The following is a 113,183-nucleotide window of genomic DNA, read 5'->3' on the forward strand; positions in this document are numbered from 1 at the left end:
TATCGGTCGGCCATCGCGTCGAAATAGCCACCGGCCTTGGTGCTCATATGTCTCCGACGGGCAACCGCGCCGTCCAGCGCGTCGAAGGTAAACGCCAACGCGAGGCAAAGGCCAAAGGCAAGGGTTGACTGGTGGTACACATAGGCGGCGCACGACAAGGCGACGAGCACCAGCCCGCCTGATGTAACCTGGTTCGGGGTCATGCCGATCCCGATCAGCGGGGAAGCGGCGTGCTCCCATAGCGGGTCGATGCGACGTTTCATGAGACCGGCGATCATGATGACTTGGCTCCTCTGATGATGTCGTTCCGCGAAGCTTAACCGGCAAATTGTGGGTTCGTTCCAGCCCGTCGGCGCCGATCGAGGTGGTCAGCGCGGTCGAAACCGGATCAGGCTCTTCCCCGGCTCAAGTCTTTGGCGAATGCGCCCATGGATTAAGGCAGTCAGAGAACTGTCAAGCCGACGGCGAAAGCTCCGGTCGCTGCGATAACCTCCGATGTTGTTTCGAAGTTTCTGCAATGCCCCTTGTGTCCGCCGTCGCAAATCGACCGGCGGTCTAGCGGCAGTAACCCGAAAGATGTGATTATAATGCCTATTTACAATTCACGGGGAAGCGCCCGAAACTGGATGCGTAAATTTCTGCCTAAGTTCGCTTACCTGCTTGCGACCTCGGCCGGCGCAGGATTATCTCCGTTATGGCCGGGCACGGGCGGCGCGGCAGTTGGAGTGGTTCTTGCCGCGGTGCTAATACCTGCATCGCCTTGGCTGGTCGTGGTTGCCTACATGGCCGTATTCGCCGTGGGAGTATGGGCGTCGTCGCATGTCGTCTCCCATACCGGAACGGAGGATCCGCAGATCGTCGTCATTGACGAGACCTTCGGTACCGCCGCAACACTTTCCATGCTGCCGCTCGACCCGGTCTGGTGGGCAGCAGGTTTCCTTGCTTTCCGGTTTTTCGATGTCGTCAAACCCTGGCCCATCCGCGTCATGCATGACAAGGTAAGGGGTGGTCTCGGCATCATGCTGGACGACGCGGCTGCGGCTGTGTTCGCCGGGGCGTCGCTGCTCTTGCTGAACGATTTGATTCAACGTTTGTCATAAGGGCGACATTTCAGTCTTCACCTGCCACAGTCGAGCTCAAGGCGGCGAATGGGATAAAGCGAGACGATCGGCAGGCGATCCCTCAGCCCTCGCACAGCCGCCGCCAGTCCGCTGCCCACGCGGCTCAGGCATCTCTCCGCTAAAAATCTGCCAAAGCCGTGCTAGACCGCAGCATCGCGCGGCCGCGCCAGATCGTTCGTTCCCTCCGGATCCGGCGCTTGGCCATAGCTCATCTTCTTCATCTGCTCGATCACCCGCGCCATCTCCTCGTCGGAAAGGACAGGCGGCTCGCCAAGGGTAAGCGCCTGGACATACATGCGCGACAGGGTTTCGACCTCGTTCGCCAGCCACAACGCGGCTTCCATGGTCTTGCCGAGCGAAATCTGACCGTGCTGGCCGAGCAGGCAAGCGAGGCGATCCTTGAGAGCAACCAAGGCATTGTCGGACAAGGCCTGCGTGCCAAAGGTTGCGTAGCCCGCGCAGCGGATGGTCGTACCGCCCGCCACTCCTGTCATATAGTGGAAGCTCGGGATCGTCTTATGATGGCAGGCCAGCGTCGTGGCATAGAGCGAGTGGCAATGCAGCACGACGTTGATCTCCTGCCGCTCCCTCAAGATGTCACGGTGGAAGCGCCACTCCGAGGAGGGTCGTCGGCCGACATAGGTGCCGTCAAAGCCCATCTCGACGATGTCTTCGGGCGTCATCGTTTCGTAGGGTAGCGATGAGGGCGTGATCAGGAAACCGTCGCTGGAGCGCACCGACAGGTTGCCGGCATTGCCCTGGTTGATACCGCTGGAGTTCATCCGGCGGCAAACATCCACCATCTCGCGGCGCAGAGCGCTGTCATCAGTCATCGGTCAGTCCTTCTGTCTTGTCTCGGAAGAATGTGTCTGTTTGCCAGTTCGCGCCACCGCTGCGCATAGGCCGCGAGCGCCGCACGATCGCCGGCAAAGGCGGCCGGCAGGCTGAGCGCGATCGGAGCCGGCGTGTCACGGGCTTCATGTTCGCCAAGTAATGCCGCACCCGAAGCGGTGCCGTAGGAGTCAAGATTGTAAACCGTTTCGGCGTTTGGCCGCAGCGCGGCAACTAGCGTGGCGTAGAGCGGGTCCCGCAGGAAGGTGCCATCCAATGCAACCAACCCGTTTTCCTTCAGCGCATCGATACATTCCGCTGTCAGCAGCGCGGCATAGAGCACCGCGAGCGCCTTGCGCTCCTCAGGGGTTTCTGCAGGCGGCCCTTCAAACCGGCCGCGCCCAGCGCTGCCGGGAAACAGTCCGTCATCGTCGCCGAACGACGGCAATGCGAAGGTGCCTCGCCCAATCAACGAACTGACCAGCGCGGCGTCGGCCGCATTTCCTTCTTGCCCCTGCCCTGCCACATGACTGAACTCTCGTCCGCCCATGGTCAAAACACCGCCAACCGGGCGTCCTGTCACGTCGCTGTTCAGCACCATTCCGCGATTTTCATCGAGTTGGTCGAGAGGTGTCGCGGCGCACATTCCGACAATCCAGGTTCCGGTAGAGATCACGCAGGCGTCGCGCATGCCTGCCGCCTGATAGCGGTAGAGGTTCAGGCTGCTGTCGTGGCCGCCGGTCAGAACAGACAGCTTTTCCGATATGCCGTGCCGGCGCACTAGATCCTGCCGGATTGGCCCCAACGTCTCCCAGGCCGGATGGAATGGTGGCATGAGGCGCTTCCAGCCCTGCCCCGCCACAATGGGCGACCACTCCTTGCGCACGTTGTTCCATAGATGTGATTGCGCCGAAAGAACCGTCGTTTCGGCCGATGGCACGCCTGACAGCCGCCAGGCCCAATATTGGGGCAAGCCCAAGTACCAACGAGCTTGAGCGACGCGCTCCGGATCAACCTGCTGCATCCAGTACAGCTGGCGCGCCTGGTGGGCGGCCTTCAGCATGATCGAGCTGCTGCGATCGAAGAAATCGCCCGAAAGGGGCGCGTAGCCATCGCGAATTGCAGGCGGCAGGTCCTGCTCGTAGTCAATCATCGGCAGGGCGGAAGTGTCGTCGGGATCTGCGTTCACCAGAACCCCCGCGGAGCCATGTCCGGTGCCGACCATTTTTTCCAACGGATGACGACGGCACAAAGTGGCGAGCGAGCCGAACAGCCAGTCGCTAATGCCATTGAGATCGTGGTGCCGCCAAGGTGGACCGGGCCGCACTTCGTTGCGGACGCAGAGGCTCTCCGCGAGCATGCCGTCGAACGTCATCGCGGAGAGCTTTATATTGGTCTTGCCGACATCGAGGACGGCGATCCTTGCGCCGTCCACCTTCTGCCTGTCACCCATCGTTTCAGATCAGACCGTATTGGCGAGCCTTGTTGCGCAGGAACGGCAAGCCATTGCCCATCACTTCGGCCTCGTCCTTCGCGACTGGCCGCCAGACTGAGAGACCGTAGGAGACTTCCGGCGGCATGTTGATGAAGCTTTCCATGGCAAGTCCGCCCTTGAAGCCGATCGCCGCCAGCGTCGCGTAGATCTCGTCCCAGGAGCAGTTGCCGGTACCTGGTGTGCCGCGATCGCTCTCAGACAAGTGGATGTACTTCAGATAGTCGCGTGCGGCCAGAATGCCATTGGCGGCCCCCTTCTCCTCGATGTTCATGTGGTAGGTGTCGAGATGAACAAAGATGTTGTCGGCCCCGACCTTCTCTACCATCCAGACGGCCTGCGCGCCGGTGTTGATCAAATGGTTCTCATAGCGGTTCACCGCCTCGATTCCGAGCTCTATGCCGCGCTTTTTGGCGTGCTTGGCGGCGACGGTCAGCACATGCGCAATATTGTCGTATTCCTTCTCGGTCGGTGGCAGGCCGGTGCGTTCGCCGATACCGCCGAAAATCACGCCGGAAAGCGCCAGCGCGCCCATCTCGGCGGTCTTGTCGATCGCCACTTCGAGATGTTCGATGGCAGCATCTGGCCGCACCGAGGCCCAGGCGTGCTCCGGCAGGCCAAGCGAGCAAACGGCAGGAAGATTGTGCTGTTCGAGCAAGGCGCGCGTATGCGCGGCATCGACCGCCGGCGCGTTCAGAAGCGCGATCTCGATAAAGTCCATCCCGTATTTGACGGAAGCCGCGATCGCCTTCTCCGCGCCGGCCCGGTCCCAGTTCATCGTCCACATCGAGGTGTGGACCCCAAAACCATGCATCTAACTCACCCTCTGTTTGTGTTTAGGAATTTGAGACGCCCGGCAAGCCAGCGCAGGATCATAACCGTGATCATCAAAATGCCCCAGACCGCCGTCGCAAGATGCTGGTTTGCGCCCATCAGATTGAGCCCTGAGGACAGAAGCTGGAGCACGACCAGCGCAACGAAGACCGGGATCACCCGACCGAAGCCGCCGAACGGATTGACCCCGCCAAGAAAGCAGGCAAGCACGGTGATCAGCAAGTAAGACTCGCCGTGGCCGACACGCACCGAATTGAAGCGCGCCAGCATGATGATACCGGCGACCGCGCACATCGCGCCGGACAGTGTGTAGACGAGAACCTGTACCTTGCGCGTATTGATACCGGAATAGCGCGTGGCTTCGATGTTGGAGCCGATCATGTAGGTGTTGAAGCCTAGCTTCATGCGTGTCAGCAGGATGTGCCAGATCAGCACGCTAGCGATGAAGATGAGCAACGGCACCGGAATGCTAAAAATCGAACTATAGCCGATCCGCGCCAGGAACCCGGGAATGCCGGACACGTCGCCGCCCCGCGTCAGGAATTCGCCGAGACCGCGCAGGAAGATCATCATCGACAGCGAGACCAGGATCGGGTGAGCCTTGGTGTAGGCGATGACGAGCCCCATGATCAGCCCACTCAGTGCTCCGACCGCGACGGCAAGGACCGAGCCAAGGACAAAGGCGCCGATGCCCGCGTCGACGCCTCCCTGGCTTTGCAGTACCCAAGCCAGCGTCAGGCCGGCCATGTTGGCCGTGAAGGTGATGGCCAGGTTCAGGCCGCCGGTCAGGATCGGCAGCAGCATAGCGAGTGTGAGGAGGCCGAGCTCCGGCAGCTGGAAGGCGACGGATCCAAAGGTGGCGCGGGAAAGGAAGTTCGGCGCGGCAATGCCGAACACGACCATGACCACCGCGAACGCGGCAAGCGGACCTGCCAGTTCGGGGCCAAGCGCATTGCGGGCGCGGTCAATCAAAACCGTCATGAAGGCACCCGTCGGCTTTTCAGGAACGGCAGCAGGCGTTCGATGCTGGTGTTCGACAGGGTGATGGCGGCAAGAATGATGGCGCCGACGATCATCTTGAACGCGAAAGGCGACACACCCATCAAATTGAGTCCGTTCTGGGTGATCGAGACCAACAGAACGCCCAGAATGCAGCCAAGCACGCTGCCTTTGCCGCCGCCGAGCCGCGCACCGCCAAGGACTGCCGCTGCCAGGACGTCGAGTTCGCGCCCATAAAGGGCGTTCGGCACGACTTCCTGCGCGTAATGCGCTTGGACGAGACCGGCGATGCCCGCCATCATGCCAAGCCAGCCGAAGGCGATAAATTGCATGGCACCGATATTGATGCCGAAGCGGCGCGCGCCCTCCGGATTGTCGCCAAATGCGTAGAGCTGGCGACCAGTGGTGGTGCGCGTGATCAACGCCCAGGTAGCGAACACGCATATGGCCATAATGAGCACAGGTAGGGTGATCTCCGCCCAGGTCCCGTCAGCCATCTCTCGCTCGAACAGCACGACGCGGGTGGTGAGCCAGTCCGGCAGATTGTAGATCGACACGCCACCTGTGAAGAACATCAGCAAGCCGAAGAAAATGTTGAAGGTCGAAATCGTGGCGACGATCGAGATGATCCTGAACCCGTGGATCAAGAAGGCATTGATGCAGCCCAACGCGACGCCCAAAGCGCCAGCGATGATGAGGCCGACAATCCAATTCCCGCCGCCGACCCAACCGAGGACAGTCGCCGTCAGATATTGCACAACGGAGGCAGCAACCGCGAAGGAGATGTCAATGCCGCCGGCAATCAGCACAACGAGCAGGCCGACAGCGAAGATGATGTTAACCGAGCTGGTGTTGAGAAGGTCAAACGCGTTGCCGAGGGTGAAGAACCGGTCTGTCGCAAACGAGAGGAAGACGCAGATGACTGCGATCACGGCGAGCAGAGCCAGTTCCGTTGCGTGGGAGCGGACAAACCTACGCATAGACCGCCTCCTCGATCGCCTGGAGGGTCGTAGCGCACGGTGCATATTCGCCGACAATGCGCCCCTGAGCCATGTGCAGCACACGGTCCGCGTTGAAATAGACTTCAGGGACCTCATCCGAGATCAGGATAATAGCCAGGCCGCTGTCCGCCAGCTTGGAAACGATGTCGAAAATGCCGGCGCGCGCGCCGACATCGACGCCGACTGTCGGTGCGTCGAGGATAAGCAGTTTCGGATCGGTCGCCAGCCATTTTGCGATGGCGACACGTTGCTGATTTCCCCCAGACAGGGTCGAGATCGCGTCGTCCTGCTTTCCGATCTTGACGCCGAGATCCCTTATCCAGCGATTGACCAGAGATCGCTTGCGATCGCTCGAAATGAAACCGCGCGAAAGGATCTTGTCTAGCGACGCGACCACCATGTTATCGGCGATTGCCTGGGGCTGAATGAGACCGAGCGACAGCCGGTCTTCCGAAAGATAGGCGACGCCGGCGGCGATCGCGTCACGGTTGGAACCGAAGCGAACGGGGTTGCCATCCAGGACGACAGAGCCCGACTTCGGCTTGCGCATGCCAAACAACGTCAGCGCGAGCTCGGTGCGCCCTGCCCCGAGAAGCCCGGTGATGCCGAGCGTCTCGCCGCGCCGGACCGTCAAGGACACATCCTGGAATTCGCCGGGCCGCGACAGCCCCTTGACCTCAAGCATGACCGGGCTCGTGCCTAAATCCCGGTGCAGGACGGAATAACCGAAGGTCTTGCCCGTCATCAGTTCGGTGATGCGCGATTGGGTCAGGCCTTTGGTTGGATAGACGCCAACGAGCGCGCCGTCGCGCAGCACGGTCACGCGGCTGGAGATTTCAAGAACCTCCGCCAGGCGATGGCTGACGAACACAACGGCGACGCCCGACGCCGACAGATTGCGCACGATATCGAGCAGATAGTCGGTTTCGGATTGAGTGAGCGACGCCGTCGGCTCGTCCATGAAGACGAGCTTCGCCTGGCCGACGAGGGCGCGCGCGATTGCTACGATCTGCCGCTGTGCGATGGGAAAATGGTGTAGTGCGAGATCGACATCGAGGTAAACACCAAGACGTTGCAAGGCGTTGGTCGCGACACGGCGCATTTCGGCATAGTTCACCAGCCGCGGCCAACGGCCGATGACAGTCTGGAACGCGATATTCTCGGCGACAGTCATCTCGGGAAACAGGGCGAGGTCCTGCCAGATGACCTGAATCCCGCCGGCTTGCGCGGTTACCGGCGACATATGGGAGTAGCTCTGGCCGTCATAGTCGATCACGGCGCCCGCCTCGGGCTTGTACACGCCTGTGATGACCTTGATCAGCGTGCTCTTGCCGGAGCCGTTCTCGCCGGCGAGGCAATGCACCTCGCCCGGCAGCACCTCAAAGCTGACATTCTTCAGCGCCTTCACGCCGCCGAACGTCATGTTGACGTTGCGGAGCGACAGCAACGGCCGTGATGCGGCGCCATCGAGTGCCTGATCAGCCATCGAGTTGAACCCTGGATCCAATCGGTTGCAATCCTGCAGCCGGGCGGCTCGAGGCCAGCCCGGCTGCCATAGCCTTGGGAGGCTTTACAGGCCCATCGCCGCGAGATCGTCGACAGTATCCTTGTTGATTGGGACCAGCTGATCGACGATGATGTTACGGTTTTCGAAGTCGGGCTTAACTGTCCCTAGTCCTTCGATCGTATCACCATCCTTGATCTCGTTGCCCTTCATGAGATGGTCGGCCAGCGTGACGAAAACCTCGCCCGCCTGCTTCGGATTCCACATGAAACCGCCGGAGATCGCGTCGTTTTTGATGAGCTTCTGGCCCTGGCCTGGCGAGAATGGCCCGAGCACGAAAATTTCGCCCACCTTCCGGCGCTCTTCGATTGCGCGGCCAGCGCCGATTGGCCCTTGGCTGCCGAAGGCGAGAAAGCCCTTCAAGCCGGGATTGGCGGAGATCAAGTCAAGTGCAGTGCTGCGGCTCTTGTCCACATCCTCGGCGACGCCATAACGTTCGCCGACAAGTTTCATGTCGGGATTGTTCTTCTTCAGATACTCGATTGCCGCATCGGCCCAGGCATTGTGTAGCGGCACCGTCAGCGAGCCGACGAACACTGCATACTCACCCTTGCCGCCCATCTTCTCCGCCAGGAGCTTGGCATGAGCTTCGCCGAAGCCGGTGGCGGACGCGAGTTCGAAGTCCCAGTCGGCGCCCTTCTGGCCAGGCGATTCATGCGTGATGACGATGATGCCGGCGTCCTTCGCCTTCTGCAGCACTGGTTCGAGCACTTTTGCATCATTCGGCACGACACCGATGACTTTGACGCCCTGAGCGATCAGATCCTCGATTGCGCGAACTTGCAGTGCCGGATCAGCGCTGGTCGGGCCGACCATGAATGCGTCGATCCCGAGCTTCTGGCCGCGCTCCTTGATTCCCGCCTCCATAGCGTTGAACCACGGAATGCCGCCGATCTTGACGACGACGCCGACCTTGCCGGCCTGCTGTGCCATCGCAGCGAATGAACCGCCAAGCATAAGGGTCGCGGCAAGCGCCGCGATCATGAGCTTTTTCATCTGTACTCCTCCCATAACGTTCCTAGTGGAAACACACTCGAGCCGTCGAACGACGGCGGCCGTTAGAAACCTCCCCGAAAAGACGGGACATTCCCCCATCGATCATGCAGCGGTTTTCGCTTGCACAATCGATGGTGCAGAAACTATTGTGCATCGAGAAGCTCTCGTCAAGCGGGATGTTGCTCTAAAAAGACGCGCCGGAGGCGCCAGATGGATCAGCGGGTCAAGAAGAAGGCGACGATCTATGATCTGTCCGTGCTATCGGGTAGTTCGCCGTCGACCGTGAGTGCCGTGCTGAACGGCACTTGGCGCAAGCGCCGTATCAAGGAAAGTACGGCGGAAACAATTCTCGGCCTCGCCGAACGCCACCAGTACACCACCAATCTGCAGGCGCGGGGTTTGCGACGCTCGCGATCGGGCCTGGTCGGCCTTATGCTGCCCGTCCACGACAATCGCTACTTCTCCTCCATGGCGCAGACGTTTGAGGGGCATGTGCGTAGCCGCGGTCAATGCCCGGTGGTGGTCAGCGCCAGTCGCGACCCGGAAGAGGAACGGCGGACCGCGGAGACGCTGATCTCTTATTCAATCGACCAACTCTTCATCGTCGGCGCCACCGATCCGGACGGCGTGCATGAGGTCTGCGAACCGGCGGGGCTGAAGCATATCAACATCGACCTGCCGGGAGCGAAGGCGCACTCGGTGATCAGCGACAATTATGAGGGCGCGCGGATGCTGACGGAAGCAATCATCCGCCACTTCGGCAATGACGATCCCCTACGGCCGGACGAGCTGTTTCTGTTTGGCGGCCGCAACGACCACGCCAGCCGCGAACGCATCGCCGCATTCCATGCGACCAAGAAGGCACTGCTGGGCGCCGACCCTGACGACGGTGTGCAGTCCTCCGGGTATTCGCCCGATATAACTTTGCGTGCCTTCGAGGCGTTTTACCAACGCCATGGCAAGCTGCCGCGCGCGCTGTTCGTCAATTCGTCGATCAACATGGAAGGTCTGCTGCGTTTCATGGCAGGCCGTCCGGCGGAGATGTTTAGCGAGCTTGTTGTCGGTTGCTACGACTATGATCCGTTCGGCTCATTCCTGCCCTTCCCGGTAATCATGGTGCGGCAGAATGTTGAGGCGATGATTACGAAGGCGTTCGAGCTTATCGATGAACCAACGACGCCGCCGCAGACATTCCTGATTACGCCAGAGTTGATCCAGCCCAGGTCTGCGCTGAAAGGGCCGCTGGACACGCTCAAGGATATGGCCTGAGTGTGAACGGCGCTACAGGGTGACCCCGCCCGCCCTGAAATTATCGTGCCGGTCGGCATTGAGATCCCTTGCCCAACCACATCTTGCCGCAGAAGACGCAGAATCTGTTCTCCGGAAGTGCCATCGCCCCTTTCTCCTGGCGGCTTCGGCCCACAATGATCCTACATTGGAGCCACGCTCGCCATCTACCGTGCAAAGCGTTCACGAGAGTGTCGCCGTTCCCAATACGGGAGCACGCGGGCGCCTGAAAAAGGTCTACAGCACCGGGCGCTAGAAGCGATAACGGATTCCAAGAGTGTTCGCATTAGAACCCTCTTTCATATTTCCAAATGTACCGTCGGCGCCGGATCTATGGTGGAGTTGGTAGACGAGTTCGACATTGGGTGCTTGCCTAGCTCTGAAAGAAAGCTCCGCACCAACGAAGCCGAGGAATGATGCATCGCCATCGTCGCGGATTTCGCGATTGCGCTCGATCTCGGTGGGGCCCGTAACGGCACTAAATCCAGCCGTCACTGCGGGCGCGATCGCCAGATCACCAATGACAAGGCCCTGATGGCGAAGTCGCGCTCCGGCCCAAAGTTCGCCAGACGTATCATCGTCCTCGCCAAATCTTATGGCCGCGCCGGTGACGCCACCAAGAACAAAACCAGCGCCTATATCGACGAGATCGCGACCATATGCGGCCCCGATTATGTAGTTGTCTGTGTAGTTGGCATCAAAAAGGTCGATCGTATCCCCGAAGGACCCGCGAGCAAAGACGCCACCGAAGACATAAACATCGTTCTTCGTCGGCAGACCGTCTGTGAAAGGATCCTGGGTCGCTAAATAGATAAAGGGAGAGCTGTCATCGGCGCGTCCAGAACTGACTGAAGTGCTCAAGATCACCGCAGCCAGGGCCGCTTGCAGTCCGCGCATAGACAAGCTCCGAATCGATCCCTCAGTCGACCATCCATCCTTCGTGAATTTCACGAGGAAGAACAAGGTGCGAATTGGTTTATCGCCAGAATGCTGAATGCGGGTACGTTCTGGTAGCTCGAACCCTTTGCCAGCCGGCGCGCAACGACAATGGCCGCAGTCAGACGGCCGGTCCGGCGAAACGGGCTTTCTTGAGAAGGGCGGAGCGAACTCGAAACGCCGCCCATCTTCTGTTCTTATTGCGACGGCCAAGGAACCCGCCGCCGACCAGTTCGTTTCGCGATATCTGACGCAGACTAACCGGAGGCAAACATGCTCGACATGCCGCATGCTCGCAATCGCAGCGTCGACGCGCATATAACCCGGCGGGACTTCGCTCGGGCCGGAACATGCCAAGACCGGAGCACCCGTACTTATCCGTTAGAGCTTTAGATCGCGGCTATGCTGCGCGACGTTGACTATGTCTTGCGAAAGCTCGACTGGATGCGCGCCGAAGGCATCTGGCCCAACGGTCTGCGCTACCTTTGGACCGATGCTTTCGGGGTCGTACTCTATGTCTCGCTTTACAAGGAGCTCGGCGAGGAACGTTGGCTGGGTGAGGCCGAGCGACTGGTGGCGGAGGTCAAGCGTGTGCTCGGTCGTCTGCGCGGAGTGAGGATCGGCGAAGCGGCAGATCGCGACGGACAGTATTTCCATTACCTGGCGATGTGGCTGTTTGCCTTGGCGCGTCTCGGTGATCTGAAGCCGCGATACCGCACGCGCGGCATTGCGCTGGCGCGGGACATTCATCCGGCCTTCGTGATCCCCGGGCGCGGCGTGATCTGGAAGATGCAGGAGGATTTGAGCAGCCCCTATCCCGGTTACGGACTTGGCAGCATGGACGCCTATGATGGCTACGTCTCCTACCGGATCCTCGACGAAGACGCACTTGCGCCCGAGATCGCACAGATGCGTGACCTGGTGGAGCGCGACTGGCGCACCCTCGACATCGAACAGGACCTGGGCCTCGGCATGATGCTGTGGCTCGCGCACTTCTTTCCTACCGAGCCATGGGCTGAGGCGCAGACGAAACGTTCGCTGGCAACGTTGGAAACGATGTGGGTCGACCCGCCGGGTTGTTTCAGCCGCGCGCCGTGGCTGCGCGATACGAAGTTCGCCTTCACCAATTACGGCGTGTCGCTGGGCCTTCAAGCCGCCGGCGTCTGGCCGGAGCGTGTCGAGAGGCTGAACGCTTTCTTCGAGAACTGGCGCTCCGGCGACGAATACGATCGCGAGGCGATCACCTGGGTGATGGCTTGCACCTCGCATCTTCCCGGTGCGTTTGTAGCTTCCGGACGGCCAAGGACCGATTGAAGACGGTAAATCCCGGGAACGTTCTCGCGCCGGCGCGGGTTGTCGATGACAAGTGCATCGAAAACGCAAAGGATGCAGGTGAAATGGCCATTCTTTCGGGAAAACCGGGAAGCTGTTGGGTGGCTGCCGCCACCGCTACAAACTATCCCCCGCTCGATGGCTCGATCCATGCGGAGGTGGTTATCGTGGGCGCTGGGATTGTCGGGCTGACGACGGCGCTTCGCCTTTGCGAGGCCGGTCGGTCGGTAATCGTCGTCGAAGGCTTGCGGACAGGCGGCCAGGTGACCGGCCGCTCGACGGCCAAGATCACGACGCAGCACGCGCTGATCTATCGCCATCTCATCGACACATTCGGCCGGGACATGGCGCAAGCCTATGCCGATGCGAATTCCGCCGGCGCCGTCCAGATCCGGGAATGGGGTCGCAACTATGCCATCGCCTGCGATCTCGAGACCAAGGACGCCTATACCTACACCTGCGACACAAGCCGGGGCGCGGAGATCGCAGCCGAGGCAGAGGCCGCGCGCCAGGTTGGGCTGGACGCCGATGTTCTCGAGCGCGCGCCGCTGCCTTTCGAAACGGCCGCCGCTTTGCGTTTTTCCGACCAGGCGCAGTTCAATCCGGCGGCGTATCTGGTTGGCCTGGCTCAGGCGGTGACGGCCCGTGGCGGACGGATTTTCGAAAACAGCCGCGCGATCTCGATTGGCGAGGCAAGCCGCTGGCGCGTCGTCACCGACGGCGGCACCGTTCACGCCGAATATGTGGTCGTCGCCACCAACATGACAGTGAAGAGCCCCATCGGCATGGCGAACCGGACCCAGCCGCGCTGCCACACTGCCATGGCGTTTCGGGTCGATGACCCTCTTGCTGTCGACGGCATGTTCATCGGCATCGACGATCCGACGCACTCCATCCGCACGGGCCGCGATGCCGAAGGCCCGCTGCTGGTCACGCTCGGCCCCAAGTTCGATACAGGCCAGGACGGCGACGTCGCGAAACGGTTTGTCGAGCTGGAGCAATGGGCAAGAATTAGTCTTCCAGTTGGAGACATTGCGTGGCGCTGGTGCAACGAGGACTATGACACGGCCGACAGAGTTCCGTATGCCGGCGAGCCCGATCCGGACAAAGCCTCCGGTTTTCATATCGCCACGGGATTCAACGCCTGGGGCATCACCAACGGAACGGCCGCAGGCACGATGATTGCGGATTTGATCTGCGCTCGGCCGAGCCCATGGCAAAAACTCTACGATCCGGCGCGGTCTTATCCTGAGGACTTTCACAAGAATGGCCGCAGCCAATCCATTGTCTCAAGCGTCGACGACATAGCGCCGGGCATGGGCGGTGTGATCGTCAGGAGTGACGAAAAGATCGCGGCGTGGAGAGACGCTGAAGGGGTGCTCCATCCCGTTTCCGCGGCATGCACCCACAAGGGCTGCACCGTGACCTGGAACAACGCTGACAACACCTGGGACTGTCCTTGCCATGGCTCGATCTTCGCTGCCGACGGTTCGGTCATCCACGGCCCGGCTCGAAAATCGCTATCCCCGGCCGCGCTGTGGAAAGGCGACGACTGACACGGCCCGGCGTCACGGCCGGGATCGTCGAGATTCCCGAGTCATCTCACGCCGCTTGCTGCGCTTCCGCGACGCGCCTGATTTCTGCTGGCAAGGATTCCCAAACCTTGATCATCTGCCCCTCTCCCACGTGGTGAGCGAGAACCTTGGATACGACCTTGAATGCATCCTTGGAATCGACCGGTCGGGTGAACTCCAGCTCCGCCTTGATTTTGGCTAGAAACTCATCGAGCGATCGCAACTTCTCGGGCGTCTTGGAGGGCTGATATTGGTCATAATATGCACCGCGCACGAGGATCGGCAGCTGCGAACCGAGATGGGCAGCAAGATCCGGCTGCATGCGATCCCGCAGGGCGTGGAGCACCGCCCCAAGAACGTGCCATGCGATCTGCCGATCCGGTCCGATCTCGGCCATGATCTCGTCAAGCCAGATGTTTGTGGTCTGCAGCGTCTTGTCGAATACGTCGAGTCCGGTGGCGCTCATCGAAGCCTCCTTTTTCTGCCAACTGTTCGAACAACTCATTGGACGAAACGACCTTGGTCGGCTGTTGTTCCCCTTGCCAAGCGTAAAGACCCTCGCCCGCAAAAGCGTGTGATCAGTCCGGCCAAGCTTACGCTCCATGCGTTCCTATCAAGATTTGGCCGTCAAGATTTGGCCATAGCCACGGCAACGAAAAGCGTTTGCCCTTGCCTGTTGATGCGGAACAAGATGGGCTTGTTCTGTTGACGGGATTTCGTCCACTCCGCTTCGATGTCGGACGGCTGGCTTACGTTCTGATTGTTGGCCGAAACGATCACGTCGCCCGCGCGGAGGCCGCTTTGGTCGGCGAGGCTGTTCGGCGCCACTTCTTGCACGAATAGCCCGGTGGTGCCCGGCGGGAGTCCGAGTTGCTGGCGCGCCTCATCGGGGATGGGACTGAGCGACAGCCCGAGACGTTGGTCCGCCGCTTCCGGTCCGGGAATGGCGCCGGTCTGTTGCTCTTCATCGTCACGCTGACCGATGGTCAGAGCTATTTCCTGCTGGCTGCCCCCGCGGTTTCTTGTGAGCGTCGTCCTTGTCCCCGGCTTTTGGCTCGCAGCCGCGAGCGTCAGGTCGTGAACGCTCTGGATGTCCTTGCCGTTAAAGCGCGTTATCACGTCTCCCGCCTGTATGCCTGCCTTCTCCGCCGGACTGCCGGGCTCGACCGAGGCGACGAGCGCTCCCTTGCTGCCCGGTATTCCAAGCGCCTCGGCAATCGAGGGCGTGATCTCCTGGAGACGCAACCGATGAAACCGCGCTCGATCCGACCAGTGCGGATCAACTGGTCGACGATCCTCTGCGCGGTCCGGGATGGCACGGCGAAACCAATGCCTATGCTACCGCCCGAAGGCGAGACGATGGCTGTATTGACTCCGATCACTTCGCCGCGTGCGTTGAACAGGGGACCGCCGGAATTGCCCTGATTGACGGAGGCATCCGTCTGGAGAAAGTCGTCATAGGGTCCAGCCTGAATGTCGCGCGAACGGGCTGAAAGCACGCCGACGGTAACGGTCCCACCAGGCCCGAACGGACTGCCGATCGCGATCGTCCAGGCGCCGGGCTGTACTGCATCGGAGTCACCCCAGGCGGTCGTTGTCATATTGGGCCGCGGATCGACCTTCAGCACCGCGATGTCGGTCGCCGGATCCCGGCCGACGAGCCGCGCAGGCGAAATCTGCTTGTCGGAGAATACGACATGGATTTCGTTTGCATCGGCAACGACATGGTTGTTCGTGACGATGTACCCCTCAGGACTGATCACAAAGCCGGAACCAAGGGCCTCTCGCACCTGTGGTTGCGCCGGCTCGAGGCCGGGACTACGGAAAGGACTAAAAAAATCGTCCAGCGTCGTCTGGCCCTGGATAATCTGTTTGGTCGTTATGGCGACCACGGCCGGAATTTTCTCGCCGTGAAGTCGTTCGGGATTTCCTGAGCTGCGAGCGGAGCAAGGCCGCCGGCCGGGAATATCAGAATTGCGGCAATCAGGCCGGCGCAGAGTCTTTTGTTCAACACCGGAAACATGGTCTGCGACTCCTTCAGCGTTCAGTGATCAAGCATATGGCCGCTCCAGCAGGCGCAAGCCGCTCACCAGCGGATTACGACGACCTTGTCGTTCCCATTGGTGAGTTCGACAGCTTCGGTGCCGTCCGGCTTGCGGCTTTCGATCCGGGCGCTTTCTACTGTTTCTATGCCAGCAATGTTGGCCGCAAAGGCCTCGTCAATCTCGGCAGTACAGACCAGGGTATCCGGTGGCAGATCCTTCACTTGGTCCATCAATTCGCGAAGCTTCATGGCGAATCTCCTTGGCACAGGCCCGGATTCTTTCGGCCGCACATTCCAACCATGTCCCTCCAGAAAAGTTCCAAGACGAGATTGCGGCGATGTTGCAGGATGATCTCCGCGCAAGCTCTCTCGTAGAACTCGAGAGAACGGTCTTTGAATGCCACGACCGACCTCGGAACTTCATTGGAACTTCCAGCCCGCAATCCGGTTAGGTGGGCAAGGATTTGAAGCGGATTGAGTGGAAGGTGATGTCCTCAGTGATTGGTGAAAATCCGCGCTCGACTGCCGGGATCGCAGGTTTCCCATTCACCCAATGCTCGTACTGTTTCCGGACCTGCGCTGGGCCCCGAAACGAGGAGGAAACCCATGGCGACCATGAAAGCAGTTCGTATTCATACTTTTGGCGGGCCAGAGGTCCTTTCGCTGGACGAGGTTCCCTTGCCTCAGCCCCGTGACGACGAGGTCACGCTCAAGGTCTGCGCAGCAAGCGTCAATCCTGTTGACTACAAGACCCGAGAAGGATCGGCGGGCGGGGATCTGCCCGTTACGCTCGGCCGCGACGTGTCCGGCGTGGTGGAGCTGTGCGGCACGCGGGCTCATACGTTGAAGAAGGGCGATCCGATGTTTGCCATGCTTGGCCCCAACCGCGGCGGGAATGCCGAATACGTCGTCGTCAAGGCGACGGAGGCGGCAGCAAAACCGGAACGGTTAAGCCACGTGAAAGCCGCCGCCGTGCCGCTTGCCGGCATTACAGCGTGGCAGGGCCTTTTCGACCATGGCGACCTCAAATCCGGGCAGCGGGTTCTCATCCATGGCGGCGCCGGCGGTGTCGGCCATTTGGCGATCCAGTTTGCCAAGGCTGCGGGCGCGTTTGTCGCGACGACCGTTGCTGCCGAGGATTTCGATTTCGTCCGCAAGCTTGGCGCCGACCAGGCCGTCGACTACAAGAACCAGCGCTTCGAGGACGAGGTCGAGGACATCGATATGGTTTTCGATCTGGTCGCGGGCGACACACAGGATCGCTCCTGGAACGTGCTGAAGCCCGGTGGGATACTTGTTTCCACCGTTTCTGAGCCCTCGGCCGAACAGGCACGCCTGCATCAGGCGCGTGGCGTTTCCTATCTGGCTGAGCCAAACGCGGCGCAGCTTGCGAGGATCAGCCGCCTCATCGACGCCGGCAAGGTAACTCCGTTCGTGCAGGCAACTTATCCTTTGGAGGAGATCGCCAAGGCCGAGGAACGGCTGGAGAGGGAACATACGCGCGGCAAGATCGTGGTTGAGGTGGCCGCCTGAGCCCGGAATGCTCAAGTTCAAAGTGAACCAGTTCTGCTGGCAAGCCATTCGGGAGGTGATCGGTGCGTGGCCGACAGGCAGCCCGCCTGCAGGACTTGGCGCTGATTCATCCGTAAGTGCCGATTAATTCCGCCTCACCCAGCATGTTTTCACGGGCAGCCTGCCACACGACCAGGGCATCGGGTTCCGGGCCGATGGGAAGGTTGGCAATGCCAAGGGCGGCGAGCCTGAAGCGGTAGGTGTGTGGTTTATCACCCGGATGCAGGTCGGGTCCATCATAGTGAAGATTGCCGAAATCATTGAAGCCATGAGGCAGGTCCTCGGTTCGCGCTTTGGAACTGCGCCCTTCGGCCAAATGACGCCGGTCGCCGCCGATGTCGTAGACGACCCAATGCCGGGACGCCTGTGACGGTGCATCCGTATCTTCCATGACGAGCACGTAGCTCCGAGTGCCCGGCGGCGGATCGCTCCATTCCAGAAACGGGGAGAGATTGTCGCCGCGCCGGGCGTGACGATCTGGAATAGGCTGGCCGTTCTGAAAGGCGGGACTGGTCAAAGTGAACGCCATCATTCTCCTCCTTGCTCGGCTAAACTCGTCGAAATAGACGCTTCGGGCGCGCCCGTCGCGGCCTTCTCTCCATCAGACGACCCCAACAACCACAACCGGCTATGGATCGTATCGGCGCGGGCCGTGCTCACTTGAAATTGGCGCCCCGATTGCTCCTCAATGTGCTCGCCGAAAAAAGAACCGCGCCCGGGCGAGCATGAGGTCTTCACCCGGCTGCTTTGAAGCAGTGCGTTGGCTCCACCATCCATGGCGTTGCCGGCGATGCCGCCGGCAGTTGGCGGCCAATCGCTAACGAGAACGAGCAAGACTTTTCGTCACCGTCCTGCGCGGGCCTCAATGCACAAACTTCGCCCTCAGCCAAGCCAGAAGTCTGTTCCCGACAATTGTCCGGCGGACTCTGGCGGCAGCCCATCGCGCTTGCATCGTAGCACCAACGTGGCAGTGACAGACGATGTTGTGCAACTGCCAGTCACTTAGCTCGAAGAAGCGCTTTGCCTCACCGTAGGTGTCATCTTTCAGACCCATGGCGCGCAGCACCGGATCCTCATAGGCAACGGTGATCGGCGATCCCGCGCCACGCGCTACAGCACGGGCTTCAGGACTGAGATATTCGGTGCCTGAAAGCGCTCCGAGGCAGCGCCGTGGATTTTGTTCGAGAAGATCTGCCCAACGCTCGATCCGCTGCGTCCGAGTCATGACAGGGTATGTCGCCGAGGGCTCAACTTTTGCAATTGTCTGCAGTTGGTCGAGTGTTTGGTGTCTCATGGTCGGCTCCTTTTGATAGGTGCACCCACGCCCTAACAAAAAATTATTGCGCTGCGACGCGCCGACAAGGCCGGGAAGTGGCAATGTGAGAAGTTCACCCCTCGCACGGCTCGTATCAGGAACCTTCTCGGGGGCCTGCTTGTTTTGGCTAGTGAAAGGAGACCGCCATGAGCACAAAACCACCACCTGTTCCGGCAGAGAACCAGAGCCCTAAGGGTCCGGGCGATAAGAAGTCGGTTCCTGTCGACCAAACGCAGCACAGCCATTCCGCCCCAAATCCCGACAAACAGGGCCAGCAGGGCAACACGAGGGTCAATACGACCCACCAAGGCTACCAGCAGGACCGTTAAGGTGATTTTCATGTCCACGTCGAAGAAGACCCGCGCCAGCATCCGCCACGGCGGTCCTGGCGCATCGCACGAAAATGCCAAGGAGCCGCTGGTGATAGAAAAGCCGCCAGCCGATTCCGATCTGCGCAGTCGCAGCAAGATCTCAGGCGGCGGAGGTGAACGCGACAGCCACCATACTCATGACCCCGAAAAGAAGGGCGGCAGCACCCGACCGGCACGAGAAGGAAGGTGAATGGTCGCTGAAGCCTGGGGCGTAGCGCCTCGCATTCTTTGCTGAAAATGCGGGGCGCGAACAGACCGTCTGATTGTGAGCACCGCCTGACGGCGCTGTGGTCTAGGCAGCACTTTGGTCCGGGGGGACGATCCGTTCTTCGGCCAAGCGCCACATGGTGCGCAGCTTTTCCGGTAAAGTGGCTTGGACCTTGGCGACCTGACCACGCGAGACATGCCGCGATAACGTGGCAAAGACAGAACGCACCGCATCGTTGGCATCCATGAGCCGTGCATCGGACACGCGATCCGTGACTTCGATGACGAACTCGTCCCAGTCACAATCGCTCGGCTGCCTTGCCGGCTCGAACTGATCGTAGTAGGCGCCACGCACCAAAACTGGCAGTTCTGCGCCGAGATGCGCCGCTAGCCCCAAAGGCAGCCGGTCACGCAGCATCTGCAGGACTGTCGACAACACCTTCCAGCAGAGCTGCCTGTCTGGGCCGAGCTCTTCCATCAAGTCATTGAGCCAGACGTTGGTTGTCTGAAGCGTCTTGTCGAACACGTCGAGGCCTGTCGCGCTCACTATACCGTCCTCCCGGTCACGTCCGCCGCGCACAGTTATTCGTGAACGGATTACGTCCATATGAGTTCCCTCAGGTCTTCAGATTCCAGATGCGGGACATATCACCGGCTCGGCAATGGCTGTGGGCTTTTTTGGCTTACCGTCGCAACTTCAACCTACGTCATGCATTCTTGCTTTAGATCGCCCGTCCCTCCAGGCGGTCCAAGGCTGAAAAAGCCTGTTGCCCGCTGGCTCCCGGCCGGCGGGCTTTCTCGTGGGCCCACCGGCTTTTCCCGCTAGACGAGCCACAACGATGCTACTTCCGGTGGAACAGGAAGCCCCCTCTGGGAGTTCATACCGTCATCAACAGGCGCATGGACGTGCCCTTGTATGGCGCGGCAGCGCAAGAATGGGAGAACCACCATGAGCCTCGGAACCATACTCATCATCATTTTAATCCTTGTCTTGCTTGGCGGGTTCAGCGGTCTGGGTGGCGGGCCGTTCTATGGCACCGGCTATTACGGCGGTGGCGGCCTCGGTCTCGTGCTGTTGATCGTGATTATCCTGGTCCTTCTCGGGCGCATTTAGGGCCCGCACGATTTAGCCGATAACTTCACCGGTGATCCTGTGTCGGCCTGGTACCTCGTCCAGGAATGTCGCCGCAGCCGGCGGGGCAAAGGGGGGATTGTCCCGACGGGGAACCGAAATTGCTCAAGCGCATTATAGCCGCTGCAGAAATCCACTGGAATGGCGCAATACGTGAACTTCGTGGAACAAGCCGATATCGGCCTCGGAGTTCCGGGCCTTCCCTCTGCCGACCTGCTGCAGGCACTGCCCGTCGCCGTCTACACCACCGACGAACAGGGACGCATCACCTTCTTCAACGAAGCCGCAGCTGAGCTCTGGGGCCATCGTCCGGTTATCGGTCGGGACCTATGGTGCGGCTCGTGGAAGCTTCGTCATCTAGACGGTCGGAATATGGCGCATGGCGAGTGTCCGATGGCCGTGGCGCTGCGCGAAGGGCGGGACGTCTCATGGGACCAGGCGATTGCGGAGCGGCCGGATGGTGAACTCGTCCCGTTCAGGGCTCACCCACGGCTGCTTCGCGACGAAGCGGGCAACATTGTTGGTGCCATAAACACGCTGCTCGACCTGCGCACGCAGGCGCTGGGCGATGAAGCCCGCATGCGTCTTGCCGCCATTGTCGAGTCGTCGATGGACGCCATCGTCTCGAAGGACATCAACGGCATCATCACCAGTTGGAACGATGCGGCAGAACGCTTGTTCGGCTACACGCCTGCCGAGGCGATTGGCCGGCCGGTGACGATCCTCATTCCGCCTGATCGTCTGGACGAGGAAGTCTCGATCATCAGCCGCATCCGCGCCGGCGAACGCGTCCCCTCCTATGAGACGATGCGCCTGCGCAAAGACGGCACGCACGTCTCGGTCTCGCTCACCGTCTCGCCGATCCGCGATGCCATCGGGCGGGTCGTCGGCGCCTCCAAGATCGCGCGCGACATCAGCTCCCACAAGGAGAACGAACGGCGCATCCGACTGCTCATGCGCGAGGTCAACCATCGGGTGAAGAACCAGTATTCGGTGATCATTTCGATGATCCGCGAGACCAGCAAACTGACAAGCACACCCGAGGCTTTCCTCGGGCAGGTTCGGGAGCGTATCGCGGCGCTTTCGGAATCCCATGATCTCCTGGTCAATGCCGAGTGGCGCGGCGCGACGGTCGGCGAGCTCATCCAGGCACAGCTCAAGGCCTTCGCAGCGCAGTCCCGCGTGTCGATGGCCGGGCCAATGGTTATACTGCAGCCGAACGCAGTGCAGTATCTCGGCATAGCCTTTCACGAACTCGCTACCAATTCGGCAAAACATGGAGCGCTGTCCTGCAGCGGTGGACGCGTCGAAATCGATTGGAATGTGATCTCTGCCGGCGACGGCGCGGGAACCTTTCGACTGGTCTGGCGTGAATTGGGCGGGCCGATCCTGGACGCCGTCAGGGGGCGCGGTTTCGGAACGGTCGTCCTGGAGCGAGTGGCGCCGCAGGCTTTCAGCGGCAGCGGCCGGCTGGACTTCCATGAGCAAGGCGTCACCTGGACGCTCGAGGCACCACTGCACTTCGTCCAGGCGTCAGTGGCGGACAACACGGCGGTTTGAAAGCGCCTGTGAAGATGAACCCTTCCCCTCCGACCGACTGTGCTGACGGCTCGGCCGGACCTATTGCGTTCGGTCCGGCTGGCGATGATAGAGCGAAACAGTCCTGCCCTCCAGAACATCGAAGCCGCCGCTGCCAGGCAGAGCATCACAATTCACTGAGTGCCGAGGGACGTCATGTGATTCAAGAACTGTGAGGCTGTCGAATTCCATGGCCGCCCCGCAGAACTGGGCCGCTTGCAGCACAAGGCGTTCAATGTCTTCAAGCGCAACGTTTTCTGCGAGGTTTCGCAGCCGCACGGCCTCGGCCACCGTAGTGACATTGACTATTCCCTTATACCGGGCGGCTGCCCGAACTTGCAGGTTAACGTCTTGACACAAATGAGCCGAATAACTGTATCTCATGGAAAACCCTCTTTTTCAGGAGCGGTTTGTCCCTCGTGGTAAGCATGTGCCATATCGATCCGAATGGCAAGGGAAATCAATAAAATTATACCGCAAAATCAATAAGTTAGCCTATTACACAGACTGCGCGGGCGACGCCTCACAGTAACTGTCAGCCTTTCACGCCGAGGGCCTATTAACCGATCTTGACGTTCTGCGAGGCTTTTCCTAATTCTTAGGTAAATACTAACTTTGAGCGGCTGGAGGCGAAAATGGCCGACCTGGAAAGACCCGAACGACTGCAGATCATGCTAACTGCCGACGAATTGGCTGCATTGGAAAATTGGCGCTTTGAAAGGCGCATGCCAAGCCGGTCGGCGGCCGTGAGAGAGTTGCTGCGGCGCGGTCTCCATGCAGACGGGTTTTTGACGGCAGCACAGGGTGCCAAGTCACAGGATTTTGGAATTCTGCCCAGTTCCGGGATTGTCGATGGGCCGTCCGACGGCGGCTAGCCGCCTCACACCGCGCATCTGGCCTGTCGCTCAAGGCTAGCAACCTATCCCGGTGTTCCCAAAGATCGGCGACGGCACGCTATACGGCAGGTTCGGTGACGCGAAGCTGGAGACCCTTCGGCAACATTCGGCAACAGTGTGTCGGAGCCCTGCCTGCGCTCTGGAACCTCAGGCAATCGTCGCGCGTTCGCTGACACGGGCTACGGTGCCACACGCTTTTTTTGAGGCACGTTCGCGCATCGGAGCAAGGCCGGTTGCATCACCACACACAGGCCACAAGGATCGAAGCAATGAGCGTGCTTTACCGCGCGGCAAAAATCGCCGAACAGGCTCATGCCGGGCAGACAGACAAGACCGGACGGCCATACATCGAGCATTGCCGCCGGGTCGTTGACGCCGTCGAAACGCTCGACCAGAAGGCCGTTGCCTATCTTCACGACGTTCTAGAGAAAAGCGACGATTGGGATCGCGATCGGCTCGAGGCGGCTGGTTTCGGAACCTCCATCGTGTCGGCAGTCGATGCCATGACACGCAGGCCGGACGAGGACGACCCCGCTTTCGTGCGCAGAGCAGCAGCCAACCCATTGGCGCTGCCGGTGAAGCGCGCAGATCTCGCCGACAATCTGTGGCAGGCACGGCAGATTGGCGCGTCGACATCGAAATATGAAGACGGACTGCGGATCCTCGACGAAGAATTCGCCGACTGACGGAAAGATCGCCGCCTGCGGCGCGAACCGGCCGATGTGGAAATTCAAGCGCCGCTCTACTCGGGGATGTGAGGCGTATGTCGCTTATCCTCGGCAGGATCGGCATCGATCCGCGCCTTGTCGGGATCGAAGCCGCCATGGCGGGCGATGGCCAATGCCGGGGTGTCGGGCGTTTCATAGGCCCACATGAAGTCATCAGCCGATCCGCCGACCGCGTGAACCCGCCAGTAACTCGCCGTGCCCTTCAACGGGCTGCTCGTTGTGGTGTTCGTCTTCTCCAGAAGGTCGAAATAGATATCGTCGAAAGGGATATAGAAGACAGGATCGTGTCCTTCTTCGTAAAGCACCTTTGCCCGCTCGGTCGATGCAATGATCGCATCGGAGAACCTGACCGTCACGGTTCCATCGAACGGGCTAATCGTAAGCGCGCCGGGATGGCGGGCGGAATTTGCGGCTAAGGGCTGCATTCGACTTCTCCGTTGGCTGCGCTGTCTCTCTGGAACGCCGTATCGCCCACCAGGGTTCCAGTTGGGCCAGTCATTGGCATTTGTCGCCGCCGCGGCAGGGCTTTCCCAGCCCTTCCGGCTGCAGGTGAAAGGCTGTTGCGGGCCATTCAGATTCAAGGGAACGTTACCGCCGAACAGTTCGTTTCCTAGATCAACACCAAAGCCGGCGGCGGAGCTTCGCAAATAGAAGGGAGATTGCCATGAAAATCGGCAACTGCATGACGAGGAATGTCCAGGTCGCGAACCCCGAACAGTCCATTCGCGAGGTAGCGCAGATTATGGAAAGGCTCGACGCTGGAGTGATGCCCGTGGGCGACCACGACCGGCTGGTCGGGATGATCACCGATCGTGATATCGCGATCCGAGGCGTAGCATTGGGTAAGGGACCTGACGCCAAGGTGCGTGATGTCATGAGCCCGGAGGTCAAATATTGCTTCGACGACGAAGACGTCGAGCATGTGCTTGAGAACATGGGCGACCTGCAGGTGCGTCGGCTTCCGGTTCTGAACCGCGACAAGAGGCTCGTCGGGATCATCTCTCTTGGCGATCTCGCGACGAATGGCGAAGCGGCAGAAGCGGGAGAGGCTTTAAGCGGCATCTCGAAGCCGGGCGGCGAGCACTCGCAAACCACTCACTGACTGACGCCGCGACACGTCGGTGCCGGCGCCCGATTTCTCGAACGATTGCAAGCGCCCTGCCAAAGCCTATGGTGAAGGCGGGGCCTCTCGGAGTGGATAGATTTGGGTTGGTCGCTGAACCTCGGGACGATCGCAGGCACCACCGTGCGCGTTCACTTTACCTTCCTGCTTCTGCTCGTCTGGATTTGGCTGACGCACTATCGGATCGGCGGGACGCCAGCGGCCTGGGAAGGCGTTGCCTTCATCATTGCCGTCTTTGCCTGCGTGGTCCTGCATGAGTTCGGCCACATCGCCGCCGCACGGTATTTCGGCATCAGCACGCCGGACATCACGCTTTTTCCGATCGGCGGCGTGGCCAGGCTGGAACGCATGCCCGAAGAGCCGAGGCAGGAGTTCGTGATCGCGGTGGCGGGGCCGCTGGTCAATGTCGCGATCGCCGCGCTGATCTTCGCCTTGCTCGGCGGGTCGGCAGGTGTCGAACAGATGGCGGGGATCGAGGATCCGCGTACGAATTTTCTCGCCAGGCTTGCAGGGGTCAATGTCTTCCTGGTCCTTTTCAACATGATTCCAGCCTTCCCGATGGATGGCGGCCGTATCCTGCGCGCTGCCCTCGCCGCCCGCCTTTCCTGGTCGCGCGCGACCCAGATCGCCGCCACGATCGGGCAAGGATTGGCCTTCGTCTTCGGTTTCCTTGGGCTGTTCTACAACCCGTTGCTGATTTTCATCGGCATCTTCGTCTATCTCGCCGCGGCTGCGGAAGCCCAGAACGCACAGATCCGGGAGGTCGCCACAAGCGTCCTTGTCGGGGACGTGATGATCACCGAGTTCGCCCGGCTGGACCGGTCGGCGACGCTCGACGAGGCAATCGAGATGCTGCTCGCGACCACGCAGCATGAATTCCCGGTCATCGATTCCGCTGGCCATCTTGAAGGATTGGTGACACGCAACGACATGATCCGGACATTGAAGGAAAAGGGCCCCGCTGAACCGGTCGCGAGCGCAATGCGCAACGATATCCCGAAAATACATTACCGCAAAAGTCTCGAGGAAAGCCTGCGCCTCATGCAGCAGGCAGATGTGCCTGCCGTTGCCGTCGTGGACAATTCCGACCGACTGGTCGGGCTCATGACACACGAAACCATAGGCGAGATGCTTATGGTCCGCTCAGCCGTTTCAGATGCCTTCCGATTTGGTCGTTTGCGTGGGGGCAAGCCGCGACTTACGCAAATCTGAGCACGAGGGAATTCTTTCTACCGCCGGATCGAGCAAATGCGCCCCAAATCGGCCGGAACAACGTTGTTCCGGCCGGTTCACTTTTTGCGTCTTAAGAGTCCGCGACGTGAGGCAGAAGCTCGAGCGTACCGCGGTAGATCATGTCGCCAGCTACGTAGAGGATGACTACAAGGCCGACATAGGCAATCCAGCGATGCTTCTGAAGCAGATTGGCAATGAAATTTGCTGCAATGCCCATCAGCGCGACGGAGAGGACAAGGCCGAAGATCAGTACGTTCGGATGTTCGCGCGCAGCACCCGCTACCGCCAGAACATTGTCGAGCGACATAGAGACGTCGGCAATGATGATCTGCCAGGTTGCCTGCGCCAGGGTCTTGCGAGAAGCTTTGCCAGCTACGATGCCGTCGTAGTCGACATCACTTTCCGAAAGCGCTTCGATCGCCTGTGTTTCCTGCGCATGGTTTTGCCGGAGTTCGCGCCACATCTTCCAGCAGACCCACAACAGCAATATCCCGCCGGCCAACAGTAAGCCGACGATCTGCAGGAGCTGGGTTGTGGCGGCCGCAAACCCGATGCGCAGAACGGCCGCTGCCACTATACCGATGACGATCGCGTTTCTGCGCTGCTCTTTGGGTAGCCCGGCCGCGGCAAGGCCGATAACGATGGCATTGTCGCCGGCCAGCACCAGGTCGATCATGATGACCTGCAAGAGAGCGGTCATTGCTTCAGGACTGAAAAATTCTGTCATACGGCACCCTTGCGTTCAGCTAGGGGTGACGAGGCTTGCGAGCATAACCGTAGAGCAACGCGGACACCGCGTATGATGAGAGAAATGCCGCTACAGCTGAAGAAACTCAAAGCCAGGCCACCCGGATTGGAATTCCAGTCCGACATCACAGTCCTGATGGACTGCCAGAGGGGCCCGGCCTGGTAGCACCTAGCTATTGCCGGAAGCGTGAAAACTCAAGGCTTAATTGTGATCCGGCCTATGCGGCATCGAGCTCGGCCAATTTCGTTACGCCAAGTCGGTCGTGCACGCGGCCATTGAACGGGCCGGCAGCCGCAAGTAGACTGACACCATGGGCTTCGGTCAGTCTCTGTAATACCCAGTCTGCGACCGTCGATGCGATGAAGGAAATCCGTCTTGGCTGTTCATCGACGACCGATCGGCCAATATCTGTTCCCAATCGGCTCCTTGGGCCTGGCCGCATTAATTCATTTCGGCGGCGCGTCGATCGAGCATTCGCTGCTTTCGATCAAGATCCTGGCGTTGATCGTGGTCGCTATCTTCATCTTCGCGACCGTGTTTGTGGTTTTGCATCATGCCGAAGCCGTCGCACGGCGGCTCGGTGAACCTTACGGCACGCTGCTGTTGACGTTTTCGGTCACTGCCATCGAAGCATCGGTCATCGTTTCGATGATGCTGCACGGCGCGAACAATCCGACGCTGGCACGCGAGTCCGTGTTTTCGACGGTCATGATCGTGTGCACTGGTGTGGTCGGGGTCTGCCTCACCCTGGGTGGGCTGAAGCATCGATATCAGGACATCAAACGACAGGGCACCAACGCTTCCCTTGCCGTTATTATGGCGCTGACGGTTCTTACACTGATCCTTCCAAACTACACTCTTGCAACAGTCCCCGGTGCGTTCTCCGCATCGCAACTCGCATTCGTGAGCGTCCTTTCAGTTCTCCTCTATGGTGCGTTCGTCTTTGCACAGATGGTGCGCCAACGGGGCGATTTTATCGAGGATCTGACGTCCAGAGCCGAACATGAGGAGCATGTATCTGAGGGTGGGAAAGTGACTACCAACGTGCTCCTTTTATTTGTCGGGCTGGCAGGGATCGTTCTTCTGACCGAGCAGGTGGCCGGCAGCATCGAGGATGGGCTCGCATTTCTTCAAATTACCCAGGCGGACGCAATCGTGGGCTTCTTCGTCGCTGCGCTTGTGCTTATGCCGGAAGCGGTATCGGCCGTTCGGGCAGCGCTTAATAACGAACTTCAGCGAGGACTGAATGTCGCCCTCGGCTCCGCTTGCGCGACGATCGGCCTGACAATCCCGGCAATCGGGGTGGCGAGCCTGCTCACAGGACGAAGCCTGATGCTTGGTCTGGGTCCGGGGGATACTGTGCTTCTCCTCCTCGCGCTTGCCATTAGCATCGTGAGCTTTGGGACGGGCCGAACAACGATGCTGACGGGGCTCGTTCATCTCGTCGTGTTTGTCGCCTATCTGTTCCTTATCTTCGTGCCCTAGGATGCGGAACCGTGTCGTGTCGATTTTGCACGCACACGGCCGCAGCTACTGGATCTTCGAGCGCAAGCGATCCGTCGCGAACTCCATCAACACCACGACGACGAAGATCACGAGAATGATGGTCGAGGCGTTCTTGTATTGGAGAAGATCGAGCGGTCTTTCCCGCTCATCTCTTTCCCGACTTCGAGCAGAGATACGATGTGTGTCAGTCGGTGACTGATGTTTTCCGCACGTATGGCGCTACCGGCAACCGGCTAGTGTACGGGACCGGTTCGCTAGATAAAGGTTTCTGGAATGGGGCTCCAGCCGTCCTTGCCTAATGCGAATTGCGGGATATGCGCAAGGCTGTGGATCAGTGCCTGGTCCGGCCCAAGCGTTTCTTGCCAATCCCGCGCCTCGGTGAGGATCACACCGATGCCGACCACTTCCGCGCCCGCGCTGCGCGCCAACTCGACCGAGCCCTTTAGGCTTGAGCCGGACGCCACGACATCGTCAACCACCACGACGCGTTTGCCTGCTAGGAACGGTATCGCGCGGCGGTCGAGAAGCAGGCGCTGCTCGCCCTTCGAGGTGATGGAGGAGATGTGCTGGACGAGCGCGTCGCCCAGATGGATCTTTGGCGATTTCTGCAAGATCACGTAGTTATCGAGGCTCAAGGCGCGGCTCACTTCGATGGCGACGGGAATGCCAAGCGTGGCCGCGCCCACGATCACGTCGGGTTTGAGCGGTCGCAGTTTCTCGGCCAACTTGCGGCCGACATGCTCGCCGAACCTTACTCCGAGATCGATGACCATCATCAGCGAGATGGCGAAATCCGGCCTGATCGCGACGATCGGCAAGTCGACCTGCAAGCCGGCGACGTCGACCGGCCAGTTTTGCCCGGTTATCGGCGAAAAGGCGGTTTCCTGGGTCATTTTGTTTGTCCTTGATGAGCGAGTCGGGGTTCGATCAGCAGGCCCACATTGCGCCACGTTGTGCGCTTTCGGTTCATGTCGAACCCGTAGATGGAAAGCGAAAGCGAGATGGCGTGCGCCAAGCGGATGGCCTGCACTAGAAGCGGCACACCGCGTGCGAGCGCAAAGCGCAATCGAGTGGGTAGCGAGACGTCGTCGATCTCCATGCCGCGTGCGCGCTGCGCGTCGGCGATGCGCTCGAAATCCTCGCGCAGCATCGGGATGATGCCGAAGGTGAGCGACAGGATCAGAGTGACAATGGGCGGGAGACGAGCTGCACTGGCCGCTGCCAGAATAGAGCCTGGAGTGCTTGTCTCCATGACGAAATAGAATGCCGCGGTCGTCGTGATGAGGCGTGCAGCCATCCCGGCGGCGATCGGCATGGCATCGGCAGGCGAAAGCCCCTGCAGCAGGAGATTGCCGATCCAACTCGCCATGACCAGAAGCACGAGAAGCGCCGCACCCTTGAGATAGCCGCGCAAGCCGGGCACCTGCATCACGCTCAGGAAAACGGGAGAAAGCAGGGCCAGGGGCACGCCAAAGCGCCAGTCCGGCGCAAGCCAAGCCACCAGCATGATCGTGAATGCACCCGTCAATTTCACGAAAAAGTTGAGCTCATAGATCCGTTTCATGCCGCTGCTCCCGTCGATAGAACCGTCGGTGCAGGCCAACCGAGCTGGGAGAACGCACGCGACGCCCAGGCTTCCTGCGGCGCGCCGTCGAAGACGATCTGCCCTTCGTCCAGTATCAGCGTGCGCGAGGCGACATCTTGGACGAGGTCGAGATCATGCGAGATGAGCATGATCGCGCGCCCCGATGACTGCATGGACCCGATGAACAGGTCCAGCATGCGTCTGCCGTGCAGGTCGCGCGCAAGCAGCGGCTCGTCCAGGATCGCCACCGAGGCCTGTGCCGCATCGGCGCAGGCAAGCCCAAGCAGTGCCTGCTGCCTCGTCGAAAGCGCGAAGGGATTGGCTTCGGCCAACCCTTTAATTCCGTATTTCTCCAGCGCCGCATGCGCCTCCCTCCTTACTGAATCGCCGGCTGCCGCGCCTGCGGTCATGGAGAAGACGACTTCCTCGAGCACAGTCATGTTGAACAGGATGCGGCGCATGTTCTGCGGAAGATACGCGATCGCGCGGGCGCGGCGGGCAACGGTCCAGCCGTCGGCCGGTTCGCCGCCAATACGGACCGATCCTGCGGCGAGCTTCGCCAAGCCGAGGATCGACTGGAACAGCGTCGTCTTGCCTGCGCCGTTGCGCCCTATCAGCGCCACGTGCTCCCCGGCGCGAATCTGGAGCGAGACATCACGCAATACCGGGACGCCGTCGGGGCGCGCAAGCCGGGTACGGATGCCGGAAACCGAAAGCAGCACGTCGCCGACAGGGAAGGACGTAGTGCAGGTCGCCCGATGATTGGGCGGCAGGATGCCCGCCTCCAGCCATGGCTCTTGCTGTGTCGTTATCGTGCGCGCGGCGACGGCCTCCGAAAGCCTGCCCGACACGAGCAGGCGCACATTTTCAGCGACAGATTTGAATGCACCCGGATCCTGCTCGGCGACAAGCAACGAGGGCACCTCGTCGGCAAGCTTCGCGAGAATTCGAACCAGCCGCGCACGGGCAGTTGGATCGAGCCCTGTCGTGGGCTCATCGAGTACAAGCAGCACAGGCGCAGCCGCTAGGGCAGCTGCGATTGCCACCATCCGCCGTTCGCCGCCGGAGAGAGTAAGTACTCGCCTCCCCCGCAGCGGATTGATCTCAAGCTCATCGAGCAGAATCTGCAGCCTGCGGCGGATCAGTTTCTTTTCCACGCCCCGGTTTTCCAGCGGGAACGCGATCAGGTCCTCGACACCGAGGTCCCAAAGCTGGTCCTCGACATTCTGGGTGACGATGCCGATCTTGGTAAAAAGGGCATCCTTCGACAAGGTCGACAGCGGCTGGCCATCGAATGAAACCGAGCCAGAGAAGTGGCGAGGCGCAACGAGGCGGGGGATGATCCCTCCCGCCACGTTGAGCAACGTGGTCTTGGCCCCGCCTGCCGCCCCGCACACGAGCAGGCGCTCGCCACGTGCAACGGTCATCGTGGCTTCGGTGACTGCCATCGGCGCATCGCCGAAGCCCACCGTCACATCGTTCAGTTCAAGCACTTTTCAAATCTTACCTGCGCTCAAAAGCGCGTGAAACCGGCCGGATGCGCGCTCTTGAGGATCTTCAGCGCTGGGACAACAAGAAGCGGCGTGCCTATGATCATCGGCACGATGTCCGATAGGCCCAGATACATCACCGCCCACCAGAAGGGGAAAATGCCGAGATAAGCGAGACTGGCCGAGACCGCGACGACCATCACAAGGCCAACGATGAGGCACACTGCCGCAATTTTGGTCAGCGTGTTGCGATCGAATTTCGTCCCCGCTGGGTCGAATATCAGCCCGGGCAAGAGGCCAGTGAGGCCTACCATGATGCCGTCGACGATGAGCGAATGGGCGGGGATGAAGGTACCGGCCAGCAGCGACCAGACTATGGTGCCGAGATAGCCGCAGATGAAACCGCTTTTCCAGCCGAGCAGGATGCCCACCAGCGGGGGCAGAAAGGCGAAGATGCGCCACTGGATGACGCCGGGAACGAGTTGGATCGGGTTCGCATAGGCCCAGAGCACTCCGGTCGCCGCTGCAGCGACGATCGAAAGCACGATCGGGAAGAGGGTATTGCCCTCAGGATGAGTTGCAGTTGCTTCTTGCATGACGAAATTCCCCTGATGTGTCTCCCGTAACTGATAAGCAAGTTATATGCCGACCTTGGCGGGCACATCGGACTGGGCCGCGGTTGCCGCTTCTCACGGACTGCACACCAACTCCGCCAAACGTTGCCTTTGCCTCGCGTAAATGCCCGGGAACAAATTCGGTCCCTGAATGTTCGGCTTTCCGCGGACCGGCGGCTTATCCGTTCCGCACTTAAAACCAGAGAGACAGGAAATTCTTCGACGTATACGGTCTTTCTCACTGCAAGTTGAAGCCGTTGCTGAGGGAGCTGATTTCGCGTCGATGCGCATAGTTTCGGCCCGTGGCCGGTGGCCACGAACGAACCGGAGCCGGGTGACTATGTGATCACCTACCATAGGGACGAACATGAAGCGGGCTGGCTCGTCAGGCCTTACCATTCTCTTGCTGGGCACGGCCGAGCTCGCCGGCTGCGCAGGCGGCGTGCTCGACCCACAAGGGCCGGTCGGCGCCGGCAATCGGACAATCCTGCTCAACTCGCTGGCCGTCATGTTGGTGATCGTCGTCCCGACCATCGTCGCCGCGCTATGGTTTGCATGGTGGTTTCGCGCTTCCAACATCCGCGCCAAATACGATCCAGGATTCACCTATTCAGGCCGGATAGAGCTCATCGTCTGGTCAATTCCGACGCTGACGATCCTTTTTCTTGGGGGTCTGATTTATTACGGATCCCATCAGCTCGACCCTCGCAAGCCTCTATCGTCGACCAATTCGCCGCTTGAGGTGCAAGTCGTCGCGCTCGACTGGAAATGGCTGTTCATCTACCCCGACCAGCAAATCGCGAGCGTCAACGAACTTGTCATGCCTGCTGGCACGCCGGTGCGGTTCCGCCTGACCTCGGCGAGCGTAATGAACACATTTTTCGTACCGCAGCTCGGGAGCATGATTTACGCGATGAACGGCATGGAAAGCGAGCTCAACCTCCTGGCCGACAAGCCTGGCGTCCTGTATGGCCAGTCGGCCCACTACAGCGGCGATGGTTTCTCGGACATGAATTTTCGGGTGCGGATCGTGCCGCCCGAAGCGTTCGCCCAGTGGACGGCGGGCCTCCGCGGCGGCGGCCAGACCCTGATGCCGGGGCGTACCGCGAACTCGCCCGACAAAGCCAGGACGTGGCGCCGTTTGCGTTCTCGCATGTTCAGCCAGGGCTGTTTGATGCCGTGGTGCGTCAATACCTGCCGCCAGCACCCGGGCCAAGCGAAGGCCGCGGCGGCAATCCACGGGTCCACCCCGATCCTTTGGGTCCGGCCACGCCGGCGGACCCGAATGCCAGACATGAACGACACGGAGGCGGTTGAACCATGCTGGGAAAGCTCGACTGGTCCGCGATTCCCTTCGATGAGCCGATCCCCCTCATCGCCGCTCTTGTCGTCTTCCTTGCGGCTATCGGCGTGTTGGCCTGGATCACCGTCAAAGGCTTCTGGCCCTACCTGTGGCGCGAGTGGATCACCTCGGTGGACCACAAGCGGATCGGCGTCATGTACGTACTTTTGGCGGTGCTTATGCTGCTGCGCGGTTTCATCGACGCGATCATGATGCGCACCCAGCAGATCGCCGCCATACATGGGCCAGGCTATCTGCCGCCCGACCACTATGACCAGATATTTTCCGCGCACGGCACCATCATGATCTTCTTCGGCGCAATGCCGTTCATGATCGGCCTCATGAATCTCGTGGTGCCGCTGCAACTCGGCGTGCGCGATGTGGCCTTTCCGACGCTCAATTCCGTCAGCTTCTGGCTGACTGCGTCGGGTGCACTGCTTGTCAACATTTCACTGGTGATTGGCGAATTCGCCCGCACCGGGTGGCTCCCCTACGCGCCGCTATCGGAGCTCGACTACTCCCCGGGCGTCGGGGTCGATTACTATCTCTGGGCGATCCAGATCTCGGGCGTCGGCACGCTGATGACCGGCGTCAATCTGGTTACCACGATTCTGAAGATGCGCGCTCCCGGTATGGGCTACCTGCGCATGCCCATGTTCTGCTGGACCTCGCTCGCCGCCAACCTCCTCATAGTCGCGGCGTTCCCCATCCTGACGGCAACTTTGGCGATGCTCACGCTCGATCGTTATCTAGGGTTCCACTTCTTCACGAACGAGGCTGGCGGCAACCCTATGATGTTCGTGAACCTCATCTGGGCCTGGGGCCATCCGGAGGTCTATATCCTCGTGCTGCCCGCCTTCGGCATCTTTTCGGAAGTGTTCTCCACCTTCTCGTCAAAGCCGCTATTCGGTTATCGTTCGATGGTGGCCGCTACGCTCTTCATCTGTATCGTCTCGTTCATGGTGTGGCTGCATCACTTCTTCACCATGGGCGCCGGCGCAGATGTGAATGCCGCCTTCGGCATCGCCACCTCGATCATTGCAGTCGGCACGGGCGTGAAGATCTACAACTGGCTCTTCACCATGTATGGCGGACGCATTCGCTTCGACACGCCGATGCTGTGGGCCATCGGCTTCATCACCACCTTCACCGTCGGCGGCATGACCGGCGTGCTGCTGGCCGTTCCGCCTGCCGATTTCATGCTGCACAACTCGATGTTCCTGGTCGCGCATTTCCACAATGTCATCATCGCAGGCGTGCTGTTTGGGGCTTTCGCAGGCTTCACCTATTGGTTCCCGAAGGCGTTCGGCTTCCGGCTGCATGAGGGCTGGGGCAAGGCAGCGTTCTGGTTCACGCTGCTGGGGTTCATTCTCGTCTTCCTGCCACTGTATATCGTCGGCCTGCAGGGGATGACGCGCCGCCTTCAGCACATCGAAATCGACCCTTGGGTGCCTTGGTTGATCGTTGCGGCCTGCGGTATTCTTGTGATGATCGTTGGTGCGGCCTGTCAGATCACGCAGCTTGTCGTATCGATCAGGCACCGTGATGAGTTGCGCGACGAAACCGGCGATCCATGGGACGGCCGCTCGCTGGAATGGTCTACATCGTCTCCGCCGCCAAGCTTCAATTTTGCCAGACTTCCGCATGTGGGAGGCGAGGAAGCCTACTGGACCATGAAGCAGCGCAGGATCGAAATGCAGGATTCGGGCGAGGAGCCGGCCTATGAACCGATCGAGATGCCGAAGAACAGTCCTACCGGATTCGTCGCCGCCTTCTTCGCGACCCTCGTTGGATTCGCGCTCATATGGCACATCTGGTGGCTAGCCATTGTCGGTCTTGTCGGCGCCTACGCCACCTTCGTGGTCTTTGCCTGGCGTGACGTCGCCGAATATGAGGTGTCCGCCGAAGAGCTCGAGCGCATTGAACGCGCCGGTCAGCCTGCTTGGTCTAAGCACGGGGAGGAACTCGCATGAGCGCGGTTTCGGGAGCGCTGCCAGGCGCCATTTCGCCTGGCAGGCCAGATCCACATCGGCTCGGCCACGGCTCCGGCCATAGTCATGGTGCGACGGGGCACGGCGAAGGTGGACCGGCTTCGAAATTCGTGACCGTCGCCTACGGCTTCTGGATTTTCCTGCTGTCCGACATCATCATGTTCTCGGCCTTCTTCGCGGCCTACGCCGTGCTGGCGAAGGAGATCGCCGGGGGCCCGTCCGGCCGCGATCTGTTCGAGCTCCCCAGGGTCGCGATCCAGACCGGGCTGCTTCTCACCTCCAGCTTCACTTGCGGTCTGGGAAGTCTTGCCAGCCACCGGCGCGATATGGTCTGGACACAGATCTGGCTGCTTGTGACAGGGATCCTGGGCGCCGCATTTCTTGTCCTCGAGGTGCAGGAATTCGCCGGAATGATCGAGGAAGGTGCCGGTCCTTCGCGCAGCGCCTTCCTTTCTGCCTTCTTTGCGCTGGTTGGATGCCATGGCCTGCACGTGGGAATGGGCCTGCTCTGGCTGGGCACGATGATCGCGCAGCTTTGGGTGAAGGGTTTTCGCGCCGACATCTTGCGTCGCCTTCAGTGTTTCAACCTGTTCTGGCATGCGCTGGACATCATCTGGATCGCGATCTTCACTCTCGTGTATCTTCTGGGAGCCAGCGCATGAGCGATCGTGACCACCGCCCCGAAGAATTCGCCGACCTTGACGATTCCGCGCCTGGCGAAGAGCGCATCAACGAGCAGGAGGTGGCCGGCGGCCTGCTGGGCTACGTGACAGGGTTTGGCCTGGCCATCCTGCTGACCATCGCCTCTTTCGTCGCGGCGCAGAGCGGTCTCATCTACCAGCCGGCGATCATCTCCGCGCTCGTTGTGCTCGCCATTGCGCAGATGGGCGTGCACCTCGTCTTTTTCATTCATCTCACCACAGGCCCGGACAACACGAACAACGTCCTGGCGCTGGCCTTCGGCGTATTCATTGTCGTGCTTGTCGTGCTCGGTTCCGTCTGGATCATGACGCACCTCAATCACAACATGATGCCGATGAACGGAATCCAAATGCAGTAGTGCAGCAAACGAGAACTGGGCTATCTGCCTTCTCCGTCTGGGCGCCTGGCTATCTCCAAAGGTTCGGGGCGCCGATACATCCTCGCGAATTTGTGGCTCGTCGAATGCTGAGCAACAGAAGCATGAACGGCTTCAAATCTATCTATTTCTTCTCAAACTATTCCGCGGCCAATGCCGTGATCTCGCGACGGAAGGGCAGTGCGTCGCCAATATCGGCTTCATCCAGCTCGCGAGCAAAGCGGTGCCCCGCATAAGTTGCCCACGCGATCGGCCCCGGCGCCTCGGCATCGCCGATGACCTTGATCGAGCGAATGCCGTTATCGGCCCATTCGTCCCTCCGCGCCTTCAAGCCCTGCCAGACGCCATCGTCCTGTTGGCGCGATGTCACCAGCACCACAGCGTCTGCAGCGATCTCACGCCGGTTGCCCGTATATGCACAGGCGGTGGCAACGCCTCCCGACACGATGCGCGTCGCGATCCGGTTCAACACGATCTCGACGCCAAGCTCGGCCAGCCGGCGATGGATGGCGCCTTGCTCCAGTGTGTTGCGGGTCCAGTCGGACACATAGGCGGATGGCGTCACCAGCGTCACCCTCGCGCCCTGGCGCGCCATAAGCTCCGCCAGAACGCCACCCATGTAGTAGTGGTCGTCGTCGAACAGCACGACATTGCCGGTCGGCACACTGCCGCCCATCAGATCGTCCGGCGTGTAGACCGGCATAGCCGGATCGATCGGCATCGGCACGACATGCGCGCGCGCCACGCCGTCGCTGCGCCATGTCGAGCCGGTGGCGATGGCAACGTTTTGAAAGCCGAAGGGCAATATGTCCTCGGCAGACAACCGGCTTTCGAAATAGACGTCGACATTCGACATTTGGCTGAGCTGATACTGGCGATAGTCGCGCACGCGGCCCCATGCGGAGAGGCCAGGCAAGCGGCACTCGCGCGCCACGCGGCCGCCGAGTTCGGTGCCGGCTTCGGCAACGGCCACCTGATAGCCACGCAGGCCGAGTGCGCGAGCGGCCTCCAGCCCGGCAGGGCCGGCGCCGACGATCAGCACGCTCTCGCTGTCGCCCTTGGCCTGCATGCGCTCCGGATGCCAGCCCTTACGCCACTCCTCCATGAACGTTGGATTTTGCGTGCACCGCGAGACCGACATCGTCATGTCGCCGGCAATGCAGATGTTGCAGCCGATGCATTCGCGAATGTCCTCGATTCTCCCCTCTTCCACCTTCTTCGGCAAGAAGGGATCGGCAATCGATGGTCGCGCACAGCCGATGAAATCAAGCGTGCCGGACTTGATCATCTTCACCATCACATCCGGCGACGTAAACCGCCCGACGCCGACGACCGGCTTCGAAGTCAGCTTCTTGATGCCTGACACCAGGCTCTCTTGCGCGGCCTCCTCCTTGAACCGCGACGGCCCGGAGCAGTCCTCCCAGGCGCCATGAGCCAGATCCCAGAGATCGGGCAGGTCGGCGTGCATCTCGATCATGTCACGCACTTCGGAATTGGCGAAACCAAGCTCGCCGATCATCTCGTCCAGCGACAGCCGCAGCGTCAGGCCGCAGGTGTCGCCGATGGCATCCCGGCCCTCTTCGATCAGCTCACGCATCAGCCGCGAGCGGTTTTCCAGCGAGCCGCCATATTCGTCGCTGCGCTGGTTGGTGGCGGTAGACAGGAAGTGCTGGATGATGCCGAAGCCATGCGCGCCGTAGAGACAAACCAGGTCGAAGCCCGCCCGCCTGGCACGCTTGAAGGCATTGCGGTGCCAGCGGCGCAGGTCGCGGATATCTTGCTTGTCCATGGCGCGCGCCTGAACCGGATCGTTGGTGAAGGTCCGGATGGGCAGGGCCGACGGTCCGCGTGGCACTTCCTTGGTGTAGAGATTCGGGCCGTTGATGCCTGAATAGGCCAGCTGGATGCCGGCCAGCGCGCCATGCTGGTGCATGGCCTTAGCCATCTTGGCCAGTGCTGGGATATCGGCGTCGTCCCACAGCCTGAGCTCGATGAAGGGCGTGATCTCCGAGGTATGGTGCATCTCGGTCTGCTCGGTGAAGATGACGCCCCAGCCGCCTTCCGACTTGATGCGGCGCATCTCGGCCGCAGCAGATGGATCGCGGTAGCCGCCGCCATTGCAATGCGGAACCTGATAGAAGCGGTTCTTGGCGGTCACCGGACCGATCTTCATGGGCTCGAACAGAATGTCGTAGCGTGGATCGCGCATGGAGCTTTCCTCGAGCCGCGGCGCAAGCCAGTCTGGCAAGCGCCATTGGGTTGATGCCGAGAGACTACTCATAAGCTGAGGCAGGCGCCGGAAAACTACAGATTTCTTCCGTGCCGATTAGGACCCGCCTAATCGGCACGGCCTGGATTAGCATCCGGTGAATCCCGGCTGAGCCAAATGCGACTTCAAGGCCGTGGCCACGCGATGCTAGATAGCTCGCACGGGCAACGAGATTTAGACGCATGGACAGCATCCGGATCCTTGAAAAGCTGATCGCATTCCCGACGGTGAGCCGTGACCCGAATCTCGACCTCATCGGCTACGTAGCGGACCTGCTGGACGCATATGGCATTGCCTGCCAGATCATTCAAAGCGGGGATGGCCATAAAGCCAACCTCTTTGCCACCATCGGACCGGCCGGCACTTCCGGCATCATGCTGTCCGGCCACACCGACGTCGTTCCCATCGACGGCCAGAACTGGACGCTGCCGCCCTTCGAGATGAGCGAGCGCGACGGCAAGCTTTACGGACGCGGGGCGGCCGACATGAAGGGCTTCGTCGCCAGCGCGCTCGCTGCATGTGTCACGGCCTCGAAAATGACACTGCAGACTCCGTTGCACCTGGCACTCTCCTACGACGAGGAGATCGGCTGCATCGGCGTGCGCAGCCTGATCGACATGCTGCGAGGAGCCCCGCAACGGCCGTCGCTATGCATCGTCGGCGAGCCGACCGGCATGAAGGTGGCGACGGGTCACAAGGGCAAGCTTGCCGCACGCGCCATCTGCAAGGGACGCGAAGGCCATTCGGCGCTGGCTCCACTGGCGCTCAACGCCATCCATCTCGGCTGCGACTTCGTCGCCGCCTTGCGCCGGGAGCAGGACCGGCTGGCGCGTTATGGCGCCCGCGATGGCGACTACGACATTCCCTACACAACCGTCCACGTCGGCAAGATGAACGCCGGCGTGGCGCTGAACATCGTGCCGAACCTCTGTCAGATCGACTTCGAGATCCGCAATATTGCAGCCGACAACCCTCAGGAGATCCTCGACGGTCTGCGCGCGGAGGCAGCGCGCATTGCCGTCGAAGCTTCGGCCATCGCGTCCGAGGCGGCGATCGACATCGACATCACCAACACCTATCCCGGCCTGGATACGCCGCTCAGTTCGCAAGCCGTCGCTTTCGTCAAATCGCTGACCGGCGCCAACGACACCATCAAGGTTGCCTTCGGCACGGAAGGTGGCCTGTTCAGCAGCGATCTCGGCACGCCGACGGTCGTATGCGGACCGGGGTCGATGGCGCAAGGGCACAAGCCGGACGAATTCGTCAGCGTCGAGCAGATGCGCCGCTGCGACAACATGCTGGACGAATTGCTGCGGCGGCTTGCCGACGACCAACTTCGAGCTTAGCAACAGAGCAGTTCGGATTTGATTGGGTGGCTGATCTAGCCAATCGACTGGTGTTCCACCGCCCGCCCGGCGCCGAATACGCCTTGCTCAACCACAAAATGCCGGCAGTGATCGATGAACGCCTGGACGGATTGCGTGCGATGTTCGGAGTTGGGCAAGGCGACGCCCATGGTCAGAGGTCGCAGGTCACCATCCAGCGGCACAAAGACAAGTGGCTTGCCGTCCGGCGCCAGGGTGTTGAGCGGCCGCATATTGGCTATGCCGTAGCCGAAGCCATTGGCCACCATGGTGCGCATAACCGCAATGTCGCCTGTGCGCTCGGCGATGTTCGGTCGGATTCCCCGCTGGTGAAACGCCGACAGGAAATATTCGCGACTGAAAGGCAGGTCGAGCAACACCATCGGCTCGTCGGCCAATTCTTCCGTCGTGATCGACGCCTTTCCCGCAAAGCGGTGCCCCGCTGGCAGCATGACATAGGCCGGCACCAGGATCAGCGGCTCGAAGGTCATGTCCTGCGACAGCTCGAGATCGTATGTCAGGGCAAGGTCGATTTCGCCGCGCTGCAGCATCTCGAGCAACTGCCCTTGATTGCGCTCGAACTGCCGCACACGCACATCAGGATAGGCGCGCTCGAACTTCATGCGCAGAGCCGGCAGAACGATCTGCGCGAACGTCAGCAAGCATCCTACTGCCAGCGGGCCGCGCACCTTTTCTGCAATGTCGCCAGCGACGTCATGCAAGGCGTCGGCGTCGTTGAGCAGGCGGGCGGCTTCCTTCAGGAAGACGCGACCGCCGGCGGTGAGCGACAGGCCGTGCGAATGCTTGCGAACAAAAAGCTGGACGCCGAACTCAGTTTCCAGCTGCGCGATGGAGGCCGAAATCGATGGCGGTGACACGTTGACCTGTTCGGCCGCTTTGGCAATAGAGCCAGCCTCGCCAACGGCGACGAAATATTCCAGCTGTCTGAGCGTAAAGCGTAGCGGCATGGCTGGCTATGTTGCTGGTTTGGGTGCTTCGATCAAGCCTTGGCCATCCATCAGTATTTGATCCACGTCGTCTTGAGCGCGGTGTACTTGTCGAGCGCATGCAGCGACAGGTCGCGGCCGAAGCCGGATTGCTTGAAGCCACCGAACGGCGTCATCGGGCTCAGCGCGTCGACCGTGTTGACGGAAACCGTGCCGGCATGGAGCCGGCCGGCGATGCGGTGTGCACGCGACAGGCTGTCGGTCCACAGCGATGCGGCCAGCCCGTATGGACTGTCATTGGCCATACGGATCGCCTCCGCCTCGTCGTCGAAGGCGATGACAGAAAGCACCGGCCCGAATATCTCGTCCCGCGCAATCGGATCGGTATGCGCGACATCGTCGAAGATGGTGGGCTGGAAAAAGCTGCCGCGCCCGTTGACCGTGACCAGATCGCCGCCCGCAACCAAGCGCGCGGTTTTCTTGCCGGCCTCGACAAACCGCATGACATTGGCCGCGTGACGGGCATCGACCATCGCGCCCATTTTCGAAGCCGGATCGAGTGGATCGCCCGGCTGCGTGGCTGCCGCGCGCTGCACGAGCCTTTCCACAAGAGCGTCCTTGATGCCGCGCTGCACGAGCAACCGTGAATTGGCGGAGCAGACTTCGCCCTGGTTGAAGAAGATACCAAAGGCCGCCATATCGGCCGCTGCATCGAGGTCGCTGCAATCGGCAAAGACGAGGTTGGGGCTCTTGCCGCCGGTTTCCAGCCAGACCTGCTTCATGTTTGACTGACCGGAGTACTGCAGGAACATCTTGCCCACGGCAGTCGAGCCGGTGAAGGCAAGGCAATCCACATCCATGTGGCGGCCAAGCGCCTGGCCGGCGGTTTCGCCAAGGCCGGGCACCACATTGAGCACGCCAGCCGGCAGGCCCGCTTCAACAGCCAGTTCCGCCAGCCGCAGGGCCGACAAGGGCGACTGCTCGGCCGGTTTCAGCACGACCGAATTGCCCGCCGCCAGCGCCGGCGCGCACTTCCAGGTCGCCATGTCGAGTGGAAAATTCCACGGCACCACTGCGCCGATCACGCCAAGCGGCTCGCGCCGCACCAACACCAGATCGCCTTCGCCGGTCGGCGCCACTTCGTCATAGATCTTGTCGATGGCTTCGCCATACCATTGGAAGATCGCTGCCGAGCCAGGGACGTCGACCGAGGCCGCATCCCTGACGAGTTTGCCCATGTCGAGCGATTCAAGCAGGGCCAGCTCATGCAGGTTTTCGCGCAGCAACTGCGCCAGCCGCAACAACACCTCCTTGCGGTGCGCCGGGCTGGTCCGTGACCAGACGCCGGCGTTGAAGCTGCGCCGGGCCGCGGCAACAGCCAGATCGATGTCTTCTTCGCCACAGGACGCCACTTCGGCCAGCACTTCGCCGGTTGCCGGATTGACGCTGGCGAAGGTTCGGCCAGAACGGGCTGCAACCGGCTTACCGTCGATGAACGCCTTGTCGCGAAAACGGATCGCGGATGCTTTGCCGATCCAGTCCTTGTGGCTGAGTTCGCTCATCGCAGATGTTCCGTGGCTGTCTCTTGACTATTCATCGCCGGGCACGCCGTAGCTCGGCGCATCGGATGGATTTATCGCGCGGGTCACATAGGCATCGAGCTGTGGCTTGTAGAGTTCCCACAGCGTCGCCAGTTGCTCGATCGGGCAGTCGTCGGTCCAGTCGCAGCGCAGGTCGGCAACCGGCCACGCAACCTCGCGCACCAGCTTCATTCCGGCGGAATGGACCGGGCCTGCCTCGCCACCCGCTTTCAGCGCGGCGCGCATGGTCGCGGTGAGGCGGTCGCCCAGATGTCCTTCCGACGCCAGAAAGGCCTTGACCATGGCTTGCGGCACTCCGTCATGGGCCAGCATGTTGCCGCCGCAAGCAACATTTTCCGCGCGCGCTTCCGCCCAGATGCCAAGCGCCCTGGGGCCTGAATGAATCGCGGTCGTTCCAGCGGCATCGACAGCCAGCACCTGCCGGTATTCGCTATAGGCGCCGGTGCGTTTCAGGATGGCGACCGCCTCGGCGGCCGAAGCGCCGCGCGCCAGCAGTTCGAGGCCTCGCAGCCCAAGCGTCGGATCGGTGACGTTCTGGCTGGCAATGGCGCCGACGCCTGCCTGCGCATAGGCACAGCGCGCCGCGACCGCAGGCGACGAGGATGACACCGCGACCCCGAACATGCCGGTGCGGCTGCACCGCGCGACAATGGAGAATGTCATCGCCGTTAATCCGGGATGATCGAAGTGCGATCATCCGGAATGACGGCGGTGCCGTCGATCTCGACCAGCCAGTCTGGCCGCGCCAGAGCCTGCACGACGAGGCCGGTTGAAACGGGATGCACCCCTTTGATGTACTCGCCCATGGTGCGGTAGACCGCCTCGCGATGGCGCACGTCGGTGATGTAGACCACCACCTTGACCAGGTGCTCCATGGCCCCGCCGCACTCCTCGATCAGTTGGCGGATGTTCTGCATGACCTTGTGCGTCTGCTCGATGGGATCGTGGCTATCGATATTCCCAGCCGTGTCGAGGTCCTGCGGACACTGGCCACGCAGATAGACGGTTCTGCCGCCCCGCGTAACGACCGCCTGACACAGATCGTTGTCGAGCTTCTGCTCGGGATAGGTGTCTTTGGTGTTGAACTTGCGAATTCTGGTATGCGCCATCTTGGTCTCCGTCAGATCAGGCTCGAGGTCGGGACATCCGTTGCAGTTGCCGTTGGCTACGCCACCTTGGTCTCGCGCTTCGCGGACGCATGGTAGGCTAGGTATTTGCGCTGCGTGGAAATATGGTCCGCCACATGCTGGGCGTCGTGCCAGACGCCCCAGATGAAGCTGGATCCCCTGCGCGATTGCCACGGCAGGCCCAGGAAATAGATCCCGGGCTCGGTCGACACACCGCGCTGATGCCTCGGCTTGCCCTTTTCGTCGAACACATCGACTTTCAGCCAGTTGTAATCGACGGTGAATCCCGTTGCCCAGATGATCGAACCTATTCCTGCTTCTGCCAAGTTGAGATCGAGAATCGGATCGGTCACGCATTGAGGGTCCGACCCGATCTTGCGGGCCTCGGGCTCTTCGGGAAGGTCAAGGCCGTTGCGGGCAACGTAGGCGTCGGCCTCGTCCAGCACCGACATATAGTTCGCATCGCCGCGAGCGATATTCCTGGCCAGATCGGGCGCGAAGGTCATGATACCGTCCCTGTACAATTCCGTCCGGCCAACCAGCGTCATCCCTTGCGCGGCAAGACGCCGGAAGTCGATCGTTTGGCCGCCACGCGCACCGCTCACCGCGATGGTGACATGTTCCGTGCCGGGCGCCGGCGCCTGGGCGTCCCACTTGCCCAAAACCCCCAGCCACCAGCAGAAGTCACGCTCGCGATAGGCCCGCGGCGGGCGATCATGCGGCCCGACCGAGAGGTAGACGCGCCTTCCCGCACGCAAGAGTTCGTCCGCGATCTGCACCCCCGAGGATCCCGAACCGACCACCAGCACCGCACCGTCGGGCAGTTGGCCGGGATTGCGATAGGCGCTGGAATGGATCTGCATGAGCCCGGCATCCGCGGGAACGATGGCCGGGACAACGGGATGTTGGAAAGCTCCGGTGGCGGCAACCAAATTGCTGGCCTCGATCACGCCATCGGAGGTTTCGACCTGGAAACCGGGACGGCCGACGAGCCGGTGCACTTTCTTTACCTCGGCGCCGCAGCGGATAGGGGCCGCGATCATTTCCGCATAAGCGACAAAATAGTCCGCAACCTTCTCCTTGGAGACAAAGGCATCGGGATGGGTGTCCGGAAACTCCATGCCCGGAAAACGATCGTGCCAGGCGGGACCATTGGCAACCAAAGAGTCCCATCTTTCGGAGCGCCAGCGTTCGGCGATACGCCGGCGCTCGAGCACAAGATGAGGCACGCCGCACTTGCTCAGATGCTCGCTCATAGCCAATCCCGCCTGGCCGCCGCCAACAACGAGCGTGTCTACTTTTTCAACTGACATTTCAGCGGCCCTTTCTGGCTCTCCCTGAGAATTTCTGCGGATGCGACGGAGGTCTGATCGTTGGTTTACTGAAGGGGCCCGGTAGCGAAAATTACGATTTCATGTGGCAGTGGTTAGCTTGTCCCTAAATGCTGGATGCCATCGCCAAAGAAGTGAACGTGGGATCATCGCCGCTGCGACAGACGAAATTACCGGGAGGCTCAGAGATAAAGGCTTCTGGCCGCCTTGGACGAGAGTAGCTCCTTTGCCGGTCCTTCCTGGGCGACCTTGCCCTTGACCAGGACATAGCCACGATCGGCGATGCCTAGTCCCATTTCCGCATTCTGTTCGATCAGCAGGATGGTCGTGCCGCGGCGATGGATCTGCCGGGTGATCTCGAAATACTCGCCGATGAGCTTGGGCGAGAGACCAAGCGACGGTTCGTCCATGATCACGAGCCTGGGTTCGCCGATCAGCGCGCGCGCCAGCGCGACCATCGCCTGTTCGCCGCCGGACAGAGTGCCAGCCACCTGGCGCAAACGCTCCTGGATACGCGGAAACAGATTGCCCATTTTGTCCAGCTGCGCCTCGAAATCGGGACCCCGGCCGGACACCGCGTCGTAGCCCAGGCGCAGGTTCTCAATCACGGTCAGGCTGGGAAACAGCCGGCGCCCTTCCGGAACAAGGCCGACACCAAGCGACGCGAGGTTTTCCGTGCCAAGCGTCGCCATGTCCCGGCCCATCACCTCGACCTTGCCGCGCTGGGCGCGCACAACGCCGCATACGGTCATGAAGGTTGTCGTCTTGCCGGCGCCATTCGGCCCGAGCAGGCAGACCAGTTCGCCGGGACGAACGCTCATCGCCACGCCGCGCAGCATCGGGACCGCCCCGTAGCTGGTATCGACACCCTTCAGCTCAAGCATGGGCGACCGCCTTCCCGAGATAGGCTTCCTGGACGCGCGGGTCGGCGCGCACCGCCGCAAAGTCACCCTCGGCGATCTTGCTGCCATAGTCGATGCACGCGACGTGGTGCGGGAATGCCTCGACCACGCGCATGTCGTGCTCGATCAGGACCACCGACAGCTCGGGGTTTTGCGCACGCAGCCGCACAATGTCGGCCACCAATGCGTCCGTCTCCGTATCGTCCATGCCGACCGACGGTTCGTCGAGCAGCAAAAGCTTGGGCTGCGAGGCCAGTGCGCGGGCTATCTCCAGCCGGCGCCGGTCGGCCTGCGCCAGCGTTCCCGCTGGCCGATAACGCTGTTCGAACAGGCCGCCGGATCCGAGCTTGAGCAGGGTTTCGGCCTTTTCCACGCAGGCCGCCATCTCGCGGCGCGACGCGCCCGGCCGGAACAGCGCATCCAGCACGCCGGTCTTCGTGCGGGTGTGCATGCCGATGATGACGTTGTCGAGGACGCTGAGGTCCGAGAACAGCCGCGACGACTGAAATGTGCGGGCGATGCCACGATCGACGACTTCATAGGACGGGCGGCTGGTGATCTCGGCGCCGTTGAACGTCACCCGGCCGGAGGTCGGCCGGTAGACGCCAGTCACGACGTTGAACAGCGTCGACTTGCCGGCGCCATTCGGGCCGATGACGGCGAGCACCGCGCCCTTGTCGATCGAAAGGCTGACATCGTTGAGCGCGACCAACCCGCCGAAGCGCATCGTCAAATTCTCGACTTTGAGAAGCGCGCTCACAGATCGCCCCCGTATCGCCGCATGCGTTGCGGGAACAACCCCTGCGGCCGGATCATCAGGAAGCCGATGATGATGACGCCGAAGAACAGCAGGCGGTAGTCGGCGAAGGCGCGCAGTTTCTCGGGCAGGATGGTCAGCATGAACGCACCGACGATGACGCCGAAAATGTTGTCCATGCCGCCGACGATGACCATGGTCATGATGGTGACGGAGACGAGGAAGGTGAAATTGTCGGGGGAAATGTAGGACACGTAGAAGGCGTAGATCGTGCCGGCAAAGGCGGCCAGGAAGGCATCGACCGCGAACGCCAACACCTTGAACCACGCCACATTGATGCCTTGCGCCTTGGCGGCGATCTCGTCGGCGCGCAGTGCGTTCCAGGCCAGCCCGATGCGCGAGCCATGCAACCGATGCGCCGTGACGATGGCGACGACGACCAGCGCCGCCGACAGATAATAGAAGTTCGCCTGGCTCGGCAGTTTCCAACCGAAGATCACCAGCGGGTCGGCGAAGGAATGCCCGAACAGGCTGGGCGCAGGAATGCCGACCAGTCCGTTGGGCCCGCCGGTCCAGCCGAAATTGTTCAGCAGTTGCTGGACCACGACGCCAAAGGCGATGGTGACAAGCGCCAGATAGGTATCACGCGTGCGCATCGAAGGAATGCCGATGATGAAACCGAACAGTGTTGCAGCCAGCGCCGCGACCGGCAGTGTCAGCCAGAAACTGATACCGAAGTTGATCGCCAGCAACGCCGACACATAGGCCCCGATGCCGTAGGAAGCGCCGGTGGCGAAGTTCGGAATGTTGGCACTGCCGAGCTGGAAATTGAGCGCCAGCGCGAGCACGGCATAGAGCTGGGCGACAATCAGCAGATGCAGCATATAGGTATTCGAGCCGACGACGAATGGAAAAGCCACAACGATGACCGCCGCGGTAGCCATCGCCACAAGGGGAGCACGGGCAAAGCTGGCCAACGCGTAGTCGCCGATCCACGGCAGCCTCTCCAACAGGTAGAAGCCGAAGCCGAGCAAAGCCAGCAGGCCGACCACCTGCCAGCCGCCGTCAACCTTCAAAATGAGGTAGAGAAACGCTGCCCCGCAAAGTTGCGAGGCGATGGCGAAGACTGCGGCCGCCGCCTTGCCCGGTGCAGCAAGTGAAGCGCTACCCTGCATGCTAGACTTTCTCCATGACGGTGCGCCCAAGCAGGCCGGCCGGGCGGAAGATGAGCACGGCGATGACGAGCAGGAAGACGAACACCAATCGATAGGAAGCACCATCGGGCACAAATGTCTGCGCAAGCACCTCGATGCCAGCGATGATCAGTCCGCCCAGTATGGCGCCCGGCATCGAGCCGAGGCCGCCGATTACCGCAGCGGAAAAGCCGAGCAGGCCGGCCATGACACCGAAGTCGAACCGTGTCACGCCGGCATAGCTTGCGAACAAAAGGCCGGCAGTGGCGCCGATCGCTGAGGCGATGAAGAAAGTCGCCCGGAAGACACGTGCATCACGGATGCCCATCATCCGCGCCACGATCCGGTCCTCCGAGGCCGCCCGGATGCGCAGGCCGAGCGGGGTCAGGCGCAGGAAGACGAACAGCATGGCCACCAGCGCGATGGTCAGCACGACCACAAGCAGCGCGAACCAGCTGATGGCAACGCCGGAGACTTCGAAAGCCATGCCCGACACCAGGCGCGGGAAGGCATGCGGGTTCGAGCCTTGCGGATAGAGATGACGGATCAGCTCGCGGATGACGATACCCAGCGCCACCGTCGCGACCAGCGCCATCATGGCAGGGGCGTTGCGAAAGCGCCTGATAACCAGCTTGTCCAGCAAGACGCCGATCAATCCGACGGCGAACACGGCTGCCGGAACCGCAACCACCAGCCAAGCGGGGCTTGAAGCCCCAACCGCCGTCGCCAACGCCTGGGCGAGCGCCAGCGAGATAAACGGCGCCGTCGTTGCGACATCGCCGTGAGAGAAATGAATGACGTTCAGGACACCGAAAGTCAGACTGAATCCGATAGCCAGCAAGGCATAGATGCAGCCAAGAGTTATCCAGTTCACCAGCTGCTGGACAAGCAGTTCCGTCATTGTGCTCGCCTCCATCGGGAGCAGACGGGTATCAACCGCCATGCCGGGCGGACAGAACGAATCTCCGAACTCACGAGTCACAATTTCCGAATTTCATCACTGAATACGCGCCAATACACTGATGATCAGCCGACGATCACGATCGGCCGGGTCGCTACGATGGCGGCAGATAATTCTATTGAGGTGGAACCATGCAAAACAGGCGCAGTGCGCTTATCCGCGTATCGTCAATTCTGGCTGGGTCTCTGTTCGCCATTGCGCTGGGTGCCGCCCAGGCTCAGGCCGACCAGATCAAACTCGGCTTCATTGGACCGCTCTCCGGCGGAAACGCCCAGCAGGGTCTGGGCGCCCGCAACGGTTTCCTGCTCGCGATCGAGCAAGCCAATGCCAGCGGTTATCCGCACCAGGTGGAAGGCATCGTCCTCGATGATGCCTCCGATCCGGCCGTCGGCGTTTCAGCGGCCCAAAAGCTGGTCAACGATCCGTCGGTGATTGCCGCGACCGGACATTGGAACAGCTCGGTCGCGCTGGCGACGATCCCAGTCTTCAATCGCGCGCAGATGCCGTTCATCGTTTGGGGCGCGGTCAGCCCGAAGATCACCGAGCAGAATTTCGCGAACGTGACCCGCGTGACGCCAACGCTGGTCAACGAAAACAAGCCGCTGGCCGAAGCCATTGCCAAACAAGGCAAGGTCAAGAAGATCGCGATCATCTCCGACACGACCGACTACGGCGCGGCCAACACCAAGTGGTTCGGCGATTTCTTCAAGGCTGCTGGCGGAGAGATCGTCTCGTCGGACGCAGCCGCGGTCGGCACCACCGATTTCCGTGCCATGCTGACCACGGCGAAGGCGGCGGCGCCTGATGCTGTCTACTTCGGTGGCGTTGTCACCGAAGCAGCGCTTGTGCGCAGCCAGATGGCCGACCTTGGAATGGGCAGTCTGCCCATGTACGGAATTTCGGGCATATACGATCCGAAGTTCATCGAGATCGCAGCCGCAGCCGCCGAGGGCACGATTGCGGGAACCCCGGCCGTACAGTCGAACCCGAAGCTCGACGAATTCAGTAAGGCCTATGAAACCAAGGGCTACACCGATCCTGCCGGTTCCTACGCCAAGTATGCCTATGAGGCCACGCAGATGCTGCTCGATGTCATCAAGGAAAAGGGCATCGACGACAAGGAGGCCCTGAGCAAAGCCATTCGTGACATCCATCACAACGGCATTCTGGGAGAAGTCTCGTTCGACGCGAACGGACAAACAAACATGGCCATCGACGTCGACATGTTCGTCGTCCGCAACGGCAAATGGGAGAAGATGTAGCCGCTGATCGACGCCGCGCCCACCCTTGGTGGCGCGGCGTTGAAATTCCTTCATCGCCCGAGCTCGCAAAGACTTACCGGAGCGCCCAGACCATGAATGACGAGGCCTGCCTGCGCGCACCTCGAAAGGCTGTCGAGATCAAGGGCGTGTCCAAGGTATTCGGCACCTATCAGGCGTTGAAGCCCGTTTCCTTCGACATCTACGACAATGAGTTCTTTACGCTGCTTGGCCCGAGCGGCTGCGGCAAGACCACCCTGTTGCGCATGATCGCCGGCTTCGAGCAGCCAACGACGGGGCAAATTTTCCTGCACGGATCAAATATACAGGGACTGCCGCCGCATAAGCGGCGGGTCAACACCGTGTTCCAGAGCTACGCCCTGTTTCCGCACATGAGCGTTGAACAGAACATCGGCTTCGGGCTTGAAAACCTGGGTTGGTCAAAGGACCGCCGCGATGCGCGCGTCGCTGACATGCTTCGTCTGGTCCATATGGAGGCATTTGCCGGGCGCAAGCCGCAGCAATTGTCGGGCGGCCAGCGCCAGCGCGTCGCGCTCGCCCGCGCATTGGCGCCCGAACCGGAAGTCCTTTTGCTCGACGAACCCCTCTCGGCACTCGACCTGAAGCTACGCCAGGCCATGCGCGACGAGCTGCGCATCCTGCAGCGCAAGACCGGTATCACCTTCGTCTTCGTCACCCATGACCAGGAAGAAGCTCTCGACCTGTCGGATCGCATCTGCGTTCTCGGCGACGGCGAAATCCAACAGCTTGGCACGCCCGCTGCGATCTACGAGGAGCCGTCAAACCGCTTCGTCGCCGACTTCATCGGCGAGACCAATTTCCTCGACGCCGAGGTGATTGCCGTCGACGGCGAGCAGGCGACCGTGACAACGCAGCTCGGCATGACCTTGACGGCTTCTCACAAGAAAGCAGTCGCCGGCCAGAAGGCCTTCATGTCGATACGCCCGGAGAAAATCAGTCTGCCTGCCCAGGACAACCCGATAGCTGTCGATGGCACGATCATGGGCACCAATTATCTCGGCGGCTACACATACTATCTCGTTGAAACGGGCGGCACCAGGCTGCGCATTTCCAAGCGCAATAGTGTCAGCCGCGGCCAGATGTTCGAGATCGGGCAGTCGGTGAAAGTCGGCTTTGCCGCCGAATCCGTGCGGATCCTCGGTGCATGAAGCCATCCACCAGAAATCCGAACTGGAATGTCCTCGGCTTGCTGCCGGCCCATCTCATCATGGCGCTGACGCTGGTCATCCCGATCGGCATCATCATCGTCGTGTCGTTTTCGACGCGCGGACCTTACGGCGGCTTCGAATATGTGTTCACCACCGCGCCCTACAAGCAGCTGTTGTTCAACGAAGGCTGGACCGGCGAGCTGGAGTTCAATCCGCAATATCTCATCGTCGTTGCAAGGACGCTGGTGCTGTCGGCCGTGACGACCTCGATCTGCCTGCTTCTAAGCTTCCCGGTTGCCTATTTCATCGCGCTCCAGCGACCGACGATCAAAGTCGTGCTGATCTATCTGGTCACGCTGCCATTCTGGGTTTCGATGATCGTGCGCGTCTATTCCTGGATCATCATCCTTGGCAAGGACGGGGTCATCGAAAAGTCGCTTCGGGGTGCGGGCCTCGTCGACAACATGGGGTCCCTGCTGTTCGGCAATACCGCCATGCTGGTCGGTCTCGTCTACAGCTACATTCCGCTTATGATCCTGCCGATCTTCGCCTCCATCGAGAAGCTCGACCCTGCGCTCATCGAGGCGTCGCATGATCTCTACGGCAATCGCCTCATCACATTGCGCCGCGTTATCCTGCCGCTCACCCGGCCGGGCATGATCGCCGGAGCGATCCTGGTCTTCGTTCCCAGCCTTGGCGCGGTCCTGGAGCCGACCCTGCTCGGCGGCGGCAAGACGATGATGATGGGCAATCTCATCCAGTTGCAGTTCGGCGGAGCCCGCAACTGGCCGCTCGGCGCCGCCATCGCCATCGTGCTGATGGCCGCGGTCATGATCTTCCTGGTCTTCCAGGGTCTGCGGTCCATGCGGATCGAAGGGCTGGAGCGCGCGTCATGAACGCGGACAATGATGTCAGACGCTATCCGGGCTTCGGCGTCTTTAGCGCGATCTTCTTCGCCTATCTCTACCTGCCCATAGCCGTCGTGGTATTCTATTCCTTCAACGCGAACCGGATCGTCTCCAGTTGGGGCGGGTTCTCCTTGCACTGGTACACTACCGCCCTGTCCAACGCGAACCTCCTGACGGCAGTGAAGACCTCCTTGCTGGTCGCCACGGTCGCCACCGTCGCCTCGACACTTGTCGCGTTGATGGCGGCATTGGTGCTGGTGAGGGGCCGTAATGTCAGGTTCCGTCGCATCTCCGAAACGGTGGTGAACCTCCCGCTCCTTCTGCCTGAAATCGTCGTTGCCGTCGCCGTCCTGATCCTCTTCTCGGAGGCCGGGCTCGCCAACGGATTGGTGAAACTGATGATCGCCCACACCACCTTCTGCATCCCGTTCGCCTTCCTACCGATACGCGCGCGCCTGCAGGGGATGGACCTCGATCTGGAGGAAGCGGCCCGCGATCTCTATGCGACCGGCTGGGTCGCCTTTCGTCGCGTCACGCTGCCGCTCATCCTGCCGGGCGTGTTCGCCGGCGCCATGCTCGCCTTCGTCATTTCGATGGACGATTTCATCACCAGCAATCTATTGAATTCCGGGGGCGCCACCACGCTGCCTGTCTACATTTTCTCCCTAATCAAGCAGGGTGTGTCGCCGCAGCTCAACGCGATCTCGACCTTGATCATGGCTGTTTCGGTGGTCCTGGCGACCGTGGCCTTCGTGCTCCAGCGGCGGCAGTAGACGCGGCGAAGTTTTTCCTAATCAACGCGTCGGGCAATTCGAATTTATCGAACCAGACGGTTTGTTATCGTTGCCGCTGGGAGAACAACAAACAGGGGAATGACATGTCGATGAGAATCCGTATTGCAGCGTTTGCCATGGCCGGTGCCGTGAGCCTTGCCTACAGCGCGCCGGCTCTAGCCGAGGGCAGTCTGGCCATCTACGCATGGGCCGATTCCATCTCGCCCGAGATGGTCGCAAAATTCGAGAAGGAAACCGGCATCAAGGTCACCGTCGACGCATTCTCGTCTAACGAGGATCTGCTGACGAAGCTTCAGGCAGGCTCCTCCGGCTACGACATCGTGACGCCCTCGCAGCATTTTGTGAAGATCATGATCGACAGCGGACTGCTCGAGGACATTGGCGCCAGCTCCATGGCTGCATACCAGCAAATCCTGCCGGAATGGCAGAAGCCATGGTGGGATCCGACCGGCAATCATTCGATCCCGCTTGCCTTCGGCAACGCCGGCTACACCGTCAACCGCGACGTCTACAAGGGTCCGGTCGATAGTTGGAAGACCTATTTTGAGCCGCCGGTCGAACTGCGAGGTAAAATCGCCAGCCTTGCGCAACCTGACGAAGTCGTTTCGGCTGCGCAGAACTATCTCGGCATCAAATATTGCAGCGAAGATCCTCAGGAAATGAAGCGCGTTCTGGATCTCTTGCAAGCGCAGAAGCCTTACGTCGCTGCCTACTCCAGCGACAATATTGAGAACCGGATCGGTGGCGGCGAGGTTGGCGCCCACTTCTGGTGGGACGGCAATACCATGCGCGTTCGCCGCAACGACAAGGCCAACGTTGAGTACGCGATGCCTAAGGAAGGCCTGGTCGGCTGGCTGGATTCCTATGTCGTGCCGAAGGGTGCGGCCAATATCGACAATGCCAAGAAGTTCATCGACTTTATGGCTGAGATCGACAACGCGACGGCCGAGTACAACTACTACGGTCATTCCTCCCCGGTGAAGATCGACGAGACGAAAGCGCTCTACTCCAAGGAAAACGCTCCCGAACTTTTCCCAACCGTTCCGGTGAAAATGGGCGAAGCGTGTTCGCCTGCAGCGCAGGAACTTGTCACGAAAGTCTGGACGCAACTCCTCCAGTAAGGTCGGCGGGTCGGTTACCAAGATTTCCGGCCCGTTCCATTTTCTTTGAAGGCGCGGTGAATGTCGGCCGATACTTATGATTATGTCGTGGTTGGCGCAGGTTCGGCAGGCTGCGTCCTCGCCAATCGCCTGAGCGCGAATCCCTCCGTGCGGGTCTGCCTCATTGAGGGCGGCGGAAGCGACAACAGCGTGCGGGTGAGAGTGCCGGCGGGAATCCTCTCGCTCTACGGCAATCCGAATTATGACTATTGCTTTGTCGGCGTGCCTCAGCCGCACCTCGATAACCGCAGGATTCCGGTCAATCGTGGCAAGGCGCTGGGCGGTTCGAGCTCGATCAACTCGATGGTCTATATCAGGGGTGCTGCGGAAGATTATGACGAGTGGTCGCGGCTCGGCTGCACAGGCTGGGCGTATAGCGACGTGCTTCCCATCTTCAAGAAGCTCGAGCGTAATCTGCTTGGCCAAAACCCCCAGTACCACGGCACAAGCGGAGAATTGCTGGTCGACAGCCCGCGCGATCCGAACGTGCTTTCAAAGATGTTCGTCGAGGCCGGCAACAATGCCGGCCTTCCCGCCAACGACGACTTCAACGCGGAAAGCCAGTTCGGCCTTGGCATCTACAATGTCACGCAAGATCGCGGCCAGCGCTTCAGCAGTTTTGCCGCGTTCATGCGCCCGGTGCTCGATCGCAAGAATCTCACGATCTTTAGCGAATGCGAGGTGATCGACCTCGATATAGCCGAGGGGCGCGCAACAGGGGTGCGGGTGCGGCACAAGGGCCAGCAGAAGACGCTGTCCGCCCGTCGCGAGATCGTGCTCTCGGCTGGCGCGATCAACTCGCCGAAGATCTTGCTGGCCTCCGGGATCGGCCCGGCGGCCGAGCTCCGAGAGGTCGGCATAGATCCGATCCTTAATCTGGCGGGAGTGGGCAAGAACCTGCAGGACCATGTGGACGGCATGATCACGGTCCGCTCCTCAAGCACGAAGACGCTCGGTCTGTCGCTGCTGAATCTCCCCCGCATGTTGGCAGCGCCTTTTCAGTATTTCGTCGGCCGAAAGGGCATGCTCAGCACGAACTATGTCGAGGCCGGCGGCTTTGCCAAAACGAAGTACGCAGATGGCATTCCCGACATTCAGTTCCACTTTGTGCCCGGCTATCGCAGCCATCGCGGCAGACTGCTGGAGTATGGGCATGGGTACGCAATTCACACCTGCGTCCTTAGGCCCAAAAGCGTTGGCGAACTCAAATTGTCCGGCCATGCATCGAGCCGGGATGTCTTGATCGATCACCGGTTCTTCTCCGACGAGGAGGACGCCAAGGTGCTGGTCGAAGGCATCAAGATTGCGCGTCAGATCTTTGCTGCACCCGAGTTCGACGAGATCAGAGGCAGGGAGATGCTGCCGGGCAAGGATGTGCGTAGCGACGACGAAATCCTGGCCTATCTGCGCGCCGAAGCGCTGACCGTTTATCACCCAGTTGGAACCTGCAAGATGGGGACGGATGCGATGGCTGTCGTCGATCCGGCAACGCTCAAGGTGCGCGGCATCGCAGGCTTGCGGGTCGCGGATGCGTCTGTCATGCCGAAATTGATCGGCGGCAACACCAATGCGCCCAGTATGATGATCGGACAGAGAGCTTCAGACATGATCTTGGGCCAGTAAACGCCGCTTTTGGTCTCAGCGTTAGAAAATACAACGCATCGGACTTGGCGCCTGCCGCGCCGCGCAGGTGCTAGCGTGCGCACAATGTGTGGTCCCATGCTGAACGGCAAAGCTGCCGACAGTAGTTGCGTATCTTGTTCTTTGGGGGGTGGTAAGAGTCAGAATTAGCGCGTATTAATAAGTTAGGGTTAACAAAGGCTTTCTCGGTGATGCTGTTTCAAATCACCTCTATCGCAGTCGAACTCGCGGTCTCCTACGTCACGATTGCACTCACCTATCTGGCCGCTGTGTACGCGATTTGCTCCCGCTACGGGTGAGCGCGGCCCACCAGACGCGGCAGAGGGTCCCGTTGCAACGCTGCCGGGAATCGTAGCGTCGAGCGGAATCGGCACAAATATCAGCCGGACACTAAAGCGCGTCGCGTTTGAACGGATTCATGCGACGCGCTTTAAGTTCTTGTTTTTATGCATGTCGTTATCGCAAAACCGCTGCGCACTTTTGCGCGACATGCATTAGGCAGCCAGGATTCATGATGCCCAGCGGATCGAAGGCGGCCTTGATCGCCGCAACAGCCTTCCGCTCTTCCGGCGTCAGCCATTCCCAGTAGACCGCACGTCCGCCCGACTCCGACGATCCACCTTTTCAGCGGCGCACTGACCAATAGAGATCAAAGACGATTGGGTCGTTGCGGCAGGGGAGCACCCGTGCAGAGCTTACGCGGCTTGATAGTCCCGCTCATCTGTCTCGCCATTGATCTCGCAGAGCAGTCTTTCGATGTCGGCTTTCGGAAAACTGCGGCGAAACCGGCGGTCGAAGGTCGTGAATATGCCGAAAAAGGAATTGGCGCAGTGCTCCAGCATCGTATCCGCCTCCTGCGCTGAGATGCCGAGCTGGCCTTGCAGAAAGGCGACGAATTTTCGACGTGCGATCGGATTTCGAAGCACGAAGACCGGCTGTGTGTCCCATTCGATGGGCCGATGTTCCGAGACGGAAGAAATGGTTCGCAGAGGCGCCACCAGCCGGATATCCCTCGATGACGAACCGACCTCGATCCCGATCGTATCGCTATCGAGCGTCCAGTCTCCGCGCGCCGGGTCGAAGGCGCAGAGATCCTGCGCTGTCAACTCGATGCTGACCCTGCGGCTTTCGCCGGGGCGCAGCGCAACCTTGCAGAAGCCCTTCAGTTCGCGGATTGGCCGTTTGAGGCGGGGCTTGCCGTAACGGGCGTAGAGCTGGCAGATTTCCTTGCCTTCCACCGCTCCGGTGTTGGTAACGGTAAAGCTCGCGGAAACGCGTTCACCACGCCGGATTTCCGACCGGTCCAGCGAGAGATCGGAGTAGGCGAACTCGGTAAAACTCAATCCGAAGCCGAACGGAAAAAGCGGCTCGATGTCGCGGGCATCGTACCACCGATAGCCGACATGGATGCCTTCGCTGTAAAGGTGGCGCCCATTCTCGCCCGGATAGGTGAGATAGGCCGGCATGTCCTCCATTCGTTTCGGGAAGGTCGTGGTAAGCTTGCCGCACGGGTTAACCCGGCCGAACAGGATATCGGCGAGGCCGCCGCCCATGGCCTGACCGGAAAAGAAGGTTTCGACCACGGCCTGCACCTTGTCGATCCACGGCATGACAACGGCGTCGGGGCTGGCAATGACGACAACCAGATTTGGATTGGCGGCGGCAATCCGTTCGATCAATTCGTCATGGCCGTGCGCGAGATCGAGCGTGCGGCGGTCGGAGCCCTCGCCGTCATAGCCGCTCTCGACATTGACGAACACGATGACCATGTCAGCCCCGGCGGCACCCGTCTCGGCTTCAGCAATCAGCGTCTCGTGGTCCTCAGCGATCCCGCTCGTGCCCCGGAAGATTTCGATCTGGATATCGGCGCCGGCGAGTTTGCGGATTTCGTGCAACGGCACGTCCACCGAGGTCGGTGGCGTCGTGGCGCAGCCGGAGCCCTGGATAACGGGGGTGCGGGCTCCCTCACCCACGATCGCAATACGCTTCACCTTCGCTGGCGAGATCGGCAGGAGTGCGCCCTCGTTTTTCAGCAAAACGATGGATTCGGCCGCCATCCGGCGGGCCAGCGAATGATGCTCGGCACGATCGAAAACCCGCCCCCGGGCTTCCCCGCGCTTGGCGCGCCGGATCAGACCGAGCATGCGTGCGCAGGCCTTGTCGAGCACGGCGCAGTCTATCCTGCCCGCCTTGATCGCCTCCAGCAGGTCGGCCTTGCGCGTCTCGCTTTCCGGCATGTCGAGGTCGTTGCCGGCCGCCAGCGAGGCGGGTCGATCCTTGATGCCGTGCCAATCGGAGACAACCACGCCGTCATAGCCCCACTCGCCTCGCAACACCTCGTCGAGGAGCCATGGGTTCTCGGCAGCTTGGCCGCCGTTCAAGCGATTGTAGGAACTCATGACGGTCCAAGGATTGTTCTTGGCTATCGCCCGCTCGAAGCCGCTCAAGTATATCTCCCGCAGAGCGCGTTCCTCGACCACGGAATCCATGGTCGTCCGCTCGACTTCGGAATTGTTGCAGGCGAAATGCTTCAGCGATGCGCCAACGCCGTTGTCCTGCAGACCGCCGATGACGCCCGCCGCGAAATCCCCTGTAAGGATCGGGTCTTCGGAATAGTATTCGTAGGAGCGGCCGCCGAGCGGGGTGCGACGGATATTGATCCCCGGTCCGAGCAGCAGATGTACGCCAAATTCCTGGCATTCGCGGGCGAGAGCCTCGCCCAACCCACGCGCAAGGTCTGTGTCCCACGAACAGGCGATGCTGCATCCGTTTGGAAAGCAGGTCGCGGGTCTGACCTGTCCCCAGGCAATCTGCACGTCATCGGCCTTCTGGTCGACGACGGAGAGAAACGCCGCGAAATCCTGGCCCCCGGCTTCATCCTGATCGATCTGCGGGATGGAGTAACGCACCCCGTAGGTGCCGTCGGTCATGACGATCTGCGGGATGCCCAGACGCTCGATCGCTGCCGTCTTCCACATGCGGTGGCCCGAAACAAGCGACACCTTCTCCGCATCCGTCATCTCTTCGATCAGCGCATCGAACGCGCCATCCATCAGCTTTTCATACGACAACCGAAGTCTCCATGGATGCCTCGGCGGCGTTTGTGCCGCCGGTTGATTGAGTTCTCGTGTTCCTCAAAGCCGCCGTTCGGTCGACGCTGAAAAGAAGGAAGCCTTCGCCATGTCGAACCGAAGGCCGACCTCCTTCCGCATCGAGCGGGCGGCATCAACGCCGAGCCTGACGCTCATGCGTTTGCCCAGACAGTCGAACCAGCCGAGGGCATCGGCGCCCAGAAGTTCGGTGAAGGCTAGCTTGGCGGGAATGCTGTCGGGCGAATCCGGCTCGACGACGTCGATGTCCTCGCACCGAATGCCGAGCACCGCTTCGCCCGCGGTTGACGGCCCTTCGAAAGGATAGGCGGAAGAGTTGATGCTGCGCTGACCGACCAGAAAGCGCCCCGCGCCGTCCAGGCCGCCCTCAAGAAGATTCATGGCAGGCGATCCCACGAAGCCGGCGACGAAGAGGCTTGCCGGCTTCTCGTAGATCGCCTGCGGAGGAGCGAACTGCTCGACCCTGCCCTTGTGCATCACGGCCACGCGATCGGCCATTGTCATGGCTTCGATCTGGTCATGCGTCACATAGATCATGGTGGACTTCAGCGTCTCGTGCAGTTGCTTGAGCTCGACGCGCGTCTCGGCGCGCAGCTTGGCATCGAGGTTCGACAGCGGCTCATCGAAAAGGCAGATGCTGGATGAGCGCACGAGCGCTCGGCCGATCGCGACCCGCTGGCGCTGACCGCCTGACAACTGGCCCGGCTTGCGGTCGAGCAGCGCCTCGATTTGCAGGAGCTTCGCCACCCAGTCTACCTTTTGCACGATCGTCGGCTTGGGCGTGCCAGCGACTTCCATGCCGAAGGAGAGATTGCGCCGCACGGTCATGGCAGGGAAAAGCGCATAGGATTGAAACACCATCGCCAGTCCCCGCTGGCTTGGCTCCAGGCCGCTGACATCGACTGCGTCGATCACGATTTGGCCAGAGTCGCAATCGTCAAGTCCGGCGATCACGTTGAGCAGGGTCGACTTTCCGCAACCCGAGGGGCCTAGGATGACGATGAACTCGCCGGGAGCGATCTCCATGTCGACCGAATCCAAGACGGTCAGTCCGGCGAAGGACTTCCTGATTTTTCGGATGGATACACTGGACATTGCTAACCCTTCACAGCGCCGGCGGCGATGCCGCGCACGAAATAGCGGCCGGAGAGGAAATAGACGATGAGCGTCGGAATGGCGGTGATGACCGCGGCGGCCATGTTGACATTGGGCGACGCCGAACCCCGAGCATTGTTGACGATGTTAGTAAGCTGAACCGTCATCGGCAAATTGTCGTTGCCGGCGAAGATCAGCCCGAGCAGATAATCGTTCCATATGCCGGTGAATTGCAGGATCGCCACGACGACCAGGATGTTGGTCGACAGCGGGAGGATGACGGACCGGAACGTTCTGAGAAAACTGGCGCCTTCCATGCGCGCGGCCCGGCTGATCTCCTCCGGCACGCCAACGTAGAAGTTGCGGAACAGCAGCGTCGTATAAGGCAAGCCGTAGACGACATGGACAAGAATGATACCGCTATAGGTGCGGAACAGACTGAGGCTGCTCAGGATCTTCACCGTCGGATAGAGCATCGCCTGATAGGGGATGAACAGGCCGACCATGACAAGAAGCATGATCAGGTTGGCGTGGCGCGACTTCCACTGCGCCAGCGCATAGCCGTTGAGCGCGCCTGCCAGCGTCGAAATCACGACCGCCGGAACGGTGATCTTGATGGAGTTCCACAGGCCTGGGCGCACCCCGCCGCATTCAAGCCCGGTGCAGGCACTTTTCCATGCCGTCGCCCAGGCATCGAAAGTCGGCTTCACGGGGAAAGCGAGAAGATTGCCCTGACGGATTTCCTCCATCGGCTTCAGCGAGTTGCTGATCACCAGCAGCAGCGGCAGGAGGAAGAAGGCGGCCGAAGCGAAGAGAAACGCATAGAGACCGAGGCGCGCCGCGCGTGGGCCGAACACGGACCGTTCGCCAGGAAGGCTTTGCGTCACGTGCGCCTCCTGAACTCACTGTAGAAGTAAGGTGCCAACAGCAACAGCGACAAGACCAGCATCGCGATCGAGGCGGCGGAAGCCAGGCCGAGATTGACCCGTGCGAAGTAGTAGTCGACAGCGAACTTCGCCGGCATTTCCGTGGCGATGCCAGGGCCCCCCTTGGTCATGGCGATGACAAGGTCGTAGCCGCGAATAACATCCGACATCAAAAGCACGACACAGGAAGCCACGACGGGCCGCATACCGGGAAAGATGACTTGCAGATAGGCTCGCCAGAGGGGAATGCCTTCCATGCGGATCGCCTTCCAGAGGTCTTCGTCCACACCGCGCAAGCCGGCGAGAATGATGACCATGATCAGCCCGGCCGAATGCCAGCTGCCGGCAATGACCAAGGTGTAGATCGCCCGGTCGGGATCGGTGAGCCAGTCGAAGGTGAAATTCTCCCAACCCATGCCGCGCACAAGCCCCTGCAAGCCGTTCACAGGGTCGAGCACCCAGCGCCAGGAAAGACCGGTGACGATCAGCGATACGGCGAGCGGATAGAGGAATATGGTTCGAAACAGCGACTCGGCCCTGATGCGGCGGTCGGCGAAAACGGCAAGCAGCGTGCCGAAGGCGAGCGTGCCAACGATGTAGAGCACACCGAAAATCACCATGTTCAGGCAAGACACCAGCCAGCGGTGGTTCGTGAAGAGCTTGATATATTGGTCGAAGCCCACGAAATTGTAATTGGGCATCAGTGTCGACCGCGTCAGGGACATGTAGCCGGTCCACAAGATCGACCCATAGAAAAACACCGCAACGATGCCGAAGAAGAAGACGACCGTCATGTCCGGCCTGAACGTCTGCCGATGCAACCAGGTTCTCATGAAACCGCTTTCAGGATCATAGGTGCGTCATGCCGAGCGACCCGCGAGTGCAAGGGTTGGCAACCGGCCAGCGATGCCGCCGGCCGGTTGCATGATTCTTACTCGCTCTGCAGGATGTTGCTAAAGCTCTCGACGGCCGCTTCCGTGGTCATGGACTTGTCGGTCCAAAACTGCCCGGCCAGATCCGTCACCTGGCCGTTGAGGTCGCCTGCGAGCGCATCATAGGCTGCCTGGACCGCGGCGCCCGGCGTGGCAAGCGTCTTGGATCCGATTTGCGCGCAGGTATCGAGCTTGGATGTGTCCACGTCCGTCCGCGACGGGACGGAGCCTTTGACCTCGGCGATCTTTTCCTGGACAGCGGGCTCCATGATCGAGTCCGCGAGCAGCGTCTGGCCCTTGATCCGGTCGTCGTCGGTGTTCAACGGGAATGCAAAGACATCGATCAGGATCGCGTATCCTGGCTTTTCAGCCGGCGTCAGCAAGCAGCCGAAGTCCTTACCCGCGACCTTGCCGGCAGCGAGGAACTCGCCCCGTGCCCAGTCGCCCATGAACTGGAAACCGGCCTTGTCCGTCACGACGAGGTTCGTCGTGTCGTTCCAGGAGCGGCCGGGGCTCGCCGGATCCGCATAGGTCGATACCTTGCGAAAGATGTCGAAAGCTTGGGTCAGGACAGGCGATTTGAGCGCCTCGGGGGATCGCTTGACGATCAGTTCATTCCAGTACTCGGGACCGCCGAGAGCGAGAAACGCGCTGTAGAGGATGCCGACTTGCTGCCAGGGTTCGCCGCCGGTAGCGATGCCGATGCCGCCCGACGCCTTGATCTTATCGGCGGCCGCGAAAAGCTCGTCGAAGGTCTTCGGTTCGCTGATTTTGAGTTTCTCCAGAACGGGCTTGGAATACCAGACCCAGTTCTGCGCATGCACCCCGACGGGTAAGGCAACGAGGTGGCCGTCGACATTGAGCTTGTCCCACACAATCGGCGCCATCACCTTTTGCCAACCGCCCTTGGCGGCGAGATCGTCGAAATCTCGAAGCTGACCGGAGTTGGCAAGGTCGCGCAGCGCCGAGCTTGGCGTCATCAGGATCGCCGATGGCGGCTGGCCGCCGGCAATCCGGCTGGTTGCCGCCGCAAGCGCCGCGTCGAAATCGGCCGACGGGCTGTCGATCCATTTTCCGCCGCGTTGCTTGAAGCTGTCGGCGATCGTGTTCATCGCCTTGGATTCACTCGAACTCGTCCAGTAGTGCTGCACGTCGACGGTCTGGGCGAGCACGGGACTAGAGGCAGCGAACGCGCCCAGGATGCTCATCGTGGACAATAGGTGGCGAAATTTCATGGCAGTTCCCCTTGGTTGGCATTGATTGCAGGTCTCTGTTCCCGAGACGCTCGGTCCGGCAACGCGCGAGGCGGCGCCCGGGTGTCTATGCAGCCTTGGTGAGCATCATCCCCATCTCCTTGTTGAGGCTGTCGAGGAATGCGGCCATTTCGGCCTTGGAGATTGTCTCGCCCGCGACCCAGGCGACCGTCTTGTGGATTCCGAGGAAGGAGCCGGCGCAGTATTCGAGCATCTTGTCGGCTTCCTGATCGCTGAGATCGAGCCGCTGCTTGAGAAAGGCGCGGAAGCGCTGGCGGGCGAATTCGTTCTCGAAGACCAGGAAGGGCTGGCTTTCGACATTGAGGACGGTGGAGGCCAGTGCCGCAGCTTCGACCTCGACCGTCCGCTCCAGACGGATGTCGCGAGAGGACGCGCCGACCTCGAAGGTCAGGCTGCCAGCATCGAGCAGCCACCGGCGATACTGCGGGTCGTAGTATCGCAAATCGCGGCTCTCGATCTTGATCTCGACGCGCTTGGTTTCGCCCGGCTCGAGAGAGACTTTCGCGAAGCCCTTGAGTTCACGGATCGGGCGGATCAGCCGCGGTTGGTGCGGGCGCGCATAAACCTGCGCGATTTCCTTGCCGGCCACACTGCCGGTATTGGTGATATCGAACGCGAGCGTGATCGAGCTCGACGCATCAATCCGATCGGCATCGACCGACAGGTTGGAATATTCGAAGCTGGTGTAGCTCAGCCCGAAACCGAAAGGAAACAGCGGCGTGAGCTTGCGCTTGTCGTAGAAGCGATAGCCAACGTGGATGCCCTCCGAATAAATGTGGCGATTGCCCTCGCCGGGATAGGTGAGGTAGCCCGGTATGTCCTCGACCTGGACGGGGAATGTCACGGTCAGCTTGCCGCACGGATTCTGGCTGCCGAACAGAACATCGGCGATCGCGCTGCCAGCACCTTGCCCGCCGAAGAAAGCCGCAAGTACGGCTGCAACATGATCGGCCCAGGGCATGACCACGGCGTCCGGCGTCGCGAGAATGACCACGACTTTACTTTTACGTGCGGATAGTCGCTCGATCAGGGCGTCCTGGCCGTCATGCAGATTGAGATGCTTGCGGTCGGAGCCCTCGCCGTCATAACCGACCTCGGTGTTGGCGAAAAACAGGACAGCGTCGGCGGCGTCGACCGCCGCAAGCGCCACCGCCTCGGAGCTGCCACCGGCCTCGAAATCCGCGACGGTGTGATAGTCGATGTCCACGCCGGGTGCGCGTTTGCGGATTTCCTCCAGCGGGATGTCGACCTCGGTCGGCCTCGTCGTGGCGCAACCAGAACCCTGGATGACCGGTTCCACGGCGGCGGCTCCAACGACCGTGATCCTTTTGAGCTTCTCGGGGAGCAAGGGAAGGCTGGCGTTCTCGTTTTTCAGGAGCACGATCGACTCGGCCGCCATGCGCCGGGACAAGGCATGATGCTTTTGGAAGTCGGCCTCGGCATTCGGCTTCACACCGTTTCGGGCCAGACGCACAAGCTTCAAGATGCGCAGGCAAGAGCGATCAAGCGTCTCTATTGACACCTGTCCGTCTTCGACCGCTGTCAGAAGTTCCTGCTTGCGGGCGCCGCTTTCGGGCATGTCGAGGTCGTTGCCCGCATTCATCGAAGCCGGCCGGTCCTTGATGCCGTGCCAGTCGGACACCACGACGCCATCATATCCCCACTCGTCGCGCAGCACTTCGGTCAGCAGCCAGTGATCTTCGGCGGTTTGAACATCGTTGAGCCGGTTATAGGAACTCATGACGGTCCAGGGATCGCTCTTGCGGATCGCCCGTTCGAAGCCGGCGAGATAGATCTCCCGCAGGGCGCGTTCCTCGACGACCGAGCTCATCGTCGTGCGCTGGACCTCGGAATTGTTGCACGCGAAATGCTTGAGCGAGGCCCCCACCCCGTTGCGCTGAAGGCCGTTGATGACCGCGGCGGCAATATCACCCGTCAGCAGAGGATCCTCTGCGTAATATTCATAGCTTCGCCCTGCCAGCGGCGTGCGCCGGATATTGACACCTGGGCCGAGCAATATGTTGACGCCGAACGCCTGGCATTCGGCAGCGAGCGCTTCGCCAAGCTCATATGCGAGATTGAGATCCCACGAACAGGCCAACGACGAACCATTCGGAAAGCATGTTGCTGGACGGGTGGAGCCGAATGCACTGTCGACCCCTGTCGAGAGATCGGTGTTGACGACACTCAGGAATGAGGCGAGCTGGTTGTCTGCGTCATGCGCTCCGTCGATCTGTTCGATCGAATAGCGAACACCGTATGTGCCATCCGTCATCAGCAGTTCGGGAATGTTAAGACGGTAGTTGGCGACCGTCCGCCAGAGGCCGTGGCCGCTGACCATCGCGACCTTTTCCTCGATGCTCATCTGCGCCAGCAGACCAGTCAGCTCCTTGTCGGAAATATTCCAGGTCATCGTCATTCCATATGCTGTTGCGGACGCGCCGGTCATCCCTGGTGGTTCGCCTCACCATTACGGCATCGCCGCTGCGCCAAGAGATGACCTATTGATGACACGGGGCCACGGCTCTCTTCTAGCCGCGAAACTTGCGCTGGAACTACGACAGTTTTTGATGTCTAGTAAGCAGGTTGGCCTGGGAACCATGATGAATATCGCTTATCTCAAAACCGACGGCGAACTGCAAATCCGCGACAGTAGCTTCGAGGATCATGCGCCTGCGGAGGATTTTCACTGCCGTGCCTTCATGCATGGCCGTGCCAATGTGCCCTATCATTGGCATCGTGAAATGGAGATACTTTTCGTGCTGCGAGGCAGCTTCCGCCTAGTCGTCGACGAACAGGCTTGCGAGATGAAGCAGGATGACGTGATCATCATAAATAGCGACGTCCCGCACAATTCGACTTCGATTTCGCGCGATGCTCTGATCTGCGGCGCGCATCTCGATGTTGGATATTTCGAGCGCATGGGCCTGCCCGGTTTTGCATCCCGGCATTACCTTTGCCGCTCCTTCCTCCATAGCCGTCCGTTCATGAATCGGATCGCGCCGATAAAGGCTTTCATGGCCCGGCTGATCCTTGATCAGACGAGTCGCCCCGAGGAGGTCATAGTTCGGCAGACTGTTGCCAATCTTCTTGCCTGTTTCATCTATCGGCAGATCCCGCATCTGAAAGCAGATAGCGATGCAGCGCCCCTGCGGTCCGACAGTCGAGACCGAATCCTGAGGATTATGGGCGCAGTCGAAGGGCAATTAGACACCCAGCGACTGAGTGCGATTGCCGCGGCTGAGGGACTGACGCTGAGCCACCTTTCCCGCCTGTTCAAGCGCCATTTGGGCATTGGCTACCGCGACTATTGCCAAAGCCTGCGCCTGGACACCGCAGCGGACGAACTCCACCGGACAGATCATACTGTTGGTGTGATCATGGAGCGAAACGGTTTCGGCAATCCTGCTGTGTTCTACAATAAGTTCAGGGGCCGTTTCGGGTGCAGCCCCGCGGAGTTTCGACGCGCGCGCCATCTGCCGGGGGTACAAAGCGTACTCACGGAAGAAGATACCGTGGAGGCACAAAGGATTCTCCTCCGCTATGCAGCCGATCTTGGCAAGGCCGCCGAAATTGCGGTTGGCATCAATGTAGCGGGACGCAAACAAATCGCGCTTCGTGCGCCACATAGTGCAAGTTTGGATTGAATTCCCATCTCCGCTTATACGAGTTGTGGCATGAGGTCTGCGCCGGTCGACTGCAGCGCCCATCGCCTGAAACCCGAGCCATGCTAGCGAGCGGAGGCCGTCTAGGCCCGTCACGCAAATCGCGTTTCACACGACCTCTGTCCAACTCTGCTATTCTCGGACATGGCATGGGAGGTGCCAAGTGTAGTCCAGGCGCGATTCTCAAGGCTTAGTCGACTGCCCCGACCAGGACATCGGGGTGTTCAAGTATCGCAACCCAGCGCCCTGTGTCTGTGGACGATTGCCTTTTTAGAAATCTATATCCAGTTTCCGACCAAAGCTTCACCTCGTCGTTGAGGTTGTCGAGCACATAGTCGCCTTTGTCGGTCTTGACCGTCAGCACCGCGTGCCCCTCGCCGTCCTTCTTTTTGACGACAGTGATCAGAAGGTTCGAGAGCGATACGCCCGCCAAATTGAGCATCTGGCGCTTAAGCAGGACGTAGTCCTCGCAGTCGCCGACCGCGCTGTCAGGATAGGACCAGAATTCCATCGTTCCGTGAACGGCAAGATCGCTCGCAGGCTTGATCGATCTGTTCACGAGCTTGGTGACGGACGCGAGCTTGTCTTCCATTCCTCTGATCATAAGGATTGGCGGAGCCTTGCCTGATCGTATTCTGCATTCTGCGGCCTGCCGTCGGCAGAATTCGATATAGCCGACCGGGACGGAAGTCCGTTGCCCGATGGCCATGGCACCATGCACCGCATCGGCCGAAGCTTGCTCGATCGGCGTCGCGGACATCATCAAGCCTATCAGTAGGCCGGCACACAGCCATGCCCGCGGTAACACTAATCCCATTCGCCCCGCCCAAAGTAACGACCCGAAACACTATTTAATATTGCGTTACCATCTTTTCATGAGCACATCAACGCAGCCGACGCGCGGCTTAAAGCCGCGATCGCGAGCCACCAGCGGCCTGACGCTGGGCGCCGCGCGGTCAACGCTGGAGAACTTCCACAGCCACTGGAAGGTCATGACCTTCGCGTGTTGTCGCATGGCCGCATCGGCGAAGTTCGGTCATAGGCGGCCCAAACGCGGACAAGCGACCGAATAAAAATTGTAGCCAAATTTGTCGAAGCGACGGAAATCCGGGGAGCCACGAGGCTCTCGCATACATTCGGTTACATTTCGATGGAGCTCGGGCAAACCTCTGCGACAGGCGTAGCCTAAATTCAATCGTGAGCAGGAAGTCTCGTCATGGTGACGAGACAGAAAGCCGACCGCGGTTTCGCAAGCAGGAGTCAATACGGCACCGCGCGCGAGGCGCCGATTGGCAAGTCTGCTCATTCTAAGAAAGGAAAAATACGATGAACAAGCTTGTAACAGTCTTGGCCCTCCTCGCTTTGTCGACAGGAGTCTCCCTCGCTGCCAATCAAAACCCAGACCGCGACCCCACCCGCGGGTTCGCCACTGATGCCGACAAAAGCGAAATGACCTTGGATACCAATCATGCCGCTTCCTTGCCCGTATCCGAAGCACCCCCGAAAGAAGGACAAACGCAGCTCGGCAAGGTCCATGGGAAGCGTGCACCATGGGCGGGCCGCTAACATACTGAACTTGCCCGATGCAAAATTGTCCAATCACCCTCCATGCAACGAGGGTGGTTGGACAGGCGGCGCTAGAAAATCGTACCGCCAAGGAAGACTGGCTTCTCCCCTGCAGGACGGTCGGTTGATTGCTGCCGACCCGTAGATTCCCTCCACGCTCCGTAGGTCCTGGCAAGGGAAGATCCAGCGCCGCGCCATTTTGGTGGCGACCGCCCCCGGGCAATAGCGCAAGATGTATAGACAACCGGCCGCAACTGGTGTTCGTTTCCCGCATGCAATTTTCGAGAATGCAGGAACCGTGACGCCATGGACGCCGCTCGCTTGTTCGATCTGACGGGAAAAAAGGCGCTGGTGACGGGCGCCAGCCGTGGCATCGGCCAGGCGATCGCGGAGGCGCTCTGCGCGGCTGGTGCCGACGTCGCGGTAACCGCCCGCGACGAAACATCCCTTCGTGAGACGGCGGACCGAATCGGCGCACTCGGGCGTAGGTCGCTTTGCCGGTCTCTCGACGTGCTCGACACAGATCGCATCCGCGTGGTGGTCGACGAGGTCGCGGAAGCCTTTGGCGGGCTCGACATTCTGGTCAACAACGCCGGCTATGAGCAAGTCCAGCCCTCGCTCGACGTGGACGAGGCGGTGTGGGATCGCATCGTATCGACCAACCTGAAGGGCGCCTTCTTCTGCGCGCAGGCTGCGGCGCGACGGATGGCTGCCGCCAAGAGCGGCGGCGCGATCATCAATCTTTGCTCGCTGACCTCCTATGTCGGTATTCCGACCGCGGTGCCTTACGGCTCATCCAAATCTGGCCTTCTAGGCATGACGCGCGCGCTTGCCACGGAATGGGCATCGCTCGGTATTCGCGTCAATGCCATCGCTCCGGGTTATTTCCATACGGCGATGACTGATGTCTTCTATGAGGATCCCGATTGGCAGACGGCAATGCTGGCCAAGATCCCGCAGCGGCGCTTCGGCACGATGCAGGATCTGGCCGGAGCCGTTGTGTTCCTGGCGAGCGGGGCATCCGCCTATGTCACCGGGCATTGCATCCCCGTCGACGGAGGCTATCTCGCATCCATCTGAACGATATAAGTGCGGTGCAACAAGGACCGTGTAGACCCGACTTGTATATGGTTGTATATACCACCTGATACGCTGATCGTTCTTGCATGCGAACGGCGACAAAAAGGGGAACCACAATGCAGGAGGCTTTCCGGGCCATAGCTTCACACGAAGCAGAAGGCGGCAGGGAAATCGCAGTCGCGGTCCGCAACGTCGGGATGGACTTCGATGGGGTTCATGCCGTCAAGAATGCGTCCTTCGATCTGCCGAAGGGCCGGTTTCTCACCATTCTGGGACCTTCAGGGTCCGGCAAGACAACCCTCCTGCGAATGATCGCCGGGTTCCAGACCCCGAGCAGCGGCGAGATCTTCATCAATGGCGAAGCGGTGAGCGCAGTACCACCGCACAAGCGGTCGATCGGCATGGTCTTTCAGAGGCTTGCGTTGTTTCCACATATGACGGCGGCCGAGAATGTCGCCTTCCCGCTGAAGATGCGCCGGCGCGACGCACGCACCATTCCCGAACGCGTCGAGCGATATCTCGCGCTGGTCCGGCTCGGGGGCTATGGCGGTAGGCGCATTCACGAACTTTCCGGCGGGCAGCAGCAGCGCGTCGCGATCGCGCGTGCGCTGGTGTTCGAGCCCGACCTGCTGCTTCTCGACGAGCCGCTGGCTGCGCTCGACCGAAAACTGCGTGAGGAAATGCAACTCGAATTCCGTCGCATCCAGCGCGAACTCGGCGTCACCACGATCAACGTCACCCACGACCAGCGCGAGGCGTTGGTGGTTTCCGACGACATTGTCGTCATGGATCAGGGCGAGATCCAGCAGAAGGCGCAACCGATCCAGACCTACCGCCAGCCCCGCAACGCCTTCGTCGCCAACTTCATCGGCGTCACCAACTTCATTGCCGGTACGGTACGGTCCGTCTCTGAAGCCGGCGACGTCTCCATCCTTCGGGGTGATCTGATGCTTGCCGGCAAGGTCGGCGATCCGGTCAATCCACCTGCGGAGGGTGGCAATGCATCGGGAGCAATCCGCGCCGAACAGATCCGTCTCGCCGGCGATGCTGCTCAGCTGTCGAAGCTCGATTGCCTGCTGGCCGGAACTGTGACCGACACGATCTTCGAAGGCGAGCGCATGGTCTACGAGGTAGCCTGCGCCGCGATTGGCGACGAGATCATTCGCGTTTTCGACCATGATGCCGCCGCGCACACGCAGTTCGACATAGGCGAAAGCGTGTTCCTGGGGTGGAACGCCAGGGATATGCTTGTTTTTCGATAGAACCGGAAACCGGTCAAACCCAGAGGAGAATGCAGATGAAGCGCTTCAAGCCGACATTATCCCATCTTTCCCGCAGAACCTTCCTTCAAGCTACCGCCGCGCTTGGCGGCGCTTCAGCGCTCGGCCTGCGCAGTGCCTATGCGCAGGAACCGGAAAAGCCGGCCGAGATCATCGTGCGCGCCTGGGGCGGCAGCTGGGTGGACAGCCTGAAGGCCGGCGTGTCCGACAGCTTCACCAAAATGACGGGCATTGCCGTCCGTCACGACCTGACCGAAGACAACGAGATTCAGCCCAAGGTCTGGGCCGCCGTGGCGCAGAACCGAGTCCCGCCGATCCATATCAACTGGGACACCACCACCAATGCCACGAAGTCGGCATTGCGCGGTGTGACGGAAGACCTCTCAGACCTGCCGAACCTCGCCAATGTGACGGACCTTGCCAAGCCGGCCGGCCTGGAAGGCTTCCCGATCGTCAATACCTACGGCTACGTCTATGTGCTTGCCTATCGGCCGGCGGCATTCCCGGACGGACCGCCTAAGTCCTGGAAAGATCTGCTCGACCCGAAGTTCAAGGGCCGGCTTGCCTTCTACAATGACGGCATCGGCTTCCATTTCCCCGCGCAGGTCGCCGGTGGTGGCAAGCTGGAGGACATCCCCGGCAATATGCAACCGGCCTGGGATTTCATCGCCAAGATGAAGGCGCAGCAACCGCTGCTCGGCGAGGATCCCGACTTCACCACCTGGTTCCAGAACGGTGAGATCGACGCTGCCTGCACCATTTCGACCAACGCCCGGGAGGCCCGCAAGAACGGTGTGAAAATCGAATGGGTCGTGCCGGAAGAGGGTGCGAAGTTCGACACGGACGGTTTGTGGATTCCAAAAGGCCTGCCGGAAAACGAACTCTACTGGGCCAAGCAGTACATCAACCATGCGCTGACCAAGGAAGCGCAGCAGGTCTGGTTGGATGGCCTCGGCTTGCCGGGCGTGGTGCCGGGCCTCACACCACCGAAAGATCTGGTGGGCGATCCGTCCTATCCGACCACCGAAGCGGATTTCAAGCGCCTCATCCGCATCTCGTCGAAGATCCAGGTCGAGAATGAGAGCGAGTGGTTTTCCAAGTTCAAGGCGATCATGCAGGGTTGACGCCAGATTGGCCGGTGCCCTCGTGCGGCACCGGCTCCTTCACGACGTCGGATACGGATTTTTTCATGCGGGCAGCCAGGACAGCCTATCCCCTGAAATGGCGCATCATGGATGCGCTGGAAGGCATTGCCGCCGCCGTCTGGCCGGCGCGGTTCCGGCGCGCTACGCCCTATCTGATGCTGCTTCCGGCGGTGTTGCTCGTCGGACTGCTCGTGCTTGGTCTCATCCAGATCGCAGATGCGAGCCTGCGCACGCTCGACACCACCACCTTCCAGTTCTCGGAGGACTATTCCATCGCCAATTTCCGGCGGGCGCTGACGGAGCCGCTGTTCCTCGTTGTCGCGCAGCGCAGCCTCATCGCCGCCCTGATCGTCACGGCGGTGACGCTCGTCTTCGCCTTTCCCTATGCGTATCTGATGGTGCGCACGCGTTCGCCAGGATTGCGCAAGTTCCTGCTGATTGCATTGTTCCTGCCCTTCTTCATCGGGCAGGTGGTGCGTGCTTATGGCTGGCTGATCATCCTTGGCAACCAGGGCATGGTCAACGAGGCGCTTGGTCTTGTCGGGATCGCGCCGATGCGGCTCATCTATAACTATCCCGCCGTGCTGTTCGGCCTCGTCCAATACATGCTGCCCTTCGCCGTGCTGATGCTCGCGCCAGCACTCACAGCCATTCCCGAAGAGCTGGAGGCGGCCGCCGGATCGCTCGGCGCCAACTGGGTTCGCACATTCGTCCACGTCGTTTTGCCACTCGCTCGTCCGGGCTTCATCGGCGCCGGCGTGGTGGTGCTGACCCTTTCGCTCACCGATTTCGCAGTCCCCGCGATCCTTGGCGGCGGCTCGCAGGACTTCATCGCCAACGCCATCTACGACCAGTTCTTCCGAACGTCCGACCAGGGCCTCGGCGCGACGCTGGCGCTTATGCTGGTAGCGCTCGGGTCAATCCTTGTCGGCCTCGTGTTCGCGCTGTTCGGGGCCGGAACGCTCGCCATGGGGAGGTCCCGGGCGTGAGCGGCTCGCGCAGCAAATCGGTTGTTCTGTGGACCCTGGTGACGATCGCCCTGGTGACGCTTTCGGCGCCGACGGTCGTGGTGCTCGGCGCTTCCTTCACCGGTGGCAACATCATCACGTTTCCGCCGGATGGGCTGTCGCTGCGGTGGTACGCGCGCATCTCGCAGGCCTCCGACCTGCGCAACGCTTTCCTGCGCACGCTCCAAGTCGCGACGGTCTGCACGCTCGTTGCCATTCCCGTGGGCACGCTGGCCGGGATCGCGCTGGCGAAATATGCGGTGCGTTTCGAGAAGTCGATCCAGATCTATCTGCTGCTGCCCTTCACCATCCCGCTGATTGGATCGGGCATCGGTCTCATGCTGGTCTTCGGCAACGCCGGCATTCTCGGCCAGCTTTGGCCGGTCGGCATCGCCTGCTGCGTCATCAATCTTCCGTTCATGATCTGGGCGGTCACGGCGAGTGCCACCGGACTTGACCCGGACCTGGAACTGGCCGCTGCCAATTGCGGCGCGCCGCCGCTCCAGGTGTTCTTCTCCGTCACCTTGCCGGCGGTGATGCCGGGGGTGATCACCGGCTCGCTGCTGATGTTCATCCTGGCGCTCAATGAGTTCCTGGTCAGCCTGCTGCTCGTCGATGCGCGTATCGTGACGCTGCCGGTGCTGATCTACAATTCCATCCGCTCGATCATCACGCCGGACCTTGCCGCGATCTCCGTGGTCTTCATCGCCTGCTCGGCTGTCGCCATCTTCCTGCTCGACAGGCTGGTCGGGCTCGACATCTTCCTGAAATCGAAATGAGGAATGCCGGCCCGCCGGGGCCGCAAAGGAAATCCTATGCCAAACGTATCATTCCATGACTTGAGCCAGCTCGACGCCGCTGGTCGTGCGGCATTAATGCGGCGCTCCGAGACCGATCTCTCCAGCTTTATGGAGAAGGCCGCACCGATCATCGAGGCAGTGCGAACAGAAGGCGACGCAGCGCTCGTTCGCTTCGCCCGCGACTTGGACAAGGCAGGTCTCGATGCCGCGCGGCTGAAGGTCAGCCCCGCCGAGTTCGACGCCGCCTTCGACATGGTGGACGAGGACGTGGTCGCCGCCATTCGCTTCGGCATCGACAACGTCCGGCATTTCCACGAGGAGCAGAAGCCGGAAGCCATGTGGCTTAAGGAAATGCGGCCCGGCGCCTATGCCGGGGACCGCTTCACGCCGATCCGCTCGGTGGCACTCTATGTCCCGCGCGGCAAGGGGGCGTTCCCTTCGGTCACAATGATGACCGCAGTGCCCGCCGTGGTGGCGGGCGTCCCGGAGCTTGCTATCGTCACGCCGCCAGCGCCCGATGGTTCGGTGGACGCAGCAACGCTGGTTGCGGCGCGCCTCGCCGGCGTCGAAACGATCTACAAATGCGGTGGCGCACAGGCGGTCGCCGCGGTTGCCTACGGCACAGAGACGATCAGGCCCGCACTCAAGATCGTCGGTCCAGGCAGCCCCTGGGTCGTTGCGGCCAAGCGGCTGCTTGCAGGCGTCATCGATCCAGGCCTTCCCGCCGGTCCGTCGGAGGCGATCATCCTCGCCGACGACAGCGTGCATGGCGGGCTGGCCGCGCTCGACCTCCTCATCGAGGCAGAGCACGGACCGGACTCATCGGCCTATCTGGTGACCCACAGCCGCCGCGTGGCGGAGGAGGCATTGGCCGCGCTGCCCGAGCACTGGGCGCGCATGACCGAGCAGCGCGTGGCGTTCTCCACCGCGGTGCTGACCGGCGCCTGTGGCGGCATCGTGCTGACAGGGTCGATCGAGGAGAGCTACCGCTTTATCAACGACTACGCGCCGGAGCATCTGGAGATCCTCTCCACCGACCCCTTCGCGCACCTTGGCCACATCACCGAAGCTGCCGAGATCCTTATGGGGCCGCACACGCCGGTCTCGATCGGCAATTTCGGGCTGGGCCCCAACGCCGTCCTGCCGACCAGCCGCTGGGCGCGTACCTGCGGACCGCTGTCGGTCACGGATTTCGTCAAGCGCTCTTCCATCGGCTACGTGACGGCCGCGGCCTATCCCGAATTCGCACGTCATGCCCGCACACTTGCCCGCTATGAAGGCTTCTCCTCGCATGAGCACGCCGTCTCCGACGTGCGCGATCGATATCTGGTTCGGTAGCGGACGATGAAGGCGGCCAGACTCCATGCGGCAGGCGATTTGCGGGTTGAGGACGTGCCATCTCCCGGCGAACCAGCGCCTGGCTGGGTGCGGCTCAGGGTGACGGCCGCCGGCATTTGCGGGTCCGATCTCCACAATTTCCGCACCGGTCAGTGGATCAGCCGCGCGCCGAGCGTCGCCGGGCATGAGTTCGCCGGCGAAGTGACCGCCGTGGGCGCCGGCGTGTCCGAGTTGGCCCTCGGAGACCGGGTCGTCGCCGATTCGCGTTTCTGGTGCGGCGAGTGTCCTGCTTGTCGGGCCGGCCTGCATAATGTCTGTGCCAGACTGGGCTTTGTAGGCGAGGTCTGCGATGGCGGCTTCGCGCAAGAGACGGAGCTGCCGGCGCGGCTGCTCCTGCGCCATGACCCCGCGCTCGATCCCGCAATTGCCGCCATGGCGGAGCCGCTGGCGGTCGCCCTGCATGCAGTGCGGCGTCTGTCGGCGCCGGCCGGAACGCCGGTGCTTATCGCCGGTTGCGGCCCGATCGGCGGGCTGGCAGCGCTGCTCTTGTCGCGGCGCAGCGAAAGACCGGTCCTCGTCGCCGACCGCAATGCGGCGCGTGCGGAACTTGTGGCGGAGGTGAGCGGTGCGACCGTCGTCGACCTGGACGCCCTACCCTGCGATCCCAATCTGCGCCATGCCATCGACGCGACGGGAAGCGTGGCGGTCATGGCGCGGCTGCTCGATCTTTTGGCCGGCGGCGGCACGCTGGCGCTGGTCGGCATTTCGCGTGGCCGCCTCGACCTCGATCCCAACCTCCTGGTCGAGCGCGAGATCGCGCTGGTTGGCTGCCACGCCTTCGCCGACGAGCTTGCGCCGGCCGTCGCCATGCTTGGCGAGCTCGCCCCCGCGCTGTCGCGTTTCGTGGCCGAGGAGATCGCGATCGGCGAAATTCCCGCCGCCTACCAGCGCCTGATCGCAGGCGCGAGCGGCGGCCTGAAGACCATCGTCCGAATGGAGAGAGGACGATGATCAAGCTTCCCGAAACCGCCGGGCCGCTCTACGAAAAGGTCAAGGACTACGTGCTCGGCAACATCGGCAGCGGCAAATGGCCGAAGGACCGGAGGCTGCCTTCCGAAAACGAGCTGGTCAGCACACTCGGCGTCTCGCGCATGACCGTGCATCGGGCGCTGAGAGAACTGACCTCGGAAGGCCACCTCCTGCGCATCCAGGGCGTAGGCACCTTCGTGGCGCCGCCGAAACCACAATCCGCGCTCATCGAAATCAGGAACATCGCCGGCGAGATCGCCGCGCGCGGCGCACGCCACAGGGCCGAGGTCGTCGTGCTTGAGAAGATCCGCAACCCGGCGCTGGAACTCATCGTCGCCTTCGAGTTCATGCGCCGCAGACCGGTCGCCCATTCGATCATCGTGCATTTCGAGGACGATGTGCCCGTCCAGCTCGAGGAGCGCTTCGTCAATCCGGCTCTCGCACCGGACTACCACCGGCAAGATTTTGCTGCGACTACCACCTACGATTATCTGCAGCGGGCGACGCCGCTGACGGAGGTGGAGCACGTGATCTCGGCGATCGCCGCCGACGAGGTGGCCGCCGGCCGCTTGATGATCCGGCCCGGCGACCCCTGTCTTCTCCTGCATCGGCGCACCTGGTCAGGCGCGGCGGTCGCCACTGTCAACAAGCTAACCTATGTCGGCAGCCGCTATTCGCTGGGCAGCCGCTACGCGCCCTCGCCCGCTGCATGAGCAGGAACACGCAGCGAAGCAGGGCGGGCGACGCCTCATATCAAATATGCTCGATCCAATGGCGACGTTCTGATGCGTCGTTATTGAATTTTCGCGTCGCGGGTCACCTTGACGTCGTTCACCCCCTTTAGGGCATTGCGATTTCCTGTCCCTGCAGCGGCGCGGAAGACCTGTTCCGCATGGCCGAAACGCCGCAATTTCAGATACGCATAGGCGCGCAACACCATCAGGCCGGTGCGCTCAGGCGCAATGCGCGACCGTTCATCCAATGCCATCAGCGTCTCGACATATCGCCCCTGATCGAAAGCGCTTGTTGCCTGGCTTCCAGCAGCGCAGTTCGTACTTCGACACTGCGATCTCATGATCCAAAGGTGCCTGCGAGGACACCGCGCCGCTGGTCGCGGCCGTTCGGCTTTGCCGCAAACTAGAGCGCTTTTTCATGGTGTTGCTGCGCACGATTGTAGCAGCCACCTGCTACCAACAACACGAACTTTGGCGCTATCTAATATGAATGGCGGATCTGACTGAGGCGGTGTAGGCTTGGCCTAACAAGAAGAAGAATGAGCCGTATCAACGGCAACGCTGAGCGAATCTGGGAGGATTCATGGTCGAAATCATCTCCAAGCGGGATGGCCCGCGGCGCGAGGACCTACAAGTCAAAAGACTGATCGAGCAGAACCGTTCGACTATCGTTCGCCTTGCCGACCAGATCAGCGGCGGCGGCTATTCGGCTTCCAGGAAGCCACGCCAGCAACCGAAGACGAAAGGCCTGATCATCCATGTTGGCGGCAGCACGGCACCCGTGGCCGAAGCCAGGCCATCCATCCAGGTTACCATGAACGGCCGGGTGATCTCAAAGGACCAGAACACAGGCCGCCAGCTTCACCATATCGGCGACATCCGCAATCGGGGTGACGACCAGATCTTCGTCCTGGCGACGAAGCAAAATGGCTTCTTCTCGCCGGTCGACGAAACCGTAGCGGAGGCCCTTGCCGACCTGGACGGCTCCCGCCTCGCCGCCGCCTATACCGAAGAACAGCTTGCCTTCGACATCGGCGCGAAACTCGGCATCAACTGACGGGCAGACGCTTGGACGTGTGCACGTCCAATGCATGACAGCATACAGCAATGGCATGCCTCAAAGGTTCTTGTGATGACGGAATGAAACGCGAGATAGGCCCCAATCACATGAAGATCAATGCTCTTCCGGCGCGTACGTCGCTGGCCACTGGGCAAATGGTTCTGGGCAACATCGACTATGACGAGCGCGCCACCATGCGCGCCTGGGAAAGTTTTCTGGCTGACGAACCCAGATGTGCCCGCGATCCGGTCCACCCAAGCCACGTCCGCTCCCTCATTCACGATTCCTGGTACCGCAGCGCCACCGGCGGCATCAACGCTCAAGGCATTGAAGCGCCACTGAGCAGTGATCGCGACGAGATCGAATATCTGACCCGAGCCAATGCAGAACTGCTTTCGGCGGCGCGGCGGTCGTTCGCCTCGCTTGGCCAGTTGCTGGACGGGACCGGCGCGATGCTGGTTCTGGCCGACAGCGACGGCGTGCTGATCGACGCTATCGGCGACAAGAAGACGCTGCATGACGGCATGGATATCCACCTCGCCATCGGCGGCAAATGGAACGAGGATGCCGTCGGGACGAACGGCATTGGTACGGCGTTGTGGACGGGTGAGCCGACTTTCGTGCATGCGGCCGAGCATTTCTGCGCCGGCATCAAATCCTGGACCTGCGCCGGCGCGCCGATTCGCGACCCGCTGGACGGCAAGATCATCGGTGTGGTCGACCTGTCAGGCTATTCGCCGATCTTCAGGCCACACAACACCGCGCTCGTCGCCGCCACAGCCCGGCAGATCGAAAAGGCATTGGCCGAACAGCAGCAGGAACAGCGCACGCGCCTGCTCGAAGCTTTCATTTCATCGGCTCCCAGCTACCGCCGAAAGGACGGGCTGGTAATCGTCGACCATCGCGGCCGTGCCATCTTCTGCAACAATGTGCCTGACGGCGAGACCACCGAGATGATGGACGGCCCGATGGAGCCAGGTCGTGGCCGCTGGCTGATGAACCTTCCGTCCTCCGGCTCCGAGGCCGACCTTGCCAGGGCGCTGCCGGCCCACCTGCGATCCTGCCACATCACGCCGCTCAAGCTCGATGGCGACCTCCGCGGCGCGGCGCTTGTGTTCCCCTCCGTGCCGTCCGTCTCCAGCACCGCGGTGGTCCACCAGGAAGTGAACAAGCATCTTCAGGATGCTGTCGCCATGATCGTCGGCGAAAGCGAAGCGCTGCAGGCCGCCATCGACGTCGCCTGCCGCGTCGCCCGGTCGGGCAGCGTGACATCGCTGTTGGTCGAAGGCGAAACAGGCGTCGGGAAAGAGCTGTTTGCGCGACTTGTCCATGCCGGCAGCCGGCGCGCGGCAAACGATCCGTTCATTGCGATGAATTGCGGAGCGATCACCAGGGACCTGTTCGGCAGCGAATTGTTCGGCCATGTCGCCGGCGCCTTTACCGGCGCCTCGCGCGAAGGCAAACCGGGCGTTTTCGAGCTCGCCAATGGCGGCGTCCTCAGTCTCGACGAGATCGGCGAATTGCCACTCGAGATCCAGCCGTTTCTGCTGCGTGTCCTGGAAGAGCGCGTGGTCCACCGTATTGGCGACAGCCGGGGTCGCCCGGTTGATGTGCGCCTGGTCGCCTCAACCAATCGCGATCTCAAGCAGGAAATTGCCGCAGGCCGCTTCCGCCGCGATCTCTACTATCGAATTGGCGCGGTCTCGATCATCGTTCCACCGCTGCGCGAGCGCGGCGAAGATGTGCTGCTACTGATCGAACATTTCAACCGGCAGATCGCCACCGCAGCGGGTGAAGACCCGCTGGAATTCTCGCGCGAAGCACTCGATGCCCTGCTCGCCTATGGTTGGCCGGGTAATGTACGCGAACTGAAAAACCTCGTCGGGCGGCTGCATGTCTTGACGCGCGGCCGCGACGTCGGGCTTCACAACCTTCCCGAGGAGATCACCGCGTCCGGCTCTGGATCGGAAGCCGGGTCGGACAGCCGTGTACCCGCGCATGAATCGGGAGGCACGCTCGTCGAGGCCGAACGCCAGGCAATGAAGAACGCCTTGGCGGCGGAAGGCGGCAACCTCAGCCGGGTCGCGAAGCGGCTCGGCATCTCCCGGCCAACGCTCTACCGCAAGCTCGACCAATACGGCATCCGGCGCGGTTTCATCTAGGATCAGAGCCTGTCACCGGCACGAAAGAAGCCCGCGGCATTCGCGCCACGGGATTGGGAAAAGTTAATCACTGAAGCGGTAGCGGGGGTTAGATCAGCTTTTCACGACAGCAGCTGTCAGTTTCTCGGAAACGTAGCCGAGACTGTTGCCAATGATCAGCGAAATCACCACAGCCGCCGCGACCTTGCTGATGCCGCTTGGACCCTCGCCATAGGCGGCAGCGCCAAGCAGAAAAAGTGCCGCGGTCGTTGCGTAGTCCATAGACCGCTGATGGAATGGCACTCAGCAATGGCAGCTTGGCAGCGAGAATCAGGATTACGATTGAGACGCCGACGCAAATGCCGGCCGTGAGAGCCGTAACACCTATCGACGTCAGTGCTATCAACGCGCCTGCGGCGCAGATCGCTCCCCAAAGGTTTGCAAGCGCCGAATTCTTGAACCCGGCTTCCTTGCCGCCACAGTGATAGAAACTTCCCCAGCCCACAAATACCGCCCAGATCGGCAGATAGGGGTTGCCTATCGTGATCGCTGCCCACGTTGCAATGCCGCCCATAATGCCGATGACGACGGCCAATCCTGTAATAAGATCCATATTGTCCTCCCATTTTTTCAAACCGCGAAGAAAGAACTCGTTTCAGGACCACGCTTCGCTTACGTCCCGATACGGAAAAGCCAGGGCATCAGCCGCGGCGCTCAGGAAAAACGGCTTGCCGACGCTGGCAAGCAGCCAGACCGGCCTCTTCGGCGACACCGACTCGGAAACGGCGATGTCGGCACGCGGACCAAAACGCCGGGCCTGCTCCGTGCAGGCCCGACCCAGACGCTTCACGGCACGATGACGCCGCGGCCGGTGAACCGGCGGTTCTTGAAATCGTCGAGCGCGGTGTTAATGCTTGCGAGGTTGTATTCAGTGTAATGCATCTTCACCTTGCCATCGGCGTTCAACTCCATCAGTTCGACAAGCTCGGTGAAGTTGCCGACGAGGCTGCCGCCGATGTTGATCTCCTCGATGACCAGATGCGCGGTCGGCACGTTGACCGTGCCGCCATAGCCGACGACGAACAATTGGCCGCCCTTGCGCACCATCTTCCAGCAGATGTTCTCGACACCGAGTTCGCCGACGAAGTCGATGACCACATGGGCGCCGCCGCCGGTGATCTGGCTGACCTCCTCGACGACATTCGGCCCGCCATCGAGGACAAAGTCGGCGCCGAGGTCCTTGGCCAGCACCTGGGCCGCCGGCTCGCGATCGACTGCGATGATGCGGCAACCCGAAATCGCGTGCAGCGATTGCAGCGCGATATGGCCAAGCCCGCCTATGCCGAGCAGGACGCAGTAACTCCCTGGCCTGAGCAACTTCGCGGCGCGTTTGGCGGCGCGGTAGGCAGTGATGCCGGCATCGGCCAGCGGCGCCACCTCGATCGGCGTGACGTTGGCGTTCAGCTTGATCAGCGAACGCTCGCTGGTGATGAAATATTCGGCGAAGCCGCCATTCATGCCAAGGCCGGGAAACTGGCCATTGTCGCAGTACATGTCCTCGCCATGGCGGCAATTGAGGCAGATGCCGCACGAGCGAAACGGGTGACAGATCACCGCGTCGCCGCGCTTGACCGATCTGACGCCGCTGCCGACCTCCTCGACCCAGCCGGCATTCTCGTGGCCCATGATGTAGGGCAACAGCGTGCCTTCGGGGTCCATGGTCGGCTTCCACACACCTTCGATGATGTGAAGGTCGGTGCGGCACAGGCCGGCGGCACCCACCCGCACGATCACCTCGTCGGGAGCAGTGATGGTCGGTGCCTTGACCTCCTCGATCTTGAGCTGGACGTTCATCTGCGGATCGTATTCGTACAGTCTGGCGGCTTTCATGCCTGTGTCCTTTCAACGTCGAGATTGTTCGGATTGCTTCAGGCGCGGCCGAGCTTCTCAGAGCCGCCGCCGCGCGCCGGTCCGGCCGTCGGGTCCTCGTCCTCGGCGAGATGACCAATCAGCGTTTCGGTGGTCAGGATCAGCGTCGCCACCGAAGCTGCGTTGGCGAGTGCTGTGTAGGTGACGCGGACCGGATCGATGATCCCTGCCTCGAACATGTTCTGGTAGCTGCCGACAGAAGCGTTGTAGCCGTAGCCGCCGTTGATGCGCGTGACTTCCGCCACGACTGCCTCGGGATCGGCGCCGGCATTGGCGGCGATACGCCACAGCGGCCGCGACAGCACCGACCGCACTAGTCGCACGCCTTCGGCGACATCGCCGTCGACGCCGGCCGCCACCTTGTCGAGCAGCGGTGCGATCTGGGCAAGCGCCGAGCCGCCACCGGCAACCACGCCCTCTTCGGATGCGGCGCGCACCGCATTCAGCGAATCCTCGATAAGCTGTATGGTTCGCTTCTGCTCGACCGGCGTTACACCGCCGGCATAAAGGATCGCGGTGCCACCAGAGAGCTTGGCCAGGCGTTCGCGCAACTTGTCCTGGTCGATGTTCGGCGGCGAGGCTTCATACTGCCGCTGCACCTGGGCGCGGCGCGATGCGACTGCCGCATGGTCGCCGCCCCCGCGGATGATCGAGGTATAGGATGAACTGGTCTTCACCCGGTCAGCCGTTCCAAGATCGTCGGCGGTGATGTCCTCCAGCCGGCCGCCGAGGTCGCGCGCGATCACCTTGCCGCCGGTGATGATCGCCAGATCCTCCATCATCGCCTTGCGCCAATGGCCATATTCCGGCGGATGGACCACGAGGTATTTTCCCGGTCCGTGCTTGCCGAGCAGAGTTACCACAACTTCCGGCGACATTTCCTCGGACACGATCAGCAGCGGCCGACCGGCCTCGTCGGCAATGCGACGAGCCGCATCCAGCGCCTCAGGCTCCTTGATCTTGAGATCGGTCATCAGGATGTAGGGTCGTTCGAGAACAGCCTCCATCTTCTCTTGATCGGTGACCATGTGGTGCGAAAGATAGCCGCGTTCGAAGGACATGCCCTCGACCACATCCAGCGTGGTCTCGGTCGTCACGCTGAAGTCAGTGGTGATGACGCCTTCGGCCCCTACCCGCTGATGGGCTTCCGCCACCAGCGCGCCAAGCTTGGTATCGGTCGCCGCAATGTTGGCGACCGAAGCGAGAATGCCGTTGCCCTTGGCGGGCTTGGCCGAAGCCTTGAGCGCCGCCACCACCGCTGCCACGGCAAGATCGATGCCCTTGCAGAGATCGACGGGTTTCGCGCCTCGTTCATTCGCCTCCACACCGCCCTGGATGAGCGCATTGGCGAGCACGATGGCAGTCGTGGTGCCGTCGCCGGCGACCTCATTGGTCTGCATCGACACTTCGCGCACGACCTGCGCGCCCATGTTTTCGAAACGGTCGTGCAATTCGATCTCGGAGGCAATGCTGACGCCGTCACGGGTCACCATCGGCGTGCCGATCGGCCGGTCGATCATGGCGTTCATGCCTTTGGGGCCGAGTGTCGGCTCGACGGCAGCGGCCAGCCGAAAGACACCACGGGCAAGTGCACGGCGCGCTTCGGAATTGTGAAGCATTATTTTGGGCATGGTTTCTCCTTCCGCCTTACGGGCGGGTTGTTGGTTAGGGGCCTCGTGCGAGGGAGGCCGTTGTTTCAGCTCTGCTTCAGGCGGTCGGCGCGGTTCGTGCCGGCACGCGATCCATGATGAAATCGACCAGCGTCGGTTCGCCGTCGACCACATCCAGTTCCTTGTATCTGGTCTGCTTGAGCCCACGGCACAGCGCGCCGTTGAACTCCATGTTGATGCGCACGCCGCGCAGTTCGGCGAGATGGGCACCGAGCGCCGCAGGTGGTATTTTCTGGCCTTCCCAAGTCACGAAGACAGGATCATCCGCCTGGCGGTCGGGAAAACGCTCAAGCAGAGCCGCCCTGTATCTCGGCTTCTGTTTGGCCGCCTCGCCCGGTTCGAACCGTGCGACGTCATATGCCGGCAGGTCCATGCCGAGGATCTCTCGATCGGTCAGGCCGTGCTGCCGCAGGCCGCGCAGGACCGCCTCCTGGCGCCGCTTGAACGCCTTCATCCTGAAGGTCTCACGCAAGCCGCCAAGATCCTGATCCTCGGCAAGTACGGCGAAGACATCGCCGAATGTCTTGCCGGCTTCCATGCAGCGATTGACCTCTTCCGCGAACATGTGATCGTGCAGCTTGACGCGATAGGCCGGCGCCCAGGAGAGCTGGTCGAGCGCCTTGCGGACGCCGTCCAGCATGAGGAACGCGAAGTTGGGCGAGCACCAGTAGGTCGGCAGGCGGAGGTCGATCTCCACACTGCCATCGCTCGTCATTTCGGCCCGCTCGACGAAGCCCATCTCGGTAATCGGTTCGTCGAGCTCCGGGTCGTTGACCTCACCAAGGCGCCGCCAGAGTTCCTTCTCGCGGTTGCCGGAAACGCTGGCAGTTGCCATGGCCCCTACTCCGCCGCGATGCTGAAGGGCGAACTGGCGAGCGCCGTCTTCTTGGCTTCGATGTCGATGTTGTAGAGACGCGCCGCATTGAGGCCCAGGATCTTCTCCTTGATCTCGTCGGTCAGTTGCACACCGCGTTCGGCGGCGATGTCCTCTGGGATCTGATAGGCCCAGAACTTCTCGACCAGCCAGCGCGGCGTCCAGATCGCGTAGTCGGAACCGAAAAGGATTTTTTCCGGGCCGATCCAGAAAAGCAGTTCGGCGATGACCTCGCCGAAATAGCGCGGGCGCGAATGGATGAAGGGCAGCGCTACCGCAAGCCCACCATAGACGTTGGTTTCTTGCGTTGCGATCCAGCAGAAATCGTCGAGGCGCGGCAGGCCGCAATGCTCGATGATCCAGTTGAGGCCCTGGAAGTCAGTCGCCGCATGGTCGACGTCATGCACGTCGAACGCATCCTTGCTGAGCGGCAGGATTGTCGGCCCTTTGTGGACATGGATATTCCTGATGCCGAGTTTGTCGCAGAGTTCGAAGCATTTGTAGGCATCGGGATCCGTGAGCTTCCAGCCCTTGGAAGCCCCGTTCCATTCGGCCGTGTACATCTTCACGCCCTTGACGTCGTAGGTCTCCTTGAGGAAGTGGATGTACTCAAGCGCCTTCTCACCATCGCGCGGATCGAAGGCGCCGTTGACGATGAACCGTTCGGGATAGAGCTTGGCCACCTCGGCGTTGCGCTCGATCGTGTTGAAGCCGTTCTTGTAGAAGTCCTTGAGATAGGTCGACTGGACGATCGCCACATCATCGGGGCCGTCGATGAACAGGTCGCGATAGAGATCGTCGGCGCTGTACTTCTCGAACTTGCTCTTCTCCCACAGCTGGTCCTTGGGGCTCAGCCCGGTGTGATAGGCATAGAAGCACTCGATGAACTGCTTGCCGTGGATATTTTTCTGGTTCTCCGGGCTGCCGTCCCAGAAATGGGTATGGCCATCGACAATGAAAATATCCTTGCCTTCTGGTGTTCTAAACATTTCTACCTCCACAAGATGTGCGATTGATCGGTTCGGCGCGCCGCAGCCAGGCGGCGCGCCTGATTTTCTGGAGCGTCTATTCGATGTATTCGAACATCTCATCCATGTTGCCGAACAGGATCACGGTGTTGTCGTCGATGCGCACCATCCGTCCGTAGTGGGTCGAGCTGTTGACCTCGAAGGTTTCCGCCGTCATCTCGCGGCCGAGATATTCGCTGATCTCGTCCATCTTGAAGATCAGCTTGCCGGTGCCATCGATGCGGATCATCGCCGGTTGGTAGGTGACCGTTACGTTCGGCTTCAGGCCCATGAATTCAGCGATGGCCCTGGCTTCCACCGAGTCGTTCATGGTGACGCCGCACTGGTGCGAAATCGTCTGTTCGAAGGTGATGTCCTTCATCGACCTGAAAATGTTGGATTGCGATGCGTCGCGTGCTGCAGTTGACATGACAGTTTCTCCCTGTGTCAGCGCTTGAGGCCAAGTTCGCCGAGTATCTGATCAATCCGTTCCTCGGACTTGGCACGGACATCCGAGAAAGCGACCGGCTTTGAATGCGGCATCGACCAGATCGGCTGCAGGCCGATGGCTGCCTTGTCGGCGAGCGCGCCGTGCTTCTTGACCCAGCCCTGGAAGAGCTTCTTGTTCGCCGCGCCATGCTTCTCGTCGTTGGCGAGCATGTGCATGAGGTCGATCGTGTTGGCGAGATTGCGCTCGTAGTCGGCCTCGGCTGCCGAGATCACCGCAGGCGTGATGAAGTCGTGGTTTGCGGCGGCGATCTGCATCAGGAAGCCTGAGCGGAATGCTTCCCCGACCAGCGGTTCGAAGACGATGTTGATGGCGAAGTACTGTTCGAGATAGTCGGTCGCGCCCATGATGGTCTCGACCGCTTCGCGGGTGCCTTGCCAGTTGTTGTCCTCGAGCCAGGCCGTCTTGCCGAGTTCGTCGTCCCAGCCGGGAAGGTCCATGCCGATCTCGGCAAGGTAGAGCGTGATGTCCTGGGCAAGCCGCAGCTTGTAAGACGAGTTGGTCAGCGTGGCGTTGTTGATCATCTGGGTGTAGCCGTAGCGCTGCGCCTGCATCAACGAGGTGCCGAGCCCGAATTCGGCGTGCTTCCAGGCGCCGAGCTGCGTCTGCAGAATCTTGATCCAGGCCTTGTCGAATGTCTTAGGCGCCCCCGACTTGCGGGCGTTGTTGATGACGCTCTGTACCATCGTCTCGATTTTCGACTGGCGTTGGTAGTGCGTGCGTTCCCACTCCTGATCGGGGGCGCGGAAGGCATGCCAGTTGGAGCTCTGAGCGGCGGTGTTCTGCTTGACATAAGCGCCCTTGCCGTCGGCAAAAGAGATGATCCAGTCCTGGATCAGGTAACGCTCCGGGTCAGGCTGCACGTCGACTGTCATGTCCTCATAGTGGGTGGCGCGCTGGCCCTTCGGGTCGAAATACCGGTACTTCCGGCTGTCGGAGTCGGCAAAGATCGCCGCGCCGGCGGCTCCGGACCCGACTGAACTCGAGGTAGCTGGCATAGTCTTCACTCCCTTGTTGCAGTTGTGGTTGCAGTTGCGTTGCCGCCCCTCAGTGGGCCGGTGTTGCACCTGCCGATGTGGTGAACTTGTCGAAGAAGATCCGCTCCGTCTCGAACCCGTTCATGAACAGAACCGGCTGAAGCGCATCGATCATCGGTGGCGGGCCACAGGCATGGACATCGCCCTGTCCGTCGACCGCCAATTGCTTGAGCTTGGCGTCGACACTCTGGTGCACGAAACCGCGTTCGCCTTCCCATTCGGCGTCGTCTGTCGCGTGCGACAGCACGGGAATGAAAGTGACATCCGAATGCTGACCGATCAGCTCGGCGATCCTGTCGAGATAGAACAGGTCGTTGCGCGTCCTGGCACCGTAGAAGAAATAGACAGGGCGTTTCTCGCCGCTCTTCAGATGGTCGTTGAGGATCGACCAGATCGGCGACATGCCCGATCCGGCGCCGACCAGGATCAGGGGTCCTTGCCGTTCGTCGCGTCGGAAACAGGTTCCGTAGGGTCCGACGACGGTGACTTCGGCTCCGAGCTTGATTCCTCCGGAATCGAGTTCTCCGGAGAACTTTCCCTCGGGGTATTTTTTGATGATGAAGCAGAGTTTTTGGGTTTGGTCCGGCGTATTTGCCATGGAGAACGAGCGCGTAATCGTCTCCCCCTTTTCCGTGGTAACCGTGATGTCGACATATTGCCCCGCCCAGAACTTTATCGGCGAGCCGAGTTCGATCTCGATGCCGCGAATGTCGTGGGTCAGGTGCTCGATCAGAGCAATCCGGCCCTTGAACGTCTTCACGGCGATCGCTTTCGCCAAAATCTCCTCGTCGTAGTTGAGAAGCTCGACTTCCAGATCGGAGTAGGCGATGCAGCGGCACAAAAGGACGTGGCCGCTCTCCTTCTCCATGTCGTTCAGTGCGAAGGTCGAGTATTTGAGCATGTCGACTTCGCCATCGAGCAACACGCTCTTGCAGGCCGAGCATTGCCCTTCCTTGCAGCCGTGCGGCAGGGCGATGCCCTGGCGGAAAGCGGCGTTGAGCACCGTCTCGCCATGCTCGACGTCGAATTCGACGCCGACTGGGCTGAGCCTGACCGTGTGGGTTTCCGACATACGGACCTCCAATGAAAGAGAGGGCGGGACGAACCCGCCCCCTTGGCCTGATCAGTTGCAGGGATTGATGGTGAAGCCCTTGGCGTAGTCTGCCAGGTGCTGCGCGCGTCCTTCCGGCGTCATGCCGCGGAGCGCGTTCAACGGCGATCCCAGCGTGTTGCCGCGCACGTCGTCCAACGTCCACATCTCCTTGTCGTCGAAGCGCATATGCGGCTGCGGTACGAGCGTCTTGCCATCGGAGCGGACGAAGTTCAGGTCCTTGATGGCATCGGCCAAATCCCAGCCGTCATAGAGCGTCTCCCATTCGCGCTTGCCGCTGAAGCGGCCCATCGCGGGTGTCGGACGGCCCTCATACTCGTCGGCGAAGGCCACGGTCGCGGTCCACTTGTCGAGTTCGTGGGCGAAGGTGTGCAACTGGCCGTCGATCTCGCCGACCACCATGTCTTCGCGGATCAGGCAGGGAACAAGGCAGGACCAGCAGCGGTGTGGATAGACGTAGCCCACGTCGCTGTTGAAGAGCAGCACCTTCTCGCCCTTGTGGCTAAGCTTGGCGTACCATTTCCAGAAATCGCCGAACTCGGCATACCAGCCCGGATACTTATGCTCGAACCACTCGAAGTCCTTGTCGGTCTGGGCTTCGATACGCCAGAAATTGACCGGCCAGCCGACCGCGAAGAACTGTCCGACCTTGTGGACGTAGTTCTTCTTGGTGATGCGTTCCCAGGCCGCCTGGACGTCGTCGTGATGGACCTTGATGCCGTATTTCTCGAGCGGCAGCATGTAGGTGCGGTAGTAGTCCTCATAGATCCAGCGGTGCCACATTTCCGCGTAGGACTCCTTGTTCTTGTCGCGGTTGGTGGTGCCGTATTCGATGAAGGTGCCGATGGCTGCATCGACGATCGCGTGGTTTTGCCAGAAGGCGTAGCGCAGGTCGCGCTCGAGCAGCAGGTGGTTTTCCGGCTCCTTGAGCGCCGCCATCAGCAGCGAATGGCCATTGCCGATATGCCGGCTCTCATCGGACTGGACCGACAAAAAAACGGTCGGCAGCGCATAGTCGCCGTTACGGGCGGCTTCCGAAGGCATGGCGACAAACAGCGTGTTGGTGAAGGCGGTCTCGGCGACCACGGTCAGGTACATGCAGGCGGCGGTCATGGTGTCGCCGGTGATGAAGCCTTCCGCGAACTGCCGGCCGATGGTCGTGGCGTAGCATTTTCCGAAGGCTTCCTCGGTGATGTCGAAGCCGGCCGGATCGATGTAGTTTTCCATGTACCATTTCTTCAGGTTCATCTGGATTGTCGAGTGGCGGAACTCGTCGATCATCTGCATGGTGAAGCCGGTTCTGAGCTCCTCGCCCGGCGCGATACGGGCGACCATCGCCATCGAGCGGGCAGCAGAAATTTCCGGGAACGGAATGATCGCAAGGAAGAGTTTCATCCACTCGACCCAGCGCGGTTCCACATTGCGGAACATGTCGCCGCGCAACGCCGCGTCGAGCGCACCGTAGACACGATTGTCCTTCTCTTCCTGCATCGGGAAGTAGGATCGCAGAACCTGTTTCATCGGGTCGCGCGGCGTCTTGTTGATCTTGTAGTCCGTCGGAAACGTCATCGCTTCCTGGACGTAGGAAGGGTTCCAGCCGAGATCGGCAATCTTCTTGGTTGCCTCGCCCACGGAGATTCCGCGTTGCGAGGTAATCTTGTTGAGCGTCAGAGACGTCATGGTCATAAGCCTCCACCAGGTTTGAGCCGCAGGTCCCTTGACCCCGGCATGAAGCGGCGGCACAGCACCGCCAGTGAGAATGCGAGCGGCACGACAAAGGGTTGCGCATCAGGCGCGACTCATGGTCCGGCCGTTCAAGTGGATCGCGGCAAAGGTGTTAGGCGGCTGGCAGGGCCCGCGGCGCCAACCGCATGTGCGATGGGCGTATCGAAGCGGACGTGACTTGTCCCTGCTTCCTCCGTTCCTTCGTTCTTTTGGCACCGCGTCAAAGCGCGATGGGCTTCTTGTGGAAATGTACAAAGCAAGCGCCGTGCCAATTTGAAAATAGCACCCATGGCAAGGGCTCAAAACAAAATCGCTGCTCTTTCGGCATACGGGCAGATAGCCAAATGTAACGTTCTTTTACATTTGTAACGTACGCCTGTAATATCTAATATCTATTCGCAATTGCAATACGTCTAGTTCGCAGATGCAGCAAGTTCGAAAACAAATATCATCTATTCAATTCTTCGTCTTTCTCTACTATTTGAAGGCGACGGCCCATGGACGGGCCTCGCGCTGGAGAGAGACCGTGCCGAACGATAAAGACAGCCGAAGACCGCCCGAGCCAATGTCCAGCCAAGCCGATGGCGTCACCGGCGAACTTGTCAGGCTGATGCCCCGCGATCTGGTCTTTGTGATGCGCTTCATGGGCGAGAGCCAACATCGCCTCCAGAGCCACTTCCAGGACTTCATCCGGGCCGAGCTTGCCGCCGGCGGCGTCACCACGGAATCGCATCCGATGATCCATCTGTTCATCGAGAACCACGCGATTCTGTTGCGGGAATTCGTGTTTTCCGGCGTTTCGCTGTCACGCCAGTTCCGCGTCGACGAGATCGAGCGCCTCACCGGCGATACGACTTCGATGATCCGGGTCGACATCTGGGATCAGCTCAAGAGCCACATCGAAACGGCTGAAAGACAGTTCCATTCGCAGGCCGGAACATTGCCCAAATTGCTGTCGGCTTTCGAAAAGCCAGCCTGACCGATGGCTGGGCGAAAAATGACAGGAGGACCCGATGGGCCAAACTACCAGGCGTGACGCGTTGCTCGCCCGCCGGCTCGATCTCGTCGCCAACGTCTCCGCGCTCACTGCCGAGGCGCTGCGGCTCAATCAGAAACGCGCCGGTATCGAGATGGAAGTGCTGCGCCTGGAACTCGAAATCGGCAGGAACGGCGTCAGCGCGCAACTGGTGCGGGACTTGCATGAAGCGCAGGAGAAAGCCGCGGCAGTCATGCACGAATGCGCGGCATGTGAGGACAGCATCGTCGCCGCGGAAGGTGACGTCGAGGACGTCGATCGCAGCCTCGCGGCGACGGATGGAAACTGACGAAGGGAATCGCCATGAACCAGCACGCGATACAGAACCTGACCTTGTTCGACCTGCTGGCGAGAAGCTGGCGTCGTCCGTCGGCGATCGCCGATCTGCGCTTTAGCGCCGATGACTCGACTGTCGCCTTCGCCTGCGTCGATGGAACGGTCGCCATAGCCGCGGTCGCCGACCAGGAACCGCCGCAGTCGCGGATCAGGGTGAGCGGCGATCTCGGCCAGACGACGATCCGCCCAAGGGAAAAATTTCCGTTGCCATTGATAGCCACTGCTGTGTTGGGAGATGGCGACGTTCCGCTCGCCAACTACCTTTCCTCCGGCTTCCTCGTTGGAACGGCGGCTGGCGAAGCGGTGCATCTGGCCGCGGACGGCAATGTGATGGAGACGCTGGTCAAGATCGACGGGCCGGTCGTCGCCGTCGACCACAGCCCCCGCACAGCCATCACAGCCGTCAGCAACGGGCAGGATGTCTTCCTGGCACGAGGCCAAGGCGATGCGGTGCGACTGCGACACGGTACGACACCGTCCACGGATGCGCTTGCCTTTTCGCCAGGCGGAAGGCGCCTCGCCCATAGCCTGGACGACGGATTGTCGATCTGGATGGTCGATGGCGACACCACCCTGATACGCGATATCGCCTTTTCAGCGCGTCCGATATCGATCCGCTGGAGTGGCGACGGCACCTGGCTGGCCTGTGGGCTCGAAGCCGGAGGCTTTGCCCTGGTGTGCATAGCCGATGGCCGCACTGGCATTATCGCGGGATTTCCATCCCCGGTCCGGACGGTGTGCTGGAGCCTGCCGGAGAATGCGCTGTTTGCATCGGGCGCCTTCCGGATCGCCGGCTGGTCGATGACCGCGCCGCCACTTGACGGCGAAATCTCCGGCGCGCTGGAGACTGGTCGCGCCGGGCTGGTTCCGGTCGAGACAGTGGCTGCGCACCCGGAGAAAAAACTGATTGCGGCCGGCTATGCCAACGGTCGGATCACCATCGCCCAGATCGGCGCGCGGGACGAACTCCTCGTCAGACCCCTGGGCAGCGCGGTGACCGCGCTTGCCTGGTCCAGTGACGGACAGCACCTGGCGGTGGGCACCGTCGACGGCACCGCCGCGATCGTCACCTTTCCCGCGTCGATGTTCAAATAGCAAAGGCAGGCCGCATGCAACAGGAGCACCAAATGCAAACCGAACCCACCCCCGAGGACGAGAGCAAGGACGAATTTTTCGACCGGCTCGCCAAACTGTCGGAAGAAATGGTGGCCAAGCATGGCAAGGATTTCAGTATGGGAGCATTGGTGCTTGCCGCCCGCTGGATTGCCGAAAACCGTGTCGGCCAGTTGAAGACCAACTAGGCTCCTGACCAACCAGTTTCGCTCGTAAGCCATAGCTTCGAAGGAGCTTCAGGCGAGGCCATGGCTTGCGGGCGTCTTGATTGCGAGACACTCGCTGACTCCCAACACGCCATGCCCGCGCGCTACATTCCATATCAATGGAATTTATATCTTAGTTACGGATCACGTAGCGCACTTGGATTTGATAACGTCGAGCCCTTTCCTGCGGCCAATGTCGCACGATCGGTAATGGGCTTGATGCTGATAGGCGCGTGACCGCAGCCGTGCTGTCCAAGGCCCACATCGCACGATCGCCAGCGACTGAGCTGGATTTGCTACGTTTTCGACATTGATGCTGCGGCGGTGCAGGCGAACGATCCGAACCAGAAGGCTCTCAATGGCATCATTGGACTTAACCCCGCACTAGCGCGTCGCGGATGAGATCGGGATATCGAGGTTGACTGCGGTCAATTTGCCTCCCGATCGGATGTGATACCAACCGCTCGCCAGCTTCTCCAGGCAATCCTGTGCCAAGGACAGTGACTGAGCGTTTCACGAAGTTCGAGCCTTCTGAAAAATTGCAGGCTTGACGCGATGTGCATTAGGTCGTTTGTTGCGGGTGGGAGTGCCACGGGAGGAAACCATGGAAGTCACCCTGGGGGCGGACAGCCTCGCAGCGCGGTTCCACGTTTCACGCCGATGACCGGCGAAGGCTCCCGCGCATGAATTCCGGAGCGATCCTCGAAGCAGTGGGATTGACTAAGGAATTTAAGGGTTTCGTCGCTGTCAATAATGTCGACCTGACGGTCGAGCGAGGATCGATCCACGCGCTGATCGGCCCCAACGGCGCAGGCAAGACGACCCTCTTCAACTTGCTGACCAAATTCCTCCAGCCGACGCACGGCGCAATCCGCTACCGGGGTCGGGACATCACCAGGATGCAGCCAGCCGACATCGCGCGGCTGGGCCTTGTGCGCTCCTTCCAGATATCGGCGGTGTTTCCGCACATGACGGCACTGGAGAATGTCCGCATCGCGCTGCAGCGCCGGCGCGGCGACAGTTTCGATTTCTGGCGTTCCGAGAAACTGCTGTCCACATTCAATAGCGAGGCCGCGGCTCTTCTCGCCGATGTCGGCCTGACCGAGTTTTCCGATATCCGCGCTAGCGATCTGTCCTACGGCCGCAAGCGCGCGCTTGAGATCGCGACGACGCTGGCGCTGAACCCTGAAATGCTGCTGCTCGATGAGCCTATGGCCGGCATGGCGCAAGAAGACATCGAGCGGATCTCGGCGCTGATCCGGCGCATCTCCAAGAACCGCACTATTTTGATGGTTGAGCACAATCTGTCGGTCGTAGCCTCGCTGTCGAACCGCATCACCGTGCTCGCGCGCGGCAAAGTCCTCGCCGAAGGCGACTATGCCGCGGTTTCCAAAGATCCGCGTGTTATCGAAGCCTATATCGGGGCCGGACATGTCTGAAGTTGGACTTACGAGCAGGCCGGCTGCTGCCCCCTCGGAGAGACCCCTCCTGCGTGTCGATGGCCTGCAGGGCTGGTACGGCGAGAGCCATGTGCTTCACGGCCTGAGTTTCGAGGTTGGCGAAGGCGAAGTGGTGACGCTGCTCGGCCGCAACGGCGCCGGCAAGACGACGACGCTGAAGGCGGTCATGGGCATCCTGTCCAGGCGCTCGGGCTCGGTCACCTACGACGGCCGGGAGACGATCAAGCTGCCGTCGCGGTTGATCGCACGGATGGGCATCGCCTACTGCCCAGAGGAGCGCGCGATCTTCTCCAGCCTCTCAGTCGAGGAGAATCTAATGCTGCCGCCGCAGGTGCGCCCCGGCGGGCTCACCGTCGAGCAGATTTTCGAGCTCTTCCCGCACCTGAAGGAGCGGCTTTCGAGCCAAGGCACCAAGCTTTCGGGCGGCGAGCAGCAGATGCTGGCCATCGGCCGGATCTTGCGGACGGGCGCGAAGCTCTTGCTGCTCGACGAGCCGACCGAGGGGCTTGCGCCCGTCATCGTGCAGCAGATCGGCCGCACCATTGCCCGGCTCAAGGACGAGGGATTCACGATCGTGCTCGTCGAACAGAATTTTCATTTCGCCGCATTGGTCGCGGACCGTCATTACGTGGTGGAGCAGGGGCGCGTGATCGACATGATTCCCAACCGCGAACTCGACGCCAACATTGACAAGCTGCACGCCTATCTCGGTGTCTGAGACAGCCATCAACGGGCGCGTCGCGCCGCAATCGGAGGAGAGTAGTGATGAAAGCAACAGGGTTCATTCTGGCTTCACTGGCGAGCCTTTTGTCGGCCGGCGCAGCCTACGCCACGGATGTCAAGATCGGCGTTCTGAATGACCGTTCCGGCATCTATGCAGACATCGCCGGCGAAGGCTCGGTCATCGCGGCCCAGATGGCGGCGGAAGACTTCAAGGCGACCGACAAGGGCATCAACGTATCGATCGTCTCCGCGGACCACCAGAACAAGCCGGACGTCGGCTCGAACATCGCCCGCCAGTGGTACGACACCGAAAATGTCGACGTGATCGCCGACGTGCCAACCTCGTCGGTGGCGCTCGCCGTCAACGAGATCACCAAGGAGAAGAACAAGATCTTCCTCGCCTCGGGTCCGGCCTCGTCCGACCTCACCGGCAAGGCCTGTTCGCCCAACACCGTCCACTGGACCTACGACACCTGGGCGCTTGCCAACGGCACGGGTTCGGCGATGGTCGCGCAGGGTGGCGATACATGGTTCTTCGTCACAGCCGACTATGCCTTCGGCCATGCGCTCGAGCGCGATACGTCGGCGGTCGTGGAAGCATCGGGCGGCAAGGTTCTCGGCGCCGTGCGTCATCCTTTCCCCGGCCAGGATTTCTCGTCCTTCCTGCTGCAGGCGCAAGGGTCGGGTGCCAAGGTCGTCGGTCTCGCCAATGCCGGCGGCGACACCATCAACGCGGTCAAGCAAGCGTCGGAATTCGGCATCACGCAGGGCGGCCAATCGCTCGCCGCCCTTTTGATGTTTATCAATGACGTGCATGCGCTGAGCCTCGAAGTGGCGCAAGGCCTCGTGCTCACCGGCGCATTCTACTGGGACAAGAATGATCAGACGCGTGAATTCTCTGCCCGCTTCCAGGAGCGGAACAGCGGACAGAAGCCTTCGATGATCGAGGCCGGAGTCTACGCTTCGGTGCTGCATTACCTTAAGGCCGTCGAGGCCGTCGGCGACAAGGATGCCGCCAAGGTGATGGCCAAGATGAAGGAAATGCCGACGGACGATCCGCTGTTTGGCAAGGGTACGATCCGCGCGGACGGGCGCAAGCTGCACGAGATGTACCTGTTCCGCGTCAAGAAGCCGGACCAATCGAAGGGGGCATGGGATTATTTCGAGACCGTGGCCACCATTCCGGCCGACAAGGCGTTCCGCCCGCTCGCCGACGGCGGCTGTCCGCTCGTCAAATAAGCGGGCCTCGCCAACGACGCGCCGAACCGCTCGGCGCGTCCTCTCGTCGACAAGTCAACTGGAGCGACCATGTTCGAACTCCTTGGAATTCCGCCACAGGTCCTGTTCGGCCAATTGCTGCTCGGGCTGATCAATGGGTCCTTCTATGCGGTTTTGAGCCTCGGGCTGGCGGTCATCTTCGGTCTCTTGAACATCATCAATTTCACGCATGGTGCGCAGTACATGCTGGGCGCCTTCGGCGCCTGGATGCTGCTCAACTATCTCGGCGTCAGTTACTGGTGGGCTGTGTTCATCGTTCCGCCGATCGTCGGCCTGACCGGCATCGTGCTCGAGCGCGTGTTGATCCGACGGCTCTATCACCTCGACCATCTCTACGGGCTGCTGCTCACTTTCGGCTTGGCGCTGATCATCGTCGGCTTCTTCCGCCAGTTTTTCGGCGTATCTGGCCTGCCCTACCCGCCGCCGCCGCTTCTAACGGGCGGGCACAATCTCGGCTTCATGTACCTGCCCAATTCGCGCGCCTGGGTGATTGTGGCTTCACTTATCGTGTGCCTCGCGACCTGGTTCATCATCGAAAAGACCCGACTTGGCGCCTATCTCAGGGCAGCGACCGAGAACCCGACCATGGTCGGTGCGTTCGGCATCAACGTGCCGCTGCTGGTCACGCTCACATATGGTTTCGGCGTCGCGCTCGCCGGTTTCGCCGGCGTGCTCGCCGCACCGATATACGCAGTCAATCCGAACATGGGCGCAGACCTGATCATCGTCGTCTTCGCCGTCGTCGTCATCGGCGGCATGGGCTCGATCCTTGGCTCGATCCTCACCGGCTTCGGGCTTGGGCTGATCGAAGGTCTGACCCGCGTGTTCTATCCGGAAGGCTCGGCCGTGGTGATTTTTGTCATCATGGCGCTGGTGCTGCTGATCAAGCCCGCCGGCCTGTTTGGGCGGAGCGCGTGATGGTAACCGACACCAACCCGATTGCCATGACGGCCGTCACGTCCGTTGGCGCCGCCGGCATGCCACGCCATCACCTTGCGATCTTCGCCGCGCTTTTCGTCTTCCTCATCGCCGCGCCTTTTCTGTTCTATCCGATCTTTGTCATGAAGGTGCTGTGCTTCGCGCTGTTTGCCTGCGCCTTCAACCTGTTGCTCGGCTATGGCGGGCTCCTATCCTTTGGCCACGCTGCCTATTTCGGCATGGCGAGCTACGTCTCGGCCCATGCGGCAAAGGTGTGGGGTTTGACGCCCGAACTTGCCATTATCGCGGGCACGTTGGTGGCAGCCGTGCTCGGTCTCGCCATCGGCTCCCTCGCCATTCGCCGCCACGGCATCTATTTCGCCATGGTGACGCTGGCTTTTGCGCAGATGGTCTATTTCTTCTCGCTGCAGGCGGCGTTTACCGGCGGTGAGGACGGCATCCAGGCCGTCCCGCGCGGCTATTTGTTTGGGCTGATCGACCTGCGCTCAAACGAATTGCTCTATTTCTTCGTGCTCGCCATCTTTTTCGCCGGCATATTGCTGATCTACCGGATCATCCATTCGCCGTTTGGGCAGGTGTTGAAGGCGATCCGCGAGAACGAGCCCCGCGCGATATCGCTGGGCTATCGGGTCAACCGCTACAAGCTCACCGTATTCGTGCTGTCAGCCGCGCTCGCCGGCGTTGCCGGCGCAACCAAGGCGATCGTATTCCAATTGGCGTCACTTACCGACGTCTACTGGACCATGTCCGGCGAGGTCGTGCTGATGACGCTCTTGGGTGGCATGGGCACGGTGTTCGGACCTATCGTCGGCGCGGCAGTTATCGTCACGATGCAGAATTACCTCGCGACATTTGGCGACTGGGTCACGATCGCCCAGGGCACCATCTTCGTTGTCGCAGTGCTGTTGTTCCGGGAGGGCGTCGTTGGCATCCTGGCAAAATGGATCGGGAAACCGCTCTGAACAGGTCATGAAACCTAATTTCGATTGATCGACGGTCGCGATTGAGAAGTCGACCTACGAGGGATGTTCGAGCGTCAGGTTCGGCCAAGTTGGCCGCAGTGGATACGTGCACACAGCGTCCTCAACTGTGCCGATTCCTCATCGGATGTGACAACCAGCAATTCGGGCTGTTACGAAAATTCAACTCTGGGTCTTCCCAGGCGCGCCTGTTGGCGTCGTAATCCGCAGGCAAGCACCCTATCTACGCCGCATGAACGAAATCACGACCAGACGCGCGCTTCTGCTCGTCAATTCAAAGGCGCGACGCGGGCAGGAATCTATGGCACCGGTCGTCGAGCGGCTGCAGGCCGGTGGGCTTCGCGTCACCGTCGAGACGTTTGAGGCGCTGCCCGAGATAGCACGCGACATCGTGCGCCTTCGCCATAGGGCCGACCTTGTGATCGTGTGCGGCGGCGATGGCTCGGTGTCCTCGGCGGCGGTCGCGGCCATGGAAAGCGGGCTGCCTATGGGCATCATTCCGATGGGGACGGCGAACGATCTGGCGCGCACCCTCGAAATACCGTTGGATCTGCTGAAGGCCGCTGACGTGATCGTACAGGGCGGAAGGCGTCTTATCGATGTCGGGACCGTCAATGGTCACGCTTTCTTCAACGTTGCGAGCATCGGCATCAGCACCGACCTTGCCCAGGGTCTCGACCCGGCGCTGAAGAAGCGTTTCGGCAGGTTTGGCTATGCCTTGGCTGCTATGAAAGTGTTGACCAAGGCTGGCCACTTCGAAGCAAGGATTACCGAAAAGGGCGTAACGACCGAAGTCGAGACCTACCAGATAGCGGTCGGCAACGGCCGGCACTATGGCGGCGGCAACGTCGTTGAGGAGACGGCGGAGATCGATGACGGCCATCTCGATCTGTACAGCCTGGAAATGACGAATCTCTGGAAAATGGCGCTTATGCTGCGCTCGTTCCGCTCAGGCACACACGGCGCCTGGAGCGAGGTTCGCACGGCCAGATGCGTCGAGTTCGACATCGAGACGAAAAGGCCGATGCCGGTGAACACTGACGGTGAGATCGTCACCTCGACCCCGGCGCATTTCAAGGTCCACCCCAAAGCGATTTCGGTCTTCGCGCCTGCCGCCGCGCGCCAAAATGCTTCGTGATGCGGTCAGCGCAAATAGCGGGTAGACTGGCGATCAAGCGAGCGTCGAATAAACGCAACCGCCTGCGGCCGACACTACGTGGCGTCCGGCACCCGATCCGTTAGGGCCGATCTCCGCCTAAAGAAAGCTCGCCTCGAAGAGCTCGCGAGAATATGCCGCATGCGTGACGCCGTCCAAGATGTCCACCTTCGTGAGCTCGTCCACGAAGACGCCGTTCTGCATGACGAGAACCCGGTCGCACATGTGGCCGATGACGGACAGGTCGTGGCTGACCAGCACGTAGGTAAGGTTCCGTTCCTCGCGCTGGTCTGCAAGCAGGTTCAGCACTTCTGCCTGGATGGAGACGTCGAGCGCGGAGGTCGGCTCATCCAGCAGAAGTATTGGCGGCGAAAGGATCAATGCCCTAGCGATAGCCACCCGCTGACGCTGACCTCCCGAAAGTTCGTGCGGAAAGCGGTTCGCAAAATGGGCCGGCAATCCGACCTGTTTCAGAGCCTGCGAAACCCTGGACCACTCGTCGCCTGTCCCCATTGCGCGGATCGGTTCGGCAAGCGCTGTGCCGATCCGGTGGCGTGGATGTAATGAGCCATAGGGATCCTGGAATACCATCTGTGCCAGCTTCAGCTCATCGCGCGTCCGAATGCTGCCGACCGGCTTGCCGTTGAAGGCCACCGAGCCGGTCCAGCCTGCCTCGAGCCCGGCCAGCGAGCGCAGCACCGTCGATTTTCCGCAACCCGACTCGCCAACGATGCCAAGCGTTTCGCTGCGAGCAACATTAAAGCTCACGCCGCGCACAACGTGATTGCGGGCCTCCTTGGTACCGTAGACGACCTCGAGGTTTTCAACTGTGATCACGGGGCGATCTCCGCGTCGATCGACGCCCGGTCCAGGACCTTAAGCCGCCGCACTGGATGCCGAGGATCAGGCATGGCCGCAATCAGACCGCGCGTATAGGGATGTTGAGCTTCTTCCAGATTGGTCAAGGTTTCAACCACGCGGCCGGAATACATCACCAGGATGCGCTCACAGAAGGCCGAGACCATGCGAATATCGTGACTGATGAGAATAAGGCCCGAATTGTTCTCACGAACCAGCTCATCCAGCAGCATCAGCACGTCCTTGCGGACGCTCACGTCGAGCGCCGATGTCGGCTCGTCAGCGATCACCAGCTTCGGCCGGGCGAGCAACATCATTGCGATCATGACGCGCTGGCCCATGCCACCGGAAATCTGGTGGGGATACAGCTTCAGAACCCGATCGGGATCCTGTATCCGGACACGCACCAGCATATCACGCGCCCGGGCAAGAGCATCCCTCCCCTTCATGCCGAGATGGAGCCTGGCCGCCTCAGCGATCTGTTTGCCGATCGTCAGCACGGGGTTCAATGAATAACGCGGATCCTGCATGATCAGCGCCAGTTCCTTGCCGCGTAGTCGGCCCATGTCCTTCTCGGTCCGGGCAAGCAGCGGCTCGCCGTTGAAGTCCATCCGCTTTGCCGCGACATTGGCACTTCCCGGCAGCAGGCGCATGATCGCGCGCCCGGCCGTCGACTTGCCGGACCCGGACTCTCCGACAATGCCAACGCGCTCACGGCCGACGTCAAAGCTCACATTAGATAACGCGTCGATCGAGTTGCGACCGAAGCGAACACTGAGGTCGCGGATGGACAGGACGGGGGACGTGTCAGGATCGTGCATGGCGCGGGTCCAGCAGATCACGCAGCGTATCGCCGGCGATATTGAAGGCAAGGCTCGTCAGCAAGATGGCGATACCGGGCATCACGGCAACCCACCAATAATCGAGCATGAATTTGCGGCCGCTGGAGATCATTGCTCCCCATTCCGGCAATGGCGGCTGGGCTCCGAGCCCGAGGAAGCCGAGGGACGCAGCCGTGAGGATGATGCCGGCCATGTTGAGTGTCAGCCGTACGATGACGGAAGGAATGCACATCGGTGCTATGTAGACGAACACGAGGCGAAGCGGCGATGCACCATAAAGCCGGGCAGCCGCCACGTAATCGGCATTGCGCACCACGAGCGCCTCGGCCCGCGCCAATCGGGCGATCGGCGGCCAGGCGGTCAACGATATCGCGATGATTGCGGTGCCGAGCCCGGCGCCCAGAGCCGCTGCAAAAGCCAGCGCAAGAATGAGAGAGGGGAAGGAAAGCACGATATCAGTCGCGCGCATCAGGATGGCATCGGTCCGTCCACCAAAAAAGCCGGCCGCCACGCCGATGATGAGGCCGATCGGTCCGACAATCAACGACACCGAGAGCACTGTCTGGATGGTGATCCGCGTTCCGTAGACAAGCCGGCTGAAGATATCACGGCCGAATTCATCGGTACCGGCAAGGTGCGTCAAGCTCGGCGGCTGCAGGGCATCACTCAATATCTGCCGAATTGGATCGTACGGCGCGATCAGCGGGGCGAAAGCGGCGACCACAACCAGCAGGGCGAGGATGGCAAAGCCGATCATGCCGAGCGGCTCGTCGCCGAGTTTGCGGATCACCCGACTGAAGGAAGCGAGAGCGCGGGACAGGAGCCCCGGAGGCTGGATCTCATGCGTGTTGTAAGGGGTATCGGTCATCGCGCGACCTCCCGTGTCCGTGGATCGAACAAGGCATAGGCGATGTCGGCCACGAAGTTCAAAAGCATGAAGATGAACCCGACGATAATAGTGGCGGCGAGAATGGCGTTCATATCGCCGATCATCAGGGCATTGGTCATATATTGGCCAATCCCCGGCCAGGAAAAGACGATTTCGGTCACCACGGCCCCTTCCAGCAGGTTGCCGTAAGAAATTGCCAGTACGGTAATCAGCTGCACGGCGATGTTGGGCAGGACATGGCTGATGATTGTTCGCGCCGGACCGACGCCCTTGGCGCGCGCCGCGATCACATAGTCCTGATTAAGCTGCTCCAACGTAAAGCTGCGGGTCATGCGAGTGATGTAGGCCATAGCCATGTAGGCCAGGATGGTTGCAGGCAGGATGATGTGGGATAGCGCATTCCAGAAGATATCCGGCTCGCCTTCCAAGAGGCTGTCGACGAGCATCAATCCAGTGGTTGGCTCGATGATCCCTTCGTAGAAGACATCCACTCTGCCTGGCCCGCCAACCCAGGACAGCCAGGCGTAAAACACTACCAGTCCGACGATGCCGAACCAGAAAACCGGGATCGAGTGGCCGATCAGCGCGAAGACCCGGGCGAACTTGTCGATAAAGGTATCGCGAAATAGTGCGGCGGCGAGGCCGAGCGGCACGCCGACGAGCATCGAGATGATAATGGCAAGGGTCGCCAGTTCGAGCGTTGCGGGAAAAGCTTGCGAAAGATCGCGGGACACGGCGTTACCCGTGAGGATCGCCGTCCCGAAGTCGCCCTGCACCAGCCCTTGCAGGTAGATGAAGAACTGCTGGTACAGCGGCAGATCCAGGCCCAACTTCACCCGCATCGCCTGATAAGCCGCGGGATCGGCGAGCTCGCCGACAATGGCGCCGACCGGGTCGGTGGGCATGACGCGCCCGATCACAAAGGTCACGCACAGCAAGATGAACAAGCTGACAACGAGTTGCAGGAGCCGTCGCGCCAATCCCCCTAGAGAAAGTTCCTTCATGATCGAACGCCTGTGCTGCTTTATTCGGCTTCGGTCTTTTTCACGCCCTCAAGACGTGTCGTCTGACTGGGATGCCCGACATAGTTCTGCACACGCGTGCTGACGACAATGGGTTCGAAGCGCTCGAACAGCGGCAGAACGGCCGGCTTCTGCGCCACGAACATATCCTGCATCTGAACATAGATCTCTCCGCGCTTCTTGGCGTCGGGCTCGAGTGACGCCTTTGCCGTCAGGGCCGTCAGTTCAGGAATGTCCCAGGCCGACCGCCAGACGAAATTGCCGGCATTGTTGGCTTCGCGCGAATTGTCGGGATTGCTGGAGAACTGCTCCATCGAGCCAAGCACGTTCTGCATGTAAGCGCCGGTCTGAGGGATAAGCAGATCGAAGTTACGGGCGCGGTGAGCAGCGATGATTTCGGAGCCGTTGCCTTGCTGGATATTCAGGGTGATGCCGATCTCGCCCAGCGAAGCCTGGATGGCGGTGGCAAGATCGATCCGCGGCGTCTGGGAGATGGTCTTCAGCGTCAGCGTGAAGCCATTTTCATACCCAGCCTCGGCCAAGAGAGACTTCGCCTTTGTCACATCCAAGTGCCAGTCCGGGCTCGGGATCGCATACTCAAAGTTTTCGGGCACTGGCACCGTGCGGGCCCGGCCATATGGGCCCATAATGGCCTTTTCCATGCCCTTGTAGTCGATGCCGTAGGCGATCGCTTCGCGCACCTTCGGGTTGGAAAGGGGTTCCTTGCCGGCATTCATTGAAAGGACATAAAAACCGCCAGTAGGAATGCGCTGGATTTCAAATCCTTCCTTGTCGGTGAACGTGGCGAGATCCGAAGCCGTAAGGGCGCTCGCAATATCCACGTCGCCGCGCTCGAGCATCAGCCGCTCTACCTGGCTTTCTGGGACATGGCGCACCACGACGCGCCGCATTTCCGGTTCGCCGCCCACATAGCCCTCATTGGCTTCAAGAATCACGATCTCGTTGGGCGTCCAACGGCTCAGCGTGAACGGACCGGAGCCGGCAGAATTCGTCCTTAGCCAGGCATTGCCCCAGTCACCGTTGGACTCATTGCTCTTCACCTGTTCACTGTCGACGACCGAGGCGATTACCATGGCAAGCCTGTAGAGCAGCAGCTCGGAGGTTACCTCGCCCGACAGCTCGATGCGGACGGTCTTTTCGTCCGGAGCCGTCACGAGAGTTTCGACATTGTCAGCATTGTAGCCGACACGCTTGAGGTTTGCGGCAGCAGCCTGGTCGAGTTTCAGCAGACGCGTCAGCGAATAGACGACGTCCGCGGAGGTCACGGGATTGCCGGAGGCGAACTCTGTTTCGCGCAGATGGAAGGTGATGCCCCTGTCGTCGATGTCCCAGCTCTGCGCGAGCTGCGGTGAAATTTTGCCTGAAGCATCCGTGGAAACTAGCCGATCATAGAGGTTGGCCATGATCTCGTTGGCTTTGGCTTCCGTTGCCTGATGCGGATCGAGCGATAGCACCTGCGCAAGCGAGGTCGCGATGACGAGCTGGTCGTCCGGCGTCTCGGCAAAGGCGACCGGAGAGGCCAAGGTCACTACGCGGATGGCACCGCTGATCAGCACTCGAGTGCAAAAATGCTTCATTGATCTTCTTCCTCCTTAAGATATCATTGGCAGCATCATATGTCGTTCGTATGTCGTAATATGATCTGGTGGGCTTGGCAACCGGTAGCAAGAGGTGCGCAGCCTCTCCAGTCGAAAATGTGAAGCGAGGGCGGGAATGAGACCGGCACGACAAAGACTGGCACAACAGGTAATCGATCACCTGCGCGAGGAAATCGAGACGGGAAGACTGAAGCATGGGGACCAACTGCCCACCGAGCCACAACTGGAGGCGACGTTCGGGGTAAGCCGCACCGTGGTTCGCGAGGCGATCGCGGATCTGCGCGCAGCTGGCTATGTCAAACCCATCCAGGGCAAAGGCGTCTTCGTTAGCAATCCACAGGCCCATCACAGCTTCAAACTCACTCCCACCGAAATCAACAACATACCCGCAACCCTGGAATTGCTGGAGTTTCGACTGGCAACGGAGGGCGAAGCGGCCGCGATAGCTGCCTATCGCCGGACGGCTGAACAGGAGAGCGCGATCCGCCTCGCAAACCGACGAATGGCGCAACTAATCGAGGAAGGTCTCCCGACAATCGATGCAGACTATGACTTCCACATGGCCATCGCAGTCGCCACGAACAACCGAATCTATGTGGACGTGTTCCGCCAGTTTGGCTCTCGCGCGATCCCGCGAGGTCAATTTCCTACTCTACCGGAAGCAACGGACAAGACCTACCTTGCCAAGGTTCATGCCGAACACGGCGCAATCCTTGCCGCCATTGCCGAGCAGGATCCGGATCGGGCGCGACAGGCAATGCGCGATCATATCATGGCCAGCCAGCGACGCTACCGGATGATGGCCGAGCAACAATAGTCTCTCGACAACCTGTTAAAGTCATATTATGTCATATGACTTTCTCCAATTTTGGGAGGCTGTTGGTGTATCTGGGAACTCAAATTAACGCGCGCGACGATGACGATTATAGGATCTTTGCCCAACTCGGTGTGACGCACATCTCGGCGGACCCGCCCGGAGCGCCGTCGAGTTGGACGTTTGACGACCTGGAGCGTCATCGCGATCATGTAGAGAGCTTCGGGCTCGTGCTTGACATGATCCAGCTTCCGCTCCCCTCCCAGCCGGTGGAGAAGGCCTCTTATCCCGACATCCTTCTTGCCGGCGCCGATCGTGACTGCCAGATCGATGCGGTCTGCAGGATGATCGAGAATTGCGCAAAGGTCGGCATCCCGGCAGCCAAATACAATTTGAACCTGATCGGCATTCCTCGCACTGAATTCGAACACGGCCGCGGCGGCTCGTTAAACGAAGCGTTCCGCTGGGAAAAGACCGATCAGCAGGTCGCTCCCGGCGCCGCTGGTGTACTTTCTGAAGACGAGAACTGGGAGCGCATCGACTATTTCCTGGAGCGCGTCGTGCCGGTGGCGGAGAGCAATCATGTCCGCCTCGCCTGCCACCCCCACGATCCGTACACGCCGCCCGGCTACAAGGGTGTTACCCGCGTGCTCGGCACTGTCGATGGCCTCAAGAAGTTCGTGCAGATGCGCGAGAACCCTTATCACGGCCTGAATTTCTGCCAGGGTACGATCGGCGAGATGCTCGACAATCCGCGCGAGGAGATCGACGACATCATTCGGTGGTTCGGCACCCGCGATAAGATCTTCAACCTGCACTTCCGCAACATCAGGGGGGGCAAGCTTTCATTCATGGAAACCTTCCCGGATGAAGGCGACATGGATATGGTGCGCTCGCTGAAGGTCTACCGCGACGTTGGTTACAAATATATGGTCATGCCGGACCATGTCCCAGGGATCAGCGGCCGCGACCCCACAGGCGTCGCATTCGCCTTCTGCTACGGCTACATCGCCGCGCTCATCCAGTCGCTCGAAGCAAATCATCTCTAGTCTAGTTGCGGCAATCGGAATGCCGATCACAGCCTTCCGCTTCGGCGATTCGACTTCAACCCTAAAGTTTGATGGCTAAGCTGCTATCGACGCAGCCGCTGCCGTTTCATCCGCAACGCCATCCACCATGACATGACCGATGCCACGCGAGCATCGCTCGACCCGCGCGTCGACGCGATAAACGTCACGCAAGAGCGCCGGCGTAACGACCTCTTCCGGCGTACCGCAGGCGATCATCCGGCCCTCGGCGATGACGATGCATTTGTCGGCGAAGCGCAGGGCCTGATTGAGGTCGTGAATTGCGATCAGCACGGCAATCCCGTGCTTGCGCGCAAGCCCGCGCATGAAGCTCAGCACCTCGACCTGCCGGTGCAAGTCGAGCGCGGACGTCGGCTCGTCCATCAGCAGGATTTCAGGTTCGCGGGCGAGGGTCTGGGCGATACTTACCACCTGCCTTTGCCCCCCGCTCAGTTCTCCGACATTGCGCAAGGCAATATCCGAGATGCTGAGCGCGGCCAGGATACTGTCTATGAGCGCGAGGTCGCCGTCACCGACCGACCAGGCCGAGCCCTGCTTGCGGGCGAGCAGGATCGATTCATAGACGGTCAGCACCGCGTTGGCTGCCGTATCCTGGGGCATGTAGCAGATGCCGTCCGGTCCCTTCGCCGCCCCCTCGAGGCAGACGCGGCCCGGGCCCTTCAAAAGTCCTGCGATGCGCTTGAAAAGCGTCGACTTGCCCGCTGCGTTGGGCCCAATGACGGCAACCACCTCGCCACCCCGAAAAGTGGGAGTTGAAACGTCCGAAAGGACGAGCCGCGCCCCGTGAAACGCTCCAAGACCATCGAGCCTGATCGTTACCATGAGCGCCTCACATTCGAGAGGATCAGCGAGATGAAGAAGGGAATGCCGACAAGCGAGGTGACGATGCCGATCGGAAAGATCGTGCCTGGAATGAGCGATTTGCTGGCAACCGAGCTCGCCGAGAGGATGAGGGCGCCAGCAAGCGCGGAAGCGGGGAGGAAAAAGCGCTGATCTTCTCCAATCAGCATGCGGGCGATGTGCGGGCCGACCAACCCGATGAAGCCGATCGTGCCGACAAAGGCGACGGGAATGGCGGCGAGCAGGCTCACCATCATCATGGTTTCGAGCCTCAGCCGTGCGACCTTGACGCCAAAACTCGCGGCCTTGTCTTCGCCTAGCCGCAGCGCCGTCAGCGCCCAGGCGCGGCGCGCGAATATCGGAAGCGTTGCGAGAAGGATGAGGCTGGTGACAATGAGCTTGGGCCAGGTGGCCTTGGTGAGGCTTCCCATCGTCCAGAACACGACCGCGGCGAGCGCCTGCTCTGAGGAAAGATACTGGACGAGCGACAGCAGCGCATTGAAGGTGAAGACGAGCGCGATGCCAAGAAGCACGATGGTTTCGACGGTCACGCCGCGCTTGAGACTCAGCAGGTGGATGACGAGCGCGGTCAGCATCGCAACCACGAAGGCGTTGAGCGGCACGACATATTCGATCGCAGCAGGGATGAGCGCGACGCCGAAGGCGAGCGCGAGTGCTGCACCGAAGCTGGCTGCCGCCGAAATGCCCAGCGTGAACGGGCTGGCGAGCGGATTGTTGAGGATGGTCTGCATCTGAGCGCCGGCGACCGACAGTGCTGCGCCCACGACCACCGCCATCAGCGCGATGGGAAGCCGGATTTCCCACAGCACCACTCGCACCTGAAGCGGCACGCTGCCCGGAGAAACGAGGGCGAGCACCACCTGGTCGAGGCTGTAGCTGGCAGGGCCGAGGGCGAGGTCGATGCAAAGGCTCATGAGCAGCGCCAAGACGAGACCTGCGAGGATAAGCTGCTTGCACAGGACGAGGGCGCGGTAGAGGCCGCGCCCTTCCTTGGCCGATAATGCCGCTGGTTCACTGCTCATTGGAGAGCGAGACCCAATGGCCAGGCCTGTACTCGACCGGCAGGAACTTCTCGTGCAACTCCTTGAAGGTGGCCTCGGCGTCCAGATCGGCGAACAGGTCAGGGTGCAGCCACTTGGCCATCTGCTGGATGGCGACGAACTGATAGGGGCTGTTGTAGAACTGGTGCCAGATGGCGTGGACTTGATCGTTTTCCACCGCCTTCACGCCGGTTAGCGCGGGCCGTTCTGTTAGACCCTTAAGCTTCTTCAGTGCTTCCGCCTCGTCCGCGCCGGGACCGACGCCGACCCATTTGCCGCCTGGCACATACGCCTCCCAGTTACCGCCCGTCACAATCACCTGGTCGGGATCGCTTGCGATGATCTGTTCGGGGTTGAGCGCGCCAAACGTGCCCGGGATCAGGTCCGCCGCGATATTCTGGCCGCCGGCCATCTCCACGAACTTGCCGAAATTGTCGTTGCCGAAGCTCATGCAGCAATCGTCGGAATAGCCTCCGGCGCGCTCGATGAAGACGGTCGGGCGCTTGGGATCATTCTTTGCGATAACATCGGTGACCCGCGCGATCTGGGCCGCGCGGTAGGCGATGAACGCCTCGGCCCGCTCCTCCTGGCCAAAGAGCTTGCCGAAGAGGCGCATGCTCGGCTCAGTGTTGATGAAGGGATGCTCGCGGAAATCGACATAGACCACCGGGATGCCGACGGCGGCGAGCTTTTCGATGTATTGCGCGTCTTCGGTTGCCTGCTTGGACTCGATATTCATGATCATCACGTCCGGCTGAAGCGCGATGGCCTGCTCGATGTCGAAGGTGCCGTCCTTGAAACCGCCAAAGGTCGGGATCGTGGCCATCGAGGGGAATTTTTCCAGATAGACAGCGTAATTGTCGGGATCGGCCTGCGAGAAATCCTCGCGCCAGCCGACGATCCGCTTGAAGGGATTGTCGGTATCGAGCGCGGCAATCAGGTAGATCTGCCGGCCTTCGCCGAGGATGACCTTCTCGACCGGCGTCTTCACCTCGACCTTGCGGCCACTAATGTCGGTGACGGTTTCGGCGCGCGCGCCGAGGGTAAGCGGCATGAAGGCCGCGAGGGCGACCGCGGCCGCAAATATCGACTTCAAAATCATTGTGCTCTCGTGATTTAGTTTGCCGCCACGGCTTAGAAAACATGAGTTGTGTAATCAAGAATTATCTTTTAGAGCAATTCCAATGTACGGCTTTGGGGAGAGCGTTTCGGGCAATGACGGCTCACGCAAACTATACGCTGCGCGACGAAATTCGGGACTACTGGTCCGACCGCGCCGAGACGTTCGACCTGCAGGTCGGCCACGAGATTTTTTCCGAGCGCGAGCGCGCTGCCTGGCATGCGCTCATAAGCAGGCACCTTGGGCAAGGCGCCGGGCGGGCGTCTCTGGATCTCGCCTGTGGGACAGGCGTTATCTCGCATCTGATGCACGATCTCGGCTTTGTGGTGACAGGCCTCGACTGGTCGGAAGCCATGCTCGCCAAGGCGCGCGCCAAGGCACAAAGCCGCGGCGCCGATATCCGCTTCATCGTGAGGGATGCCGAACGGACGCTCGAGGACAAGGCGAGCTACGATGTCATCGTCACCCGTCATCTCGTCTGGACGCTGCTGGATCCGAAGGCGGCCTTTGCCGAATGGTTCTCGCTGCTGAGGCCCGGCGGCAAGTTGCTGGTCATCGACGGGGATTTTGTCAGCCGCAACTGGGCGATGGGCTTGCGGGAAGTTTGGGAGAAGCTCACAACCGGCAAGTCGCGGGTCGCGGACAATGAGTGCACCGCCATGGCCAGACGCCACAAACACATTCTTGCCCGCGTCTATTTCTCAGGCGGCGCACGGGCGGGAGAGATAGTGCGCTTGCTGGCCGAAGCCGGGTTCGATCAGACCGCCGTCGACTGGAAACTGGGCGCGATCCATCGCGCTCAGGCTCGACAGATGAGTTGGCCCAAGGCGATCGAACGCGCCACCCAACACCGCTTCGCGATCTGCGCGACAAAGCCGCAGTAAACTCCTCGGCGCTGCCGGCGCCGGTCGCTCCATGCCTGCTTCGTTTGAAGCCGTCCGTCGCCTCAAAGGAGCGGGGCGACGGCACGACAACGAATAGCTGCCGGTCTGCTTTAGCTCAGATGACAGTGCCTTCGCGGCAGCGCAGATCAGCGACGGCATCGGCCGGGTTTGTGCGGGTACTAAGCGCATATTGGACGATGCACTCCTGACCGTAGTCAGTGTCGATCACCAGGGTCAGAGCCCCTTTTCGGGTATCGGAAATACGCGAGAATTCCAGTTTAAGTGCCGGGCCATCATCTTCCCAGGGGCATGTTTTTCATCGAATTCGGGGCGCTTGTCCCAGATCAGAGAGCCCCAGCCAAGGATTGCTATGCGCGGGCGTTGCCCCAACTCAGACATGAGAAGCCTCCAGAGAATTTGCTACGAGCTGGCTGCGGTGCTTGATGGCCGCCACGGTCGAGGTCACAAGCTGATCGGGGAAGCTACCGGGCAGCGACCCGACAACAGCTTGTACTTGCCGATCGGCATTGGCTTCAATGTCTTCAAAAATCGCCCGCATCGCCGGAGTGCCGACACCAGCGATATCTGCCGTCTGCATGAAATGTCGTGGCACGATGTCACTGATGGCATAGTGGCGATTTGTTCCGACGGACATCGCAAGTTTGAATTTCTTGCGTTGAATTTGGCTCTGGTCGAGGCTCGGCTGCGCTGTCAGCACATCGTACAGCGGTGTCATGCGATAGCGCCCGCCGGGACCGAGGAAAATGCTGAAATTTTTTGCATGCCCATCGGTCGCGCCGAGCAGCCAGAATATGATGCTCGCACGCATGAACGTCGTGATGTCGGCATCAGGCGTGTCGCTGCCTTTGAGCAGATTGATGATCTCGCGCATACCGGGACCACCATCAGACTGGTACTTTTTTGTCGGCGGGGTCGATAGCGCCTGGCAGATGTCTTCCTGCGGCAGTCGCAGCAGTCGCCCATCTCTTGCCCAAAGGCGATCGAAGCGTTCGACGATCAGTGTGCGGCGTTCCCCGAAATCGGCGATTTCAACGGGGGGTGTTGGGATACCAAACGAATGCAGCAGTCTGAGGCATAGATATTCGTTCTCGACGCTGTTGGAGAGGTCGATGCCATTGGGAAGCTGCCCAATCTGCGGTTTGAGGATGTGGGTGGTTGCCGTCGTTCCTGTCGGCTTGAACCATTGGCCGTCCTTACGCAGCAGCGCGGTTTTTTCCTGAGCGCCGGGGATCGAGATTCGGAAATCTTCGTCTTCGCCCATGCCGAGGGGTGCTGCCGCGAGGTTCTTGATAATGTCGGCAATCTCGTCGTCAGTGATCGGTTTGCCGTCGGTGTCGCCGGCGGTCCCGGGCTCGACGCCATCTGGCAGAAACTGGAGTGCGCCGACGCAATCATGACCGAGGGCCGTCAGCAGGCTGAAGGCGTCTGTGCCGTCTGCGCCAACGCGTTCGGCGACGCGCTTTCGGATGAGGTCGCTGTCAGGCAACAGGTTGTCGAACACATTGATGACGGGGGTGCCAATATACCGATCCTCGCGCAAGGGCAGCGACAGTGACACTGGGAATGTGCCGCGCCAGTTCAGCCAGTCGCGTCCGTACTGGAAGTCGATAGCACCTGTCGCCGCACGGCGCAGGACGCCGACATGGCGGCTGTTCAGAAAGACATTGAGAGGAGCGTGAGCGCGTTTCCGTGCCATCAGAACAGGTCCTCGATATCGGCGGCACTGCCTTGGGTGCGTGGCCGGACGACCAGTTCAAGGTTCAGAGCCGAAAGCGCTTCCATTAAAGTGCGCAGCTGGACAGCGGGCTCTCCGGCTTCCAGACGTGAGACAGTGCCCTGGCGCAGATGGATTTGTTCGCCTAGAGCCCCCTGGCTCAGCCGTGCCTGTTTTCGAGCGCGGCGCAGGATGGCGCCGAGCTGTTTTTCTGTGCGGGCGATCTGATCGGTCATAGCAGTCCTCCACACATCAATATACGCGAGGGCGTATAAACTGCCATATACGCGTTCGCGTTTAAAATTTTGATATACGCGAAGGCGTATAAAATATGAAAATACGCGTTTGCGTATGGTGCAACCAGTTGATCAATCCTGGGAAGCTTGCCGATGAAGCGAAGACGCATGGGGAACGCAAGCGGCAGCGCTACGCAGATGACGAAGAGGTCGCCGCGCCGAGCGTTATTACGCTGAACGGCGTCGGCGCGGCTCATGCCTGCAACGACTTCCTGTCCTTCATTATGGGCTTGTCCGCGCCTACTATCTGAGCTTCGCGGACTGGGCGACGGACGAAAGCTGCCCGGTCGTAGTGGACCTGCAAACCCCGTGACCGACATGACAAACCCCACCGTCGTCGGCTTCTCAGGCAATCTCACACGGCCGTTCCAAGACGCGCGGTTTCGTCGAGCATTTCGTCAGAGAGATTGCGCATCGGCACGGTCTTGCGGCGGTGACCTTTGATCTGGACGATGTCGGTACCTCGCTCGGGACGGCACGTTGGGCGCGCGACCTCGACGACACAGGCCGAAAGGTGCTCGACGCGGTCGTCACGGCCGAAGTGCTCGTTGTCGGCTCGCCGATCTACAAGGGCAGCTACACCGGCCTGTTCAAGCATTTCTTCGACCTTGTCGATCCGGCTGTGCTGCGCGGCAAGCCCGTGCTTCTGACCGCGACCGGTGGCGGCGAGCGGCACGCGCTGATGGTCGAGCACCAGCTAAGACCGCTCTTTGCCTTCTTCGAGGCGCTCGTCTTGCCGACCGCCGTCTACGCGACGGACAAGGACTTTCTGGATGGTGCGCTTGCCTCTGAGGCCATTCGCAAGCGAGGCGAACAGGCGATCGACGATGCGAGCTCTCTCCTGATCTCCCGCCGACGCGGCGTCGAGCGCGCGTCTTCAACCTGACGGCTAGTCGAAAAACCGGTTCCTGGGACGCGCCA

113 protein-coding genes and 2 pseudogenes (2 of these 115 running past the window's edge) are annotated in these 113,183 nt (G+C 60.9%); 53 read left to right on the forward strand and 62 right to left on the reverse strand.

Annotation, left to right across the window (positions count from 1 at the left end):
- Positions 1–278 carry the 5' end (the start) of a CDP-alcohol phosphatidyltransferase family protein gene (locus EN885_RS00290; protein WP_126103056.1) on the reverse strand. It extends 349 nt beyond the left edge of the window, so 278 of the gene's 627 nt are visible here — the first part of the coding sequence; its start codon is at positions 276–278; its stop codon lies beyond the left edge, outside the window.
- Positions 279–626: 348 nt separating this feature from the next.
- Here EN885_RS00290 and EN885_RS00295 point away from each other — a divergent pair, with 348 nt between their 5' ends.
- Positions 627–1,100, forward strand: a complete 474-nt coding sequence (locus EN885_RS00295) for a phosphatidylglycerophosphatase A (RefSeq protein WP_164897519.1) — start codon at positions 627–629, stop codon at positions 1,098–1,100.
- A gap of 161 nt (positions 1,101–1,261) precedes the next feature.
- Here the strand turns inward: EN885_RS00295 and EN885_RS00300 are convergent, their stop codons facing one another.
- The 7 genes from EN885_RS00300 to EN885_RS00330 all read right to left on the reverse strand — a co-directional run bounded on the left by EN885_RS00300 (position 1,262) and on the right by EN885_RS00330 (position 8,838).
- Entirely contained in the window at positions 1,262–1,954 is a 693-nt protein-coding gene (locus tag EN885_RS00300; RefSeq protein ID WP_128241469.1) for a class II aldolase/adducin family protein, read from the reverse strand.
- Complete coding sequence (locus EN885_RS00305) at positions 1,951–3,405, reverse strand: FGGY family carbohydrate kinase (protein ID WP_128241470.1); 1,455 nt, start codon at positions 3,403–3,405, stop codon at positions 1,951–1,953. The genes EN885_RS00300 and EN885_RS00305 overlap by 4 nt, the downstream gene beginning before the upstream one ends.
- A 4-nt stretch (positions 3,406–3,409) precedes the next feature.
- On the reverse strand, positions 3,410–4,258 hold the full coding sequence (locus EN885_RS00310; RefSeq protein WP_095486361.1) for a sugar phosphate isomerase/epimerase family protein: 849 nt from the start codon (positions 4,256–4,258) through the stop codon (positions 3,410–3,412).
- Positions 4,259–4,263: 5 nt separating this feature from the next.
- Positions 4,264–5,259: an ABC transporter permease gene (locus EN885_RS00315; protein ID WP_128241471.1), complete on the reverse strand. Its 996-nt coding sequence runs from the start codon at positions 5,257–5,259 to the stop codon at positions 4,264–4,266.
- Positions 5,256–6,257: an ABC transporter permease gene (locus EN885_RS00320; RefSeq protein ID WP_127204000.1), complete on the reverse strand. Its 1,002-nt coding sequence runs from the start codon at positions 6,255–6,257 to the stop codon at positions 5,256–5,258. The genes EN885_RS00315 and EN885_RS00320 overlap by 4 nt, the downstream gene beginning before the upstream one ends.
- Entirely contained in the window at positions 6,250–7,764 is a 1,515-nt protein-coding gene (locus EN885_RS00325; RefSeq protein ID WP_128241472.1) for a sugar ABC transporter ATP-binding protein, read from the reverse strand. The genes EN885_RS00320 and EN885_RS00325 overlap by 8 nt, the downstream gene beginning before the upstream one ends.
- An 84-nt stretch (positions 7,765–7,848) precedes the next feature.
- The gene (locus tag EN885_RS00330; RefSeq protein WP_126103063.1) at positions 7,849–8,838 is read right to left on the reverse strand and encodes an autoinducer 2 ABC transporter substrate-binding protein; all 990 of its coding nucleotides are present in this window, start codon (positions 8,836–8,838) and stop codon (positions 7,849–7,851) included.
- Between the two features lie 210 nt (positions 8,839–9,048).
- On the opposite strand from EN885_RS00330, the gene EN885_RS00335 reads away from it, so the two are divergent.
- Positions 9,049–10,107 (forward strand): LacI family DNA-binding transcriptional regulator, encoded by a 1,059-nt coding sequence (locus tag EN885_RS00335; protein ID WP_126103064.1) that lies wholly within the window; start codon positions 9,049–9,051, stop codon positions 10,105–10,107.
- 270 nt (positions 10,108–10,377) lie between these two features.
- Here the strand turns inward: EN885_RS00335 and EN885_RS00340 are convergent, their stop codons facing one another.
- Entirely contained in the window at positions 10,378–11,022 is a 645-nt protein-coding gene (locus EN885_RS00340; protein WP_128241473.1) for a hypothetical protein, read from the reverse strand.
- A gap of 441 nt (positions 11,023–11,463) precedes the next feature.
- Here EN885_RS00340 and EN885_RS00345 point away from each other — a divergent pair, with 441 nt between their 5' ends.
- Both EN885_RS00345 and EN885_RS00350 read left to right on the forward strand, forming a co-directional pair.
- Positions 11,464–12,375 carry a hypothetical protein gene (locus tag EN885_RS00345; RefSeq protein WP_128241474.1) on the forward strand — a complete coding sequence of 304 codons (912 nt, stop codon included), beginning with the start codon at positions 11,464–11,466 and terminating at the stop codon, positions 12,373–12,375.
- Positions 12,376–12,458: 83 nt separating this feature from the next.
- Positions 12,459–13,949 (forward strand): FAD-dependent oxidoreductase, encoded by a 1,491-nt coding sequence (locus EN885_RS00350; RefSeq protein WP_128241475.1) that lies wholly within the window; start codon positions 12,459–12,461, stop codon positions 13,947–13,949.
- Positions 13,950–13,995: 46 nt separating this feature from the next.
- Here the strand turns inward: EN885_RS00350 and EN885_RS00355 are convergent, their stop codons facing one another.
- From EN885_RS00355 to EN885_RS00365, 4 genes are all read right to left on the reverse strand, one after another.
- Entirely contained in the window at positions 13,996–14,433 is a 438-nt protein-coding gene (locus EN885_RS00355; protein WP_095486353.1) for a DUF2267 domain-containing protein, read from the reverse strand.
- A gap of 161 nt (positions 14,434–14,594) precedes the next feature.
- Positions 14,595–15,197, reverse strand: a complete 603-nt coding sequence (locus EN885_RS34025) for a PDZ domain-containing protein (RefSeq protein ID WP_245492985.1) — start codon at positions 15,195–15,197, stop codon at positions 14,595–14,597.
- On the reverse strand, positions 15,083–15,859 hold the full coding sequence (locus EN885_RS34030; protein ID WP_245492947.1) for a trypsin-like peptidase domain-containing protein: 777 nt from the start codon (positions 15,857–15,859) through the stop codon (positions 15,083–15,085). Before EN885_RS34030 ends, EN885_RS34025 begins: the two co-directional genes overlap by 115 nt.
- Before the next feature lie 194 nt (positions 15,860–16,053).
- A complete protein-coding gene (locus EN885_RS00365) occupies positions 16,054–16,260 on the reverse strand; it encodes a sugar phosphorylase (protein ID WP_095486351.1) in 207 nt (68 codons plus the stop codon).
- A gap of 357 nt (positions 16,261–16,617) precedes the next feature.
- On the opposite strand from EN885_RS00365, the gene EN885_RS00370 reads away from it, so the two are divergent.
- Complete coding sequence (locus EN885_RS00370; RefSeq protein ID WP_245492948.1) at positions 16,618–17,544, forward strand: NADP-dependent oxidoreductase; 927 nt, start codon at positions 16,618–16,620, stop codon at positions 17,542–17,544.
- Between the two features lie 106 nt (positions 17,545–17,650).
- Here EN885_RS00370 and EN885_RS00375 read toward each other — a convergent pair whose 3' ends face one another.
- Genes EN885_RS00375 through EN885_RS00385 form a run of 3 tightly spaced genes read right to left on the reverse strand, consistent with a single transcriptional unit; the run spans position 17,651 to position 18,877 of the window.
- Positions 17,651–18,115: a YbhB/YbcL family Raf kinase inhibitor-like protein gene (locus EN885_RS00375; RefSeq protein WP_245492949.1), complete on the reverse strand. Its 465-nt coding sequence runs from the start codon at positions 18,113–18,115 to the stop codon at positions 17,651–17,653.
- Positions 18,112–18,417, reverse strand: coding sequence for a hypothetical protein (locus EN885_RS00380; RefSeq protein ID WP_127204004.1), 306 nt, complete (start codon positions 18,415–18,417; stop codon positions 18,112–18,114). Before EN885_RS00380 ends, EN885_RS00375 begins: the two co-directional genes overlap by 4 nt.
- 28 nt (positions 18,418–18,445) lie before the next feature.
- The gene (locus EN885_RS00385; protein WP_126103069.1) at positions 18,446–18,877 is read right to left on the reverse strand and encodes a hypothetical protein; all 432 of its coding nucleotides are present in this window, start codon (positions 18,875–18,877) and stop codon (positions 18,446–18,448) included.
- A 167-nt stretch (positions 18,878–19,044) separates the two neighbouring features.
- On the opposite strand from EN885_RS00385, the gene EN885_RS34035 reads away from it, so the two are divergent.
- Positions 19,045–19,227 carry a hypothetical protein gene (locus tag EN885_RS34035; RefSeq protein WP_095486348.1) on the forward strand — a complete coding sequence of 61 codons (183 nt, stop codon included), beginning with the start codon at positions 19,045–19,047 and terminating at the stop codon, positions 19,225–19,227.
- Between the two features lie 10 nt (positions 19,228–19,237).
- Positions 19,238–19,459, forward strand: a complete 222-nt coding sequence (locus EN885_RS00395; protein ID WP_128241476.1) for a hypothetical protein — start codon at positions 19,238–19,240, stop codon at positions 19,457–19,459.
- A gap of 102 nt (positions 19,460–19,561) precedes the next feature.
- Here EN885_RS00395 and EN885_RS00400 read toward each other — a convergent pair whose 3' ends face one another.
- Entirely contained in the window at positions 19,562–20,023 is a 462-nt protein-coding gene (locus EN885_RS00400; RefSeq protein WP_126103071.1) for a DUF2267 domain-containing protein, read from the reverse strand.
- A gap of 402 nt (positions 20,024–20,425) precedes the next feature.
- On the opposite strand from EN885_RS00400, the gene EN885_RS00405 reads away from it, so the two are divergent.
- Both EN885_RS00405 and EN885_RS00410 read left to right on the forward strand, forming a co-directional pair.
- Entirely contained in the window at positions 20,426–20,590 is a 165-nt protein-coding gene (locus tag EN885_RS00405) for a DUF3309 family protein (RefSeq protein WP_126103072.1), read from the forward strand.
- Positions 20,591–20,749: 159 nt separating this feature from the next.
- Entirely contained in the window at positions 20,750–22,168 is a 1,419-nt protein-coding gene (locus EN885_RS00410) for a PAS domain S-box protein (RefSeq protein WP_245458078.1), read from the forward strand.
- Between the two features lie 60 nt (positions 22,169–22,228).
- Here EN885_RS00410 and EN885_RS33805 read toward each other — a convergent pair whose 3' ends face one another.
- Positions 22,229–22,570: a hypothetical protein gene (locus tag EN885_RS33805; protein ID WP_206616789.1), complete on the reverse strand. Its 342-nt coding sequence runs from the start codon at positions 22,568–22,570 to the stop codon at positions 22,229–22,231.
- A 251-nt stretch (positions 22,571–22,821) separates the two neighbouring features.
- Between EN885_RS33805 and EN885_RS00420 the strand changes: the two genes are divergently transcribed.
- Positions 22,822–23,061: a hypothetical protein gene (locus EN885_RS00420; RefSeq protein ID WP_029356005.1), complete on the forward strand. Its 240-nt coding sequence runs from the start codon at positions 22,822–22,824 to the stop codon at positions 23,059–23,061.
- A 290-nt stretch (positions 23,062–23,351) separates the two neighbouring features.
- A complete protein-coding gene (locus tag EN885_RS00425; protein ID WP_128241477.1) occupies positions 23,352–23,768 on the forward strand; it encodes an HD domain-containing protein in 417 nt (138 codons plus the stop codon).
- Between the two features lie 56 nt (positions 23,769–23,824).
- Here EN885_RS00425 and EN885_RS00430 read toward each other — a convergent pair whose 3' ends face one another.
- Positions 23,825–24,235, reverse strand: coding sequence for a DUF427 domain-containing protein (locus EN885_RS00430; RefSeq protein WP_128241478.1), 411 nt, complete (start codon positions 24,233–24,235; stop codon positions 23,825–23,827).
- 239 nt (positions 24,236–24,474) lie between these two features.
- Between EN885_RS00430 and EN885_RS00435 the strand changes: the two genes are divergently transcribed.
- Both EN885_RS00435 and EN885_RS00440 read left to right on the forward strand, forming a co-directional pair.
- The gene (locus tag EN885_RS00435; protein ID WP_128241479.1) at positions 24,475–24,912 is read left to right on the forward strand and encodes a CBS domain-containing protein; all 438 of its coding nucleotides are present in this window, start codon (positions 24,475–24,477) and stop codon (positions 24,910–24,912) included.
- Between the two features lie 102 nt (positions 24,913–25,014).
- Positions 25,015–26,145, forward strand: coding sequence for a site-2 protease family protein (locus EN885_RS00440; RefSeq protein ID WP_128241480.1), 1,131 nt, complete (start codon positions 25,015–25,017; stop codon positions 26,143–26,145).
- Positions 26,146–26,236: 91 nt separating this feature from the next.
- On the opposite strand, the gene EN885_RS00445 is transcribed toward EN885_RS00440, so the two are convergent.
- Entirely contained in the window at positions 26,237–26,893 is a 657-nt protein-coding gene (locus tag EN885_RS00445; RefSeq protein WP_128241481.1) for a TerC family protein, read from the reverse strand.
- A gap of 396 nt (positions 26,894–27,289) precedes the next feature.
- On the opposite strand from EN885_RS00445, the gene EN885_RS00450 reads away from it, so the two are divergent.
- The gene (locus EN885_RS00450) at positions 27,290–28,399 is read left to right on the forward strand and encodes an ionic transporter (RefSeq protein ID WP_245492950.1); all 1,110 of its coding nucleotides are present in this window, start codon (positions 27,290–27,292) and stop codon (positions 28,397–28,399) included.
- A gap of 275 nt (positions 28,400–28,674) precedes the next feature.
- Here EN885_RS00450 and EN885_RS00460 read toward each other — a convergent pair whose 3' ends face one another.
- The 4 genes from EN885_RS00460 to EN885_RS00475 are packed head-to-tail and all read right to left on the reverse strand — an operon-like array spanning position 28,675 to position 32,091.
- Entirely contained in the window at positions 28,675–29,313 is a 639-nt protein-coding gene (locus tag EN885_RS00460) for a phosphoribosyltransferase family protein (protein ID WP_128241482.1), read from the reverse strand.
- Positions 29,310–29,984: an energy-coupling factor transporter transmembrane component T gene (locus tag EN885_RS00465; protein ID WP_128241483.1), complete on the reverse strand. Its 675-nt coding sequence runs from the start codon at positions 29,982–29,984 to the stop codon at positions 29,310–29,312. The genes EN885_RS00460 and EN885_RS00465 overlap by 4 nt, the downstream gene beginning before the upstream one ends.
- Positions 29,981–31,498: an ABC transporter ATP-binding protein gene (locus tag EN885_RS00470; RefSeq protein WP_128241484.1), complete on the reverse strand. Its 1,518-nt coding sequence runs from the start codon at positions 31,496–31,498 to the stop codon at positions 29,981–29,983. Before EN885_RS00470 ends, EN885_RS00465 begins: the two co-directional genes overlap by 4 nt.
- A gap of 20 nt (positions 31,499–31,518) precedes the next feature.
- Entirely contained in the window at positions 31,519–32,091 is a 573-nt protein-coding gene (locus EN885_RS00475; RefSeq protein WP_128241485.1) for an aminotriazole resistance protein, read from the reverse strand.
- A 385-nt stretch (positions 32,092–32,476) separates the two neighbouring features.
- Between EN885_RS00475 and cyoA the strand changes: the two are divergent.
- The 5 genes and pseudogenes from cyoA to cyoD all read left to right on the forward strand — a co-directional run.
- Positions 32,477–33,112 (forward strand): annotated as a pseudogene (gene cyoA, locus EN885_RS00480) (ubiquinol oxidase subunit II); the annotation flags it as partial.
- A gap of 128 nt (positions 33,113–33,240) precedes the next feature.
- Entirely contained in the window at positions 33,241–33,426 is a 186-nt protein-coding gene (locus EN885_RS34825) for a hypothetical protein (RefSeq protein ID WP_348631552.1), read from the forward strand.
- 3 nt (positions 33,427–33,429) lie between these two features.
- Complete coding sequence (cyoB, locus tag EN885_RS00485; protein WP_128241486.1) at positions 33,430–35,424, forward strand: cytochrome o ubiquinol oxidase subunit I; 1,995 nt, start codon at positions 33,430–33,432, stop codon at positions 35,422–35,424.
- The gene (cyoC, locus tag EN885_RS00490) at positions 35,421–36,104 is read left to right on the forward strand and encodes a cytochrome o ubiquinol oxidase subunit III (protein ID WP_127204012.1); all 684 of its coding nucleotides are present in this window, start codon (positions 35,421–35,423) and stop codon (positions 36,102–36,104) included. The genes cyoB and cyoC overlap by 4 nt, the downstream gene beginning before the upstream one ends.
- Positions 36,101–36,502: a cytochrome o ubiquinol oxidase subunit IV gene (cyoD, locus tag EN885_RS00495; protein ID WP_095486332.1), complete on the forward strand. Its 402-nt coding sequence runs from the start codon at positions 36,101–36,103 to the stop codon at positions 36,500–36,502. The genes cyoC and cyoD overlap by 4 nt, the downstream gene beginning before the upstream one ends.
- 157 nt (positions 36,503–36,659) lie before the next feature.
- On the opposite strand, the gene EN885_RS00500 is transcribed toward cyoD, so the two are convergent.
- A complete protein-coding gene (locus EN885_RS00500; RefSeq protein WP_128241487.1) occupies positions 36,660–38,729 on the reverse strand; it encodes an NAD(P)-binding protein in 2,070 nt (689 codons plus the stop codon).
- 242 nt (positions 38,730–38,971) lie between these two features.
- Between EN885_RS00500 and argE the strand changes: the two genes are divergently transcribed.
- Positions 38,972–40,135, forward strand: a complete 1,164-nt coding sequence (gene argE / locus EN885_RS00505; RefSeq protein ID WP_128241488.1) for an acetylornithine deacetylase — start codon at positions 38,972–38,974, stop codon at positions 40,133–40,135.
- A 35-nt stretch (positions 40,136–40,170) separates the two neighbouring features.
- On the opposite strand, the gene EN885_RS00510 is transcribed toward argE, so the two are convergent.
- The 9 genes from EN885_RS00510 to EN885_RS00550 all read right to left on the reverse strand — a co-directional run bounded on the left by EN885_RS00510 (position 40,171) and on the right by EN885_RS00550 (position 48,912).
- Positions 40,171–41,121: a LysR family transcriptional regulator gene (locus EN885_RS00510; RefSeq protein ID WP_128241489.1), complete on the reverse strand. Its 951-nt coding sequence runs from the start codon at positions 41,119–41,121 to the stop codon at positions 40,171–40,173.
- 50 nt (positions 41,122–41,171) lie between these two features.
- Complete coding sequence (locus EN885_RS00515; protein WP_128241490.1) at positions 41,172–42,662, reverse strand: aldehyde dehydrogenase; 1,491 nt, start codon at positions 42,660–42,662, stop codon at positions 41,172–41,174.
- A 27-nt stretch (positions 42,663–42,689) separates the two neighbouring features.
- Positions 42,690–43,364, reverse strand: coding sequence for a DUF1028 domain-containing protein (locus EN885_RS00520; RefSeq protein WP_128241491.1), 675 nt, complete (start codon positions 43,362–43,364; stop codon positions 42,690–42,692).
- A 5-nt stretch (positions 43,365–43,369) separates the two neighbouring features.
- Positions 43,370–43,810: a RidA family protein gene (locus EN885_RS00525; protein ID WP_128335149.1), complete on the reverse strand. Its 441-nt coding sequence runs from the start codon at positions 43,808–43,810 to the stop codon at positions 43,370–43,372.
- Positions 43,811–43,866: 56 nt separating this feature from the next.
- Positions 43,867–45,141, reverse strand: coding sequence for an NAD(P)/FAD-dependent oxidoreductase (locus tag EN885_RS00530; protein ID WP_128241493.1), 1,275 nt, complete (start codon positions 45,139–45,141; stop codon positions 43,867–43,869).
- A gap of 200 nt (positions 45,142–45,341) precedes the next feature.
- Positions 45,342–46,043, reverse strand: a complete 702-nt coding sequence (locus EN885_RS00535) for an ABC transporter ATP-binding protein (RefSeq protein WP_128241494.1) — start codon at positions 46,041–46,043, stop codon at positions 45,342–45,344.
- Positions 46,036–46,821: an ABC transporter ATP-binding protein gene (locus EN885_RS00540; protein ID WP_245458081.1), complete on the reverse strand. Its 786-nt coding sequence runs from the start codon at positions 46,819–46,821 to the stop codon at positions 46,036–46,038. Before EN885_RS00540 ends, EN885_RS00535 begins: the two co-directional genes overlap by 8 nt.
- Positions 46,818–47,993: a branched-chain amino acid ABC transporter permease gene (locus tag EN885_RS00545; RefSeq protein WP_128241495.1), complete on the reverse strand. Its 1,176-nt coding sequence runs from the start codon at positions 47,991–47,993 to the stop codon at positions 46,818–46,820. The genes EN885_RS00540 and EN885_RS00545 overlap by 4 nt, the downstream gene beginning before the upstream one ends.
- Before the next feature lies 1 nt (position 47,994).
- Positions 47,995–48,912 carry a branched-chain amino acid ABC transporter permease gene (locus tag EN885_RS00550; protein WP_128241496.1) on the reverse strand — a complete coding sequence of 306 codons (918 nt, stop codon included), beginning with the start codon at positions 48,910–48,912 and terminating at the stop codon, positions 47,995–47,997.
- Positions 48,913–49,103: 191 nt separating this feature from the next.
- Here EN885_RS00550 and EN885_RS00555 point away from each other — a divergent pair, with 191 nt between their 5' ends.
- From EN885_RS00555 to EN885_RS00580, 6 genes are all read left to right on the forward strand, one after another.
- Positions 49,104–50,234 (forward strand): branched-chain amino acid ABC transporter substrate-binding protein, encoded by a 1,131-nt coding sequence (locus EN885_RS00555; RefSeq protein WP_128241497.1) that lies wholly within the window; start codon positions 49,104–49,106, stop codon positions 50,232–50,234.
- 92 nt (positions 50,235–50,326) lie between these two features.
- Positions 50,327–51,421, forward strand: coding sequence for an ABC transporter ATP-binding protein (locus EN885_RS00560; protein ID WP_126103095.1), 1,095 nt, complete (start codon positions 50,327–50,329; stop codon positions 51,419–51,421).
- Positions 51,418–52,317: an ABC transporter permease gene (locus tag EN885_RS00565; RefSeq protein WP_128241498.1), complete on the forward strand. Its 900-nt coding sequence runs from the start codon at positions 51,418–51,420 to the stop codon at positions 52,315–52,317. The genes EN885_RS00560 and EN885_RS00565 overlap by 4 nt, the downstream gene beginning before the upstream one ends.
- Positions 52,314–53,102, forward strand: coding sequence for an ABC transporter permease (locus EN885_RS00570; protein WP_128241499.1), 789 nt, complete (start codon positions 52,314–52,316; stop codon positions 53,100–53,102). The genes EN885_RS00565 and EN885_RS00570 overlap by 4 nt, the downstream gene beginning before the upstream one ends.
- Positions 53,103–53,206: 104 nt before the next feature.
- Positions 53,207–54,244: an extracellular solute-binding protein gene (locus EN885_RS00575; protein WP_128241500.1), complete on the forward strand. Its 1,038-nt coding sequence runs from the start codon at positions 53,207–53,209 to the stop codon at positions 54,242–54,244.
- A gap of 60 nt (positions 54,245–54,304) precedes the next feature.
- Positions 54,305–55,906, forward strand: a complete 1,602-nt coding sequence (locus EN885_RS00580; protein ID WP_128241501.1) for a GMC family oxidoreductase N-terminal domain-containing protein — start codon at positions 54,305–54,307, stop codon at positions 55,904–55,906.
- A gap of 713 nt (positions 55,907–56,619) precedes the next feature.
- Here the strand turns inward: EN885_RS00580 and EN885_RS00590 are convergent.
- From EN885_RS00590 to EN885_RS00615, 6 genes are all read right to left on the reverse strand, one after another.
- Positions 56,620–58,995 carry a glycoside hydrolase family 3 C-terminal domain-containing protein gene (locus EN885_RS00590; RefSeq protein WP_245492951.1) on the reverse strand — a complete coding sequence of 792 codons (2,376 nt, stop codon included), beginning with the start codon at positions 58,993–58,995 and terminating at the stop codon, positions 56,620–56,622.
- 63 nt (positions 58,996–59,058) lie between these two features.
- Positions 59,059–60,129 (reverse strand): ABC transporter ATP-binding protein, encoded by a 1,071-nt coding sequence (locus EN885_RS00595; RefSeq protein WP_128241502.1) that lies wholly within the window; start codon positions 60,127–60,129, stop codon positions 59,059–59,061.
- A gap of 2 nt (positions 60,130–60,131) precedes the next feature.
- Positions 60,132–61,016: a carbohydrate ABC transporter permease gene (locus tag EN885_RS00600; protein WP_128241503.1), complete on the reverse strand. Its 885-nt coding sequence runs from the start codon at positions 61,014–61,016 to the stop codon at positions 60,132–60,134.
- Positions 61,013–61,888, reverse strand: coding sequence for a sugar ABC transporter permease (locus EN885_RS00605; protein ID WP_245492952.1), 876 nt, complete (start codon positions 61,886–61,888; stop codon positions 61,013–61,015). Before EN885_RS00605 ends, EN885_RS00600 begins: the two co-directional genes overlap by 4 nt.
- A gap of 98 nt (positions 61,889–61,986) precedes the next feature.
- A complete protein-coding gene (locus EN885_RS00610) occupies positions 61,987–63,222 on the reverse strand; it encodes an ABC transporter substrate-binding protein (RefSeq protein WP_128241504.1) in 1,236 nt (411 codons plus the stop codon).
- A gap of 85 nt (positions 63,223–63,307) precedes the next feature.
- Positions 63,308–65,674 (reverse strand): glycoside hydrolase family 3 C-terminal domain-containing protein, encoded by a 2,367-nt coding sequence (locus EN885_RS00615; protein WP_128241505.1) that lies wholly within the window; start codon positions 65,672–65,674, stop codon positions 63,308–63,310.
- Here EN885_RS00615 and EN885_RS00620 point away from each other — a divergent pair.
- Positions 65,652–66,908, forward strand: coding sequence for a helix-turn-helix domain-containing protein (locus EN885_RS00620; RefSeq protein WP_164897742.1), 1,257 nt, complete (start codon positions 65,652–65,654; stop codon positions 66,906–66,908). The two genes, EN885_RS00615 and EN885_RS00620, sit on opposite strands and share 23 nt — an antisense overlap.
- A 208-nt stretch (positions 66,909–67,116) precedes the next feature.
- Here EN885_RS00620 and EN885_RS00625 read toward each other — a convergent pair whose 3' ends face one another.
- Entirely contained in the window at positions 67,117–67,743 is a 627-nt protein-coding gene (locus tag EN885_RS00625; RefSeq protein WP_128241507.1) for a transglutaminase-like cysteine peptidase, read from the reverse strand.
- Positions 67,744–68,252: 509 nt separating this feature from the next.
- On the opposite strand from EN885_RS00625, the gene EN885_RS00630 reads away from it, so the two are divergent.
- From EN885_RS00630 to hutC, 9 genes are all read left to right on the forward strand, one after another.
- Positions 68,253–68,492: a hypothetical protein gene (locus EN885_RS00630; protein WP_126103104.1), complete on the forward strand. Its 240-nt coding sequence runs from the start codon at positions 68,253–68,255 to the stop codon at positions 68,490–68,492.
- Between the two features lie 306 nt (positions 68,493–68,798).
- Positions 68,799–69,572 carry a glucose 1-dehydrogenase gene (locus EN885_RS00635; RefSeq protein WP_126103105.1) on the forward strand — a complete coding sequence of 258 codons (774 nt, stop codon included), beginning with the start codon at positions 68,799–68,801 and terminating at the stop codon, positions 69,570–69,572.
- A 116-nt stretch (positions 69,573–69,688) separates the two neighbouring features.
- Entirely contained in the window at positions 69,689–70,834 is a 1,146-nt protein-coding gene (locus EN885_RS00640; RefSeq protein ID WP_245458085.1) for an ABC transporter ATP-binding protein, read from the forward strand.
- A gap of 35 nt (positions 70,835–70,869) precedes the next feature.
- Positions 70,870–71,976: a PotD/PotF family extracellular solute-binding protein gene (locus tag EN885_RS00645; protein ID WP_128241508.1), complete on the forward strand. Its 1,107-nt coding sequence runs from the start codon at positions 70,870–70,872 to the stop codon at positions 71,974–71,976.
- 65 nt (positions 71,977–72,041) lie between these two features.
- Positions 72,042–72,986, forward strand: coding sequence for an ABC transporter permease (locus EN885_RS00650; protein ID WP_126103107.1), 945 nt, complete (start codon positions 72,042–72,044; stop codon positions 72,984–72,986).
- On the forward strand, positions 72,983–73,783 hold the full coding sequence (locus tag EN885_RS00655) for an ABC transporter permease (protein WP_128241509.1): 801 nt from the start codon (positions 72,983–72,985) through the stop codon (positions 73,781–73,783). The genes EN885_RS00650 and EN885_RS00655 overlap by 4 nt, the downstream gene beginning before the upstream one ends.
- A 36-nt stretch (positions 73,784–73,819) precedes the next feature.
- Positions 73,820–75,142, forward strand: a complete 1,323-nt coding sequence (gene hisD / locus EN885_RS00660; RefSeq protein ID WP_128241510.1) for a histidinol dehydrogenase — start codon at positions 73,820–73,822, stop codon at positions 75,140–75,142.
- Between the two features lie 6 nt (positions 75,143–75,148).
- The gene (locus EN885_RS00665) at positions 75,149–76,153 is read left to right on the forward strand and encodes an alcohol dehydrogenase catalytic domain-containing protein (RefSeq protein ID WP_128241511.1); all 1,005 of its coding nucleotides are present in this window, start codon (positions 75,149–75,151) and stop codon (positions 76,151–76,153) included.
- On the forward strand, positions 76,150–76,884 hold the full coding sequence (hutC, locus tag EN885_RS00670; RefSeq protein WP_095486302.1) for a histidine utilization repressor: 735 nt from the start codon (positions 76,150–76,152) through the stop codon (positions 76,882–76,884). Before EN885_RS00665 ends, hutC begins: the two co-directional genes overlap by 4 nt.
- 80 nt (positions 76,885–76,964) lie before the next feature.
- Here hutC and EN885_RS00675 read toward each other — a convergent pair whose 3' ends face one another.
- Positions 76,965–77,159 carry a hypothetical protein gene (locus EN885_RS00675; RefSeq protein WP_095486301.1) on the reverse strand — a complete coding sequence of 65 codons (195 nt, stop codon included), beginning with the start codon at positions 77,157–77,159 and terminating at the stop codon, positions 76,965–76,967.
- Between the two features lie 329 nt (positions 77,160–77,488).
- On the opposite strand from EN885_RS00675, the gene EN885_RS00680 reads away from it, so the two are divergent.
- Both EN885_RS00680 and EN885_RS00685 read left to right on the forward strand, forming a co-directional pair.
- Complete coding sequence (locus EN885_RS00680) at positions 77,489–77,962, forward strand: hypothetical protein (RefSeq protein ID WP_095486300.1); 474 nt, start codon at positions 77,489–77,491, stop codon at positions 77,960–77,962.
- Positions 77,963–78,045: 83 nt separating this feature from the next.
- On the forward strand, positions 78,046–80,127 hold the full coding sequence (locus EN885_RS00685; protein ID WP_126103112.1) for a sigma-54-dependent Fis family transcriptional regulator: 2,082 nt from the start codon (positions 78,046–78,048) through the stop codon (positions 80,125–80,127).
- 88 nt (positions 80,128–80,215) lie between these two features.
- Here EN885_RS00685 and EN885_RS00690 read toward each other — a convergent pair whose 3' ends face one another.
- The 9 genes from EN885_RS00690 to EN885_RS00730 all read right to left on the reverse strand — a co-directional run bounded on the left by EN885_RS00690 (position 80,216) and on the right by EN885_RS00730 (position 89,922).
- Positions 80,216–80,719 (reverse strand): DUF1097 domain-containing protein, encoded by a 504-nt coding sequence (locus EN885_RS00690; protein ID WP_128241512.1) that lies wholly within the window; start codon positions 80,717–80,719, stop codon positions 80,216–80,218.
- A gap of 233 nt (positions 80,720–80,952) precedes the next feature.
- Positions 80,953–81,996: an NAD(P)-dependent alcohol dehydrogenase gene (locus tag EN885_RS00695; RefSeq protein ID WP_095486297.1), complete on the reverse strand. Its 1,044-nt coding sequence runs from the start codon at positions 81,994–81,996 to the stop codon at positions 80,953–80,955.
- Positions 81,997–82,034: 38 nt separating this feature from the next.
- The gene (locus EN885_RS00700; RefSeq protein WP_128241513.1) at positions 82,035–83,666 is read right to left on the reverse strand and encodes a molecular chaperone GroEL; all 1,632 of its coding nucleotides are present in this window, start codon (positions 83,664–83,666) and stop codon (positions 82,035–82,037) included.
- 76 nt (positions 83,667–83,742) lie between these two features.
- Positions 83,743–84,540 (reverse strand): iron-sulfur cluster assembly protein, encoded by a 798-nt coding sequence (locus EN885_RS00705; protein ID WP_128241514.1) that lies wholly within the window; start codon positions 84,538–84,540, stop codon positions 83,743–83,745.
- Positions 84,541–84,545: 5 nt separating this feature from the next.
- Complete coding sequence (locus EN885_RS00710) at positions 84,546–85,568, reverse strand: amidohydrolase family protein (RefSeq protein WP_095486294.1); 1,023 nt, start codon at positions 85,566–85,568, stop codon at positions 84,546–84,548.
- 76 nt (positions 85,569–85,644) lie between these two features.
- Positions 85,645–86,016, reverse strand: coding sequence for an MmoB/DmpM family protein (locus tag EN885_RS00715; RefSeq protein ID WP_095486293.1), 372 nt, complete (start codon positions 86,014–86,016; stop codon positions 85,645–85,647).
- A 17-nt stretch (positions 86,017–86,033) separates the two neighbouring features.
- Entirely contained in the window at positions 86,034–87,092 is a 1,059-nt protein-coding gene (locus EN885_RS00720; RefSeq protein ID WP_095486292.1) for an aromatic/alkene monooxygenase hydroxylase subunit beta, read from the reverse strand.
- A 49-nt stretch (positions 87,093–87,141) separates the two neighbouring features.
- Positions 87,142–88,203 carry a 2Fe-2S iron-sulfur cluster binding domain-containing protein gene (locus tag EN885_RS00725; protein ID WP_095486291.1) on the reverse strand — a complete coding sequence of 354 codons (1,062 nt, stop codon included), beginning with the start codon at positions 88,201–88,203 and terminating at the stop codon, positions 87,142–87,144.
- A gap of 51 nt (positions 88,204–88,254) precedes the next feature.
- The gene (locus tag EN885_RS00730; protein WP_095486586.1) at positions 88,255–89,922 is read right to left on the reverse strand and encodes an aromatic/alkene/methane monooxygenase hydroxylase/oxygenase subunit alpha; all 1,668 of its coding nucleotides are present in this window, start codon (positions 89,920–89,922) and stop codon (positions 88,255–88,257) included.
- A 571-nt stretch (positions 89,923–90,493) separates the two neighbouring features.
- Here EN885_RS00730 and EN885_RS00735 point away from each other — a divergent pair.
- The 10 genes from EN885_RS00735 (at position 90,494) to EN885_RS00775 (ending at position 99,176) form a co-directional block, all read left to right on the forward strand.
- Positions 90,494–90,946 (forward strand): hypothetical protein, encoded by a 453-nt coding sequence (locus EN885_RS00735; protein ID WP_128241515.1) that lies wholly within the window; start codon positions 90,494–90,496, stop codon positions 90,944–90,946.
- A 61-nt stretch (positions 90,947–91,007) separates the two neighbouring features.
- On the forward strand, positions 91,008–91,292 hold the full coding sequence (locus EN885_RS00740) for a hypothetical protein (RefSeq protein WP_126103117.1): 285 nt from the start codon (positions 91,008–91,010) through the stop codon (positions 91,290–91,292).
- A 14-nt stretch (positions 91,293–91,306) separates the two neighbouring features.
- Positions 91,307–92,434, forward strand: coding sequence for a WD40 repeat domain-containing protein (locus EN885_RS00745; protein ID WP_095486289.1), 1,128 nt, complete (start codon positions 91,307–91,309; stop codon positions 92,432–92,434).
- A gap of 32 nt (positions 92,435–92,466) precedes the next feature.
- Positions 92,467–92,640, forward strand: a complete 174-nt coding sequence (locus EN885_RS33440) for a hypothetical protein (protein WP_164547015.1) — start codon at positions 92,467–92,469, stop codon at positions 92,638–92,640.
- A gap of 701 nt (positions 92,641–93,341) precedes the next feature.
- Positions 93,342–94,097 carry an ABC transporter ATP-binding protein gene (locus EN885_RS00750; protein ID WP_128241516.1) on the forward strand — a complete coding sequence of 252 codons (756 nt, stop codon included), beginning with the start codon at positions 93,342–93,344 and terminating at the stop codon, positions 94,095–94,097.
- Entirely contained in the window at positions 94,090–94,836 is a 747-nt protein-coding gene (locus tag EN885_RS00755; RefSeq protein WP_095486286.1) for an ABC transporter ATP-binding protein, read from the forward strand. Before EN885_RS00750 ends, EN885_RS00755 begins: the two co-directional genes overlap by 8 nt.
- A 47-nt stretch (positions 94,837–94,883) precedes the next feature.
- Positions 94,884–96,080 (forward strand): ABC transporter substrate-binding protein, encoded by a 1,197-nt coding sequence (locus tag EN885_RS00760; RefSeq protein ID WP_095486285.1) that lies wholly within the window; start codon positions 94,884–94,886, stop codon positions 96,078–96,080.
- Between the two features lie 69 nt (positions 96,081–96,149).
- Complete coding sequence (locus EN885_RS00765) at positions 96,150–97,037, forward strand: branched-chain amino acid ABC transporter permease (protein WP_126103119.1); 888 nt, start codon at positions 96,150–96,152, stop codon at positions 97,035–97,037.
- A 59-nt stretch (positions 97,038–97,096) separates the two neighbouring features.
- Positions 97,097–98,020, forward strand: a complete 924-nt coding sequence (locus tag EN885_RS00770) for a branched-chain amino acid ABC transporter permease (protein WP_245458253.1) — start codon at positions 97,097–97,099, stop codon at positions 98,018–98,020.
- A 250-nt stretch (positions 98,021–98,270) separates the two neighbouring features.
- Positions 98,271–99,176: a lipid kinase gene (locus EN885_RS00775; RefSeq protein WP_128241517.1), complete on the forward strand. Its 906-nt coding sequence runs from the start codon at positions 98,271–98,273 to the stop codon at positions 99,174–99,176.
- A gap of 117 nt (positions 99,177–99,293) precedes the next feature.
- Here EN885_RS00775 and EN885_RS00780 read toward each other — a convergent pair whose 3' ends face one another.
- From EN885_RS00780 to EN885_RS00800, 5 genes are read right to left on the reverse strand one after another with little or no spacing between them, the layout of a single operon-like run.
- Entirely contained in the window at positions 99,294–100,031 is a 738-nt protein-coding gene (locus EN885_RS00780; RefSeq protein ID WP_128241518.1) for an ABC transporter ATP-binding protein, read from the reverse strand.
- Positions 100,028–100,873, reverse strand: a complete 846-nt coding sequence (locus tag EN885_RS00785; protein ID WP_128241519.1) for an ABC transporter ATP-binding protein — start codon at positions 100,871–100,873, stop codon at positions 100,028–100,030. Before EN885_RS00785 ends, EN885_RS00780 begins: the two co-directional genes overlap by 4 nt.
- Positions 100,860–101,762, reverse strand: a complete 903-nt coding sequence (locus tag EN885_RS00790) for an ABC transporter permease (RefSeq protein ID WP_128241520.1) — start codon at positions 101,760–101,762, stop codon at positions 100,860–100,862. The genes EN885_RS00785 and EN885_RS00790 overlap by 14 nt, the downstream gene beginning before the upstream one ends.
- Positions 101,759–102,787 carry an ABC transporter permease gene (locus EN885_RS00795; protein ID WP_128241521.1) on the reverse strand — a complete coding sequence of 343 codons (1,029 nt, stop codon included), beginning with the start codon at positions 102,785–102,787 and terminating at the stop codon, positions 101,759–101,761. Before EN885_RS00795 ends, EN885_RS00790 begins: the two co-directional genes overlap by 4 nt.
- 20 nt (positions 102,788–102,807) lie before the next feature.
- Positions 102,808–104,403 carry an ABC transporter substrate-binding protein gene (locus EN885_RS00800; RefSeq protein ID WP_128241522.1) on the reverse strand — a complete coding sequence of 532 codons (1,596 nt, stop codon included), beginning with the start codon at positions 104,401–104,403 and terminating at the stop codon, positions 102,808–102,810.
- A gap of 136 nt (positions 104,404–104,539) precedes the next feature.
- On the opposite strand from EN885_RS00800, the gene EN885_RS00805 reads away from it, so the two are divergent.
- Positions 104,540–105,241, forward strand: a complete 702-nt coding sequence (locus EN885_RS00805) for a FadR/GntR family transcriptional regulator (protein WP_128241523.1) — start codon at positions 104,540–104,542, stop codon at positions 105,239–105,241.
- Between the two features lie 65 nt (positions 105,242–105,306).
- Complete coding sequence (locus EN885_RS00810; protein ID WP_128241524.1) at positions 105,307–106,287, forward strand: mannonate dehydratase; 981 nt, start codon at positions 105,307–105,309, stop codon at positions 106,285–106,287.
- A 75-nt stretch (positions 106,288–106,362) separates the two neighbouring features.
- Here EN885_RS00810 and EN885_RS00815 read toward each other — a convergent pair whose 3' ends face one another.
- The 3 genes from EN885_RS00815 to EN885_RS00825 are packed head-to-tail and all read right to left on the reverse strand — an operon-like array spanning position 106,363 to position 109,281.
- Positions 106,363–107,148 (reverse strand): ABC transporter ATP-binding protein, encoded by a 786-nt coding sequence (locus EN885_RS00815; protein WP_128241525.1) that lies wholly within the window; start codon positions 107,146–107,148, stop codon positions 106,363–106,365.
- Positions 107,142–108,209 carry an iron ABC transporter permease gene (locus EN885_RS00820; protein ID WP_128241526.1) on the reverse strand — a complete coding sequence of 356 codons (1,068 nt, stop codon included), beginning with the start codon at positions 108,207–108,209 and terminating at the stop codon, positions 107,142–107,144. Before EN885_RS00820 ends, EN885_RS00815 begins: the two co-directional genes overlap by 7 nt.
- Entirely contained in the window at positions 108,199–109,281 is a 1,083-nt protein-coding gene (locus EN885_RS00825) for an ABC transporter substrate-binding protein (protein ID WP_245492987.1), read from the reverse strand. Before EN885_RS00825 ends, EN885_RS00820 begins: the two co-directional genes overlap by 11 nt.
- A gap of 161 nt (positions 109,282–109,442) precedes the next feature.
- Here EN885_RS00825 and EN885_RS00830 point away from each other — a divergent pair, with 161 nt between their 5' ends.
- Entirely contained in the window at positions 109,443–110,231 is a 789-nt protein-coding gene (locus EN885_RS00830; RefSeq protein WP_128241528.1) for a class I SAM-dependent methyltransferase, read from the forward strand.
- Positions 110,232–110,622: 391 nt separating this feature from the next.
- Here the strand turns inward: EN885_RS00830 and EN885_RS00835 are convergent, their stop codons facing one another.
- Complete coding sequence (locus EN885_RS00835) at positions 110,623–111,948, reverse strand: type II toxin-antitoxin system HipA family toxin (RefSeq protein ID WP_128241529.1); 1,326 nt, start codon at positions 111,946–111,948, stop codon at positions 110,623–110,625.
- Positions 111,948–112,202 (reverse strand): helix-turn-helix domain-containing protein, encoded by a 255-nt coding sequence (locus EN885_RS00840; protein ID WP_095486276.1) that lies wholly within the window; start codon positions 112,200–112,202, stop codon positions 111,948–111,950. Before EN885_RS00840 ends, EN885_RS00835 begins: the two co-directional genes overlap by 1 nt.
- A gap of 95 nt (positions 112,203–112,297) precedes the next feature.
- Between EN885_RS00840 and EN885_RS00845 the strand changes: the two genes are divergently transcribed.
- Positions 112,298–112,513 (forward strand): hypothetical protein, encoded by a 216-nt coding sequence (locus EN885_RS00845; RefSeq protein WP_128241530.1) that lies wholly within the window; start codon positions 112,298–112,300, stop codon positions 112,511–112,513.
- A gap of 67 nt (positions 112,514–112,580) precedes the next feature.
- Positions 112,581–113,148: pseudogene (gene msuE / locus EN885_RS00850) on the forward strand (FMN reductase).
- A gap of 3 nt (positions 113,149–113,151) precedes the next feature.
- Here msuE and EN885_RS00855 read toward each other — a convergent pair.
- A protein-coding gene (locus EN885_RS00855; protein WP_128241531.1) for an LLM class flavin-dependent oxidoreductase crosses the window boundary here: on the reverse strand, positions 113,152–113,183 show its 3' end. It continues 1,294 nt past the right edge of the window; only the last 32 of its 1,326 coding nucleotides appear in the window; its start codon lies beyond the right edge, outside the window; it ends in the stop codon at positions 113,152–113,154.

This window comes from Mesorhizobium sp. M6A.T.Cr.TU.014.01.1.1 (assembly GCF_004022765.1).
Classification (GTDB): domain Bacteria; phylum Pseudomonadota; class Alphaproteobacteria; order Rhizobiales; family Rhizobiaceae; genus Mesorhizobium; species Mesorhizobium mediterraneum.

Excerpts from the sequence above, each read along its gene's own strand:
- EN885_RS00715 (WP_095486293.1), bottom strand. The coding sequence starts at position 86,016 with ATGTCAACTGCAGCACGCGACGCATCGCAATCCAACATTTTCAGGTCG.
- EN885_RS00835 (WP_128241529.1), bottom strand. The coding sequence starts at position 111,948 with ATGGCACGGAAACGCGCTCACGCTCCTCTCAATGTCTTTCTGAACAGC.
- EN885_RS00535 (WP_128241494.1), bottom strand. The coding sequence starts at position 46,043 with ATGCTTGAGCTGAAGGGTGTCGATACCAGCTACGGGGCGGTCCCGATG.
- EN885_RS00570 (WP_128241499.1), top strand. The coding sequence starts at position 52,314 with ATGAACGCGGACAATGATGTCAGACGCTATCCGGGCTTCGGCGTCTTT.
- EN885_RS00760 (WP_095486285.1), top strand. The coding sequence starts at position 94,884 with ATGAAAGCAACAGGGTTCATTCTGGCTTCACTGGCGAGCCTTTTGTCG.
- EN885_RS00395 (WP_128241476.1), top strand. The coding sequence starts at position 19,238 with ATGTCCACGTCGAAGAAGACCCGCGCCAGCATCCGCCACGGCGGTCCT.
- EN885_RS00405 (WP_126103072.1), top strand. The coding sequence starts at position 20,426 with ATGAGCCTCGGAACCATACTCATCATCATTTTAATCCTTGTCTTGCTT.
- EN885_RS00765 (WP_126103119.1), top strand. The coding sequence starts at position 96,150 with ATGTTCGAACTCCTTGGAATTCCGCCACAGGTCCTGTTCGGCCAATTG.
- EN885_RS00475 (WP_128241485.1), bottom strand. The coding sequence starts at position 32,091 with ATGCAAGAAGCAACTGCAACTCATCCTGAGGGCAATACCCTCTTCCCG.
- EN885_RS00830 (WP_128241528.1), top strand. The coding sequence starts at position 109,443 with ATGACGGCTCACGCAAACTATACGCTGCGCGACGAAATTCGGGACTAC.
- EN885_RS00305 (WP_128241470.1), bottom strand. The coding sequence starts at position 3,405 with ATGGGTGACAGGCAGAAGGTGGACGGCGCAAGGATCGCCGTCCTCGAT.
- EN885_RS00610 (WP_128241504.1), bottom strand. The coding sequence starts at position 63,222 with ATGAAATTTCGCCACCTATTGTCCACGATGAGCATCCTGGGCGCGTTC.
- EN885_RS00650 (WP_126103107.1), top strand. The coding sequence starts at position 72,042 with ATGCGGGCAGCCAGGACAGCCTATCCCCTGAAATGGCGCATCATGGAT.
- EN885_RS00645 (WP_128241508.1), top strand. The coding sequence starts at position 70,870 with ATGAAGCGCTTCAAGCCGACATTATCCCATCTTTCCCGCAGAACCTTC.
- EN885_RS00695 (WP_095486297.1), bottom strand. The coding sequence starts at position 81,996 with ATGAAAGCCGCCAGACTGTACGAATACGATCCGCAGATGAACGTCCAG.
- EN885_RS00325 (WP_128241472.1), bottom strand. The coding sequence starts at position 7,764 with ATGGCTGATCAGGCACTCGATGGCGCCGCATCACGGCCGTTGCTGTCG.
- EN885_RS00720 (WP_095486292.1), bottom strand. The coding sequence starts at position 87,092 with ATGCCAGCTACCTCGAGTTCAGTCGGGTCCGGAGCCGCCGGCGCGGCG.
- hisD (WP_128241510.1), top strand. The coding sequence starts at position 73,820 with ATGCCAAACGTATCATTCCATGACTTGAGCCAGCTCGACGCCGCTGGT.
- EN885_RS00515 (WP_128241490.1), bottom strand. The coding sequence starts at position 42,662 with ATGAGCGAACTCAGCCACAAGGACTGGATCGGCAAAGCATCCGCGATC.
- EN885_RS00315 (WP_128241471.1), bottom strand. The coding sequence starts at position 5,259 with ATGACGGTTTTGATTGACCGCGCCCGCAATGCGCTTGGCCCCGAACTG.
- EN885_RS00770 (WP_245458253.1), top strand. The coding sequence starts at position 97,097 with ATGCCACGCCATCACCTTGCGATCTTCGCCGCGCTTTTCGTCTTCCTC.
- EN885_RS00840 (WP_095486276.1), bottom strand. The coding sequence starts at position 112,202 with ATGACCGATCAGATCGCCCGCACAGAAAAACAGCTCGGCGCCATCCTG.
- EN885_RS33805 (WP_206616789.1), bottom strand. The coding sequence starts at position 22,570 with ATGAGATACAGTTATTCGGCTCATTTGTGTCAAGACGTTAACCTGCAA.
- EN885_RS00520 (WP_128241491.1), bottom strand. The coding sequence starts at position 43,364 with ATGACATTCTCCATTGTCGCGCGGTGCAGCCGCACCGGCATGTTCGGG.
- EN885_RS00310 (WP_095486361.1), bottom strand. The coding sequence starts at position 4,258 with ATGCATGGTTTTGGGGTCCACACCTCGATGTGGACGATGAACTGGGAC.
- EN885_RS00445 (WP_128241481.1), bottom strand. The coding sequence starts at position 26,893 with ATGACAGAATTTTTCAGTCCTGAAGCAATGACCGCTCTCTTGCAGGTC.
- EN885_RS00820 (WP_128241526.1), bottom strand. The coding sequence starts at position 108,209 with ATGAGCAGTGAACCAGCGGCATTATCGGCCAAGGAAGGGCGCGGCCTC.
- EN885_RS00385 (WP_126103069.1), bottom strand. The coding sequence starts at position 18,877 with ATGAGACACCAAACACTCGACCAACTGCAGACAATTGCAAAAGTTGAG.
- EN885_RS00635 (WP_126103105.1), top strand. The coding sequence starts at position 68,799 with ATGGACGCCGCTCGCTTGTTCGATCTGACGGGAAAAAAGGCGCTGGTG.
- EN885_RS00545 (WP_128241495.1), bottom strand. The coding sequence starts at position 47,993 with ATGCAGGGTAGCGCTTCACTTGCTGCACCGGGCAAGGCGGCGGCCGCA.
- EN885_RS00580 (WP_128241501.1), top strand. The coding sequence starts at position 54,305 with ATGTCGGCCGATACTTATGATTATGTCGTGGTTGGCGCAGGTTCGGCA.
- EN885_RS00845 (WP_128241530.1), top strand. The coding sequence starts at position 112,298 with ATGAAAATACGCGTTTGCGTATGGTGCAACCAGTTGATCAATCCTGGG.
- EN885_RS00425 (WP_128241477.1), top strand. The coding sequence starts at position 23,352 with ATGAGCGTGCTTTACCGCGCGGCAAAAATCGCCGAACAGGCTCATGCC.
- EN885_RS00730 (WP_095486586.1), bottom strand. The coding sequence starts at position 89,922 with ATGACGTCTCTGACGCTCAACAAGATTACCTCGCAACGCGGAATCTCC.
- EN885_RS00805 (WP_128241523.1), top strand. The coding sequence starts at position 104,540 with ATGAGACCGGCACGACAAAGACTGGCACAACAGGTAATCGATCACCTG.
- EN885_RS00690 (WP_128241512.1), bottom strand. The coding sequence starts at position 80,719 with ATGGATCTTATTACAGGATTGGCCGTCGTCATCGGCATTATGGGCGGC.
- EN885_RS00410 (WP_245458078.1), top strand. The coding sequence starts at position 20,750 with ATGGCGCAATACGTGAACTTCGTGGAACAAGCCGATATCGGCCTCGGA.
- EN885_RS00675 (WP_095486301.1), bottom strand. The coding sequence starts at position 77,159 with ATGGCATTGGATGAACGGTCGCGCATTGCGCCTGAGCGCACCGGCCTG.
- EN885_RS00700 (WP_128241513.1), bottom strand. The coding sequence starts at position 83,666 with ATGCCCAAAATAATGCTTCACAATTCCGAAGCGCGCCGTGCACTTGCC.
- EN885_RS00755 (WP_095486286.1), top strand. The coding sequence starts at position 94,090 with ATGTCTGAAGTTGGACTTACGAGCAGGCCGGCTGCTGCCCCCTCGGAG.
- EN885_RS34035 (WP_095486348.1), top strand. The coding sequence starts at position 19,045 with ATGAGCACAAAACCACCACCTGTTCCGGCAGAGAACCAGAGCCCTAAG.
- EN885_RS00350 (WP_128241475.1), top strand. The coding sequence starts at position 12,459 with ATGGCCATTCTTTCGGGAAAACCGGGAAGCTGTTGGGTGGCTGCCGCC.
- EN885_RS00680 (WP_095486300.1), top strand. The coding sequence starts at position 77,489 with ATGGTCGAAATCATCTCCAAGCGGGATGGCCCGCGGCGCGAGGACCTA.
- EN885_RS00370 (WP_245492948.1), top strand. The coding sequence starts at position 16,618 with ATGGCGACCATGAAAGCAGTTCGTATTCATACTTTTGGCGGGCCAGAG.
- EN885_RS00825 (WP_245492987.1), bottom strand. The coding sequence starts at position 109,281 with ATGCCGCTTACCCTCGGCGCGCGCGCCGAAACCGTCACCGACATTAGT.
- EN885_RS00550 (WP_128241496.1), bottom strand. The coding sequence starts at position 48,912 with ATGACGGAACTGCTTGTCCAGCAGCTGGTGAACTGGATAACTCTTGGC.
- EN885_RS00435 (WP_128241479.1), top strand. The coding sequence starts at position 24,475 with ATGAAAATCGGCAACTGCATGACGAGGAATGTCCAGGTCGCGAACCCC.
- hutC (WP_095486302.1), top strand. The coding sequence starts at position 76,150 with ATGATCAAGCTTCCCGAAACCGCCGGGCCGCTCTACGAAAAGGTCAAG.
- EN885_RS00775 (WP_128241517.1), top strand. The coding sequence starts at position 98,271 with ATGAACGAAATCACGACCAGACGCGCGCTTCTGCTCGTCAATTCAAAG.
- EN885_RS00785 (WP_128241519.1), bottom strand. The coding sequence starts at position 100,873 with ATGCACGATCCTGACACGTCCCCCGTCCTGTCCATCCGCGACCTCAGT.
- EN885_RS00625 (WP_128241507.1), bottom strand. The coding sequence starts at position 67,743 with ATGGGATTAGTGTTACCGCGGGCATGGCTGTGTGCCGGCCTACTGATA.
- EN885_RS00420 (WP_029356005.1), top strand. The coding sequence starts at position 22,822 with ATGGCCGACCTGGAAAGACCCGAACGACTGCAGATCATGCTAACTGCC.
- EN885_RS00750 (WP_128241516.1), top strand. The coding sequence starts at position 93,342 with ATGAATTCCGGAGCGATCCTCGAAGCAGTGGGATTGACTAAGGAATTT.
- EN885_RS00685 (WP_126103112.1), top strand. The coding sequence starts at position 78,046 with ATGAAACGCGAGATAGGCCCCAATCACATGAAGATCAATGCTCTTCCG.
- EN885_RS00815 (WP_128241525.1), bottom strand. The coding sequence starts at position 107,148 with ATGGTAACGATCAGGCTCGATGGTCTTGGAGCGTTTCACGGGGCGCGG.
- EN885_RS00565 (WP_128241498.1), top strand. The coding sequence starts at position 51,418 with ATGAAGCCATCCACCAGAAATCCGAACTGGAATGTCCTCGGCTTGCTG.
- EN885_RS00745 (WP_095486289.1), top strand. The coding sequence starts at position 91,307 with ATGAACCAGCACGCGATACAGAACCTGACCTTGTTCGACCTGCTGGCG.
- EN885_RS00295 (WP_164897519.1), top strand. The coding sequence starts at position 627 with ATGCGTAAATTTCTGCCTAAGTTCGCTTACCTGCTTGCGACCTCGGCC.
- EN885_RS00300 (WP_128241469.1), bottom strand. The coding sequence starts at position 1,954 with ATGACTGATGACAGCGCTCTGCGCCGCGAGATGGTGGATGTTTGCCGC.
- EN885_RS00355 (WP_095486353.1), bottom strand. The coding sequence starts at position 14,433 with ATGAGCGCCACCGGACTCGACGTATTCGACAAGACGCTGCAGACCACA.
- EN885_RS00335 (WP_126103064.1), top strand. The coding sequence starts at position 9,049 with ATGGATCAGCGGGTCAAGAAGAAGGCGACGATCTATGATCTGTCCGTG.
- EN885_RS00345 (WP_128241474.1), top strand. The coding sequence starts at position 11,464 with ATGCTGCGCGACGTTGACTATGTCTTGCGAAAGCTCGACTGGATGCGC.
- EN885_RS00800 (WP_128241522.1), bottom strand. The coding sequence starts at position 104,403 with ATGAAGCATTTTTGCACTCGAGTGCTGATCAGCGGTGCCATCCGCGTA.
- EN885_RS00790 (WP_128241520.1), bottom strand. The coding sequence starts at position 101,762 with ATGACCGATACCCCTTACAACACGCATGAGATCCAGCCTCCGGGGCTC.
- cyoD (WP_095486332.1), top strand. The coding sequence starts at position 36,101 with ATGAGCGATCGTGACCACCGCCCCGAAGAATTCGCCGACCTTGACGAT.
- EN885_RS00640 (WP_245458085.1), top strand. The coding sequence starts at position 69,689 with ATGCAGGAGGCTTTCCGGGCCATAGCTTCACACGAAGCAGAAGGCGGC.
- EN885_RS00430 (WP_128241478.1), bottom strand. The coding sequence starts at position 24,235 with ATGCAGCCCTTAGCCGCAAATTCCGCCCGCCATCCCGGCGCGCTTACG.
- EN885_RS00320 (WP_127204000.1), bottom strand. The coding sequence starts at position 6,257 with ATGCGTAGGTTTGTCCGCTCCCACGCAACGGAACTGGCTCTGCTCGCC.
- EN885_RS00575 (WP_128241500.1), top strand. The coding sequence starts at position 53,207 with ATGTCGATGAGAATCCGTATTGCAGCGTTTGCCATGGCCGGTGCCGTG.
- EN885_RS00530 (WP_128241493.1), bottom strand. The coding sequence starts at position 45,141 with ATGTCAGTTGAAAAAGTAGACACGCTCGTTGTTGGCGGCGGCCAGGCG.
- EN885_RS33440 (WP_164547015.1), top strand. The coding sequence starts at position 92,467 with ATGCAAACCGAACCCACCCCCGAGGACGAGAGCAAGGACGAATTTTTC.
- EN885_RS00705 (WP_128241514.1), bottom strand. The coding sequence starts at position 84,540 with ATGGCAACTGCCAGCGTTTCCGGCAACCGCGAGAAGGAACTCTGGCGG.
- EN885_RS00795 (WP_128241521.1), bottom strand. The coding sequence starts at position 102,787 with ATGAAGGAACTTTCTCTAGGGGGATTGGCGCGACGGCTCCTGCAACTC.
- EN885_RS00630 (WP_126103104.1), top strand. The coding sequence starts at position 68,253 with ATGAACAAGCTTGTAACAGTCTTGGCCCTCCTCGCTTTGTCGACAGGA.
- EN885_RS00375 (WP_245492949.1), bottom strand. The coding sequence starts at position 18,115 with ATGATGGCGTTCACTTTGACCAGTCCCGCCTTTCAGAACGGCCAGCCT.
- EN885_RS00510 (WP_128241489.1), bottom strand. The coding sequence starts at position 41,121 with ATGCCGCTACGCTTTACGCTCAGACAGCTGGAATATTTCGTCGCCGTT.
- EN885_RS00525 (WP_128335149.1), bottom strand. The coding sequence starts at position 43,810 with ATGGCGCATACCAGAATTCGCAAGTTCAACACCAAAGACACCTATCCC.
- EN885_RS00665 (WP_128241511.1), top strand. The coding sequence starts at position 75,149 with ATGAAGGCGGCCAGACTCCATGCGGCAGGCGATTTGCGGGTTGAGGAC.
- EN885_RS00725 (WP_095486291.1), bottom strand. The coding sequence starts at position 88,203 with ATGTCGGAAACCCACACGGTCAGGCTCAGCCCAGTCGGCGTCGAATTC.
- EN885_RS00555 (WP_128241497.1), top strand. The coding sequence starts at position 49,104 with ATGCAAAACAGGCGCAGTGCGCTTATCCGCGTATCGTCAATTCTGGCT.
- cyoC (WP_127204012.1), top strand. The coding sequence starts at position 35,421 with ATGAGCGCGGTTTCGGGAGCGCTGCCAGGCGCCATTTCGCCTGGCAGG.
- EN885_RS00340 (WP_128241473.1), bottom strand. The coding sequence starts at position 11,022 with ATGCGCGGACTGCAAGCGGCCCTGGCTGCGGTGATCTTGAGCACTTCA.
- EN885_RS00465 (WP_128241483.1), bottom strand. The coding sequence starts at position 29,984 with ATGAAACGGATCTATGAGCTCAACTTTTTCGTGAAATTGACGGGTGCA.
- EN885_RS00595 (WP_128241502.1), bottom strand. The coding sequence starts at position 60,129 with ATGTCCAGTGTATCCATCCGAAAAATCAGGAAGTCCTTCGCCGGACTG.
- EN885_RS00460 (WP_128241482.1), bottom strand. The coding sequence starts at position 29,313 with ATGACCCAGGAAACCGCCTTTTCGCCGATAACCGGGCAAAACTGGCCG.
- EN885_RS00330 (WP_126103063.1), bottom strand. The coding sequence starts at position 8,838 with ATGAAAAAGCTCATGATCGCGGCGCTTGCCGCGACCCTTATGCTTGGC.
- EN885_RS00710 (WP_095486294.1), bottom strand. The coding sequence starts at position 85,568 with ATGTTTAGAACACCAGAAGGCAAGGATATTTTCATTGTCGATGGCCAT.
- cyoB (WP_128241486.1), top strand. The coding sequence starts at position 33,430 with ATGCTGGGAAAGCTCGACTGGTCCGCGATTCCCTTCGATGAGCCGATC.
- EN885_RS00615 (WP_128241505.1), bottom strand. The coding sequence starts at position 65,674 with ATGACCTGGAATATTTCCGACAAGGAGCTGACTGGTCTGCTGGCGCAG.
- EN885_RS00605 (WP_245492952.1), bottom strand. The coding sequence starts at position 61,888 with ATGAGAACCTGGTTGCATCGGCAGACGTTCAGGCCGGACATGACGGTC.
- EN885_RS00560 (WP_126103095.1), top strand. The coding sequence starts at position 50,327 with ATGAATGACGAGGCCTGCCTGCGCGCACCTCGAAAGGCTGTCGAGATC.
- EN885_RS00365 (WP_095486351.1), bottom strand. The coding sequence starts at position 16,260 with ATGAAGCTTCGCGAATTGATGGACCAAGTGAAGGATCTGCCACCGGAT.
- argE (WP_128241488.1), top strand. The coding sequence starts at position 38,972 with ATGGACAGCATCCGGATCCTTGAAAAGCTGATCGCATTCCCGACGGTG.
- EN885_RS00500 (WP_128241487.1), bottom strand. The coding sequence starts at position 38,729 with ATGCGCGATCCACGCTACGACATTCTGTTCGAGCCCATGAAGATCGGT.